This is a genomic window from Vibrio sp. CCUG 15886, assembly GCF_028570825.1.
In the GTDB taxonomy this organism is placed as follows: Bacteria; Pseudomonadota; Gammaproteobacteria; order Enterobacterales; family Vibrionaceae; genus Vibrio; species Vibrio vulnificus_B.
In genome coordinates this window covers 921,596-1,036,938 of sequence record NZ_JAQQBT010000001.1, presented here as the reverse complement: position 1 = coordinate 1,036,938, position 115,343 = coordinate 921,596, and the positions used below count along the sequence as shown (strand labels likewise).

90 protein-coding genes (2 of these 90 running past the window's edge) are annotated in these 115,343 nt (G+C 48.1%); 48 read left to right on the top strand and 42 right to left on the bottom strand.

What is annotated here, in order from left to right; all coding sequences use genetic code 11:
* Window positions 1-708, bottom strand: the 5' portion of a protein-coding gene (locus PQQ36_RS04390; RefSeq protein WP_409374490.1) for a DMT family transporter. It extends 171 nt beyond the left edge of the window; only the first 708 of its 879 coding nucleotides appear in the window; it begins with the start codon at window positions 706-708; the stop codon falls past the left edge of the window.
* A gap of 216 nt (window positions 709-924) precedes the next feature.
* On the opposite strand from PQQ36_RS04390, the gene PQQ36_RS04385 reads away from it, so the two are divergent.
* Both PQQ36_RS04385 and PQQ36_RS04380 read left to right on the top strand, forming a co-directional pair.
* The gene (locus PQQ36_RS04385) at window positions 925-1,854 is read left to right on the top strand and encodes a sugar kinase (RefSeq protein ID WP_047111035.1); all 930 of its coding nucleotides are present in this window, start codon (window positions 925-927) and stop codon (window positions 1,852-1,854) included.
* Window positions 1,855-1,866: 12 nt separating this feature from the next.
* Complete coding sequence (locus tag PQQ36_RS04380) at window positions 1,867-2,490, top strand: bifunctional 4-hydroxy-2-oxoglutarate aldolase/2-dehydro-3-deoxy-phosphogluconate aldolase (protein ID WP_015728297.1); 624 nt, start codon at window positions 1,867-1,869, stop codon at window positions 2,488-2,490.
* Between the two features lie 228 nt (window positions 2,491-2,718).
* On the opposite strand, the gene PQQ36_RS04375 is transcribed toward PQQ36_RS04380, so the two are convergent.
* The 3 genes from PQQ36_RS04375 to PQQ36_RS04365 form a co-directional block, all read right to left on the bottom strand.
* Window positions 2,719-3,186 (bottom strand): discoidin domain-containing protein, encoded by a 468-nt coding sequence (locus PQQ36_RS04375; protein ID WP_015728294.1) that lies wholly within the window; start codon window positions 3,184-3,186, stop codon window positions 2,719-2,721.
* A gap of 14 nt (window positions 3,187-3,200) precedes the next feature.
* A complete protein-coding gene (locus PQQ36_RS04370; RefSeq protein WP_072615717.1) occupies window positions 3,201-4,901 on the bottom strand; it encodes an exopolygalacturonate lyase in 1,701 nt (566 codons plus the stop codon).
* A gap of 159 nt (window positions 4,902-5,060) precedes the next feature.
* The gene (locus PQQ36_RS04365; protein ID WP_045597259.1) at window positions 5,061-6,791 is read right to left on the bottom strand and encodes a sodium:solute symporter family transporter; all 1,731 of its coding nucleotides are present in this window, start codon (window positions 6,789-6,791) and stop codon (window positions 5,061-5,063) included.
* Window positions 6,792-6,919: 128 nt separating this feature from the next.
* On the opposite strand from PQQ36_RS04365, the gene PQQ36_RS04360 reads away from it, so the two are divergent.
* From PQQ36_RS04360 to PQQ36_RS04340, 5 genes are all read left to right on the top strand, one after another.
* Window positions 6,920-7,648: an oligogalacturonate-specific porin KdgM family protein gene (locus PQQ36_RS04360; protein WP_040111048.1), complete on the top strand. Its 729-nt coding sequence runs from the start codon at window positions 6,920-6,922 to the stop codon at window positions 7,646-7,648.
* A 15-nt stretch (window positions 7,649-7,663) separates the two neighbouring features.
* Window positions 7,664-9,895 (top strand): right-handed parallel beta-helix repeat-containing protein, encoded by a 2,232-nt coding sequence (locus PQQ36_RS04355; protein ID WP_225470397.1) that lies wholly within the window; start codon window positions 7,664-7,666, stop codon window positions 9,893-9,895.
* Between the two features lie 287 nt (window positions 9,896-10,182).
* Window positions 10,183-11,955 (top strand): sodium:solute symporter family protein, encoded by a 1,773-nt coding sequence (locus PQQ36_RS04350; protein ID WP_011152606.1) that lies wholly within the window; start codon window positions 10,183-10,185, stop codon window positions 11,953-11,955.
* Between the two features lie 65 nt (window positions 11,956-12,020).
* Window positions 12,021-13,187 (top strand): oligogalacturonate lyase family protein, encoded by a 1,167-nt coding sequence (locus PQQ36_RS04345; RefSeq protein WP_011152605.1) that lies wholly within the window; start codon window positions 12,021-12,023, stop codon window positions 13,185-13,187.
* A gap of 251 nt (window positions 13,188-13,438) precedes the next feature.
* Complete coding sequence (locus PQQ36_RS04340) at window positions 13,439-15,502, top strand: alpha-amylase (RefSeq protein ID WP_273660398.1); 2,064 nt, start codon at window positions 13,439-13,441, stop codon at window positions 15,500-15,502.
* A gap of 105 nt (window positions 15,503-15,607) precedes the next feature.
* On the opposite strand, the gene PQQ36_RS04335 is transcribed toward PQQ36_RS04340, so the two are convergent.
* Window positions 15,608-15,997 (bottom strand): DUF302 domain-containing protein, encoded by a 390-nt coding sequence (locus PQQ36_RS04335; protein WP_273660397.1) that lies wholly within the window; start codon window positions 15,995-15,997, stop codon window positions 15,608-15,610.
* A 408-nt stretch (window positions 15,998-16,405) separates the two neighbouring features.
* Between PQQ36_RS04335 and PQQ36_RS04330 the strand changes: the two genes are divergently transcribed.
* From PQQ36_RS04330 to PQQ36_RS04315, 4 genes are all read left to right on the top strand, one after another.
* A complete protein-coding gene (locus tag PQQ36_RS04330) occupies window positions 16,406-17,155 on the top strand; it encodes a nucleoside recognition domain-containing protein (protein ID WP_011081811.1) in 750 nt (249 codons plus the stop codon).
* Entirely contained in the window at window positions 17,152-17,619 is a 468-nt protein-coding gene (locus tag PQQ36_RS04325; RefSeq protein WP_011081810.1) for a YjiG family protein, read from the top strand. The genes PQQ36_RS04330 and PQQ36_RS04325 overlap by 4 nt, the downstream gene beginning before the upstream one ends.
* Window positions 17,620-17,628: 9 nt before the next feature.
* Window positions 17,629-18,753, top strand: coding sequence for a M20 family metallopeptidase (locus PQQ36_RS04320; RefSeq protein WP_130191548.1), 1,125 nt, complete (start codon window positions 17,629-17,631; stop codon window positions 18,751-18,753).
* 168 nt (window positions 18,754-18,921) lie between these two features.
* On the top strand, window positions 18,922-19,305 hold the full coding sequence (locus PQQ36_RS04315) for a hypothetical protein (protein ID WP_045619145.1): 384 nt from the start codon (window positions 18,922-18,924) through the stop codon (window positions 19,303-19,305).
* A 44-nt stretch (window positions 19,306-19,349) separates the two neighbouring features.
* Here PQQ36_RS04315 and PQQ36_RS04310 read toward each other — a convergent pair whose 3' ends face one another.
* Window positions 19,350-19,490, bottom strand: coding sequence for a hypothetical protein (locus PQQ36_RS04310; RefSeq protein WP_165387284.1), 141 nt, complete (start codon window positions 19,488-19,490; stop codon window positions 19,350-19,352).
* A 58-nt stretch (window positions 19,491-19,548) separates the two neighbouring features.
* On the opposite strand from PQQ36_RS04310, the gene PQQ36_RS04305 reads away from it, so the two are divergent.
* Complete coding sequence (locus PQQ36_RS04305; RefSeq protein WP_108676899.1) at window positions 19,549-20,625, top strand: DUF1254 domain-containing protein; 1,077 nt, start codon at window positions 19,549-19,551, stop codon at window positions 20,623-20,625.
* Window positions 20,626-20,680: 55 nt separating this feature from the next.
* Here PQQ36_RS04305 and PQQ36_RS04300 read toward each other — a convergent pair whose 3' ends face one another.
* Both PQQ36_RS04300 and PQQ36_RS04295 read right to left on the bottom strand, forming a co-directional pair.
* Window positions 20,681-21,604 carry a LysR family transcriptional regulator gene (locus PQQ36_RS04300; RefSeq protein ID WP_263221949.1) on the bottom strand — a complete coding sequence of 308 codons (924 nt, stop codon included), beginning with the start codon at window positions 21,602-21,604 and terminating at the stop codon, window positions 20,681-20,683.
* Window positions 21,601-22,542 (bottom strand): LysR family transcriptional regulator, encoded by a 942-nt coding sequence (locus PQQ36_RS04295; RefSeq protein WP_015728280.1) that lies wholly within the window; start codon window positions 22,540-22,542, stop codon window positions 21,601-21,603. Before PQQ36_RS04295 ends, PQQ36_RS04300 begins: the two co-directional genes overlap by 4 nt.
* 146 nt (window positions 22,543-22,688) lie before the next feature.
* Between PQQ36_RS04295 and PQQ36_RS04290 the strand changes: the two genes are divergently transcribed.
* Complete coding sequence (locus PQQ36_RS04290; protein WP_194592955.1) at window positions 22,689-23,747, top strand: DUF1254 domain-containing protein; 1,059 nt, start codon at window positions 22,689-22,691, stop codon at window positions 23,745-23,747.
* Window positions 23,748-23,863: 116 nt separating this feature from the next.
* On the opposite strand, the gene PQQ36_RS04285 is transcribed toward PQQ36_RS04290, so the two are convergent.
* On the bottom strand, window positions 23,864-24,649 hold the full coding sequence (locus PQQ36_RS04285; RefSeq protein ID WP_273660396.1) for a substrate-binding periplasmic protein: 786 nt from the start codon (window positions 24,647-24,649) through the stop codon (window positions 23,864-23,866).
* A 297-nt stretch (window positions 24,650-24,946) separates the two neighbouring features.
* Here PQQ36_RS04285 and PQQ36_RS04280 point away from each other — a divergent pair, with 297 nt between their 5' ends.
* Entirely contained in the window at window positions 24,947-25,294 is a 348-nt protein-coding gene (locus PQQ36_RS04280) for a metalloregulator ArsR/SmtB family transcription factor (RefSeq protein ID WP_072605106.1), read from the top strand.
* 32 nt (window positions 25,295-25,326) lie between these two features.
* A complete protein-coding gene (arsB, locus tag PQQ36_RS04275; protein WP_101957556.1) occupies window positions 25,327-26,391 on the top strand; it encodes an ACR3 family arsenite efflux transporter in 1,065 nt (354 codons plus the stop codon).
* A gap of 10 nt (window positions 26,392-26,401) precedes the next feature.
* On the opposite strand, the gene PQQ36_RS04270 is transcribed toward arsB, so the two are convergent.
* Complete coding sequence (locus PQQ36_RS04270; RefSeq protein WP_072614671.1) at window positions 26,402-26,875, bottom strand: HIT family protein; 474 nt, start codon at window positions 26,873-26,875, stop codon at window positions 26,402-26,404.
* 122 nt (window positions 26,876-26,997) lie between these two features.
* On the opposite strand from PQQ36_RS04270, the gene PQQ36_RS04265 reads away from it, so the two are divergent.
* From PQQ36_RS04265 to PQQ36_RS04255, 3 genes are all read left to right on the top strand, one after another.
* A complete protein-coding gene (locus PQQ36_RS04265; protein ID WP_011081803.1) occupies window positions 26,998-27,279 on the top strand; it encodes a PepSY domain-containing protein in 282 nt (93 codons plus the stop codon).
* On the top strand, window positions 27,272-27,772 hold the full coding sequence (locus tag PQQ36_RS04260) for a cytochrome b/b6 domain-containing protein (RefSeq protein WP_273660394.1): 501 nt from the start codon (window positions 27,272-27,274) through the stop codon (window positions 27,770-27,772). The genes PQQ36_RS04265 and PQQ36_RS04260 overlap by 8 nt, the downstream gene beginning before the upstream one ends.
* 63 nt (window positions 27,773-27,835) lie before the next feature.
* The gene (locus PQQ36_RS04255; RefSeq protein WP_273660393.1) at window positions 27,836-29,476 is read left to right on the top strand and encodes a phosphoethanolamine transferase; all 1,641 of its coding nucleotides are present in this window, start codon (window positions 27,836-27,838) and stop codon (window positions 29,474-29,476) included.
* A 20-nt stretch (window positions 29,477-29,496) separates the two neighbouring features.
* On the opposite strand, the gene PQQ36_RS04250 is transcribed toward PQQ36_RS04255, so the two are convergent.
* A complete protein-coding gene (locus PQQ36_RS04250; RefSeq protein ID WP_273660392.1) occupies window positions 29,497-30,393 on the bottom strand; it encodes a LysR family transcriptional regulator in 897 nt (298 codons plus the stop codon).
* 173 nt (window positions 30,394-30,566) lie between these two features.
* Between PQQ36_RS04250 and PQQ36_RS04245 the strand changes: the two genes are divergently transcribed.
* The 4 genes from PQQ36_RS04245 (at window position 30,567) to PQQ36_RS04230 (ending at window position 35,076) form a co-directional block, all read left to right on the top strand.
* Window positions 30,567-31,058: a tetratricopeptide repeat protein gene (locus PQQ36_RS04245; RefSeq protein WP_011081799.1), complete on the top strand. Its 492-nt coding sequence runs from the start codon at window positions 30,567-30,569 to the stop codon at window positions 31,056-31,058.
* A 277-nt stretch (window positions 31,059-31,335) separates the two neighbouring features.
* A complete protein-coding gene (locus tag PQQ36_RS04240; protein WP_273660391.1) occupies window positions 31,336-33,360 on the top strand; it encodes an alkyl/aryl-sulfatase in 2,025 nt (674 codons plus the stop codon).
* A gap of 174 nt (window positions 33,361-33,534) precedes the next feature.
* A complete protein-coding gene (locus tag PQQ36_RS04235) occupies window positions 33,535-34,041 on the top strand; it encodes a hypothetical protein (RefSeq protein WP_011081797.1) in 507 nt (168 codons plus the stop codon).
* Window positions 34,042-34,044: 3 nt separating this feature from the next.
* Complete coding sequence (locus PQQ36_RS04230) at window positions 34,045-35,076, top strand: HlyD family secretion protein (protein WP_011081796.1); 1,032 nt, start codon at window positions 34,045-34,047, stop codon at window positions 35,074-35,076.
* Between the two features lie 178 nt (window positions 35,077-35,254).
* Here PQQ36_RS04230 and PQQ36_RS04225 read toward each other — a convergent pair whose 3' ends face one another.
* Entirely contained in the window at window positions 35,255-36,079 is an 825-nt protein-coding gene (locus tag PQQ36_RS04225) for a LysR family transcriptional regulator (RefSeq protein WP_040111245.1), read from the bottom strand.
* Window positions 36,080-36,389: 310 nt separating this feature from the next.
* Here PQQ36_RS04225 and PQQ36_RS04220 point away from each other — a divergent pair, with 310 nt between their 5' ends.
* Window positions 36,390-37,613: an OmpP1/FadL family transporter gene (locus tag PQQ36_RS04220; protein ID WP_238827440.1), complete on the top strand. Its 1,224-nt coding sequence runs from the start codon at window positions 36,390-36,392 to the stop codon at window positions 37,611-37,613.
* A 119-nt stretch (window positions 37,614-37,732) separates the two neighbouring features.
* Window positions 37,733-38,773: an oxidoreductase gene (locus tag PQQ36_RS04215; RefSeq protein ID WP_273660390.1), complete on the top strand. Its 1,041-nt coding sequence runs from the start codon at window positions 37,733-37,735 to the stop codon at window positions 38,771-38,773.
* Between the two features lie 58 nt (window positions 38,774-38,831).
* Here PQQ36_RS04215 and tyrS read toward each other — a convergent pair whose 3' ends face one another.
* The 4 genes from tyrS to PQQ36_RS04195 all read right to left on the bottom strand — a co-directional run bounded on the left by tyrS (window position 38,832) and on the right by PQQ36_RS04195 (window position 42,998).
* A complete protein-coding gene (gene tyrS, locus PQQ36_RS04210) occupies window positions 38,832-40,100 on the bottom strand; it encodes a tyrosine--tRNA ligase (protein ID WP_273660389.1) in 1,269 nt (422 codons plus the stop codon).
* Window positions 40,101-40,202: 102 nt separating this feature from the next.
* A complete protein-coding gene (locus tag PQQ36_RS04205; protein WP_263221959.1) occupies window positions 40,203-41,027 on the bottom strand; it encodes a helix-turn-helix transcriptional regulator in 825 nt (274 codons plus the stop codon).
* Between the two features lie 137 nt (window positions 41,028-41,164).
* Window positions 41,165-41,971, bottom strand: a complete 807-nt coding sequence (locus PQQ36_RS04200; RefSeq protein ID WP_273660386.1) for a PhzF family phenazine biosynthesis protein — start codon at window positions 41,969-41,971, stop codon at window positions 41,165-41,167.
* Window positions 41,972-42,146: 175 nt separating this feature from the next.
* Window positions 42,147-42,998 (bottom strand): LysR family transcriptional regulator, encoded by an 852-nt coding sequence (locus tag PQQ36_RS04195; RefSeq protein ID WP_040111030.1) that lies wholly within the window; start codon window positions 42,996-42,998, stop codon window positions 42,147-42,149.
* 115 nt (window positions 42,999-43,113) lie between these two features.
* Here PQQ36_RS04195 and PQQ36_RS04190 point away from each other — a divergent pair, with 115 nt between their 5' ends.
* The 3 genes from PQQ36_RS04190 (at window position 43,114) to PQQ36_RS04180 (ending at window position 47,128) form a co-directional block, all read left to right on the top strand.
* Window positions 43,114-43,761: a glutathione S-transferase family protein gene (locus tag PQQ36_RS04190; protein ID WP_273660383.1), complete on the top strand. Its 648-nt coding sequence runs from the start codon at window positions 43,114-43,116 to the stop codon at window positions 43,759-43,761.
* A gap of 356 nt (window positions 43,762-44,117) precedes the next feature.
* Window positions 44,118-45,074: a substrate-binding domain-containing protein gene (locus tag PQQ36_RS04185; protein ID WP_011152577.1), complete on the top strand. Its 957-nt coding sequence runs from the start codon at window positions 44,118-44,120 to the stop codon at window positions 45,072-45,074.
* Window positions 45,071-47,128: a diguanylate cyclase domain-containing protein gene (locus PQQ36_RS04180; RefSeq protein ID WP_273660379.1), complete on the top strand. Its 2,058-nt coding sequence runs from the start codon at window positions 45,071-45,073 to the stop codon at window positions 47,126-47,128. The genes PQQ36_RS04185 and PQQ36_RS04180 overlap by 4 nt, the downstream gene beginning before the upstream one ends.
* Before the next feature lie 62 nt (window positions 47,129-47,190).
* Here PQQ36_RS04180 and PQQ36_RS04175 read toward each other — a convergent pair whose 3' ends face one another.
* The gene (locus tag PQQ36_RS04175; protein ID WP_040111026.1) at window positions 47,191-48,960 is read right to left on the bottom strand and encodes a sigma-54-dependent Fis family transcriptional regulator; all 1,770 of its coding nucleotides are present in this window, start codon (window positions 48,958-48,960) and stop codon (window positions 47,191-47,193) included.
* 239 nt (window positions 48,961-49,199) lie between these two features.
* Here PQQ36_RS04175 and exaC point away from each other — a divergent pair, with 239 nt between their 5' ends.
* On the top strand, window positions 49,200-50,720 hold the full coding sequence (exaC, locus tag PQQ36_RS04170) for an acetaldehyde dehydrogenase ExaC (RefSeq protein WP_040111025.1): 1,521 nt from the start codon (window positions 49,200-49,202) through the stop codon (window positions 50,718-50,720).
* Between the two features lie 80 nt (window positions 50,721-50,800).
* Here the strand turns inward: exaC and PQQ36_RS04165 are convergent, their stop codons facing one another.
* Window positions 50,801-51,235 carry a GNAT family N-acetyltransferase gene (locus PQQ36_RS04165; protein ID WP_072610544.1) on the bottom strand — a complete coding sequence of 145 codons (435 nt, stop codon included), beginning with the start codon at window positions 51,233-51,235 and terminating at the stop codon, window positions 50,801-50,803.
* Between the two features lie 98 nt (window positions 51,236-51,333).
* Complete coding sequence (locus PQQ36_RS04160; protein WP_015728242.1) at window positions 51,334-52,647, bottom strand: hemolysin family protein; 1,314 nt, start codon at window positions 52,645-52,647, stop codon at window positions 51,334-51,336.
* Between the two features lie 497 nt (window positions 52,648-53,144).
* On the opposite strand from PQQ36_RS04160, the gene PQQ36_RS04155 reads away from it, so the two are divergent.
* Together PQQ36_RS04155 and def are read left to right on the top strand one after the other, a co-directional pair.
* Window positions 53,145-56,882 (top strand): M66 family metalloprotease, encoded by a 3,738-nt coding sequence (locus PQQ36_RS04155; RefSeq protein WP_273660378.1) that lies wholly within the window; start codon window positions 53,145-53,147, stop codon window positions 56,880-56,882.
* 216 nt (window positions 56,883-57,098) lie between these two features.
* Window positions 57,099-57,605 (top strand): peptide deformylase, encoded by a 507-nt coding sequence (gene def / locus PQQ36_RS04150; RefSeq protein WP_011081780.1) that lies wholly within the window; start codon window positions 57,099-57,101, stop codon window positions 57,603-57,605.
* A 79-nt stretch (window positions 57,606-57,684) separates the two neighbouring features.
* Here def and PQQ36_RS04145 read toward each other — a convergent pair whose 3' ends face one another.
* From PQQ36_RS04145 to PQQ36_RS04135, 3 genes are read right to left on the bottom strand one after another with little or no spacing between them, the layout of a single operon-like run.
* On the bottom strand, window positions 57,685-58,941 hold the full coding sequence (locus tag PQQ36_RS04145; RefSeq protein ID WP_015728238.1) for a PTS ascorbate transporter subunit IIC: 1,257 nt from the start codon (window positions 58,939-58,941) through the stop codon (window positions 57,685-57,687).
* A 9-nt stretch (window positions 58,942-58,950) separates the two neighbouring features.
* Window positions 58,951-59,238, bottom strand: coding sequence for a PTS sugar transporter subunit IIB (locus PQQ36_RS04140; RefSeq protein WP_065091336.1), 288 nt, complete (start codon window positions 59,236-59,238; stop codon window positions 58,951-58,953).
* A 52-nt stretch (window positions 59,239-59,290) separates the two neighbouring features.
* Window positions 59,291-59,734: a PTS sugar transporter subunit IIA gene (locus tag PQQ36_RS04135; RefSeq protein WP_011081777.1), complete on the bottom strand. Its 444-nt coding sequence runs from the start codon at window positions 59,732-59,734 to the stop codon at window positions 59,291-59,293.
* 245 nt (window positions 59,735-59,979) lie between these two features.
* On the opposite strand from PQQ36_RS04135, the gene PQQ36_RS04130 reads away from it, so the two are divergent.
* A complete protein-coding gene (locus tag PQQ36_RS04130; protein WP_040111023.1) occupies window positions 59,980-61,011 on the top strand; it encodes a LacI family DNA-binding transcriptional regulator in 1,032 nt (343 codons plus the stop codon).
* Window positions 61,012-61,110: 99 nt separating this feature from the next.
* Window positions 61,111-62,442, top strand: coding sequence for a ferredoxin reductase family protein (locus PQQ36_RS04125; protein ID WP_040111022.1), 1,332 nt, complete (start codon window positions 61,111-61,113; stop codon window positions 62,440-62,442).
* A 182-nt stretch (window positions 62,443-62,624) separates the two neighbouring features.
* On the opposite strand, the gene PQQ36_RS04120 is transcribed toward PQQ36_RS04125, so the two are convergent.
* On the bottom strand, window positions 62,625-63,314 hold the full coding sequence (locus PQQ36_RS04120) for a hypothetical protein (RefSeq protein WP_225470382.1): 690 nt from the start codon (window positions 63,312-63,314) through the stop codon (window positions 62,625-62,627).
* Window positions 63,315-63,711: 397 nt separating this feature from the next.
* Here PQQ36_RS04120 and PQQ36_RS04115 point away from each other — a divergent pair, with 397 nt between their 5' ends.
* On the top strand, window positions 63,712-65,280 hold the full coding sequence (locus tag PQQ36_RS04115; protein ID WP_225470381.1) for an ATP-binding cassette domain-containing protein: 1,569 nt from the start codon (window positions 63,712-63,714) through the stop codon (window positions 65,278-65,280).
* 36 nt (window positions 65,281-65,316) lie between these two features.
* On the opposite strand, the gene PQQ36_RS04110 is transcribed toward PQQ36_RS04115, so the two are convergent.
* The 8 genes from PQQ36_RS04110 to PQQ36_RS04080 all read right to left on the bottom strand — a co-directional run bounded on the left by PQQ36_RS04110 (window position 65,317) and on the right by PQQ36_RS04080 (window position 75,999).
* Window positions 65,317-66,531, bottom strand: a complete 1,215-nt coding sequence (locus tag PQQ36_RS04110; protein ID WP_040111019.1) for an aromatic amino acid transporter — start codon at window positions 66,529-66,531, stop codon at window positions 65,317-65,319.
* Between the two features lie 97 nt (window positions 66,532-66,628).
* A complete protein-coding gene (gene tnaA / locus PQQ36_RS04105; RefSeq protein ID WP_011081771.1) occupies window positions 66,629-68,050 on the bottom strand; it encodes a tryptophanase in 1,422 nt (473 codons plus the stop codon).
* 250 nt (window positions 68,051-68,300) lie between these two features.
* A complete protein-coding gene (gene tnaC / locus PQQ36_RS22765) occupies window positions 68,301-68,372 on the bottom strand; it encodes a tryptophanase leader peptide (protein WP_123776204.1) in 72 nt (23 codons plus the stop codon).
* 219 nt (window positions 68,373-68,591) lie between these two features.
* Window positions 68,592-69,158 carry a copper-resistant cuproprotein CopI gene (gene copI, locus PQQ36_RS04100; protein ID WP_172665186.1) on the bottom strand — a complete coding sequence of 189 codons (567 nt, stop codon included), beginning with the start codon at window positions 69,156-69,158 and terminating at the stop codon, window positions 68,592-68,594.
* 94 nt (window positions 69,159-69,252) lie between these two features.
* Window positions 69,253-72,381, bottom strand: coding sequence for an efflux RND transporter permease subunit (locus PQQ36_RS04095; protein ID WP_130247260.1), 3,129 nt, complete (start codon window positions 72,379-72,381; stop codon window positions 69,253-69,255).
* Window positions 72,381-74,084: an efflux RND transporter periplasmic adaptor subunit gene (locus tag PQQ36_RS04090; protein WP_263226583.1), complete on the bottom strand. Its 1,704-nt coding sequence runs from the start codon at window positions 74,082-74,084 to the stop codon at window positions 72,381-72,383. Before PQQ36_RS04090 ends, PQQ36_RS04095 begins: the two co-directional genes overlap by 1 nt.
* Before the next feature lie 19 nt (window positions 74,085-74,103).
* Window positions 74,104-75,471, bottom strand: coding sequence for a TolC family protein (locus PQQ36_RS04085; RefSeq protein WP_101957576.1), 1,368 nt, complete (start codon window positions 75,469-75,471; stop codon window positions 74,104-74,106).
* Window positions 75,472-75,561: 90 nt separating this feature from the next.
* On the bottom strand, window positions 75,562-75,999 hold the full coding sequence (locus PQQ36_RS04080; RefSeq protein ID WP_185892797.1) for a hypothetical protein: 438 nt from the start codon (window positions 75,997-75,999) through the stop codon (window positions 75,562-75,564).
* Window positions 76,000-76,212: 213 nt separating this feature from the next.
* Here PQQ36_RS04080 and PQQ36_RS04075 point away from each other — a divergent pair, with 213 nt between their 5' ends.
* Window positions 76,213-76,974, top strand: a complete 762-nt coding sequence (locus tag PQQ36_RS04075) for an MBL fold metallo-hydrolase (RefSeq protein ID WP_185892799.1) — start codon at window positions 76,213-76,215, stop codon at window positions 76,972-76,974.
* A 49-nt stretch (window positions 76,975-77,023) separates the two neighbouring features.
* On the opposite strand, the gene PQQ36_RS04070 is transcribed toward PQQ36_RS04075, so the two are convergent.
* Window positions 77,024-77,452 carry an ATP-dependent zinc protease family protein gene (locus PQQ36_RS04070; RefSeq protein WP_011081764.1) on the bottom strand — a complete coding sequence of 143 codons (429 nt, stop codon included), beginning with the start codon at window positions 77,450-77,452 and terminating at the stop codon, window positions 77,024-77,026.
* Window positions 77,453-77,515: 63 nt separating this feature from the next.
* Window positions 77,516-78,421 (bottom strand): 30S ribosomal protein S6--L-glutamate ligase, encoded by a 906-nt coding sequence (gene rimK, locus PQQ36_RS04065; protein WP_011081763.1) that lies wholly within the window; start codon window positions 78,419-78,421, stop codon window positions 77,516-77,518.
* Between the two features lie 1,564 nt (window positions 78,422-79,985).
* Between rimK and PQQ36_RS04060 the strand changes: the two genes are divergently transcribed.
* Complete coding sequence (locus tag PQQ36_RS04060) at window positions 79,986-81,269, top strand: condensation domain-containing protein (protein ID WP_273660372.1); 1,284 nt, start codon at window positions 79,986-79,988, stop codon at window positions 81,267-81,269.
* A 340-nt stretch (window positions 81,270-81,609) separates the two neighbouring features.
* Entirely contained in the window at window positions 81,610-83,667 is a 2,058-nt protein-coding gene (locus tag PQQ36_RS04055) for a TonB-dependent receptor domain-containing protein (RefSeq protein WP_040111013.1), read from the top strand.
* 99 nt (window positions 83,668-83,766) lie between these two features.
* Here the strand turns inward: PQQ36_RS04055 and PQQ36_RS04050 are convergent, their stop codons facing one another.
* Complete coding sequence (locus tag PQQ36_RS04050; RefSeq protein ID WP_011081759.1) at window positions 83,767-84,675, bottom strand: siderophore ABC transporter substrate-binding protein; 909 nt, start codon at window positions 84,673-84,675, stop codon at window positions 83,767-83,769.
* 55 nt (window positions 84,676-84,730) lie between these two features.
* Window positions 84,731-84,973: a phosphopantetheine-binding protein gene (locus PQQ36_RS04045; protein ID WP_017421574.1), complete on the bottom strand. Its 243-nt coding sequence runs from the start codon at window positions 84,971-84,973 to the stop codon at window positions 84,731-84,733.
* A 225-nt stretch (window positions 84,974-85,198) separates the two neighbouring features.
* On the opposite strand from PQQ36_RS04045, the gene PQQ36_RS04040 reads away from it, so the two are divergent.
* The 4 genes from PQQ36_RS04040 (at window position 85,199) to PQQ36_RS04025 (ending at window position 89,254) form a co-directional block, all read left to right on the top strand.
* Window positions 85,199-86,827: a (2,3-dihydroxybenzoyl)adenylate synthase gene (locus tag PQQ36_RS04040; protein ID WP_123773391.1), complete on the top strand. Its 1,629-nt coding sequence runs from the start codon at window positions 85,199-85,201 to the stop codon at window positions 86,825-86,827.
* A 228-nt stretch (window positions 86,828-87,055) separates the two neighbouring features.
* The gene (locus PQQ36_RS04035; RefSeq protein ID WP_011081756.1) at window positions 87,056-87,385 is read left to right on the top strand and encodes an isochorismate lyase; all 330 of its coding nucleotides are present in this window, start codon (window positions 87,056-87,058) and stop codon (window positions 87,383-87,385) included.
* A 102-nt stretch (window positions 87,386-87,487) separates the two neighbouring features.
* Window positions 87,488-88,375 carry an isochorismatase family protein gene (locus tag PQQ36_RS04030; protein ID WP_011081755.1) on the top strand — a complete coding sequence of 296 codons (888 nt, stop codon included), beginning with the start codon at window positions 87,488-87,490 and terminating at the stop codon, window positions 88,373-88,375.
* Between the two features lie 63 nt (window positions 88,376-88,438).
* On the top strand, window positions 88,439-89,254 hold the full coding sequence (locus tag PQQ36_RS04025; RefSeq protein WP_011081754.1) for a siderophore-interacting protein: 816 nt from the start codon (window positions 88,439-88,441) through the stop codon (window positions 89,252-89,254).
* A 118-nt stretch (window positions 89,255-89,372) separates the two neighbouring features.
* Here PQQ36_RS04025 and PQQ36_RS04020 read toward each other — a convergent pair whose 3' ends face one another.
* Window positions 89,373-91,010, bottom strand: a complete 1,638-nt coding sequence (locus PQQ36_RS04020; RefSeq protein WP_273660369.1) for a (2,3-dihydroxybenzoyl)adenylate synthase — start codon at window positions 91,008-91,010, stop codon at window positions 89,373-89,375.
* Window positions 91,011-91,019: 9 nt separating this feature from the next.
* Window positions 91,020-92,201, bottom strand: a complete 1,182-nt coding sequence (locus tag PQQ36_RS04015) for an isochorismate synthase (protein WP_040111008.1) — start codon at window positions 92,199-92,201, stop codon at window positions 91,020-91,022.
* Between the two features lie 371 nt (window positions 92,202-92,572).
* On the opposite strand from PQQ36_RS04015, the gene PQQ36_RS04010 reads away from it, so the two are divergent.
* Entirely contained in the window at window positions 92,573-93,361 is a 789-nt protein-coding gene (locus PQQ36_RS04010; protein ID WP_225470376.1) for a 2,3-dihydro-2,3-dihydroxybenzoate dehydrogenase, read from the top strand.
* A gap of 219 nt (window positions 93,362-93,580) precedes the next feature.
* On the opposite strand, the gene PQQ36_RS04005 is transcribed toward PQQ36_RS04010, so the two are convergent.
* On the bottom strand, window positions 93,581-94,651 hold the full coding sequence (locus PQQ36_RS04005) for a 3-deoxy-7-phosphoheptulonate synthase (RefSeq protein WP_103199629.1): 1,071 nt from the start codon (window positions 94,649-94,651) through the stop codon (window positions 93,581-93,583).
* 330 nt (window positions 94,652-94,981) lie between these two features.
* Here PQQ36_RS04005 and PQQ36_RS04000 point away from each other — a divergent pair, with 330 nt between their 5' ends.
* The 3 genes from PQQ36_RS04000 to PQQ36_RS03990 all read left to right on the top strand — a co-directional run bounded on the left by PQQ36_RS04000 (window position 94,982) and on the right by PQQ36_RS03990 (window position 103,266).
* Entirely contained in the window at window positions 94,982-99,439 is a 4,458-nt protein-coding gene (locus tag PQQ36_RS04000; protein WP_103199640.1) for an amino acid adenylation domain-containing protein, read from the top strand.
* 73 nt (window positions 99,440-99,512) lie between these two features.
* Complete coding sequence (locus PQQ36_RS03995; RefSeq protein ID WP_051934138.1) at window positions 99,513-102,566, top strand: condensation domain-containing protein; 3,054 nt, start codon at window positions 99,513-99,515, stop codon at window positions 102,564-102,566.
* A gap of 4 nt (window positions 102,567-102,570) precedes the next feature.
* A complete protein-coding gene (locus PQQ36_RS03990; RefSeq protein WP_040111005.1) occupies window positions 102,571-103,266 on the top strand; it encodes a 4'-phosphopantetheinyl transferase family protein in 696 nt (231 codons plus the stop codon).
* A gap of 50 nt (window positions 103,267-103,316) precedes the next feature.
* On the opposite strand, the gene PQQ36_RS03985 is transcribed toward PQQ36_RS03990, so the two are convergent.
* Window positions 103,317-103,655 (bottom strand): YggL family protein, encoded by a 339-nt coding sequence (locus PQQ36_RS03985; RefSeq protein WP_011152537.1) that lies wholly within the window; start codon window positions 103,653-103,655, stop codon window positions 103,317-103,319.
* Window positions 103,656-103,942: 287 nt separating this feature from the next.
* Between PQQ36_RS03985 and PQQ36_RS03980 the strand changes: the two genes are divergently transcribed.
* Complete coding sequence (locus PQQ36_RS03980) at window positions 103,943-105,985, top strand: PhoX family protein (RefSeq protein WP_273660368.1); 2,043 nt, start codon at window positions 103,943-103,945, stop codon at window positions 105,983-105,985.
* 94 nt (window positions 105,986-106,079) lie between these two features.
* Here the strand turns inward: PQQ36_RS03980 and PQQ36_RS03975 are convergent, their stop codons facing one another.
* Both PQQ36_RS03975 and PQQ36_RS03970 read right to left on the bottom strand, forming a co-directional pair.
* Window positions 106,080-106,808, bottom strand: coding sequence for a transporter substrate-binding domain-containing protein (locus tag PQQ36_RS03975; RefSeq protein WP_045619178.1), 729 nt, complete (start codon window positions 106,806-106,808; stop codon window positions 106,080-106,082).
* Window positions 106,809-106,881: 73 nt separating this feature from the next.
* Window positions 106,882-108,417, bottom strand: a complete 1,536-nt coding sequence (locus tag PQQ36_RS03970) for a methyl-accepting chemotaxis protein (RefSeq protein WP_103199633.1) — start codon at window positions 108,415-108,417, stop codon at window positions 106,882-106,884.
* A 392-nt stretch (window positions 108,418-108,809) separates the two neighbouring features.
* Between PQQ36_RS03970 and PQQ36_RS03965 the strand changes: the two genes are divergently transcribed.
* The gene (locus tag PQQ36_RS03965) at window positions 108,810-109,577 is read left to right on the top strand and encodes a substrate-binding periplasmic protein (RefSeq protein WP_103199634.1); all 768 of its coding nucleotides are present in this window, start codon (window positions 108,810-108,812) and stop codon (window positions 109,575-109,577) included.
* A gap of 89 nt (window positions 109,578-109,666) precedes the next feature.
* Here PQQ36_RS03965 and PQQ36_RS03960 read toward each other — a convergent pair whose 3' ends face one another.
* Window positions 109,667-110,752, bottom strand: coding sequence for an SGNH/GDSL hydrolase family protein (locus PQQ36_RS03960; RefSeq protein ID WP_273660367.1), 1,086 nt, complete (start codon window positions 110,750-110,752; stop codon window positions 109,667-109,669).
* A gap of 347 nt (window positions 110,753-111,099) precedes the next feature.
* On the opposite strand from PQQ36_RS03960, the gene PQQ36_RS03955 reads away from it, so the two are divergent.
* Together PQQ36_RS03955 and PQQ36_RS03950 are read left to right on the top strand one after the other, a co-directional pair.
* Window positions 111,100-113,277: an EAL domain-containing protein gene (locus PQQ36_RS03955; RefSeq protein ID WP_273660366.1), complete on the top strand. Its 2,178-nt coding sequence runs from the start codon at window positions 111,100-111,102 to the stop codon at window positions 113,275-113,277.
* A 528-nt stretch (window positions 113,278-113,805) separates the two neighbouring features.
* On the top strand, window positions 113,806-115,343 hold the 5' portion of the coding sequence (locus tag PQQ36_RS03950; protein ID WP_273660365.1) for an Ig-like domain-containing protein. 2,080 nt of this gene lie beyond the right edge of the window; 1,538 of the gene's 3,618 nt are visible here — the first part of the coding sequence; it begins with the start codon at window positions 113,806-113,808; its stop codon lies off the right edge, out of view.

Here is a 115,343-nt window from a genome sequence, read left to right as displayed (position 1 = left end):
CAGAGCGATCTGGCTTGCCGGGGCTTGCTGAAATGCCTTCACCACCAAAGCGTGGTAGGCGAGCACAAACAGATTGATCGCCACAATCCATAAAATATGCTCGAGGCGAATCGCGCTCCATTGCCAGTAGGCGAGGGCAAAAGCAAAGGGCAGCGTCATCAAAGTGGTCCAAAAAAGTGTGGAAATCAGCGACTGATCGGCAGGCACTTTGCGGATCAGAATATTGCCCACGCCCATGGATAACGCACTGCCCAATGCCACAATCGCCGCCCAATGAAACTGTTCTGGGCGCAGCACAATCAGCACACCAACAAAGCCCAATAGCGTTGCAACAATTTTCCCAGCGGCAGGGCGTTCCCCCAAAAAGATAAAGGCCAGAGGCAATACCAGCAGTGGGCCAACGTAGAACATGGCATTGGCGGTCGCCAGTGGTAAATGGGTGATCGCTATCATGGCGCACGCGCTGCCGAGTAAGATCAGTTGCGCGCGCCAAAAGGTGATCCAGTCACAGCCCTTTTTCCACTGCGATTTCTCCATACGAAGCCAGAAAGGCAATAGCAGCACAAGGCTGATCGACTGGCGAATAAACACATATTGAAATGTGGGCACTTCGCCATTCAAGATTTTGAGTGACACATCCGAGAGGGAAGCGAGCAAATTGGCCGTCACCAGTAAAAAGATGGCGCGAGAAACGGTTGGGTTGTTCATGATACGAAGTGCTAAAGGCTCGTCTACTGCCAGCATTGTGGCGAGTGTGGTGAATAAGGTCAGTGGCGCGATGCTATCAGAGAGCGGTAGAACTCGAACCTGCCAAAACTGCAGAGTTGGATCTTGCTCACGAATAATTGAACCGTCGTTTTAAAAATATTGTCTCGAGGTTTTATTGCTGTAATAATAGCAGCAATTACGTTAAGGAGACATCCTATGAATCACATCAATCGCGTTGCCATTATTGGCGAATGCATGGTTGAACTGAAAAAGGTCAACGGCGAGCTACAACAAGGTTTTGGTGGGGATACACTCAACACCGCAGTTTACCTTTCTCGTTTGACCCAGCAATCCGGTGTTTCAACCTCTTATGTTACGGGATTAGGACAGGATCCATTTAGCCGAGAAATGCTTGCCGCATGGCAAGACGAAGGTATTAACACGGACATGGTGTACCTTTCTCAAGACAAATTGCCGGGCATTTATGCCATCGAAACGGCAGACAATGGCGAGCGTAGCTTCTTCTATTGGCGCAACGATTCTGCGGCGAAATACTGGCTGCGTGACCGTGCCATCCTGACGCTGGCGAAAGAGCTGTGTCAGCATCAAATGATTTACCTCAGTGGTATCAGCTTGGCGATACTGTCGCAAGATTGCCGCGAAGCGCTGATCAAACTGCTCGCGCTTTGCCGCAGTGATGGGGTGAAAATCGCGTTTGATAATAACTTCCGCCCTGCGCTGTGGAACAACGTGGCGGACGCGCAAGCGTTCTACCAGCAAATTCTGCAAGTCACCGATATGGCATTTCTCACCTTTGATGATGAGATACTGTTGTGGGGCGATACCCATGAAGATCAAGCGATTGAGCGCACCAAGGGGTTTGGCGTGAGTGAAATCGTCATCAAACGTGGTGGGGATGCGTGTTTTGTTGTTACAGAAGCGGGCCGTCACGCGGTTGCGCCACTCAAAATTGACCATGTTGTCGACACCACCGCCGCGGGAGATTCATTCAGTGCTGGCTATCTTGCAAAGCGTATTTTGGGTGGTGATTGTCAGCAAGCTGCTTTTGCTGGTCACACTGTTGCAGGTCATGTTATTCAACATCGTGGCGCAATTATTCCTCGCGAAGCGATGCCAACTATTTAAGGATTCAAACAAATGAAAGATTTAAATCAACAGCTTGCTGAAATCAAAGTGGTTCCGGTTATCGCCATCAAAGATGCCAACAAAGCGGTAAAATTGGCGCAAGTACTGATTGAAAATGGCCTGCCTTGTGCTGAAGTGACGTTCCGTACTGCGGATGCGGCTTTGGCAATCAAAAACATGCGCGAAGCGTACCCAGAAATGCTGATTGGCGCGGGCACGGTACTGACTTCTGCGCAAGTGGATGAAGCGATTGATGCCGGTGTGGATTTCATCGTCAGCCCAGGTTTCAACCCAACCACAGTGAAATATTGCCAACAGCGCAATGTGACCATTGTTCCGGGAGTGAACAACCCAAGTTTGGTTGAACAAGCGATGGAAATGGGTCTACGTACCCTGAAATTCTTCCCTGCAGAACCTTCGGGTGGCGTGAACATGCTGAAAGCGCTAACGGCGGTTTACCCAGTGAAATTTATGCCTACGGGCGGCGTTAGCCCAAGCAACGTCAAAGATTATCTCGCTATCCCTGCTGTGTTGGCGTGTGGTGGTACTTGGATGGTTCCGGGTGATTTGATTGATAACGAGCAATGGGACGATCTAGCGAAGCTAGTACGCGAAGTTGCGGGCATTATCGCTTAATTCCCCCTGATTTGGCTCCCTTCACTGTCTTCAGAAATCGAAGATATTTGCTTTAGAAATCGAAGATATTTGGCTCTTCTTTGCCACGCCTGCACTGGTTGCAGGCGTTTTTTTTAGGGGGCAATTCGCAGCATATTGGTCATGCCTTTCATCCATAAAACCAAATAGCTGAAGAAATAAAAAGCGCTGAGTGGTTCAGCGCTTTTGGCGTAAGTTTGGCTGGTTGTGCTATTTGTCGAACTGATGTTCGACCTGCTCCTCACTGTTGAACTGGATTTGATGAAAACCGCTCCAGCTCTTTGATACATCGGTACCGTAAGCATTCACGCGGGCGTATCGAGCTTGGGAAGGGGAAAAACGGTAACGCTCCTTTGCTTTTGTTGCGCCACTGGTTGAGGCTGAGAATACTTTTTGCCACTGCATACCGTCTCGTGAGACTTCCAAATCAAAGTGCTGTTTACGCTCATCGCCTTTGAATATTGTTAGGTCAATGTGTTGGAGCGTGGTGAGCTGTTCAAATTCAAACATCAACCAAGAATCGCCCTTGTTTGCCCAACGTGTTTTGTTGGAGCCGTCGAGTACGTGTTCCGGTTTATGTTGTTTATCAAACCCGTTGCTGGAAATAGAGCGAACGGGTTCTTTGGCCATCACCAGTGGTGAGAGAAGTAGGGTGGTAAGAAGAACGAATTTTTGCATTGTTTTGTTTTCCGTTATCGAGTTTGTTTGTAGATTTCATTGGTGTCGTAGGCGTTCTCTTTGCCAGCAAACTCGCCGTGGATGTAGCCACTGCCCGAAAGGTATGGGGCGACTTGCGCTGTTTTGCCTTTGAGTGTGGCATCGAGGGTGAGCAGAGCGAGTGGTTCTATCGCATCAATTGAGGCATTGAGGTAACGCGGATTCGCGAGAAAGTAACCGCGCACAAAACGTTTCTCCACCAGTTTGTCTGCCGCTGCGCGGGCAAACTCAAGGTATTCTGGTTGCTGCGTAATCTGGTAGAGCTCAATGGCGGAAAATAAGGTCATGGGCGATACGCTGCTTAATTGCATGTTGAGCGTGGGTTTGGCCTTGGCATCATTGCCGAGCGAACCCCAACCGTAATGGTGAGTCATGTTGGCAGCCAGTTGCCACAATTCAGGATCGGCCTGTAGGCGATACGCGCGCAAAATGGGTAGCAGATATTCTTCGGTCTTGGGTTTGTGTGCGTTGAATACTCGTCCTTTTGGCCCGTAATAGCCATCTCGAGCCAGTGGGATCCCCTCGATACTGGTACCGTCACTGAAGATGGGTTTGATGGTGCCATTTTCTGGGTTGTAGGCGAGGCGATAAAAGTTGAGCAACGCATCCACAACCTGCTCTCGAATGGCGGCATCGTTTCTTTGTTCGGCCAAATGCAGTTCAATCAGCGCATTATTAAACACAATGGATTTGTCGTTCGACTTAAATAACACATTCCCTTCGCGTGCGATGTCGCCCAGTTCCGGGCCAAATTGTCGGGCTGCGCGATCACCGTATTTTGAATTGGTGTCTTTGTCGGATTGTGGTGGCCACTCGCGTTTTTTGGGAGAAGTGAACTGATAAACCGGTGCGCCCGTTTTGGGGTGCTTGGCCAGTTTGTACTGTGTCATCAGATATTGGCCCCAAGCGGCTGATCCTTGCGCATTTGCTGGTGGTGCCAGCCAATCTAGCTGATAAGCGGCATAGATCAAATCTGATCCCGCATTGATAAATGTGAGCCCTTTGGTTTCAGGCATGATTGGTAGTTTGCTTTGATCCACCAAGGACGCCGGGATTGGTCGATGGAAAACCTTGTCATCGTAGTTTTTGCTGTAACTGCCGTGTCGACCCATATCGAGACTTTGCCAATCTTCAACATGCGCTTGCCAAAACGCTTTGATGTAACGTTCCGTCGCGTGAGAATCAACGTGATAAAGGAAAGGGTAATAAGGGTAGTGGTTTTTCAGTTCATGGACACTGTTTTTGTTCTGCGGCCCTTCGAGTTCAAGGGTGTCGAGATTCACAAAGCGATGCCCACCCCAATAAAACAACCCATTATCGGCGATGAAGTTGTCCATGAAGTAGCGTGTGATACGGACAGCTTCAAGTTGATAGCGTTGATCTTCCGTCACCACTGACATGGCGGTTAACGTGCGCAGAAAGTTTTGCTGATTGGCAAAATTGGAAATGGTGGCCGTGCGACCGTCGGGGTAAATCCATTCTACGGGCTTACGTGTAGTGGTGTTAATGCCATCAGCAAGTAAGGGAGTGGTTTTAATTTGGCTCCTCCCTTCTTGCAAAACATTATCAATGTAGGTTTTAACGGCTTGAACGCGCATTGCATCTTGCTCTGTGTAGTCGGCAGCTGCCCAGGAGGCAAAAGGAATACACAAGGTCAGTAGCACTTTATAGTTCATTATTATGCTCCTTGTTTGTAGGGGTTTCTGGCAAGTAGCATAAAAAGAAAAACATTTATGATTAATTGTTTTTATTAAATTGAAACGATGTTTTTAATTGCGATCACAATTTAGCCAATTTCTTTATTTTGAACAATTTTTCATCGCTATGAATGGCGCTTAACCATTCACACAAGTCACGTTTTTCTGCGACCGCCGCACTATCAAAAGTGCACTAAAGGCGATGACTAAACCACCAGTGGTGAAAAATGGCCATTGGGCATCGGCTTCTAAGAAAAATCCAATCACAATTAATCCTAAACCGGCAACGCCAGTTATTGAGCCCACATAAATGCCTTGAAGGTGATTAATTGGGGCCTGCTCTTTTTCGCGTATTGGTGTGGCGAGCTGCTCTGCAAGGGCAGCTCTTTGCTGCTGAATGCGTTGAGGCTCTTGGCTGAAAAAAACGCGAGTGAGGAGGAAAAATCCACCGGTGAACACAATGTGGGCGATGAGTGTGGCCACCACCGTGAGTTCTTTCACTTCGCGCTCGCTGAGCGGCAGTAAGGTAAACCAACGAAGATCAAACAAGAAAAACATCGTCAATGAAACTAAGCAGCCCACCAGTACCGTTGCCCATCCAGACCAGTTTGGTGTCTTGAGTGTCACGAGTGCCAACAGTGAAGGAATGTTGAGCGGCATTTGAATAAAGGCGGCAAACAAAATCATTATCTCGAACAAGCTATAAGATTCAACCGAGGCGAGCAGCAGAGCCGCCAACGTCGCGACGACGCCAGACATTAAGGTGGCGATTTTGCCCATAATCAGTTGCTCTCTGCCTGACGCATCGGGCTTGATCCAAACTTGATAAAGACTGCGTACAACGATCCCTGCATTGCGGTTGTGAGCCGAAGTGAGGGGCGAGATGGTGGCAGCAACCAAGGCCACCATCACCAAACCGAGTACCCCTTGCGGCATAACGTGTTGGATGAAGTACAAATAAGCACCGTTGTTGGCGCTGTGACCGAGTGCTGGGTAGATCGCGTGTAGATCAACGCCCAGTGAAGCGACGAACCACGCTGGCGCAAACCAAAGCAGTGGAGCAAACAGGAATAGCCCGCCCGCGAGTAACGCGGCTTTTGTGGCATCGTTATCGTTCGCGGTGGTCAAAAATCGATAACTGCTGAGGGTGTGATTATTGCTCATGGTTTGCTGAAGCAGCATGGCCAATGCCCAAGCAACAAAGATGGCAGTGTGGGGCACGCCTTCACCATAGATAGGTTGAAAGGCGTGCCACACAGCAGTGGGTTCAGGAAGGGCAAAAAACGCGGTTAGGCCAATCACAAAGGTAATCGCAATCAGTAGGATCAACTGCATCACGTTGGTGACCGATACCGTCCATGCCCCACCACTGATGGCAATCAGAGTCACTACGATCCCCATGGTTAAAATGGTCGTCGTGACGGGAATGGCAAACAGTGCAGAGAAAAAAGCCGCGAGACCATTCATCCAGATCGCACAAGCCATTAGGGTGATGGGAAAACTCAGCCAAGTGAACACTTGTTCTGAGACGCCGCCAAAGCGAATTCGAATCACCTCCATGGCGGTTTCCACGCGCAAACGGCGATATCGCTTAGCAAAAAAAGCGGCGGCGACAAGAAAACCGAGCGCGTTACCCCAGAAAATAAACATCACGCTGATGCCATCCTCAAAGGCTTTGGCTGCAGCGCCAGTAAAGGTCCAGGCCGAAAATTGCGTCATAAACGCGGTGGCGCCCGCCATCCACCACATCATGGTGCCGCCGCCTTGAATAAAGTCACTCGATGAGCGTGAAAAACGGCGAAATAGCCAAGCGGCGAAACCTATAAAGGCAAGGTAAAAGGTGATGATCAAATTATCTAGTGGGGCCATGCATCTTGCTCACGTTAAAATTAAAACAGCGTTTCAATGATCACAATTTCGCCACGAAACACTTCCCAAATTCTGTTCTGTATATATATTAAAACGAAATTTAATATAAAACAAAACGGTGTTTCAAAATGAAAATTAGATACCTTACCTCTGCACTACTCCTGACGTTAACGTCAACCGCTGCCAGCGCTGCTTCTATCAATATTCGTCATGAATTCCAACCGGACCATGGTGATAAAGCGGGGGCAAAACACGCTGACCGTATCGCGGTGAGCCATCGTTTTAAGAACGGTGTGGGTTTTGAAGTGGAAGCCAAGTGGCGTTCAAACAACGAAACGGGTGAGCACAATCAAGACCCATTCAGCGAGTTTGCTGGCAACGGCCAACAAGCCAATATCAGCTATCTCTACCGCATCAACGAATCGTTTACGCTCACACCGCAATACAAGTGGGAATCTAACGATACCAAGATGGGTAACCAGTTCAATTTAACCTTGGGTTACAAAGTAAATGACGATTGGTCGACTTCATTCCGTCATCGTTACCACTATGAAACGCGTCCAAATGTTGACCAAAGTTCTCATTACAACCGCTGGACATTCGGTGCGAGCTACCGCGGCATCGAAAACTGGGGATTGGGCGCAACGGTGGATTATACCTGGAAGCAAGAAGGTGAGGTGGTCTACAAAGACGACAATGCGGGTGTCAGTGAAGTGAACTTCACGTTTGAATACCAAGGCTTTGACAGCGGTTGGCGTCCTTTTGGCGAGATCGGTGCAACCCCATCGAAGAAAGATACTGACGAAGTCGATAGCTATCGTCCGCGTTTCCGCGTTGGCATGAAATACAACTTCTAAGCAGAGGAACATGGTATGAAAAAGCACACTTTAGCCCTTTGCTTGGCCGCCATTCTTGCACCCGCGAGCTACGCAACAGAGATCAATGTCGCTGACTTAACTTGGAAAGCGATCACGTTTGGTCAGTCGACCGATATGAATTTTGGTTCAACCATCCTGCCTGAGAAAGTCGGCGTTAACCAGGTGACGGTGAACGGTCAAGCTGTCGAGGCGGGTAAGCTGGCTTCTCAATTTACGATTGAAAGCCGCGGCGGAAAACTGGCCAATTCTCATGAAGGATTAACATTCTATTACACAGAGCTCCCTACCGATGTCAATTTCACTTTGAGCGCGGATGTGGTTTTAGAACAGTTAGGGCCAGAAACGGGCGCGACGCCAAACCGCCAAGAAGGCGCAGGCCTGATGGTGCGTGATATTTTGGGCGCTGAGCGTTTGGTCCCTCAGCCAGAAGGGCATGAGGAGTTTCCATCGGCATCGAATATGGTGATGAACTTGTTGCGTTCACACAGCCGCACCAACGATGGCATGACCAATTTTAACGCGTCGTTCCGTGAAGGGGTTTATCAACCTTGGGGGACGGCGGGTAACCGACTAAGCCGTGTCGATTATGCAGAAGGGGTACCTTATGGTACGGCTGAAACTTTTCGCATGACTCTGACACGCACTAATGATGGCTTCAAAGTCAGCTATCGCCAAGGTGACAAAGAGCAGACGCAAGAGGTGAAAGGCGCGAATGCCAATATTGTTGAGATGCAAAATCCAGAAAGTCAGTACATCGGCTTCTTTGCATCGCGTAACGCCAAGATGAGCGTCAGCAATGTTGACCTACAATTGTCGCCAGCGGACACCATTGATGCACCGAAATACCAAGCCAAACAAGAACCTTTGGTTTTCCAATTAGCCTCTTCGGAGCTTTCGGCAACTCAGCGTTACCCTGTTCAAGCCAGAGCCAACTACACAGGCAACATCGAGCTTAAGCACAATGGCAAGGTTGTCGCGAAGCAGCAGGTCAACGCGGGGGATCTCTTCTCTCATACCATCGAGTTGGCGAGCAACAGTAACCAACTTGAGTTGGCGTTTACCGCGCTGGAAGGCCCAACCTTAGATAAGCAACTTCATCGTTACGAGGTAAAACGGGTCAGCTTGCCAAATCCGTTGCAGTTGCATGTCTCGCCAAGCGGTACCGCCTCTGGCAATGGCAGCGCTGAGAAGCCACTCGATTTTCTCACCGCGGTTAACTTACTGCCCGCTGGCGGCACCATCATTCTTCAAGATGGTGATTATCAAGGCATCACTCTGCCCATCACGGCAAGTGGCACCGCCGAACTGCCAAAACAGTTGAAAGCAGCGGGTGACAAGGTGCGTTTTGTGTCGGAATACCAGCACAACGCTAACTACTGGCACTACGAAAACATTGAAGTCGCCGGTGCTCAGTTTTTTGTGCACGGCAGCCATAACCGTTTTGAAAAAATGGTCACGCACAGTGCGCCAGACACCGGTTTTGTTATCACTTCGCCAGAGAACATTGGCCGTGCGTTGTGGGCAAGCTATAACACAGTGATTGATAGCGAGAGCTTCAACAACATGGACCCATCGCAGATCAACGCCGATGGCTTTGCGGCCAAAATGCGGATCGGTGATGGCAATACCTTCATTCGTTGTCTCTCTCATCACAACATCGACGACGGTTGGGATCTGTTCAATAAAGTGGAAGATGGCGCGAACGGCGCGGTGACCATCATCGATTCTATTGCCTTTAACAATGGCCGCACGCTAGCCGTGGCGAACAAGGGTGGCACCATCGGTAACGGTTTCAAACTCGGTGGTGAAGGCATTCCTGTTTCGCACGTGGTGAAAAACAGTCTGTCGTTCAACAACAACATGGATGGTTTCACCGACAACTTCAACCCAGGCTCGCTGGTGCTGAGCAACAACGTGGCGATCGACAACAAACGGTTTAACTACTTGTTCCGCCAAAGCCCTTATGCGGGCGATATCGAGCAGGGCACCTTCACTGAAAACCGTTCGTACCGTTTTCAAGTGAGCAGCCAGTATGACGATGTGATCCACAGCGCCCATGCGTCGGACAACCAGTTTATTGTCGATGGTCGTACGCTGGGTAGCGATGGCAAAGCGATTGATCTTAAGTCGCTGCAACCGCTAAAGCAGGCATCGGTCATTGATGAACAGCAACCGGTACCGGGTCTCAAGGAAGCGTTAGCGCTCAAACAGCTGGTTCAACAGTAACGCTCTTGCAAGGCTCGAGAGAGCCTTGCCTTTTCTAATGACAACGGTCTCAGATTTACCTTTTCACACTTGCTGCTGACACTCTTTCGGTGTTTTTTCGCTCTACTCGGCGTGGTTCGATTTTTGGCCAATACTCAAAGTAATCGGCAATCGTTTTGTAAGTGATCGCAATCACAAACTAGTGAATAAATTTAAAAATGAACCGTTGTTTTGATTTTAATCGCAGTGCGTTTTGTATTTTGATCTTAAAATTCACTTAAATTAAAACATCGTTTCGAGGTCCTATTATGGAATACGATTACTTAGTAATTGCAGGCTACTTTGCTCTGATGGTAGCAATCAGTCTGCTGTTTAAAAAAATGGCAAGTAACAGTACCAGTGATTACTTCCGCGGGGGCGGCAAAATGTTGTGGTGGATGGTAGGTGCCACAGCGTTTATGACACAGTTTTCAGCTTGGACATTTACCGGTGCTGCGGGTAAAGCGTTCAACGACGGTTTCGCGGTATTGGCCGTGTTTATCGGTAACATGGTGGCGTACATCTTTGCTTACTTCTACTTCGCTCGCCGCTTCCGCCAAATGCGCGTGGATACACCAACAGAAGGGGTTAAACGCCGTTTTGGTAATACCAACGAGCAGTTTTTCACTTGGGTGATCATCCCACTGAGTGTGATCAACGCTGGTGTGTGGCTAAACGGTCTGGGCGTGTTTGCTTCTGCCGTATTTAACGCCGACATCGTGACCACCATTTGGGTGACGGGTATTGCAGTACTGGTGATCTCGCTATTGAGTGGGGCATGGGGCGTTGTGGCGTCGGACTTCATTCAAACACTGGTTGTGGCGGTGATCTCTATCGCGTGTGCGGCGGTGGCACTGTATGTGGTCGGTGGTCCGGGTGAAATCGTGGAGAACTTCCCTGGTGGCTTCATCATGGGCCCTGATATGAACTACCCACTGCTTCTTGTGTGTACGTTTATCTTCTTCATCGTTAAGCAGCTACAAAGCATCAACAACATGCAGGAGTCTTACCGTTTCCTAAACGCAAAAGACTCTAAGAACGCAAGCAAAGCGGCAGTCATGGCGCTGGTTATGATGGTGTTCGGTGCCATTATTTGGTTTATCCCACCATGGGCATCGGCGATTCTTTACCCAGATGCTGCCACGCAATACGCCTCTCTAGGCGCGAAAGCGAGCGATGCGGTCTACCTTGTGTTTGCACGCGAAACCATGCCTCTTGGTACCGTTGGTCTACTGATGGCAGGTCTATTCGCCGCGACCATGTCGTCAATGGATTCTGCGCTCAACCGTAACTCAGGCATCTTTGTTCGCAGTTTCTACTCAAACATCGTACGTAAAGGCAAAGCCGACGATAAAGAATTGCTACGCGCTGGTCAGATTGCCTGTCTGGTTAACGGTATCTTAGTTATCTTGATGGCTCAGTTCTTCAACTCACTGAAGCACCTAAGCCTGTTTGACCTAATGATGCAAGTTGCGACACTGCTGCAATCGCCAATTCTAGTGCCTCTGTTCCTTGGTATCGTGATTCGCAGAACGCCAAAATGGGCACCTTGGGCAACGGTTGTTTTCGGTATGTTGGTCTCTTGGTCTGTGGTGAAAATCTTCACTCCAGAATACGTGATGAGCTGGTTTGGCGTGGAAGAAATCACCCGTCGTGAAGCGGGCGAGTTGCGCACCATGATCACCATTGCGGCTCACCTATTCTTCACCGCTGGCTTCTTCTGTCTGACCACCTTGTTCTACAACGAAGCGAAAGACACCAACAAAGCGGCAACGGAAGAGTTCTTTAAAGACGTTGATACAGAATGTGTGGCGGAAGAAGGTCAAGACATCGTAGACCGTATGCAACGTGCAAAATTGGGTACGCTCGTGACTTACATGGCAGGTGGTTTAACGCTGATGGTGTTGATTCCAAACCCACTTTGGGGCCGTCTACTCTTCTTAGCGTGTGCCGCTGCTATCTTTGCTGTGGGCTATGGCTTGAAGAAGAGCGCTAAAGTCGATGAACACTCAACCAAGCTAGCAACCAGCAGTTCACAATAATTATTCAATAAAAATTTGATTTACGCTGCCAGCCAACACTGGCAGCGGTTTAGCGGAGATATGTTATGGCTAAAGGCAAAATTATCACTCTTAACTTCGAAACTTTCGTAGACAGTGATACGCAGGTGAAAGTAACCCGTTTAACACCAACGGATGTTATCTGTCACCGCAATTACTTTTACCAGAAGTGCTTTACTCAGGATGGACAAAAGCTTCTTTTTGCAGGTGATTTTGATGGAAATCGCAACTATTACCTGCTTGATCTCAATACTCAGCAAGCAGTCCAACTGACAGAAGGTAAAGGGGATAATACCTTTGGTGGTTTCATTTCTAGCGATGATAAATCGTTCTTCTACGTGAAAAATGAACTTAACCTAATGAAAGTGGATCTCGAAACCCTTGAAGAGACAGTCATTTATACCGTAGACGAAGAGTGGAAAGGGTATGGCACTTGGGTGGCGAACTCAGAGTGCACCAAATTGGTGGGCATTGAAATTCTTAAACGTGATTGGCAACCACTCACGTCGTGGGAGAAATTCGCCGAGTTTTATCACACCAACCCAAGGTGCCGTTTGATCAAAGTGGATATAGAAAGCGGTGAATTGGAGGTGATCCACCAAGAGAACGCGTGGCTTGGTCACCCCATTTACCGTCCATTTGATGACTCAACCGTTGGTTTTTGTCATGAAGGCCCGCACGATTTAGTCGACGCGCGCATGTGGCTGGTGAACGAAGATGGTTCGAACCTTCGCAAGATCAAATCGCATGCGCCGGGCGAATCGTGCACGCATGAATTCTGGATCCCTGATGGCAGCGCAATGGCTTATGTGTCTTACTTCAAGGGGCAAACAGAGCGTGTGATCTACAAAGCCAACCCAGACACATTAGAGAATGAAGAAGTGATGGTGATGCCACCTTGCTCGCACCTGATGAGTAACTTCGATGGTTCTCTGATGGTCGGCGATGGTTGCGATGCACCAGTCGATGTCGCCGATGCTAGTGGCTACAGCATCGAGAACGACCCGTTCCTATATGTGCTCAACACCAACAAGAAAACCTACGCGAAGCTGGCAAAACACAGCTCGTCTTGGAAAGTGCTGGATGGTGACCGTCAAATTACCCATCCACACCCTTCATTCACACCTAACGATGAAGGGGTGCTTTTTACCAGTGACTTCGAAGGGGTTCCCGCGATTTACATTGCTGACGTCCCTGCTGAACTTAAGCACTAATAACACAACGTCAATGGCAATAAAAACAAAGCCGGATGAAGTGATTCATCCGGCTTTTTCTACGCCCCTAGCGGCGAATTTGTGACCTCGGCAAAGTTTTAGGGCGTAGGGGGTGAGAAGGATGTGTTTGTTATTCCGTCGTTTTATTCTGAGCGTGATAAAAACGATCAAACGTCTACCCTTTTAAGCATCTATTGTTTTAAGCATCTGTTGCGATTTGAGAGGGGAAGGCGTGAACAACGGACTGAACGATGAAACTGAACGCCATAACCCTAACTCTGCTTCTCAGCTCGACAGCGGCGATTGCCGAGCCGAATCTAACCATTTCAACCACCACCAACAGCCGAGATTTTCCGCTCAGTGCCGAGCAGCCATTAGTGGTGCCGCTGGTCAAAGAGAGCTATCAACTGAAAATCACTGGGCTGGAAGGTGATTGCCAAGCGCCCGATGCACAGGTGATTAAGTTCAATCAACCCATTGCGTTGAATTGTGGCAAAGTGACCGAACTTCCGCTAAAAATCCGCTTTACGGGTGACTACAGCTTTGAACTGGACGCGAACGCCAACACGCTGACATTCAAACGTGAGCCGAAAAAGGTCGCTAAAACCGAATTCAAACGGCCATTGCCGCAGGTGACTTGTGAAGTTTACCAAGGCGGTGAAGTGACGATTGAACTGGGCGACAGCTTCAAAGACGGCACCTCACTGCGTGACGCCTACAGTGGCCAAGTGGTGAGCGTGAAAAAAGGCAAAGTGAGCTTAACGCCATCAGCGCAATCTGGCGGTTTGGTGCTGCTGGAACCGGTTAAACAAAACAAAAAAGCGCGCCCTTTCGATTACCGCAACGCCAACATTTACTTCGTGATGGTGGATCGCTTTAACAATGGCGACACCAGCAATGACCAAAGCTATGGTCGCCAGAAGGACGGTAAAGAGGAAATCGGCACCTTCCACGGGGGCGATCTTAAAGGGGTGATTGAAAAACTCGACTACATTCAACGTCTCGGCACCGATGCGATTTGGCTGTCGCCGATTGTGGAACAAGTGCACGGTTTCGTTGGTGGTGGCGACAGCGGTTCTTTCCCATTTTATGCCTATCACGGCTATTGGACGCGTGATTTTACCAAGATCGATGAGAACTTTGGCCGCGATGAAGATTTGAAAACTCTGGTGGAAGAGGCGCATAAACGCGGCATCAAAGTCCTGCTCGATGCAGTGATCAACCATTCCGGGTATTCAACGCTGGCGGATCTGCAATTTGATGGCATGCAAGTGACGACAAAAGAGGCGAATTTGCCAGAAAAATGGGCCAACTGGCAGCCAACATCGGGTGAAAACTGGCATAGCTACCACTCTGCGATCGACTATCAAAGCCAAAACTGGTCACAGTGGTGGGGGGCAGATTGGGTGCGCACTGGGCTTCCGGGTTACCAACAACCGGGCAGCAGCGACATTACTTTGTCTCTCGCTGGGTTGCCTGATTTTCGCACCGAGTCGACCCAAGCGGTGACGCCGCCACAGTGGCTGCTAGAGAACCCCGGTACGCGCGTGGTGGCGCGTGACAACTACACCGTCAGCGACTATTTGATTGAGTGGCAAACCGATTGGGTGAAACGCTTTGGTATTGATGGCTATCGGGTAGATACGGTCAAACACGTTGAAGGCGAAGTGTGGCAGCGCCTGAAACAAGAAGCGACGAAAAGCCTTGATGAGTGGCGCAAAGCCAATGGCCAATCGGGTGCGCCATTTTGGATGATGGGGGAAGTGTGGGGCCATTCTGCCTACCGCAGCCCTTATTTTGACGATGGTTTTGATGCGCTGATCAACTTTGATATGCAGAAGAAACTCGATAAAGGCGCAGCCTGTTTTAGCCAAATGGCCGATACCTATCGCGATTACGCCAACACCATCGCGCAGCAGAGTGATTTTAACCCAGTGAGCTACATGTCCTCGCACGATACTGAGCTGTTCTTTAGCCGATTTAAAGACTATGCCGTGCAGCGCAACGCCGCGAACGCATTATTGCTCAGCCCTGGTGCGGTGCAGATTTACTATGGCGATGAAGTAGGGCGCAATATTGGCCCATACGCGGATGATTTCCATCAAGGCACTCGCTCGGACATGGTATGGCAGTTGAGTGCAGAGCAGCAAACATTGCTCAGTCATTGGCAGAAACTGGGCCAGTTCCGCCGTGCGCATCCCGCGGTTGGTGCTGGTGTGCATCAGGAGATTGAACAAACTGGCGCGTACGTTTTCTCCCGCACCTTAGGGGATGACAAAGTGGTTGTGGCGTTTGTTGGTCACGCCGCGCAATAGCGACGAAAAGTACCTTGTCCTCAATGTTCGCCACTCAGAGTGGTGGCGAACATAACGCTAGGCGTGTTGGTTGAGCAACGCAGGCTTAGAGGCGTGAGTGTCGCATCACTGTTTTAGCCCATCGCAAACACGCATCAGTTTCTCTTTTACTTGCCCTGCTAGCCCTTCGATACCGGGCTGAACCACCATGCTGAGCACCGCAGACGGATCCATAAACGCCACCGTCACGCTGTCATCTTCTTCCACCCGCACCACCACATTGCACGGCAGCAATAAGCCAATGTCTGGCTCGGCGGTGATGGCTTGATTGGCCAAGTGAGGGTTGCAAGCGCCGAGAATCACATAAGGTTTTCTATCCACATCGATCTTTTTCTTTAAGGTCGCTTTGACGTCAATTTCGGTCAAAATACCAAAGCCTTCTTTGGCGAGTTCTTGCGTTACTTTTTCGATCGCTTGTTCATAGCTGCCAGCAAACTGAGTGCTAAATCCGTACATGTTTATCTCCTTGATGGATAAATTCCGTTTGAGTATAGGAGAGAAAGACGGCGTTTGAGCAATGGCAAAAGGGTCGTTCAAACGGTGAAAGTTCGATGATCGCCGCAAATCTCTTTTATCTCGCCAAAGAAAAGCGACGTTTGCCGCAAAAGAGCCATAAAAATTGCTAGCACACTGTTATGAAATGTGGGGAATTTGGTTTCCAATTAGCCTGGTTGTGAATGGATTAAAAAACCTAATTTGTGTTATTAATTAATATAATATGTTAATTGTGATGGTTATCAAAAAATAATATTTCAATAGTGGCTTATTTAATCGTTTGGCGCGGGGGTTGACCCTGATCAGTATGTAACCCATCTTCTACGTTCAAGATCCTATGCGTTCAGTTCCACAACCATAGGTGAATTTATGACAACTCCTGTTCAAACAGAACGCAAGGTAACGATTGGGAGCTACATTGCTCTCGCGTTTGCCGTTGTGTTCTTCTCGGGCCTACTGCAATCCAATCAGTGGTATGGCGTTTTTGACTTTACGACGCTAAACGGTGCGTTCGGTAAAGTGGCGTACGGCGTGAACGAAACGGCCGACGGCGTACAAGCCATGACCACCTCTTTCCGTGGTACGGGCGGTAGCGGTGCGCGTGATGGTTTTATCTTCGCATTGACCTTAATTCCAACGGTGATGTTCGCTTTGGGTATGATCAACGTGCTTGAGCACTATGGCGCATTGGATGCAGCACGCAAATTGCTAACGCCACTACTACGCCCACTGATGAACATCCCAGGCAACACGGGTCTTGCCTTGATCGCCTCGCTGCAAAGTACCGATGCGGGTGCGGCGATGACGCGTCAATTGAAAGACGAAGGCCACCTGACCAAGCGCGAAACGGACGTGTTCACTATGTTCCAGTTCACTGCTGGTGCCACCATCGTTAACTTCTTCTCTTCTGGCGCGGTGCTCTTTACCCTCACCATGGCGGACGGTTCACCAGCGGTAACGTCGTCTATCGGCCTCGCGGTTGCTGTGATGTTCGTCTTCAAAATCGTCGGCGCGAACTTGTTCCGCATCTACCTAAACCTAACGGAAGGTAAAGAAGACAAACAAGACAACGCGGATCAAGACAAACCACAAACGCTAAAAGAAGAGGCAGCAAAATGAGTGAAGTAAAAGCAAAGAAGCCGATTGTGACCGACATTTTTGTTGAAGGCGCGAAAAAAGGCTGGGTTATTGCCACCACCTCGACCGTTCCTAACGTTCTGATGGCGTTTGTGATCATCAAAGCGCTGCAAATCACCGGCACACTTGATTTGATGGGCAGCGTATTCTCACCTGTGATGGCGGTGTTTGGTTTGCCGGGTGAAGCAGCAGCGGTATTGATCGGCGCGTGGATGTCGATGGGCGGCGCAGTGGGTGTGGTGATCAGCTTGTTTGACCAAGGCATCCTTAACGGCACTCACATTGCGATTTTGGCACCAGCGATCTACCTAATGGGCTCACAAGTGCAGTATGTTGGCCGTATCTTGGGTCCTATCGGCACCGAAGGCCGCTACATTCCAGTGATGATCGCAATTTCAGTATTGAACGCCTTTGGCGCCATGCTGGTGATGAACCTGTTTGTCTAGGAGTAAGATATGCAATTTTCTCTCGAGCATTATCTGGAAGAGCTAAAGCCGCTGATCAACGTTGATTGCGGTACCTACACGCTAGAAGGCATCGAATATATTGCCAGCCAGTTTGAGCAAAAGTTTCAAGCGATGGACGGCTGGCAGGTCAAGCGTGTCGATTGCGGTAAAGCGGGTGTGGGTCTTGAAATTCGCAACCAACCGGATGCTGCGCACATCGATGTGATGATGATTGGTCACATGGATACCGTGTTCCCTGTCGGTACGGCAGCAGCGCGTCCGATGTCGCTAGACGCTGAGAAAGCGTACGGCCCAGGCGTGTCGGACATGAAATCTGGCTTGCTCAACATCGTATACGCGATGCGCAATTTGGACCAAGCAGTGCTGGACAAGCTTTCTATCTGCATCTGCATGAACCCAGACGAAGAAACAGGCTCTGGCGATTCGGTTGAATGGATTCAATCGGTCGCCAAACTGGCCAAAAACGTGCTGGTGGCCGAAGCCGCTCGCGCCGATGGCGGCTTAGTGAAAGCGCGTAAAGGCATGGCGGGGTACAAGATCAACTTTAAAGGCATTGCGGCGCACGCGGGTAACGATCCTGAAAAAGGTCGCAGCGCGATCACTGAAATGGCACAGTGGATCATGGCAATCAATGCGATGACCAACTTTGAATCGGGCACCACCTTAAACGTGGGTGTGGTGTCTGGTGGTGCGGGTGCCAACATTGTGCCGGAACACGCGCAAGCGGTGGTGGACGTGCGTTTCTGGAACAACGCAGAATACGATGACGTAGACACCAAGCTCAATGCCATGGCACAAACGCCATTTGTGGACGGCGTAAGTGTGACCATCGAGCGTGAGGCGTACAAACCGTCAATGGTGCCAAGCGAGCAGACCGAAGGCCTGATGAAGTTGGTGGAAAGCGCCGCGCAAGAGCTGTCGATTGATCTGAACTGGCACGCGGTGGGCGGTGGCTCTGATGCGAACAACACGGCGATTTTGGGTGTTCCTACCCTTGATGGTTTGGGCCCAATCGGCGCGGGTTTCCACAGCGATCAAGAGTACCTTGTGCTGGCCTCGATTGAACCTCGTATCCGCATGCTGATGCGTGTGCTTGAAAAGCTTGCAGCCTAAATCTTTGACCGCTTAGTAAGGCGTTAAATCCAAACCCCGTGGTATCGCATGACCACGGGGTTTTTATTTGGCTGTGATTTTGTGCCACAGATTTCAACATTGATACTGTTTATTTCCCATCGCCTCTCCTACGCTTTTCTCATCGTGTCGACAAAGGAAGTACTCACTATGAAAGCATTATTGATTTCTCTGGTTATTGGACTGGCAACTTCACCAATGGCGTTGGCTGAAAAACCGAACTGGGCGGGGGAAGGCAAACCCAGCAAAGAAGCGGTGGAGCAACATGCCGAAGAAATGATGCAAAAACACTGTGACAAGAAAGACAAAGAGTGTTTGAAAAAACTGGAAAAAGAACAGAAAAAAGCCGCCAAAGAAAAAGGCAAAAAAGAAGAACAAAAAGCGATGAAGGAGATGAATAAGCAGGAGAAAGAAGCGCGTAAACAAGCGCTTAAAGAGAAAAAACAAGCGTTAAAAGATCAGCGCGAAAAGCTTGAAATGGAAGAAGAGAATATCGAAAAAGAGCTAAAACAACTGGAGGAGGATGAAGAGTAAACCGCCGCCAATTTCTCATCGCTTATCTGGCGTGTCTCTCTTTGTCATTCGCGCAAGGAGAGACGCTTACGACCCTTACCTAGCTCTCTTCTGCCAACGATAGTACCTTGCGCAGTATATGCGCAGAGCATGACGCGCAATTCCAAATCGGGATTGAGCGTATTCGGATTATTCATTTCAGTCATTATTCATATTTGCCTACACTGACGCTCGACAACCTAGTCGAAGATGAAGGTATAAAAAATGAAGAAGACACTACTCGTACTTACAATCGCAAGCGTCCTTTTAAGCAGCCAAGCTGTCGTCGCGGAAACTCAAACTGACCGTTACCCGAATGCCAATGTCGCCGATATTAGCGCGGTCCACGGCGTGAACTGGGACAATTATGTTCAAGCAGAAACCGATTGGAACTTCCGCCAAGTGACCAATAAAGTGGGGGTGAATCAATGGATCCACGATGCGCCAGTGAGCAAAGACAACCAAACGGTGATTCGTTCAAACCGCGATGTGGTTTACTCCATCGCGGTGGTGGATGTGAGCAAGGGTGCAACGTTCAGTGTGACGGACAAAAATAACGATGAATTTCAGATCATCCACATCATTGACGAGAATCATTTAACCCATAAAGTGGTGCGCAGAGGGGAATCTGTGACCATCACCCCCGATGATCTTTCAGGCGGAAACTACGTTTACCTTTTAGCGCGTACCAAAGACAACGGCAACTTAGCGGATACTCAACGTCGTCAAAAGCTGCTTTCTTTTACGGCAAACTCCGCCAAACCCTATCCCGCCAAAGGTTTTGCTGAGCAAGATGTGGTGGATTATCGCCTAAAACTGATCAATAACGTGATGACGGGCAAGGCGACACTAGAAGGCGCGAAAGGTTTTGGCCGAACCTTGAATGACGTGTCCGACAAAGATTACCGCTATGCTGCGGCTTTTGGTTGGGGTGGCTTGATGCCCACAACCGCGCAATACCTCGAAGCCGTACCAGGGCAAGGGGCGACCGAATGTCAGGAATGGCGTGTTCCACAACCAAAATTGAATCGTGAACTTGGTGGTTACTGGTCACTGACCACATATGGCCCTGATGGCTGGATCGCTAAAGATAAGTTTTACATTGCGGGAGAGAAGATGAAGGATAATGGTGACGGCACTTCATCTGTGTTCTTCAATTGCGGAGGTGAGTTAGCCAAATACTCGCTGGATGTGGTGGAAAACTGGGCAGCGATTGCTCGTTTCTATGAACCAATCGATGTCCAAGAAACACTCAATCACTTACAAACGCTACGTGGTATCCCTGTTAAACCGGTGAAGTAAACGTCAATTCGATGCAAAAGCTGCCGATTAGAAGGCAGCTTTTTACTTTTTAGCATTATGCATGTGCTGCGCGAGAAAGTGAGTCCAACGTGCAGCTGACGACATTAACGAGCCAAGTTTGCATTGGGTGACGCCGTTTGTTTTGGGACTCAATCACTAAGATGCTGGATAGCTCCTGCGGCGTAGGAAATGGAAACTCAACCGTGGCGTATTGCTCGTGTAATGACGCGGCGAGCATCGCTGAACAGGGCAGAATCAGGTCGCTGCTTGTGACCACATCCAAGAGCATATGAAGATAAGAGCTGCGAATTTGCGTGTTGGCAGTAATGCCATTTTGTTGGAAGTAATAATTGATAAAGGGCAAATTTTCATTCCATGCAGGCACGACCAAGCTGGCAAAAGCGGCTTGTTTTGCCTGTTTTTCATTCATTCGCTTTCCTGCAAGAGGATGTTCTTTTCTCACCAATCCGACATATTGATCGACGGCGACTTTGTGCTGAACAAACTGCTTGCTCGACTCAATGGGTGAGTAGTTAATGGCAAGTTGAATCGAGCCTTCTTTAATGCGCTCAAGCGTGTTGGGATCCCAATTAATGATGTTTATCTTTGCGTTTGGTGCCTGTTTGAGCAAGGCCGTACAGAGTGTGGCGCCCAACCAGTTGGAGATAAAACCATTCATGGCGATGGTGATATCACCGTCAAATTGCTGGGCATCAAAACTGGGGGTGTCAGTAATCACTTCATCCAACATGTTCAGCAATGTGCCGACTTGTTTGCCAAGCTCTATGGCCCTTGGTGTGGGCTCTAGGCCAGAATGGATACGGGTAAACAGTTCATCGGCAAAATAGAGTCGCAACTTGCTCAACGACTTACTGACGGCAGATTGGCTGGTGGCGAGCGCCTCCGCAGCGATGCGGGTATTTTTCTTTTCCAGTAGCACCACAAAAGTTCGCAGCAAATTCAGGTCTAACTGCTTCATTTCAGCTCCTCGTCTTGGTGGATCGCGAGAATGACTTCCCGTATACGCTGCGCAAGCCACTGCCCAATGGCGGAGTACTGACTGTGATGGCTGGTATGCAGAGCGATATGAAAATTGGGTAAACGAATCTCTGACGGAATCTCAGTAAAGGTGAGATCGGCAGGCAACATGTGCTTGATAAGAGAGCAAACAGGCATCACGGCGTCTCCGCTACTGACAATAGAAAGGCACATATCCAGTTGATCACAGCGCGCAATCACTTTGCCTTCGAGGCCCGCAGAGACCAACATTTTCTCAGCAATACTCAATCTGTTCGCATAACTTGGCATCACTAAGACTGTCATGGGTGTTTCTGCCAGTTGGGCTAAAGTGTAACCTTCTTTAGCAAACGGACTGTCTCGACGACAGCAAAGTTTAAAGTCTGCCGGACAAATATTACTCGCCACTATTTGAGATGAGGTGTCTAACGGAGAGAAGTGCACACCAACATCAATCTGACCGTTGAGCAGTTTGGTCTCTGCATCCCAAGACCAGTTAATGAAACGGAAAACGGCATTAGGGGCTTCTTTTCTGAGCCGCGGATACAAGATCGGTATGACGGAGCGATAGAAGAGAGGATTAATAGCAATGCAGATCTCTCGATCAATGGTGGCGGGTTCGAATGTCTCTTGGTTGCTTAAAAGCTGTTCGAAACTTTCCAGCAGTTGATTCACCTTGGGCATGATAGCAATGCAAAACGGTGTTTGGCTTAAGCCATGTCGCTCGCGTGTAAAAAGCTCATCACCAAACAACTCTCTCAGTTTACCTAACGATTTACTCACGGCTGATTGCCCAACGAACAAACGTTCTGCCGCCAGACGAGTGTTTTGCTCTTCAGCGAGCACCCGAAGAATTTTGAGTAGATTTAAATCAATCTTATGCCAGTCGATGTCTTTCATGAGCGCGTGTGTGAATGTATTAGTAAGTCCTGATAATCATATCTGGAGGTTAGATAAGTCATTTCAGGAAGTAAAGTTATCTGGGGTAAATTTGCTGAACAATCACACAAACAATCACCACACAAAACAACAAGACAGGTCCTACGATGAAGAAAACCTTACTCACTTGTGTACTCACTACTCTTTCTGTTTCTGCGTTTGCTGCGCCATTTGATTCAATTCCACCGATTGATTCCAGCCATTGGGCCGTTGATCCCGTTAAGCTGGGTATGACGGCAGAGCAGTTCATTGAAGCCGAATCACTCAACTTTATGGCGGGCATGGCGGCGAGAAATGGCATTAACCAATGGTTTCATTTCACTAGCTTAGCGACGGCAGAAGATCGCTGGGTTGTTTCTCCAAACAACGATGTGATTTACTCCATGATCATTGTTGATGCGAGTAAAGGCTTTACTCTTGAGTTGCCAGACACAGGCGAGCGCTATATTTCGGCGCAAATTGTCAGTCAAGAGCACATGTCGACACAAATTAAAGGGGGTGGCACCTACCGATTTACTGGCGAAGAATTTGAGGGCTCGCATGTTGCCATTGGCATTCGAGTTGGTACGGATGGCAGCAAAGAGGACATCAAAACCATCGTTGAACAGCTCCAACCTAAGATGAAGGTGACGGCGTATTCAAGTAATCCAGTGCCCAGTTTTGATAAACAAACCTTGTTGAAAGTACGTGCTGGCCTGATGAGCGAATACGACAAAATGGCTGACACTTTTGGCTTAATGACCGATAAAGTCACCAAAGTGAAAGATTGGGAACGCTTTGTCTACGCAACGGCGGGCGCGTGGGGATTATCGGAAGATCAATACGCCATGTATATTCCTTATGCTTTAAAAGGGGCCAAAGCGTCAGAATGTTACGTGGCAACCTACCCGCAGCCTAAGGTGAAGTATTTCTGGTCTATCACTGCTTATAACCACGATAAGTATTTGATGTCGAAGCAAAACAACATCATTAACACGGGCAATGTGAAACTCAACAAAGACAACACCTTTACCGTGCACTTTGGCGCATGTGATGGGGTAAAAGGTATGAAAAACCACATTACGACCACAGAGGATAATTGGAGTTTCTTAATGAGAGCCTACGGTGCCGATGTGGAAGCGTTTAAACACTACCAAATGCCAGATGTTCAGAAAGTGGTGAAGTAACTGTGATTGGAATGATGCCTTGATCACGTTCCTTTTCGATAAACCGCCAGTCTTATTTGGGAGGGCTGGTGGTTGTTGCATCACCATTTCCTCTCATTTTGAAAAACTCAAAACATTTACTCGGTACCTGTTAAGTATTTCTTGATGCTGGTGTCTATCACGTCATCCCGAATAAGGCCTATCATTTCCCAAATGTTTTGCACTAATTGCGGATTCGCTTCGGCAAACTCATGGCTGAAAATAAGATAGTAATCCTTGGTCGATATCGGTGGTGAAACGCGTTCGACGGAGGAAAGGTGGTGTTCATTAATGTAACTGCTGGCAATGTTGCTCTGAATAGCAATGGCGGTTAAGCGTCGTTTGCCGAGCATCTCGAATAGCTTTTCCGTGCTGCCGATCTCGATGGTATTGACGTCACTCTCCTTCAGTTTCTTTGTAATGGAAAAGCCAGTATGAGCCCCTACGGGGACGCCTCCAATAGAGCTCAGTTGCACGCCGTCCCATGCGAACGGTTGCTCTTTTAGCCTGTAAAAATAATAGTCTAGTGTGGCGATGCGCAAGGTGTGATCGGCTTGCTGATCTTTCATCGGATAGCGCGCGTATTCAGCTCGCTCCTGGCTGTAAGAGAAAATAAACCCGCCATCCACTTGGTTCGCTTTGATCTGGCCTAAAACCCTTTTACCAGGAAGTCTGACATAGTTGATTTTAATGTTGAGCAGACGGGCGGCTTGTTCGATGACATCGATAGCTAAACCGGGCGGTTCGACAACCAAGTTGCCATTGCCCATTTGAAAGGGAAAGGATTCGACGTCTGAGTACGCCAGCGTTATTGTCGTGGCGGGCGAAGCGTGTGAGCTGAATGGGCTCAGCAACATACAAAACAGGAACAATAGATAGCGCATTCAGTTTGCTCTGGATTCGATGACTGTTATTTCTCTCAGTATAGAGCTCAGAAGCGCATCATGACCCCGATTTGCGGAGAAAGTGAGCCATTCGTCAACATGTTGACTCCAGAACGTATTCAACTCAAAGCGCTGCCTGCTTATACCATTGCCCGCTAATACCATTGTCGGCTTATACCAAAGCGGCGACATGCAGTGACACAGGGTGTCTCTCATTTCCGATTTTCTCCTTGCATAACTTGACATGTGATTTTTCATATATATGATTTTCCGTATATGTTTACTTGAGTATTTGCTATGTCTAATCCCGTTTTTCTCTACAAAGCACTTTCGGAAGAAACTCGTCTTAAATCTCTGCTTTTAATGCAAAAGCTCGGGGAGTTGTGTGTTTGTGATTTGATGGAAGCCCTGAATTTAAGTCAGCCGAAAGTCTCTCGCCATCTGGCTGAGCTACGTAAGCAGGAGCTGGTGTTGGATGAACGCCGCGGTAAATGGGTCTACTACCAAATCCATCCTCAGCTTGCTCCTTGGATGAAGCAAGTGCTGCAAACCACGTTGGAAAACAATCTTGCGTTTATTGAATCAGAGCTAGAAAGCATCCTTGGCAAGTCTTGCCGCAGCGATGTGAGTCATTGCGCCCAATAAGCGCATCCAGAACAAATTTGAAAGAGGTTGATATGAACCAGACCGTCAGTTGTGAAGAGAGCAGTGCTTATCAAAAGATGAGCTTTCTTGATCGATACCTAACGTTATGGATTTTTCTCGCCATGGCGGTGGGGGTCGGCATTGGTGTGCTGTTCCCTCAAGTTGCGCAGTGGAATGAAGCGCTTTCGGTGGGCTCGACCAATATTCCGTTGGCTATTGGCTTGATTTTAATGATGTATCCGCCACTGGCTAAGGTCAATTACAGCCTACTGGGCGAAGTGACTCGCGATAAACGCGCCATCACCTTGTCGCTGGTGATGAACTGGATCGTCGGGCCAATTTTGATGTTCGCTTTGGCGATCATTTTCCTGCGTGATCAACCGGGGTATATGGTCGGGCTTATTTTAATTGGCTTGGCGCGCTGCATTGCAATGGTGCTGGTTTGGAATGACATCAGCGGCGGCAATAAAGAGTACGGTGCCACGTTGGTAGCGTTGAACAGCGCTTTTCAAATTTTTACCTACAGCTTTATGGCGTGGTTATTTATCACGGTGCTTCCGCCCTATTTTGGCTTGGAAAGCGTGGTGGTCGATGTGACGATTCTCGACATCGCACAAAGCGTTTTGATCTACCTTGGTATCCCATTCTTAGCGGGCTTTTTAAGCCGAAAATGGCTGGTCGCCGCCAAAGGTGAGCAGTGGTATAACGAGGTGTTTATCCCACGTGTTTCGCCCATCACATTAGTTGCGCTGCTCGCCACTATTGTGCTGATGTTCAGCCTCAAAGGTGACATGATCATCGAGTTGCCGATGGATGTGTTCCAAATCGCTATCCCGCTGGTGATTTACTTTATGGTGATGTTTTTTGCCAGCTTTTACATCGGCAAGCGCTTAGGGCTGCCTTACGATCAAAATGCCTCTATCGCTTTTACCTCATCAGGCAATAATTTCGAGCTTGCGATCGCCGTTTCCATTGCGGTGTTTGGACTCAATTCAGACCAAGCGTTTGCTGGCGTGATCGGGCCTCTGGTCGAGGTGCCTGTGTTGATTGCGTTGGTCAATGTCGCGTTAAGAATGAAGCGCAAATACGATGCTTAGTCTTCCGCTCTTAACTCTTTGAAGAGTCCACTATAGAGATCCTCTGTTGCCATTTTTGATGAACGCGTTTGAGTCTTGCAAGTGTGTTCATCGGGCTCAGAGGATTAATAAACCGCGTTAACAATCGCCAATAAAAGTGCACGGAATCCCCTTTCTTTCTTGGGATCAGATGAAGGTGCACGTGGGGAATATGTTGGCCTGAATATTGGCCGTTGTTGATGATTACGTTGTAATCACAAACACCATCATAGACATGTGACATTTGCTGCCCAATATCACGCGCAAATTGAAAGAGAGTCGCATATTCACTGTCAGACAGTTGCTCTAAATGAGACGCGTGACTTGGGCTAAGAATCAGAATATGTCCTTCTGCAATCGGGTATTTATCGAGTACCGCCTTGAAGCCATCTCGCTCTGCGATAAGAAAATGTGTCAGTTTGTTTTGTTGAATCTGACAGATGATGCAAGTTTGCTCTGTTGCCACAGTCTTTTCCTTGGTGATTTCTTTTTCGTCCCGCCTTCATTATTCATTCATTTTATTTCTTAAGCCAATCTTAAGTTTCGCTCGATATGATTCGCCTTGTTGAAGCACACAAGGACGCCATCATGAAAAAAACACTTCTCTTGACCACCATCGCATTGATTTCAATGGGCAGCGCAACCAGTGCATTGGCCGATCCACAGTGCACGAATGCACCGGAATCGCAGTGGATTAACTTTGAGCAAGCCAAATCTCAAGTGGAAGCGATGGGTTACAAAATCAAAGTGTTCAAAAAGACCAAAACCGGTTGCTATGAATTGTATGGTCACACCAAAGAGAACAAACGCGTCGAAATCTATTTTGATCCCACCGACATGCGCAAAGTGAAGGAAGAGTTGGATGACTAACACCTTTAAATGGGATTGGGTTGTGCGAGCAACCCATTGGACAGTGGCAGTGCTGTTTTTCGCCAACTTTTTTGTCTTGGAAGAGGGCAGCGAATGGCATCACTGGGCAGGTTATTTGATCCTACTGAGTTTGAGCCTTCGTCTTGCTTGGGGGCTGGTGGTGGAGTCACCTGCACGTTTAACTCGCTTTCTGCCTTCTGTTTCAGCCGCGCTGGTCCACCTAAAAGAAGTGGTGAGCAACAGGCAGGATAAGCACCTTGGTCACAACCCAGCGGGCGCCGTGATGATTTGGCTATTGTGGAGCCTGCTCATCGCAACCGCAGGCAGTGGTTGGCTGACCGAGAGCGATCTTTTCTGGGGAGAAGAGTGGTTAGAGGAAGTACACGAAGTGCTTGCCAACCTAACCTTAGTGGCCGTTGCACTTCACGTCTCGGCCGTGATTTTTATGAGCAAATGGAATCGCAAAAATTATATCAAATCGATGCTGCCTTAGCAGCACATTCGCAGGGCAGTGAATGCTCTGCGCTGGTTTTATTTCACATTGAGTTTGGTTGTTATGCAGCGAATTTTAAAAAATACCCATTTCTCGTATGTTGGCATCACATTGATGTTGGCGAGCTACTTTGCGTTTTTGGTTAACATCCCGATCTACGCCACGTTGCATTCGATCTTAAGTAGCTTAGATAGCGTTAAGATTGGCTTTGTCATTTCGATCCCGCTGTTCTTTCTCGCAGCGTTTAATTTGCTGTTTAATCTGTTCAGTTGGCCTTGGATCACTAAGCCCTTTTTTGCTGTGCTGCTGCTGGTTTCTGCCGCGGCGAGCTATGCGGGTTTTAACTACGGCACCTTGTTTGACTCCGATATGATCGCCAACATTCTTGAGACGGACTCTGCCGAGGCGAGTGCGTACCTCAGTGCCTATTCTGTGCTGTGGATTGGTTTAATGGGCGTGTTACCGGCTGTGATACTGGCGGTGACACCGATTCGCTCAAGCGGCTCATGGCTGCGATTTATTGGCCGCAAGCTTGTCTCGATGGTGATTTCTCTGGCGGTGATTGTCGCAATTGCAGGGCTTTACTATCAAGATTACGCGTCCGTTGGGCGTAACAACCCTTATCTTCGTCAAGAGATCATTCCCACTCAATTGGTGTACAGCATTGGTAAGTATGTTCACCGCACGTACTTTTATCAGCCCATGGCATACCAAGTCTTGGGTGAGGATGCGCAGCAGTCGCCACAAGCGTTACAACAAGCGACAACAAAGCCAACGCTGATGGTGTTCATCCTTGGCGAAACCGCGCGCTCAAATAACTTTGAGTTAAACGGTTACCCCAGAGCAACCAACGCTTACACCAAAGATCTTGATGTGATCTCATTTAGCCAAGTTTCTTCGTGTGGAACCGCCACAGCGGTATCGGTGCCTTGCATGTTTTCTGCAATGAAACACGCGAACTATTCGAAGAGCGTGGCGGACAATCAAGATAACGTCATCGACATTCTGAAACGCGCCAACGTTGACCAATTGTGGCTTGAAAATGACGGAGGTGACAAAGGCGTAGCGCACAACATCCAAAAATCGGTGGTGGATCGCGACGCAAAAAATGCCTTCTGCGATGGCAATACCTGTTACGACATGGCGATGTTGGAAGACTTCTCACAACGAGTTGACGGCATGCAAGGAAACCGAGTGGTGTTTTTGCATGGCATGGGCAGCCATGGGCCGACCTATTTCCGACGTTACCCGGAGCAACAGGCCGCGTTTCAGCCAGATTGCCCGCGTGCTGACATCGAAAACTGCAGCGTCGAGCAGATCGTTAACAGTTACGACAACACCATCTTGTATACCGACTACGTGATTGCGCAGACCATTGAACAGTTAAAAGCGCTGCAAAATCAGTTTAACACCGCGCTGATTTATGTCTCTGACCACGGCGAATCCTTGGGCGAAGATGGGCTCTTTTTGCATGGTATGCCGTATGCGCTCGCGCCAGAAAACCAAACCAAAGTGCCGATGCTTTTTTGGGCATCCAACGGTTTTGCCAAAGAAAAAGGGTTAGACAGAAAATGCTTAGCCAATGAAGCAACACACGGCGCGTTTTCTCACGATAACCTGTTCCACTCTATGCTTGGCATCATGGATGTGAAAACTCAGGTTTATCAAAGTGATCTGGATATTTTTGCCCAGTGCCGCAGTTAACCAGTACTCAGTTAATGTCGTTACTGAGTAAAGTAGCGACTGAGTCGTTCACGAAGCCATTGGTTGGCAGGGCTGTTGATCTCTCGGTTATGGATGAGAAGCCGATAGGTGATGGGAATGGCTGTCATCGGAGAGTGGAGAACTTGCAACCCCAGTGTCTCGGCAAATTGCTCCGCCAATGAGCGGGTGACCATGGCAATGCAATCGCTGGTGGCAACGAGTGACATCTGCGCCACCATCGAATCGCATTCGGCCGCAACCCGTCTAACGTTGAGAAACTCTTCGGTAAAGTAATCGGCGAGGTAGACGTTTTCTCGACGCATTTTTAAGGTGATGTGCTTCTCTTGGTAATACTCATTGCGGCTAATCGCCCCTTGAATACGCGGGTGCCCACGCCGTGCAATCAAGCAAATTTCATCATTCATCAGCTTTTCTGAATAGAAAGAAGGGGCTGAATGGTGCACAAAATCAATCGCGAGATCCGCTTGCTGTTGGTTCAAACGCGTAAACTGCTCGTCCACATCGTAAGGCATGTGTTGGAGCTCGATGTCTATTTTGCCCAGTGTCGAATCGCCTTCAATCTTAGGCAGCAGTGTTAGCATCAAAGGCTCTGGTGCATAAATGACAAACTTGCGGTAGGTGTCGGTGCGAAAGGCTTCTAGGCTTTCCAAAGCATTGTGAATTTGGCTGAGCGCCGGTTCGACTTGTCTTGCCAACTCATGTGCATGGTGTGTGGGGGCAATTCCACGGCCATCCCGAGTAAACAGGGTGACGCCAAGTTGCTCTTGTAGACGTTTTAAAATGCCACTGACGCCGGGCTGGGTTAACCCCATGGCGTCAGCCGCCAAGGTGATCGAACGGTGGCGATACACGGTGACAAATACTTTCAATAAGTTGAAGTCGATCGGGTTATCCATGGCCTTAATACATCGCAGTTTGTTATGTTTTGAGCTAAGTTTTATGGAACTTTAGCGATGAGTCAATCAAGGTTTTGGCTCAACCGTGAGAGGAGGCAGAAAATGATCTCTGCTCGTTTCACGGCAATCATTCAAAAATTCAACAACGATGAGCACAATAATGGGGAGTTCACATGGATGAGGTGATTCAATCCGCAATCCAATTGAGAAAAGCTGGGCAATACGATCAAAGCCGAGCGCAATTAACCACCTTGCTTCAAGACGCGCACTACAAAGCGCTAGCGCATCTCCATATTGCTTGGAGCTATGATAATCAAGGTTTGGAATCACAAGCGGTACCTCACTATTTGGCGGCAATACAAGGTAACTTGACGGGGGATGACCGCTTTGAAGCCCTGTTTGGTTTGGCCAGTACATTGAGAAGCTTAGGGGACTATCAAGATGCACTGAACTGGTTTGAGAAAACGCTGCAAGAGTTTCCTGAGCGAAGAGAAGTGATGCCGTTCTACGCAATGTGCCTTTATAACTTAGGCAAGCATCATCAATCGACCGCGTTGCTACTCAATCTACTGGTGGAGACGACCCAATCTCAAGCCATTCTGGGTTATCAAAGAGCCATAGCTTTGTATGCGGAAGATTTGGATCGCGTCTGGCCCAAGGGCTAACGCGCATTATGCTGTTATACCCTTCCTACTTGAAGCTGCAGCGGTGTTGGCTGCATTCGTTCACCCCAATCACATAGCGTATCTATGCTCATGGGGATTCACTCATTTGCCGCCTACCTGCAACTTCAAGTTGTTTGGGTATAAGAGGGATTCTTTGATAAGGTGAAGTGTTGAAGTATCGCGAATCGTGATGTTTTAAATAAACATTCATGCATGTATCTCTATGTGTTGTTTTTCTAAAGTATGCCCATAACAACGCACTAAGAGAGATAACGTTATGAATATCCGCTTTGTACCCTCAACCCTTACTCTTGCTTTGATGGTTTCTTTTGGCGCATCGGCGGACTACGCCAGCTTAGAAAACTATCAAGGTAAGCCAGCAACGGCCCACACAAAACAAGCCAACGCTGAACTGGCAAAACAGTTGCCTTGGCATGATACCTCGGCGTTTGAGCGCACTCAGCGTGGGCTTATTGCCGAATTCGGCAGCCATCAAGCCGGTGAACTCAAGCAGCGTTTTCACTATATGGCAGAAATGAACGTAGAGCAGTTGCCAGAGACGGTGAATCCGTCGATTTGGCGTCAAGGCATGCTCAACTACGTTGCCGGCGGCTTGTATGAAGTGACGGATGGGGTTTATCAAATCCGTGGTGCTGATCTCTCGAATATGACCATTTACCGCACCAACAATGGCTACGTGATTCACGATCCACTATTGTCACGCGAAGCGGCGGCAGCGGCGTGGGAATTTGCCAAACAGCATCTTCCTAAAGTGAAGGGTGGCCACAAAATCACCGGTATGATCTACTCGCATATGCACGTTGACCATTTTGGAGGCTCTCGCGGCATTCTCGACTCGGGTGATTTTGCTAAAGGTGCACCGATCTACGCACCTAAAGATTTCATTAAAGAGCTGGCGGATGAAAACATCATCGCGGGTACGGCCATGAGTCGTCGTGCCAACTATCAATACGGCACCACCCTCGATAACAATACCAAAGGCATTGTGGATAATGCGCTTGGTTTAGGTACCTCTCGTGGTGAAATCACGCTGGTGGCGCCAACACAAGAAATCCAACCTCGCGAAAAAGAGCTGACCATTGATGGGCTCAAGTTCCACGCGATCAACATGCCGGGCGCAGAAGCTCCAGCAGAAATCGTGCTTTATGTTCCTAAGTATCGCTCTCTCAATACCGCTGAGCTGACTTACGATGGCATGCATAACATCTACACTTTCCGTGGTGCGAAAGTACGCGATTCCTTGGCGTGGACCAAATACCTCACCGAGCTGAAACTGCGTTTTGTCGACAGCGGTTTGGTGGACAACATTCACGCCGCGCACTCAGCGCCAGTGTGGAATGATCCGAACACTGAGGTGAATGAGATTTCACAATACATGACCCTGCAGCGCGACAACTATGGCTTTATTCATAACCAGTCGATGCGTTTAGCAAATCATGGCGTGACCATTCACGATGTGGGTCGTGAGATTGAGAAAATTGTGCCTCAAACGCAAAAAGAAACCTGGCACACCAATGGTTACCATGGCTCTTACAGCCATAATGCTCGAGCTGTGGTGAACTTGTATCTTGGCTATCACGATATGAACCCGGTGAACACGAACCCACTGGCGACTCAGGATAAATCGTGCGTTTACGTGGAAGCCGCTGGCGCACAAACGCTATACAAAGCGGGGCAAACACACTTCGCCAAAGGGGAATATCAGCAAGCATCGCAACTGTTTAACGACTTAGTTCAGTGTGACCCGAACAATATCCAATACCGTTTTGCCTTAGCAGACAGCTTTGAACAGCAAGGCTACCAGTCGGAAACCATGGCGTGGCGCAACTCGTATCTGCAAGGCGCGGTTGAGTTGAGAACCGGAGAAATTCGTCCATCGATCAAAGCGGCATCGGCCGATGTGATTGCCAACACCCCAACGGGTATGTTCCTTGATTTCTTAGCGGTGAAATTAAACGCGACGAAAGCAGAGCAAGCGGGTCTGGATTTTAGCTTTGGCGTGTCACATCCAGAGCTGAAAGAGCATTACTACGGTGAAGTGTCCAACGCGAACATGGCCAACATTCAAGTGGATAAGTTACCGAATACCGATGTGACTCTCAGCATCAGTAAGAGCGACTTAACGCAAATTGTACTAGGTAAAACAACGTTAGATAAGCTAGTGAAAGAAGGAAAGGCAAACCTGAAAGGGGATGCCCAACTGATAAAAGCATTGTCGGAATGTTTAGATGAGTTTGATGGCTTGTTTGAGATTCTTCCAATGCCGAATAAAAAAGCATAGAAAGTGCTAACCCCTAATCCCTCAACTTCGGTTGAGGGATTTTTCACTTCCTGACGTTAAATCAAGAAAAGTGCAAAAAACGCCCAAGGTTTGGAATAGCGAAAATTCCGAATTGAGTGGGCGAGTTTTGTAAAATGTGCCGCTCAATATACCAATAAAACAAGGCTCTACATCATGTCTACCTCTGCAGAAACCCTAGCGCCAAAGGAAGGTCTAGGCAGCAAAATAACAAGGTTTGTTATGGGCACCCTACGGTTTATTTTTAAAGCCCTACTGGTGATTGGCACGTTAGTCGGCTCGTCACTTGCGCTATCCAAATTGGGGGCCATTCACGGTAAAGACTTGCCTGAAAGCTATTTTTCTCATGGCTATCCGAGCATATTGCGCCTGTTGGATTCTGAGATCTTTATGGGATTCATTTTCTTTGTCACCGTCGCCGTCCTTATCTATGTGGTTTATCTTTTTTGGCGTTTACACGAAGTGGCTGTTCATCGAGCCTCTGAAATGTCGAGTGCTCACACACAACTGGTCTTTGCGCTATCGCTGTGCGGGTTGTTTGTCGATAAAGCGTGGTGGGTGTTGGCGATCATTATTGCGTTTGCACGTTGGGATGTGTTGGCCAAAGAGCTCTCTAATATCATTCGTAATGGCGTCCAGCCCCGCACCAGCGTTAAGGAGTAAGCGATGAAAGAAATCATGTTGCCTTATGTGTTCATCTGCTGGTTGTTGGTAAAAACAGGGCTGGTTAAGTGGACGTTAAGAAATGCGGTAATCATTGTTGGCACAGGGGTATTGATTGCCTTAGCCTTGTTTACGGCGCATCGTTTTTGGTCTCCGGCGGACCTAACCAACAGTACCACCGTGAAGGCGCCTCATGCGGTGTTAAGTCCGCTGATTGGTCAAGAGGTGGAGCAGGTGTTTGTCGATCATAACCAAATGGTGAAAAAGGGAGACTTGATTTACACCTTACGAACAGAAGACACCGAGTCTCAGATGAATGGGTTGCAAGCGCAGAAGAAGGCGGCACAAGCGGAAATTCTAGCGCTTACTTATCAGATTGAAAATGATAAGAAAAATCTCGCTCGATTAGAGAAGCTGAATGACTATGCTCAGGAATTTCAACGAGACGATGTGCGCACGCGCATTGAATCGACCGAAGCTAAAATTGCCTCTGTGCATGCGCAAATCCTCAATATCGAAGCGCAAATCGCCACTGCAACGTGGCAAAATGACCGCCGCGAGATCCGAGCGCCGTTTGATGGTCAACTCTCTATCACCAACATCGTCAATGGTACGCGCTTAGGCAACATGCATCTTTATGACACCAGCAAGAAGTTTGTCGAAATGCGTATTGCCGATCAGACCTTTAGAGGGATTGAAGTCGGTCAATTTGCTGAGTTCTATGTGGATGCCTATCCGGGAGAAATTTTCCGTGGTCGAGTTCACAGCGTAACCACTGGCACGGGCGAAGCGGCGGTGTCGGTGATCAACGGCTCGCAGCATGTTCGTCAGCATGTTGGCAACAACATGGGCTCGCATGGTCGCACCATTATTATTGAGTTTATCGAACCTGAAGGTTACAACGTACCGATTGGCGCGACTGGGGCTGGGTGGGTTTCGGCGAACAAGCCTCATCCGTTATTGGGTTTTATGGACATCATTGGTGCGGCGACAGTTCGCTTGAAAGCGTATAAATCCTATTTGTCGGCGATGTAAGTGCCTCGTTTGGTATGGCCATTTAGCTTTCGCAATAATGAGTGAGTGTGGGTGGTTAAAGTCAAGGCCATGGGCTTAAATGCGCATGGCCTTGTTTTGTGTTTCACCAATGTGTTTGCAATCCGGTTTGAAAAGAGGAAATGAAAGGTTTAAACCGTGAGCTTGCATTGGTTTGTGATTACGCGTGATGTTTATCGCTCCAGCGCGTTTTAATATTGTGTTCCACCACTGAAATAATGAGATCAGTGAGCCATTTTTGTTTTGCCGCATGGCGAAGAGAGGCTTTCGTAATGAGTGCGACATCAATATTCAATCTTGTCTGTTTGGTAGAAGAAAAATGTGGTTCATAACGCAAGGTATAACAATCTTCCATTAACTGCATCATAAGTGCGTGGCTATCAACAATAATGCCAACATTCGTCTCCGGTTCGAGTGTTTTAAAATGATCACTGTATTCGTTTACTCCTGAAACAATAAATTTCACATACTCGCCTTCTTTATTGCCTTCAAAATATCCTGCGCCAGAGTGTATTCTTTTTTGATAGAACGCTTGAGGCTTATCATTAATAATGTGCAAGCCAATATCGACACTCTCATTTAGAATAAGAGACTCGCTGTGTTCCCCCCATTGTCTAATTTCTATTTTGGCCTTGGTCTCGGCTCGAATCGCTTCAATGAGTGCTTTGCCGATCTGAATCAAATAAGGTTCAACAATGTGTAAGGTGACTTTATCAAGCTGAGAAGGATCAAACTGCTGTGGAACGAGTGCAGAGTCGATTTGTTCCAAGGCGATACGAATCTTAGGTTCTATGGCGTTTGCATAGTCAGTGGGTACTAACCCTGTACTTTCCCGTAGAAACAGTGGATCGGCCAACTCTTCCCTCAACTGCGCCAAAACTTTTGAAACGTAAGATTGTGAACGTCCCAGTTTTGCCGCGCAGCGTTGTGTCGAACGAGTTTGCATTAATAACAAAAATACATGTAGGTTATTTAAATTATTCATTGGCATTGTCTTCTAATTCACTAGGATGGCTAGAATAACCTTTTGTATCCTGAGATGTGTTTTATTTCTGTCAGGTGTTTGATTGTGATTTATTTTGCTATTTATAAGTATCTCATTATTATTAATTGATTTCGCGTCAATAGCAGTTTAGGAATAAGCATTATTCCAATTTGGAAAATTAGCTCAGATAAAATAGTACAAATTTGAATTCTGCCTCTGAACGGGATTCGAGTATCTCGCTATTTTAAGAAAGAGCTTCTTTATGAAAACACTAAACGCTTTTGTACCTCATAGCGCTCGTCGGCTAGACATGCCCTCGTTTGCGTCTTTGAACACCTTTTGTCTTTCTTCTTTGAGCCTCAAACGAACACTACTCAGCTTCTCTCTTTTGGCCTCCGCTCACGCCAGTGCCAGTGGTATTTTTCTGCAAGAGGCCGTGATTGCTAACGCAGGAACGGTGGGAGCGGGTGATGGTGTGTATACACAATCGGCGGCGGCAATGTGGGCAAACCCAGCGACCATGCCGTGGATGGGTGAGACGTTGACGACAGTGAATGCCACGGCGTTTGACTTGAAAATGGACTATCACGATCAATCGGGTGTGGGCCATGGGCAAGCTGTGTCTTTGATGCCTTCTGTTGGCCTGTTTCATGTTCGTCAACTCAATGAAGACGTGCACTTTGGCATTGCGTTGGGTACGGTGGGCGGTTCCAGCCTAGATTACGGTTCTGAGTGGCAAGGTGCCGCACTGATGACCGACATTGCGTTGGCGGCAGTGCAAATCAACCCGGCTCTGGGTTTTAGAGTAACTGACCAGCTTTCTTGGGGGATCGGTGCACAAATCAGTTGGGCTTCTCTGGAAATGGGCATGGCGAATGCGCGACGGCTTGAGCAGTCTTCTGATTGGGCGTATGGCTTTAATGCTGGCGTGATGTATCAGTTTGATGAGCAATGGGATCTGGGTGTAAGTTTTCGCTCCAAAGTGAATCATGAGTTTTCAACGGAGCTTAGTGGTGGGCAACGTGCGCTTCCTGTAGGCACGGAACTGGTTGTACCCGCGATTGTGGATGTGAGTAGCAGCTATGCAGTGAATCCGAAGCTCAAGTTACTTGCTTCTATCCAATTACACCGCTGGAGTGAATGGGATACGACGGTGTTTGATTTTGGCCGTTTAGATTCAAATCCTCTAGGTCTGAATTCGATAGATCGTCAGTGGGAGGATGTGTGGAAATTTGCCGTTGCGACGGATTACCAACTCAATGCGGATTGGCGCTTAAAAGCAGGCTTCTCGTACGAAACGTCGCCACAAGATGATCCTAGCAAGCAATGGGTGGATCTGCCCGTTGGTCAGCAATATCGTTACTCCGTTGGTGCCACGACGCAGTGGGACAGCTATGTCCTTGATGTTTACTATGAGTATGCCGACTTAGGGGAAGTGGACATCGCGACGCGGAAAATAGCGAATCAGGATGTGGGCATTAATGGCACGTTTGAAGGGCGTATCCACTTTGTTGGTCTGAGCGTCAGCTTTTAAACCTGAGAGACACTCCGAGCCCGAGTGCTCGGAGTGTACGCAGGTGGTTAAAGTAGTCGTCAAAGGGAAGATGTCGCGCTAAAGTGAGCCTCTCAATGAACGTCACAGAGAGCTCTTTCATGCCTTATACTCCCGTGAAAACGGCCGTCATCGGCTATGGTTTTTCAGCGAAAACCTTTCACCTACCTTTTATTGACGCCCTGCCTGAGTTAGAGCTGTGCGCGATTAGCTCGAGCCAGCAATCGGCGGTGCTTGCAGATTGGCCGAAGGCAACTTGGTATCAAGACGCCTATCAAATGCTTGAAAGCAGTGACGCTGAGTTGGTGATCATCACCGCACCAAACGATGTGCACTTTCCGCTGGCGAAGTTTGCCTTAGAGCAAGGCAAACATGTGATCGTGGAAAAGCCATTTGTGACGCGTAAAGAAGATGGCGCGGCGCTGATCGCACTGGCAGAGCAGCAAGGGCGGGTGTTGAGTGTCTTCCATAATCGTCGCTGGGATGGTGATTTCCTGACGGTGAAGAAGCTGATTGAAACCGGGCAATTGGGCGAGGTGAAATTGTTTGAGTCGCATTTTGACCGTTACCGTCCTGAAGTGCGCCAGCGCTGGCGTGAACTGGCTCAAGAAGGAGGCGGCATTTTGTATGACTTGGCGCCGCATCTACTTGATCAAACACTCGCGCTGTTTGGCTTGCCGCAAGCGATCAATGCGCAATGTCGAATCATGCGCCCGCAAGGCCAAACCATCGATTACTACAATTTGATTCTCCATTATCCTGACCACTTGGTGCATTTGCATTCCAACCTATACAGCCCGGAGCCTAACTTACGTTTCCGTGTGCTAGGCTCGTTGGCGAAATACGAAAAGTATGGGTTGGATCCGCAGGAAGGCTATTTGAAACAGGGAATTCAGCCGACAGAGGAGAGCTGGGCGCGTGAAGAACCCGAGAACTATGGCCGAATGTATCGTGAATCGGAGACGGAAACGGTAGTCACAGAATTGGGGGGCTATCAGCACTATTTTAAGGGCGTGGCGGATGCGATCCGACTTGGTGCGGCCAATCCTGTACCAGCGCGAGATGCGCTTGATAACATTGCCCTGATTGAGTTAGCACTGGAAAGCAGTCGCACAGGACAAACGCTTTCAGTGGATTGGTGATGGCGCGATTTTATCAATAAGCCAGCATTTCGCTGGCTTATTCATTGCACCGTTACTCTTACACTTGCGCGAGTTTCACCATCGCAAACTGCTTTTTGCCTCTTTGCACAATGTAATATTGATCATACAAAGCAAATGTCTGCGCTAAGGTCAGTTCATGCCAGCGCTCGCCGTTAATGCGAATCGCCCCATTTTCCAGCCATTCACGAGCTTGACGCTTTGAGCTCGCCAACCCTGTCTCTAATAGCAAGGTAACCACATCACTCACGTGCGCCAATTGGCGACAAGGCAGCCCATCTTGCTCAAGCTGTTTGAGCTCGGCTAAATTCAGTTGGCTGAGTTGGCCGCTAAATAACGCCTGTGAAATACGCTGCGCACTCTCTAGCCCTGCTTGCTCATGTACAAATCGCGTCATTTCTTCGGCGAGAATTCTCTGTGCGCTCGGTTTGCCTACTTGCGCTTTATCGGTGGCTTCAATCTGCTCAATCTGCTTGACAGAGAGGAAAGTGTAGTAGCGAAGAAAGCGATACACGTCCGCATCATCGCAGTTGAGCCAAAATTGATAAAACATGTAGGGTGAGGTTTTCGCCGCATCAAGCCAGATCGCTCCGCCCTCGGTTTTACCAAACTTTGTGCCATCGGATTTGGTGATCAAAGGCAAGGTTAAACCATGCACGGTAGTGCCATTGAGGCGGCGCGTTAAATCAATACCGCTGACGATGTTGCCCCACTGATCATTGCCGCCAATTTGCAAGGCGCATTGGTGTGTTTGGTTCAATTGAGCGAAGTCGTAAGATTGCAACAGCGAATAGCTGAACTCGGTGAAAGAGATGCCTTGATCTGGGCGAGCCAAACGCTGTTTAACCGATTCACGCTGAATCATGGCATTGACGGAAAAATGTTTGCCAATATCGCGGAAAAACGCAATCACACCAATGGATTGCATCCAATCGGCATTATTCACCATGACGAGTGGTTGGGTGAGGTGCGGTGTCATCAACTGTTGAATTTGCGTAGCTAACGCGTTCACCCAGGCTGCAACCGTTTCGGCGCTATTGAGGCTTCTTTCGCTGGCTTTAAAGCTTGGGTCTCCAATCATGCCCGTTGCGCCGCCGATGAGTGCAATGCCTTGATGTCCGGCATCTTGAAAGCGTTTTAGCATAATCAAAGGCACTAAATGACCAATATGCAAGCTGCCCGCGGTGGGGTCAAAACCACAGTAGAGTGTTTGTGGTTGGCGAAATAGCGCGATGAGTTGTTCAAGGTCGGTGGTTTGCGCGATCAGCCCTCGCTGGGCCAAGTCATCAAAGAGTAATTGTGAATTCATGCTGCCTCCAAAATCTAGACAGGCAGCGTATAAGATCAGGCCAGATCATGACGATATCCCTAAAGGGATAAAAGCGGTGATTAAGCCAGCGAGATCGGAAAACTATGCTTTGAGAGCAATCAAATGATTGAGAAACAACTGGAACAGTTCGCTGAGTGAGGCGACGTTGAGCTGCGCGTAGATGCGTTTTCGATGGTTTTTCACGGTGCCCAGTGTGATGCCGAGCTGCTGGGCGATTTCTTTGGAATCAAGCCCTTGGATGAGTAGTGCCGCAATTTCTTGCTCTCGTTGGCTGAGTTGCTGTTGACCAAAATCGCCAATCGCTTTGCGCACCCACTGGCTGACGTTGGGTTGCGCGGTTTGATGTTCTGCCAGCAACAAATCGGCGTTGAGCCAATGTTGGCGGCACAAGGAAGCGATGGTGTCAAAGCGTTGCGACAGTGCGTTGATGTCTGCTGCTTGGAAGACACTTTCTGCTTGCGTAATGCCTAAATAGATGGCGATGGCGCGTTGTTCATCGAGGGTGATGATGATCGCTACTTCGTCTTGCCATTGGGTTTGCTGGTAAAACTCTTGCTGGTAGATGGCGTGAGGCACCAGTGTTGAGCTGGTGTCTTTCTTCATCACCTGCGCAAGATGAAAAACCCCTTGCTGCGCCGCACTGAGTACGGGGTCGTAGAGCGGATCATGTTGATAGTAATGGAGCAAATAGCGTTGAAACAGCAACTCTCGTTGTGTCTGAATGGAGTCAAACAGATAAATGGGATGCTTGTTGTCACGATGGCCTAAAATGATGGCGCAGTCGAACGTGACCACTTCCGCTAACATTGCGATCAGCGTTGAGCTAAAACTTGGTGAGTGCAATGTGGCGATGCATTGGCTAAGTTTTTGATACTCAGAAGAAGAAATACGCACAGAAAGATCCATCAGTTCGGGGGAAGTCAGTATGCCGATTCTGGCAAATAAAATCGACAGGGCTCGTCAGTTTTCAGCCACCAAATTTTTCAAGATCGAGGTGGCTGAATGATTTAGCGACTGACCGAGCGCTCTTTACTGCGCAAAGATTAGATAAGTAGTTGGCCTTTCAGGGTCGTCACCGCGGTGCCGATCAGTTTCACGCGTTGATAAGGAAGCAAAGCCATTTCGATGCGGCCACCACGAGCGGACGCTTGATAGCCCGCAAGGTAGTCCTTCTCAAGTTTACTGCCCCAGTAACCCGCAAGGGCACAGTGAGTTGAGCCAGTCACGGGATCCTCATTGACACCAACCCAAGGTGCAAAATAGCGCGAGATAAAATCGTAGATCGGTGAGTCGGAACGTGCGGTCACGACCACGCCGCGTCCGGTCAAGGTTGCAAGAGCATCAAAATTGGGAGAGAGGGCCAAAAGCGCCTCTTCACTGTTGATTTCGATAAAATCTTTCTGTTGAAACTGACCACTGCAAAGGACTTCATCTGGTTTAATGCCCAGGTGAGCCAGTTTGTTGGCGTCAATGTTGACGGAGAAATCAATGGGGGATTGCGGAAAGTCCATTTCAATTTTGTTCGCGGCCAGTTTGACTTTCAGTTCACCCGATAAGGTATCAAAGGCGATCTCTTCGCCTGCCTTGAGTAGCCCTTGTTGTTGCATGATGTGGGCCGTGGCTAACGTGCCGTGTCCACACAGTGTCACTTCGGCTTTCGGTGTAAACCAGCGCAGATTCATGGTTTCCAAACTTAAGAAGGCGGTTTCGGAGACGGCCATTTCAGCCGCAATCAACTGCATCAAACGTTCATCAAGCGGTTTCTCTGTAATACAAACACCAGCGGGGTTTCCTTTAAATGCTTCACGGGCAAAGGCGTCTACTTGGTAGATATCGAGTTCTGTTTTCATGTGAATGGCCAAAGCGTCAGTGCTTTTGTTCCTTAGCGTGTTTTGAGTAGCGTAGATTGGTTGATGTAGAGTAGCTCGAAAAACTCATGCATTTATCTGATAAAACTATCAAAAATTTGCATGATTTCGTCTCAATATTGAGATGGTAGCCTATCGTCATAGAGTGAAATAGAGATTATCGAACGGCAAGAAGTTTGTCAGAGAACTGTTTTTCAAGCTGTTTCAGCCATGTTTGGCTCAACAATGGGTGCGATTTTGCAGACACGGCCAACACGATGTCCACCTTAGGCAGTGGTGGAAAATCCTTTAGCAGCCTCACTTTGTCACCCATGCTGAGTTTTCCCATCGCACCAATCGCAAGCCCTTGCTCAACCAAAGCGCGCTGTGCCGATGCGGTATTGCAACAAGCCAGTAGTTGGAAAGCTTGGCCGCGTTTGGTGAGGCCATCAATCGCCGCTGCGTGATATTTGCAATCCGCTTGAAAAAGAGCAAGGGGCAGGGCGGAGTGAGCTTCGACACAAAAGGTTTGACTGGCAATCCACACCCCTTGATCGGAGGTGAGCCAATAGCCTTCTTCACTGTTTGGCGCGCGAGTTAAAATGGCGCAGTCCAGCTCGCCCGCATCGAGCTTTCTTCTCAGTTCGATGCTCGGCTCACTAAAGACTTGGATAGAGCATGTGGGTTGTGCTTCATGGAGCAGGGCAATCAAACTGGGGAGCACTTTCTCGTTGTAATCTTCAGGGCAGCCCAAGCGCAGCGGGCGTTTATCTTGAAAATGTTTGAGCTCCGAGAGAGTCTGATCATGTTGCGACACGAGTTGACGAGCGTGAGAAGTGAGGCGAATACCCGCATCGCTCAGTACCAAATAACGCCCTTCTTTGATGAACAGCTCTGCACCGATTTCTTCTTCGAGCTTTCGCATTTGGGCGCTAAACGCCGACTGAGTGCGGCTGATCTGTTTGGCTGCGCGGGTAAAACTGCCCGTCTCAACAAAAGCAAGAAAACTGCGTAGTGCTTCAATATCCATATTGAGTCTAATCCATCGTATTTTTAAATAGGTTGTATCAAAACTATCCGTTGGTCGTGGCAAGGAAGTTGGCCTAATCTGCGATTGAACTTAACAGAAATAGCAGGGAATGACGATGAAGTTGTATATAGGAAATCAAAACTACTCGAGTTGGTCGCTCAGAGCATGGGTGATGTTTGCCACCTACAACCTTGAGGTGGAAGTGGAAAAACTGGCGCTGTTCACTCCAGAGTTTTATCAAGCTCTGGAAGGCATTACACCAACGGCGAAAGTACCGACGCTGGTGGATGGATCGTATACGGTATGGGACTCTTTGGCCATTTTGGAGTACGTCAATGAAACGCAACTGGCGGGTAAAGCGTGGCCTGACGATCGCGCCTCAAAAGCCAAAGCACGTGCGCTTGCGTGTGAAATGCATTCGGGTTTTCAAGCTCTGCGCAATGAGCTGCCGATGAACTGTCGGGCAAAACGCAAAGTGACGCTTTCAGCGCAAGCTGAGAAAGACGTTGCGCGCATTGATCAAATTTGGTCGCAGCAGATGGCGGCTCACCCTCATGCTTGGCTGTTTGGTGAGTGGTCCATTGCCGATGCGATGTTCGCGCCCGTGGCGCTGCGTTTTGAAACGTATCAAATCCCGCTTTCGGAAAGCGCTCTGCTTTATCAGAACAAAGTGTTGGCCAGTGTGCCAATCCAACGTTGGTTGGCGGAGGCAGCGTTGGAAACCGATATTGTGGAGGAAGATGAAGCAGGAGAGCCGATTTAGTCGCCATTCTCGTATCGCTAGTATGGAAGCAGATAACACGGTTTGTCTGCTTTTCTTTTTGTCTTAGTCTTCTATCTTCTTTCCTAGCCCCTAGCCCCTAGCCCCTAGCCCCTAGTCCCTAGTCCCTAGTCCCTTCCCTTAAGTCTTAAGTCCATTCATTTTGTATGGTTATTTGCTTGGGAAATACCTCTAAATAGGGTGTTTTTGCTTAAAAATATGGCTCAAAAGAATATGAAATTGATTGCTTTATGATGTGTGTCAAATTGTAAACAAAAAAAGCGGAGCGATATTGGTCAGCGTATATAGTTAACTTAGCAGCAGTATGTCGTGTTTAAAGTGGTTTTCTCGGAGGAAACATGGATATGCGTCATCTCGCTTTTTGTGTTGCTTTGTTTTTTTCTCCTTGGCTCAGTGCGAGCCAACAGATTGTTTATATGGTTTCCGATCTGCGGATCCCATTTTGGCAAATCATGTGGGGAGGAATTGAGAATGAAGCAAAACAGTTGGGCTATGAAGCCGTGGTGTTAAGTGCAGAAAATGACGCCAAAACCGAGCTGGAAAACATCATCAAAGCCATCGCCCTCAAACCAGATGGCATCATTTTATCGCCGACCAATTCATCGGCTGCGGTGACTATTCTCAAAATGGCGGAGCAAGCGAATATTCCAGTGGTCATTAGCGATATCGGCACCGAAGGCGGCACCTTTGTCAGCTATATTGAGTCGGATAATTTTTCCGGCGCGTTTCAATTGGCTCAAATACTGGCGGCGGCTATGAAAGCGAAAGGCTGGCAAAATGGCGAAGTTGGCGTGGTCGCCATTCCGCAAAAACGCAAGAATGGCATTGAGCGTACAGAAGGGTTTGTTGAAGCGGCCAAGCAACAGGGCATGCGCATTGCGGCGATCAAACAGCAAAAAGATTTCAGCTACCAAGAGACCTTTATTTTCACCCAAACGATGTTGCGTGAGCATCGCAAAATACGCGCCATTTGGTTGCAGGGCTCCGACCGCTACCAAGCGGCACTTGATGCGATTGATTCATTAGGTCAAAGAGACAAAGTGTTGCTGATCTGTTTTGACGCTGAGCCAGAATTCATCGATATGATCCGTTCTCAGCAGCTGGTTGGCTCAGGCATGCAACAACCTTTTTTGATGGGAGAGAGAGCGATGAACTCTCTGCATCAGTATCTTTTAGGTCACACGGTGGCGAAAGAGCAACAACTGGAAGTATTAGCGGTGTCATCGCAAAACCTAGACAGCCTGCTTAGCACCATTCAGCGGAATGTGCTGGGACATGAAGGAGGGGCACAATGACAGAGAGGTGGCCGCTTTTTCATCATCGGCGTTCATTAACGCTCTTTCTTAGTATCAGTATGATCATCACCTCGTCCATCGTCTTCATTGGCTATGGTGTTTACAACTATTCCTTACGCAGTGAGCACGTAGAAAGTGAGATACGTGGCCAAGCGGAAGAGAGTGCAGCGAGGCTAAGTACGACGATTTCAGGGTATGTGGACACCTACCAGATCCACGAATACGACAAACTGCTCTATAGCGAAATCAACACAGAGAATCACTATGCATTGCTGGCGATCTTAGTCGATAACTTTCAAATGGCGGAGCTGACAGGGCAAAAAAGTTATCTCACTGGCTACGTGAAAACGTCCTCCTCTCGTGTGAGTGAATTTCAAAGCGAAGGCGTACAGCAACAAACCTTGCTGAAGCAGGCACTCTACCAAAAGAGCTCAGAGATCCATGATGAAGAAGGCAATCAGATCGGACGTGTGGATGTGTATGTGAGTGGGGAGCTATTGGTGCTGGAAAAGCGCCATTTGCTCCTGAACATTACCACCACTGTATTGGTGTTGTTGTTGGTCCAAGCGTTATTGGCCATGTTTCTTATCCGCTGGATTTTGATTCATCCATTAAAGCGGATTGCTCATTCGCTTGAGCATCGAGATCAGGATGGCTTACCTATCAATATGTTGGCACCTTCCCCCTACACAGAATTGAACATTTTAACCAAAACGGTCAATGACATGTTGAAGGTCATCTCACTGACACGAAACAAGTTAAAAGTAGAGCATGAGCGTCTGGAGAACGTGATTCGAGGCACCGATGCGGGCACTTGGTATTGGAATATCAAAACCGGTGCGGCGAGGTTTAACCCACGTTGGGCCGACATCATAGGCTATCAATTGGAAGAACTGACGCCTGTCTCGATTGACACCTGGATGAAATACGTGCACCCCAGTGATTTAAAATTGTCACAACGACGCCTATCCGATTACTTCTCTGGTAAGACAGACATCTATGAGTGCGAAGTAAGAATGAAGCACAAAGACGGGCATTGGGTGTGGGTACTCGATCGCGGCCGTGTTGCGCAGTGGGATGACGATGGTCAACCATTGGAGATGTTCGGCACCCATGTCGATATCAGCGAAAGTAAAGCGCGAGAGAGCCAATTAGAGCTGGCGGCCAATGTGTTTAAATACGTTCATGAAGGGATTGTGATTACCGACAGTAAAGGCATGATTGTTGATGTGAATCAGGCATTTACCTACATATCGGGTTATGAAAAATCTGAGCTTGAAGGACAAACGCTTAAACTGTTGAAGTCCGGTATGCACGATGAAGACGTCTATCATGATCTTTGGGAAATGTTGCTTTCTCGTGGTTACTGGCGGGGAGAAATTTGGAACAAGCGCAAAAATGGCGAGGTTTGCCCCGATCTAGTGACCATTAGCAAGGTAGAAGATAGACGTGAAGATGAGATTCGTTTTGTCGCGCTCTTCTCTGACATATCTGCACTCAAAGAGCATGAGTCTCAGTTAGAAAAAATCGCTCACTATGATCCGCTGACAGAGCTCCCCAATCGCTTGTTGCTTAAAGAGCGATTACTCAATGCGATGGAGCGCTCACGTCGTAATAAGCAGCATTTGGCAGTGTTGTTTCTTGATCTTGATGGCTTCAAGCAAGTAAATGACACCTTTGGTCACGATGCGGGAGATGACGTGCTCTACCATGTTGCCGCCAGAATGAAAGATTTGGTCAGGGAAGGTGATACGTTGGCTCGCCTCGGTGGCGATGAGTTCATTATTTTGGTGCCGCGGGTGCGAGATAGCTATGACATTGAACCGCTGGCTCAGCGTTTCCTGCATTCCATCAGTCAGCCCATCACCATTGGAAAAGAGGAGATTACACTCTCTGCCAGCATTGGTGTGTCTATCTATTTTGGTGGGGAACAGCAAGATTCCGACAGCCTTATCCGACAGGCAGACCAAGCGATGTATCAAGCAAAACTGGCAGGGAAAAACTGCTACATGTTCTATAGCGACCAAACTCCAATGCGCCAACTAAACGGTTAGTGCTGCGGCGAGTTAACCCTATGGCGGCTGAACTCGCGGTGATGGCTGTCTAGGAGTCTAAATTATCTCGCTGACTTGATCATCCCTAAGCTTTTGAGTTTACGATATATGGTGTTGCGGCTGATACCGAGCAATCGCGAGGTTTGGCTGATATTGCCTTGCGTTGCCTGATAGGTTTTCACTAACGACTCATCCACGGTTGAGCGCAGATCTTTGACTTCCGCCGCCGCGGCATTAGCTTCTGAAAGTTGTCCCAGTTTTTGAGCTAGATGCGCAGGCACATGAGCCAAAGACAGTGAAGGCTCGCCTTGCGCCATTAAGGTGGCGACTTTCAATAAGCTGTCCAGTTCGCGCAAATTACCGGGCCATGTATAGTGCAGCAGTAGCGCCATCAAGTGCGGGCAGATCTCTTGATGATCTTGTGCATAACGTCGATGAATATGCTCAATGAATGCGCGTTTATCGTCACGCTCGGCAAAGCGGGGCAGCTCAATGATCAAACCATTAAGGCGATAGTAGAGATCTTGACGGAACTGGCCGAACTGCACTAACTGATCCAAATCTTTGTGTGTGGCGGCAATGATCTGAGTGTCTACTTGTACGGCTTGGTTAGAACCGATCGGTAGTACGGTGTTGTCTTGCAGCACATGCAGCAATCGGCTTTGCGCGTCCAATGGCAAATCAGCAATTTCATCGAGAAATAAGATCCCTTTATCCGCTTGGCGGATCTTGCCTTGATACCCTTTGCTGCTAGCGCCAGTAAATGCTCCAGCGACGTAGCCAAACAGTTCGGATTCAATTAAGTCTTTGGGTAAAGCCCCGCAATTAACGGCAACTAACGGCCCCTGCTTTCTTTGGCTATTTTTGTGCAGCGCTTTGACAAATTCATTTTTGCCCACGCCTGTTTCACCGAGAATCAGCAAGCGAATGTCTTTATCAATTACACGATTGGCTTGTTGCCAACAATGCTCGACAGTGGCATCACCAAAATGAAGATCGTTGGAAGGGCTTAACGCGCGGCTACGATGACGTTTTGCCTGCAAGGGTTTGGTTTCAAAAAACAGAGGAGAATGGCTTTGCCGCGATTGCAAAATGGCGTCTAATGATTGCCCAACCACCTGCTGTTTGGCGAGCAGTTGTCCTGCCACTTGGTTGTGCGCCACCACTTGACCGGATTCATCCGCAATGAGAATGCCTTGCCAGCCACTGTTCAACAGCGATTTTTCACAAGCCAGATCAACACGAAAATGGCCCTCAGGAACTTGGTTCAATAATTGGTTTTCCACCAATTGCACCATGTTTTGGACTAACACCTGTGTGGACAGGTCATGTTTTTGCTGCTCGCTGGTGATGTCCAAAATCCCCACCAGATTGCCTTTGTGATCAAACAGCGGGCTTGCCGAGCAACTGATAAAGCGATGGCGCTGGATGTAATGCTCATCGCCCACTATGGTGACGGGTTTGGCTTCAACTAAGGCGGTGCCAATGGCGTTGGTGCCTTTCAATCGCTCTTGCCAACAAGCGCCGGAGCTTAGAGCGATCTCGGTGAGTTTTTCACGAAACTTGGGTTGTCCCCAACTGCCGATGATCACGCCTTGGTTGTCGGTCAAAATCAAACGGCTATCACTGTGGGCAAACAGTTGGTTAAACAATGGCAAAGCAAATTGAGTGATCGCGTCAATTAACGCGTGATGTTGTTGGCGTCGATCTTTGAGCATCGCGGGGGAAATGCGCACATCCTCGGGGAGGCGACGCTCTTTCAAACCCGCCTGTTCGCTTCTATCCCAAGAGTTCATCAGCCAGTTGGGTTTGCTAACATGTTGAAGTTGCATGACTGTTCCATTTTGCCACAGTTTGGGTGTACCAATTTGGAACAGTTGAACAGCGCGTATCACGCCACTCGTTGTGCCATTCTCGACAAACCCAAGTTGTTATCGTTTGGTAATCATAGTTTTACATTTAATTAACAACAAGCGTTGTGTTTCTGGCCTGTGACTTGCGTTATGGCTTAGGTAAAGCAGTGCGAATCGACACTGTGTTTTAAACCAAACGAGAAACAAAAGGACGAGTTATGATTTATGCACAACCAGGTAGTGACAACGCTGTCGTGAATTTCAAAAGCCACTATGACAACTACATTGGCGGGGAATGGGTGAAACCGGTGAGCGGTGAATATTTCGATAATATTTCGCCGGTTAACGGCCAGGCTTATTGTAAAGTGGCTCGCTCAAGCGCGGCGGACATTAACTTGGCCTTGGATGCGGCGCACAGCGTTCGTTATCAATGGGCGAAAACCAGCGTGACGGAGCGTGCCAATATCTTGCTGAAAATCGCCGATCGCATTGAAGCGCATCTCGAAGAGTTGGCGGTGGCGGAAACGTGGGAAAACGGCAAACCTGTACGTGAAACGCTGGCGGCAGATTTACCGCTGGTGGTCGATCACTTCCGCTATTTCGCCGGGTGTATTCGTGCGCAGGAAGGCAGCGCTGCGGAGCTGGATGCCAATACCGCGAGCTACCACTTCCCAGAGCCGATTGGCGTGGTTGGGCAGATCATCCCTTGGAACTTCCCCATGCTGATGGCGGCGTGGAAACTGGCACCAGCGTTAGCGGCGGGCTGCTGCGTGGTACTCAAACCAGCAGAGCAAACGCCAACGTCAATCTTGGTGCTGATGGAAAAGATTGGTGATCTTATTCCGGCTGGTGTGGTGAACGTGGTTAACGGCTTTGGCGCAGAAGCAGGCCAAGCACTAGCCACCAGCAATCGTATTGCCAAACTGGCGTTTACGGGTTCAACCGAAGTGGGCAATCACATACTTAAATGTGCCGCGGAAAGCTTGATTCCATCAACGGTGGAACTCGGCGGTAAGTCGCCAAACATCTATTTCCCAGATGTGTTTGATCATGAAGATGCTTATCTGGACAAATGCATAGAGGGCACTTTACTTGCCTTCTTTAACCAAGGCGAAGTGTGTACTTGCCCATCACGCGTGCTGGTCCATGAGTCGATTTACGATCAGTTCATTGCCAAAGTGGCGGAGCGTGCCAAGAGCATCAAACAGGGCAACCCGCTCGATACCAACACTCAAGTGGGTGCCCAAGCATCGCAAGAGCAATTTGATAAGATATTGAGCTACTTGGAAATTGGCCGCCAAGAAGGGGCAAAAGTGGTGTTTGGTGGTGAGATTGCCAAGCAAGAAGACGATTTGGCGACCGGTTACTACATCCAGCCCACTTTACTGCAAGGTCACAACAAAATGCGGGTATTCCAAGAAGAAATTTTTGGCCCGGTGATCGCGGTGACAACCTTTAAAGACGAAGCCGAAGCACTGGCCATTGCCAACGACACTGAGTATGGCTTAGGCGCTGGCGTGTGGACTCGCGATCAAAACCTAGCCTATCGCATGGGGCGTAACATTGAAGCGGGCCGGATTTGGATCAACTGCTACCACGCATATCCTGCACACGCCGCATTCGGTGGTTACAAAAAATCGGGCATTGGTCGCGAAACTCACAAGATGATGCTAAATCACTACCAAAATACCAAGAACTTGCTGATTAGCTACGATGTGAATCCGTTAGGTTTCTTCTAAACGAACTGGCATTTTCTAGGATTAGGATAAAGAAGCCCCTGACGATTGGGGCTTCTTTGATCGGACTACATTTACCAAGACTAAACGTTGCGATTTGAGGAGCTATTGAAAGAGAACATGCGTACTTCGTCGCGCGCAAACCAGCCCATTTTTTGATAGAAATTCTGTGCTGCATGGTTTTCGCTTAACACAAACAGATGTGTTTTGGCGATGCCAAGGGCGGCCAACGCGTCCGTTGCGCGAGTAACAAGCTGCTGGCCAATACCTTGACCTCGGTAGTCGTTATCGACAGAGAGGTGTTGCAAATAACCCCGTCGTCCATCGGTACCGACCAACACGGCAGCGATGGTTTTCTCGTTGTCGAGCACCACAAAGCTCAAGCCTGGGTTGCGCTTGAGGTAGGCTGCAATACTCGGTTTGGAATCCGCGTCTTTGATGGCTAGATGCTCGGTCTCACCCCACAGAGCCATGACGTTCTCGTAGTCGGAAATCTCCATTTCCCTGATTTGATACATTCGGTGTTTATCTCCCTAATAGTGACCGTTCAACCCTACATAAAAAATCAGCCAAAGCGAAGGGCAATGGCTGATGAAATGAGTGGTGAGTGCCGACGTTATTCCTCGTGGCTTGGCTGATTCTCCACTTCCACACGAGTAACCAGCAGTTGGTCCACTTTGTAGTTATCAATGTCCACCACTTCGAACTTGTAACCAGAGTAGATGATGGCATCCGTTCTGCGTGGGATCTTTCTCAGCATGTACATCATAAAACCAGCGATGGTTTCGTAGTTTTGTGGATGTGGAAACTCGTTGATATTGAGTGCTCGCATCACATCGGTGATTGGCGTAACGCCATCCACTAACCAAGAGTTCGGGTCGCGTGCAACGATTTGTTCTTCGCCTTCGGCCAGCACCCAAGTGCCCATAACGGCACTTTGCAGATCGTTAAAAGTGACAATGCCCAACACCAGTGCGTATTCGTTCATGATCACGGCAAAGTCAGCGCGGGTATTTTTAAAGTAATCCAACGCTTCAGAGAGGCTCAAAGTGTCAGGAATAATCGGACAACTTTGCACCATGCTGCTGTCTTTGACGTTTAATGTATGCCCGTTAATCAAACGAGTAAGCAGTTCTTTGGAATCGATGTACCCTTTGATTGCATCGAGTTGACCATCACACACCAGAAACTTGTGGTGAGGATCTTCGGCGATTTTCTTTCTCAGCGTTTCTTCATCGTCTTCAAGCGAAAGGAAGGTCAGGCTTTCGCGTGGTGTCATGGCAGAAGTGACGGGGACTGATTGCATTTCAAACACGCTTTCCATCATTTTTTGTTCGCCACGATCGAGCACGCCCGCCTCAGCGCCGGCATCCATCACTGCATAAATATCGTCAGAGGTAATGTCGTCGTTACGCTCAGCTGGAATGCTCAGCAGTTGGAAAATCAGGTTGGCTAAGCCGTTAAAGATAAAAATAAATGGCTTCAAAATGGTGATGCAGACCAACATTGGCCCCACCAAAGAGATGGCGATTTTTTCTGGTACCGCCATGGCGATGCGTTTGGGCATTAAGTCGGCAAACAAAATAAACATGCTGGTGACCAAAAAGAAGGAGAGGAAGAAACTCACCTGTGCCAACCAAGCGGCAGGGACGATACCGTCGAGAGCGGCTTTGATGTAAGGCGTGAAGGCTGACTCACCCACAATACCACCCATGATGGCGACGGCGTTGAGGCCGATTTGTACCACGGTGAAGAAGTTACCCGGATTGGCTTGCAGTTCAAGCACTTTGGTTGCGCGCTCATCTCCCTCGTCAGAAAGCTGCTTTAAGCGAATTTTTCTGGCGGCGGCAAGTGCAATTTCTGACATAGAGAAAAAGCAACTGGATAAGATCAGGGCAAAGATGATTGAGAGATTCTCAAATAGACTCATGTTAGTTTCCAAGTTTTCTTCAGGGTTACCACACCGCATGAATGGGAGAGAAAGGGCGTGGTCTGTCTGCTAAACAAATGAGAGGTTCGGACGGGATACTCAGCAAGCGAGATACTGGCTGTTTCTGCTTATTGGTTCGAGTTCGCCTCGGCTTTGATATTCTATACCTAAGCCGAGAATAGATGAAGCTGCTCACACATTTCTCATGGTGATTTTTGCGGATAGAAATCATCTAAATTATTGAATTATTAAATATTTATAAATCCACTGAATTATTGACTGAACCTCTCATATTGAATCTTTTCGGTATGGCATTTTGGAACTGCACTCTCATTCCGTTCAATCTTCATTTTTAAATTGCTTGTCTCATAAATGATAATTAAATCCTAACCTACTTATTAATAACGATATTTCTTAGATTTTCAGAGAAATGTTGTGGGTTAGTGTTGCCTAAATTTGGGCTCAATCTATTCAAATAATAATGAGATAAGCCAATCATGAAGAAAAAACCACTGACACTTCTCATCGCGGGGCTATTGGGAAGCACTGCTGTGTGGGCGCAACCTGAGTTGACGCTGGTACAGATCGGAGAGAAAACCGTCGAGCGTTTGCAATCGATCAAAGCGATGGCTGAACGTGGCGAAGGCGTATTTGAACGCAATGGCGAACGTTGGATCAATTATCAAGGTTTTGAATATCGTCTTAGCTACAAAAATGATCTTAAGTTCCCATTTTTGCCTTACCAAGGCGGCGATGACACACCGTATCGCAATGTGATCGATTTTGTCGATCAAAGCTGGGAATTCATGATGTACAACGGCGGCTTTTACTTGATGAGCCGCGAATTTGGTGTTTACGAATCGGATGAGCAAGGCTGTTTCGTGGAATACATTCCAGCGTCACACGGTTCGAAGCGACCTGATGGCAGCTATATTTGGGAAAGTGATGTCATTTACCGCACAGAAACCAACGATTGTGGCGCTTTAGTGAAGCCTGCCATCCATTCTGTCACGGTATCGAGTGTCTCGGATGTGGGCGTATCGTTTGATTGGTTAGGCCAAAACGAGTCGGACACAACGCAGTTGACCTTAACCAAGGTGAGTGACGGCAAGGATGTTCGCCATTATGACGCCGTCTCGGCGGGTTTTTTCATCGGTGGGCTCCAGCCTGAAACACAATATGAGATGGTGCTGCGCTCTTGCAATCCAGTGGATTGTGCCGAGCCGCAGGTGGTGCGTTTTACCACTCAAGCCTCTCGCGTTGGCTTTGCCGATGAGATCCCAACGCCTAACCATTTGCAAGGCAGTTTAGAAGGTGGTTTGGGCATCACGCAAACGCACACTTCGGTCGCGCCAAATGGCAATGAGTTGACAGGGCAAGGCCATTTGGATGTGATCATGAACCGCGAAGCGATGCTGCTTTTCACGCCATCGCAAGGTGAAGAGATCAACCAAGTGCGTGCAGAAGTGCTCCTTGATGGCGAGGTGGTTCACAGCAGCTTGATGTTGCCGCCAAGCGCTCTGGCTGCGTCGGATCAGCCTGACAATGGACGCATGAAAGTGGTGTTTTCTCATCATGCTTGGTCGCTGCCCCTGCAATGGAACTGGATGAAGCCGGGTCTATCGCTGCGCTTGACCGACAATTTAGGCCGTGAAGGGGTATTGAGCCAAGGGGAGATCCAATTTGGTGGCGCGCCAGAGTTGGTGATCCAAAACATCGACATGGGCATGCTTATCGAGCCGCGCAATCGCAATACCATGATCCAAAACTTACCGACGCTTGCGGCGGATTACTTCCAGAAGATTCCGGCCTCCAAGTTGGTGATGGCCGATTATACGCCAGCGCATTTTCCAATTGTGACGATGCCAAACGGCGTGGTGTACACCGATAAAAGTGCCAGCACTGGTGGTTGGCACAGTGGCGATATGCGCGAAGCGATTGGTAAAGCCATGGTCTCAACGGGCATCAACAATGCCAACGTCGGCATTTTAACCAGCGCAGGTTACTCACAGCAGTACAACCGACGCTTCAATCACATTACTGCCCATACCAACGTTGGGGTTTACACCAAAAAAGACACCGATTTACCGCAAGTGGTTGTGCATGGGGGCAGTGGTGGCGGTGGTATTGTCACGCTAGAAGCCACCACGGGTAATGAATGGTCACATGAACTTGGCCACAACTATGGATTGGGGCATTGGCCGTATATGGCGTCGATTCACGATATGGAATCGGGCTGGGGTTGGGATGCTTTCCATCAACGCTTTATCGGCAACCTACATTGGAAAGGCGATGTGTATACCCAGCAACAAGGGGACGATATTGTACCGCCGTTTAAAGATGCGTTCCGTTTCTTGGTGGATGCGCAAAATGGTGGTGAGCAGGAATATGTCGGCACCATCAGTCGCTTTACGTTGGAACACCCTGCACAGTCGCGCAAAGCGCAGCGTTGGATGAATAACGGTTTTAATCTTGATAGCAGCAGCCCGAGCGGTTATGTGCAGTGGGATCAAGCCGCGCAGCGCTATCAAACGGTCGAGACCGACACACCTAAACCACAACAAACGGGTGTAGCAGTAATGACGCTATTGGGTATTTATGACCCATATAACGAAAAGCCAAGCCAAATTTATCCACTGGTTTACTCCAATTACGGCAATGTGTTTGAACTGCCGCAAGGCGTTCAAGGAGAGTTCCAGCCAGATGGTTGGCAGCCTGTGGCAGATTTAACCCCAGCGGAGCTTGAGAGTGATAGTTGGCAAACCTTGCGCATGGATGGTGAGCAGCAACGTGTGTGTAAGTTCACCTTCCAAGCGGCAAATGGTGACAGTGCTGTCTTTGTTGGTGGTGTGGATCAGAGCACCGATCGTTGTTCATCTGGCCGTGATCTCCAATGGCACATTAATTCCAACATGACATCGGCGCAAGGTGACTATGAGTTGCTTTCCAAGTACGGACGTGGTGCGGTCACGTACACGCCTACACCAGAGGTGGGGGAAGTGACGCTCTGTACACTCAATAAGTCAGGCACCGATCACGATGGTGCGGGTTTTGTGGTGGGTAACAACTGTGAGCAAATCTCAGGCGTGATGCATAAGCATGGCAAGACCTGGCGCTACGCGCTACGTGGTGATGAAGTGCTGCGCCCTAGCTACCAAACTCAAGGTCAGTGCCAGTTAGATGTCGAGTTTGCTAATGGTGCCAGTGAGCGAGTGGTACTGAATGCCTCTCGTCATAGCGTTAATGACAGCAACAAATTCCACGTTAACTTAGCGATGGATAATGGTGTGCCAACGCAGGTCCGCTTAAGTTGTTCAGACAGAAATGGTGAGACTGAGCTAACGCGCTTCACCCCTGAGCAAAATCCACCGATTGCGGATCTCAAAGGGCCGATCATCATTGGCCAAGAGTATGGTTACAGCCAAGTGGTCGACATGACCCCAACGTTTGCGCAAAACGACACGCTCCTAAACGAAGATTTTGCGACCATTACTCAGTTTGATGCGTTTGTTGCTGAGCATTATGGCCGTGGATTGCTCAACAATGGCGTAACTCGCGCTGAACGTCGAGCAGGCGCGCTGTATGTGTTCGCGAATCCAGAAACGGGCAGTCGCGACTATTTTGTTATGCGCACCGTGGAGGCTCAGGCTTTCCCAACCAATCAAACCAGCAATGGCGATTGGAAATACCTCGGCTCTGCAGATGACTACGTCAACTTCACCTTCAACCCGATTGCCTTCGATCGTGCAGAAGGTCTCCGCATCGAAGAGCGCGTGAAAGGCTATTTTGCTGCCTCCCGTCTATTGAGTTGGGAAGAGCGCCACAGCACCGCGTGGGGGAGTACGGAAAACGCCGTTTTTGTTGGGCAAATCGAGGGTGAAAATCACTACTTCATCCAGAAACGTCCTGGCGAAGGAGAGGCATTCCCAACTAACGCTGCATCAAACCAAGATTGGTATTTCTTGGGCAGTGACAGCGCCATTCAAGCTTATCTGGATGAGCTCAATCGCGATTTGGCGAGTTTTGAACGCGCTCTGTTGGAATGGTACCAACAAGATGCGATGGGCGTTTGGGGCAGTGATGGTCAGCGAGGCAAAGTGAATGATATTTATCAATACGCTTTCCGTGGTGGCTACCATTACTACCGTCTAAAAACCACCAGTTACGGTTACTTCCCTTGGCCGACGGACAATAACTCAAGCAACCATCAGTGGGCCTATTTAGGCCAGTTCTAATGATGAGTTAGTGGTACCAATCAAGCCAGTCTCGATGACTGGCTTTCTTTTTCTCGTTTTTCTCGTTTTCAAGTTTTTGAGCCATTTTTCGCTTCGATGATGTGTGTTCAATGCCGTTGGCGAAAGCATTTGGCGTTAACCTGAGGTTTACAACGGCGGGAGAAACCACTATCTTACGCCGCGTTATTTTTATTCAACGGATAATTCAAGGACCCCATGGCTGTTTTAGAAATTTTAACCGCACCCGATCCACGACTACGCGTTCAATCTAAAGAAGTAACGGATGTTGCTGCAGTGCAAACTCTGATCGACGATCTGCTTGAGACGCTTTACGAAACGGATAATGGTGTGGGCTTAGCGGCGCCGCAAGTTGGCCGAGAAGAAGCCATTGTGGTGATTGACTTGTCAGAAAATCGCGATGAGCCGCTAGTGCTGGTGAACCCAAAAGTGGTCAGCGGCAGCAATAAAGAGATGGGTCAAGAAGGTTGCCTATCGGTACCAGACTACTACGCCGATGTTGAGCGTTACACTTCGGTGGTCGTGGAAGCGCTCGATCGTGATGGTAAACCATTGCGAATCGAAACCAGCGAGTTCTTGGCGATTGTGATGCAACACGAGATTGACCATCTCTCTGGTAATCTCTTCATCGACTACTTGTCGCCACTGAAGCAGCAAATGGCGATGAAAAAAGTGAAAAAACACAACAAGCTTCGTGCTCGCTAATTGAGCGATAAAAAAGCAAAAAGCCGCTGTTGATCACAGCGGCTTTTCTATTGGGCCTTGTTATCTGACGAAGAATGGCTTAACGCACAATCAGACCAAGTAGGATACCGACAGCACCGAAGTCCGCGTCACTGAAGGTGGTGTTGGCAAAACCAAGATCACCTAGTACTGGCATCAGGAAGACTGGTAGGAAGGTGATCAGCAGACCTTGGGCAAAAGCCCCTAGGATTGCGCCACGGCGACCACCGGTTGCGTTACCAAATACCCCAGCTGCAGCACCAACGAAGAAGTGTGGAACCACGCCTGGAATAATCACGGTTAAGCCCATTACGTACAGTAGGAACATGCCAAGTAAACCCGCAGCAAAGCTTGATAGGAAGCCCACCAAAACCGCATTTGGAGCGTAAGGGAAAACCACCGGGCAATCTAGCGCAGGTTTGGCATTCGGTACGAGTTTGTCCGAGATGCCTTTGAACGCAGGAACGATTTCGGCGATCACCATACGCACACCTTGCAGGATAACGTACACACCACCGGCAAACGTGATGGATTGCATCAGCGCGAACATAAACCAATGTTTACCGCCGCTCACTTCACGCACAAAATCACCGCCAGCGAAGAGACAAGTCACCATAAAGATGATGCCCATGGTAAACGAGATCGCCACTGGCGTGTCACGCAAGAACAACAGGCTCTTTGGTACATTCATCTCTTCAGTCGAGTGTTCTTTATTACCAAATTTGCTGCCGATAAAGCCAGCCAATACGTAAGAAAGTGTGGAGAAGTGGCCAATTGCAACGTCGTCTGAACCCGTCACTTGCTTCATGTATTTGTGTGCAATCGCAGGGAAGAACACCATCACAGAGCCTACAACCAGTGAACCCAGAGCAATCAGAGGAACGCCGCTCATACCGCTAGAAGAAAGGATCGCGGCAACCATCATCGACATAAACAGCGTGTGGTGACCCGTCAAGAAAATGAATTTCCACGGCGTAAAGCGTGCGATCAGAATATTCACCAGCATGGCAAAGAACATGATCATCGCCATCTCTTTACCAAAGGCTTCTTGTGCAATTGATACAATCGCTTCGTTGTTGGGTACCACACCTGTAATACCAAAGGCTTGCTGGAAGATGGTGGCAAAATCGCCCAACGAACTCACCACTAAGCCAGCACCCGCACCAAGAATAATGAAACCAAGAATGGTTTTTACAGTGCCTTTGATGCATTCCGTGACGGGCTTTTTCTGGGCAATCAAACCAATCAGTGCAATCAGGCCCACCAGAACGGCAGGCTCTGATAGGACATCATTCATTAAGAAACTAAAGAATTCCATAACGCCCCCTTATAGTGCGCCAAGTTCTTGAAGCGCAATAGATAAGCGATCTTTCATCACCACTTTATCCACCATGTTATCTAGGCTGACAATCTTTGGTTCCACACCCAAGTTTTTCAACTGCTCGGTGATATCGTTGGTTCCGATAAAGATGTCGCAATCGGTGCCTTTGGCACTGCCTAGATCGATATGATCAACGGCAGCGTCGACATTCAGATCTTTAACAATCGCTTTAATACTCATTTCCATCATTAGGCTAGTGCCTAAACCATGACCGCAAACAACCATAATTTTCATCATTCTGTACCTTATTGTTTCTTTAAATCTATATAGGGGGTATAGACAGGAGTTAATAGTTCTTGATGACCGCTAGGACATCGTCAGGAGTTTGAGCTTGGCAAATTTGCTCGACATGCTCTTCATTCATAAAAAGTTCTGCCAGTTTTGCGATAGCCCCGACATGGCTATTGCTGTCGGTAGCCGCAAGCGTCACCAGCATTTTTACAGGGTCATTCCCTTCAGAATCGAAATGAACACCTTGTTGAATAACGGTGATCGCCAATGCTAAACGGTTGACGCCATCTTCTGGACGAGCGTGTGGCATGGCCATGCCCGGACCAATCACATAGTAGGGACCAAGCTCTTGGTGTGAGCGAAAAATCGCATCGACGTAACGCGCTTCGACTGCACCGTTATCAATGAGTGCCTGACACGATTTTTGCACCGCATCTTGCCAATCTGTTGCTTGAGGGTGGACTCGAATAACGTCAGAGGTAATCAGTTCGCTTAGCATTGTTGTATTCCGATTTCTGTTGCTGAGATGGCGCTACTCTAACGATGATTCCGGCATAAAAACCAGAGTACGATCACAAATGATAGCGCTATCTGATAGCGCTATCATTAAGTGTGATAGCGCTACCATTTTTGCTAACACACTGAGTTTCATATGCTGGAGTTCAACCTTTAGTAAGCTACACTCTCCAGCATCTCTCCTCTGTGGTAAGATGCCGCAGCCTGCAAATAAGTAAAATTAATCCAATGAGCGAACCTCGAAAACGAAGAAGCACAGGGAGCGTCACCCTAGCCGATGTGGCCAAGAAAGCTGGCGTAGGAACCATGACGGTGTCGCGAGCATTGCGCACACCAGAACTCGTCTCAGATAAGTTACGAGATAAGATTCAACAAGTCGTCGATGAGCTAGGCTATATACCCAATAAAGCCGCTGGCGCACTTGCTTCAGCAGAGAGTTATTCAATAGCACTGATTTTGCCTTCATTGGTGGAGAAATCGTGTGCGCTGTTTTTGCCCTCTTTTCAGCACACGCTTAACAAAGCGGGTTACCAACTTTTGCTGGGTTACAGCGACTATTCTGCAGAGCAAGAAGAAAAATTACTCAGCGCGTTTCTGGAAGATAGGCCGGCTGGGGTGGTGTTGTTTGGTAGCAGCCACAGTGACCGAACGCATCAACTTTTGCACAGTGCCAATACGCAAGTTCTTGAAATTGCAGAACTGAGCAGCGAGCCTCGCTATATGAACATTGGCGTTGATCACTTTGATGTGGGCAAGGTTTGTACCAAACATTTGGTGGAACAAGGTTTTCGTAACATTGGCTTTATTGGTGCGCGTGGAAATCATTCAACCTTGCAACGAAAACTGCATGGTTGGCAAAGTGCCATGATTGAAAACTACCTCACACCAGATCATTTTCTTACCACGCATGAAGCGCCATCGGCTCAATTAGGGGCTGAAGGTTTGGCAAAGCTACTGTTGCGCGATTCTACGTTGGACGCGCTGGTGTGTAGCCATGAGGAAATTGCCATTGGGGCGTTGTTTGAGTGTCATCGCCGCGTGATCAAGGTGCCGGGCGATATGGCGATCATCTGTTTAGAAGGCTCCACGCTCGCTGAGCACGCTTATCCAAGCATCAGCAGCGCAGAATACGACTACGATAATATGGGCACACGCGCAGCGGAGAAGTTACTCCATGCGATAAAAGGTGAGCGTTTTCAAGAAGTGACGGATTTAGGCTTTCGACTCAAGCGCAGAGCTAGTACGCAAGTGAAGGCTTAGCAACAAGTTTACCCTTTACCCAAATTTACATGCTGGCGACGTTGCTTTACGTTAGGATTGTTACTCTAAAATAACCTTATAATTTAAGTGGATTTGGTTATGGACAGAGTAAAACAATCGATAGGGATAGCCGTCGTCATCGTGACGCTTTTGTGGCTGCAAGCCGAACCTTCGCTTTTCTCTTCACAAAATGTGTTTCAATGGCGCTCAGCCTTCGTTCAATACTCCGGCATCTTGGCACTAATGATGTTCTCAGTCGCCATGGTGCTCGCGTTGCGCCTTCCCACCATTGAGCGTTGGACTCAGGGAATCGACAAAGGGTATCGGATCCACAAATGGCTGGGTATTGTGGGTTTATCGCTCGGTGTGTTTCATTGGTTTACCTACCATTTACCTAAATGGTTAATCTCTCTCGACCTGCTGGAAAAACCGGTTCGCTTCGATGGCAGTGGCCCACATGGCCAGCTTTCTGAATGGGGCGTGTGGTTAAAACAAGCGAAACCTGTCGCTATGGCGATGGGGGAGTGGGGATTTTATCTGCTGATTGTCTTAGTCGTGGTGTCGTTATGGTCGGCCGTGAAGTACAAATCCTTTCGCTTGAGTCACCAATTGATGCCAGTCGCTTACCTGTTCATTGCCGCGCATGCTTTTATTTTGCTGAAAAAAGCCTATCTGGGCACGCCTATTTATTGGGTCACGTTATTGTTTTTAAGCGTGGGAAGTTTGGCTGCGCTCTACAGTTTATTTGGACTGATAGGCAAGAAAGTACGCTATGCAGCCCAAGTGACTCGAATCCATTATTGCCCGAATAGCCAAACGTTGGATCTGATTGTCGCAGTTGAAAACCGATGGAAAGGACACAAAGCGGGTCAGTTTGTTTATCTACGTTTTGCTGGTGAAGAGCCTCATCCCTTTACCATTGCCAGTGCAGCGCAAGGCAATCAACTGCGTTTTCTTATTAAAGAACTGGGCGATTTTACCACCGGTTTACGCGATCGAATCCGGGTTGGTGAGCGGCTCGAAATCGAAGGGCCTTACGGTCAGTTTGATTTCTCGGCAAATAAAGCGCAGATCTGGATTGGTGGTGGCGTTGGGATTGCCCCTTTTATGGCTGGCTTAGACGCCTTAGCGGCGATAGAACATTCCCGGCGCGTGCATCTTTTCTTCTGTTGCCAGAAAGTGGATCCGCAGATGTGTGAAGAACTTAAGCGTAAAGCGCACACCGCTCACGCCTCACTGACCATTATCGATGCGAGCGTGGACCCCTTATTGACTGCGGAAGACATTGCCAAGCAATGCGGTGACTTGCGCGAGTATGATTTCTACTTCTGTGGACCTGTGGCCTTCTCGCATGCCTTAAAGCAAGCGCTAAAACCCTATCGGGTCGATATTCATCAGCGCTTCCACGAAGAGTGGTTTGTGATGCGCTAACAAGAGAAAACGCAGCTTGAAATGGCTGCGTTTATTGATTTAAACGGTGCTGATATTGAAGAAACCACGCGTCGTTTCCATTAGGGTAAATAACGAAACGTCTAGGAAACAAGGGAAGAGAGTATCTCTTCCCTAAATGACACAGATTAACACCGATTTATTGGTGTAGATTTAGATGGGTTTTAGAATAAAACGGTAAGGTGAATATCGAAGCCACTGCCATCAAAAGTCTCGCCTGTTGAGGAAACTTCATACTCGATATTGGTGTATTTTGCACCAACCGCGATTTGGCCAAGAGCCCCAGGCGCAAACGCGTATTCATATTGCACCACCAAGCCGGCTGCATCATCGAATTCTACTTCGCCGCTGCAGATCCCGCTTACATTACACTCATAGCTAACCGCGGTGTGATAGGTAAACCCGGCACCCAATTTGTGGTTGCTTAAGCTCTTGAAAACTGTGAACTCAACAGGAACTCGGCTGAATGAGATATCACCGTTTGACGCATCAATGGTGTCAAATTTGTAACCTAGGGTGCCACGCAACAAGAAATCTTGTGGAAGCGCTAAATCCGCCCCGCCAAAAATAGAGATACCTTCGTTCGCTTTTATATCATCGCTATCGCCATTGACGAAAACGCCTTCACCCAGTTTATCGCCTCCAAAGCCATATCCAATGCCGACTACTCCTGTCAATACATTCGCACTTGCATACGAAGAGGCCAATAAGCCCAACAGAAAAACTTTAGATAATGCCAACTTTTTCACACAAATTTCCTTATTGATATTTAACGTATTTTTAATAACTATGCGATTGAAATAATAGGTATATTTTATGTGCATAGAGACAGGCGAAAATACCACAATACTCATTTGTTGCATTTATGATTTATCAAATACTTATCAATTGTCACAAAAATATTCTTATTGATTATTTTGTTTTTATTCATTGATTTAGCGCTTCATTATTTAGTTTTTTGTTGTGTGTTGATTCATGAGTTGCACTTGACATCTCGTTTGTTCAATTGTTAACCTCTCGCCATCCTTTCTTGCGGAGATAACGCCTACATGAACATCTAACTTCCCTATATTCCGATGATCTTTATTCATTCGGCTCTTGGAGTTAGTCGGCGTTATTGCGTTTCTGTTGTACATCTTGTTTTCCTATGCTTCGATTTTCGTGTAGGTGCCTTTGAGGCATAACATGAGAGGACATTCGTAATTATGCTTACTGACTTCTTACCTTTCTTTGAATCGTAAGGGGGTCTCTATGCCCGTTATTCAGGCTCAGCAACTGAGCTATCAATTAAACAGCGGTGAATGGTTATTTCACCATCTTGATTTTCAACTTGCCGAGGGACGAACGGCATTGGTGGGCCGAAATGGTGTGGGTAAGTCTGTTCTGCTGCAATTGCTGGTGGGGCAAAGAGCGCCCACGTCAGGGCACGTGGTTGCTCATGGACGAATTGGCTACTACTCGCAACAAGCATCCGATCAAAAGCCACAAGGCTCTATTGCACAATACTTTGGTGTCAGTCAAAAACTGAATGCCCTCAAGCAAATAGAAAAGGGCAGTGTGGATCCACGTCATTTTGAACAGCTGGAAGAAGATTGGCAGATTGAGCACACCACGCAAGCTTTGCTTGATGAGCTCAGGATCACGCAACCACTTGATGCCAGTTGCCAGCAACTTAGCGGTGGACAGCTTGCGATGCTTACTTTAAAGCGCTTGTTTTTGGGGGACAATGAGGTGTTGATCCTCGATGAGCCGAGCAACCATCTCGACCACATTGGTAAACAATGGTTGATTGAGCAAATTAGGCACGAGTCGCGGCCAATCTTGTTGGTGAGCCATGACCGCGCTTTGTTGATGGCGGTTGATCGAGTAGTGCGTTTGACGTCAGAAGGGTTGCACTGGTTTGATGGTCACTATGCACAATATCAGCAGCAATGGCAGGCGCAGCAAGAGGCGGTGACTCGCAAGCTCAATCACCTTCAACGTGAACAAAAAGCGATACAACGCGAGATACAAAAGAGCAAAGAGAAAGCGCAGAAGCGAGAAAGCCAAGGTAAGAAAAAGCGTGCGTCTGGTAGCCAACCCAAAATATTGACAGACGGCATGAAAAACAGCGCTGAAAATAGCCGTGCGAGTGCCAACATCAAGGTGCAAAATCAACTTAAGCGAAATCAGCATCTGCAACACAATTTAAAGCAGAAGTTGGTGCTAGAAGAAGAGCCAAAGTTGTACTTGTCTGAAACGCATGAGCACAAAAAGAGGACGTTGCTGAATGTGACGGATTATCGAACGCAAGGGCTCACGCACACACCTCTCTCGTTTCAGCTCAAACAAGGAGAGCGTTGCCGTTTGTTTGGTGCCAATGGCGTGGGGAAAAGTCGGCTACTGAAAGCGCTGACAGGTCTTCACGAGGAATACAGTGGTGAGATTTGCCGTTATGCGCCTGTGGTTTATCTTGACCAACACTACCAAATCATCAACCTTCAGCTCTCTTTGCTGGAAAATCTCACCCACTTTTGCTCAGGGATAACCACCAATGAGGCTCGTCTGCTGCTAGCAGGGATCGGTTTTCGTCGAGATAGCGTTGATCGGCAAGCGGCACATCTAAGCGGCGGTGAGAAAATGAAATTGGCGATGTTGATGGCAAGCCATGTACCCAACCAGCCTCTGCTACTGTTGGATGAACCGGACAATCATCTCGATTTGGAATCCAAACAGGCATTGGCTCACGCGCTGGCCCACTACCAAGGCGCACTCATTTTGGTGAGTCACGACGATCATTTTGTCGCTGAGGCGCAAATTACGCGGAGTTGGCATTTGTAACAAAAAGCCAGCCACCTGAGGTGGCTGGTGTTATCTTTACCCAGTAAATGTGGGCAGCATGTTGGCCATGGCCAGCATATGGAAGATGGCGGTTAACACACCAAAACCCAGTACCAGAACGAGGACTGACATGCCTCCTGGTACCACAAAGCCTTGATAGCCATTCTCCATCGAACGAGATTTGTAGGCGAGCAGTACTGGGATAATACAAGCCCAGACGGTGGCCGCTGCGCCAGCATAACCAATGGCAATAATGAAGCCAAACGGGAACAGTAGCGATAAGATCAACGGTGGAAGAAACGTCACCAGCCAAGTTTTGCTTCTGCCACGTTTGCAGTTGCCAAACTTAAACAGATCAGCCAAGAAATCAAACACCCCTAATCCAACGCCAATGAAAGAGGAGAGAATCGCCGCCATCGAGAATGCGTTGATCGCTTGCGAGACCTTCTCTGATTCAATCACCGAACCCAGTGCTTTGAGCAACACATCGACATTGCCACCTTGTTCGATTACCGAGCCAAACTCTGAGCGAGGTAAGTTGCCGAAGATGCTCAGTAACCATAAGAAATAGAGGCTCAGCGCAATAATCGTTCCGCCAAGAATGGCGTATTTGGCTTTTCGTTCTTCGCCGTAATAAGAGCGCATAGAAGAGACGGAATGGTGATAACCAAAAGAGGTTAGAGCAACGGGAAGCATCGCCATTGCGTAGGGCGCGTAATCGGCATTCTCATTGATGGTATCGAATAAAACGGAGGTTTTGACGTTGATCGCTAACCCTGAAACGCCAAAGATAAAACTGAGAACCATAAAGACAATGAGAATGACCGAGATACGGTCAACCGCGCGTGTTGAATGCCAAACAAAGGCCGAAAATACCGCAACGAACAAGATAGAGGCCACTTTACTGTCTATTTGCAGAACATCTTGCAAGATAAGACCAGAAGAAGTGATGTAAGCGTACAGCAAAATGCCACCCACAAAGTAAACCATCAAATTGTTGAACCAGTTTACTTTGTTGCCGAGCATATCTTTGGTGACAGTATTGAAGGAGACCCGCAGTTCGTAGTGTTTAAACGCTTCGAGCAGTAGCCAACCAGATAGCGTCATGACGACCATGGTAAGAGTGAGAGCCAATAGAGACCAGAGCGTCCACGCGCCAGCCCCTGCACTGGGGAGGCCGAGCATTCCAGCGCCGACACAGACGCTGGCAATAATGCACGCTCCCCCAATTAACGAGGGTTGCTTTGACATGATAATAATCCTTGAGTTTCACGTTATTGTTTAATTTATCGTTATCTTTTTTTGGCCAAAAAAACGCAGCCACTGTAGGGCTGCATTTTGGCGAGTGTTATGCGTCGATTTCCTTCAGTCGCGCGGTAAAGTGACGAAGGACCTGCGGCTCATAGGTGAACTCGAGTCCTTTGACGTTTGCCGCATTGGCTTTGACTTTACCAAATGCTTCGATGATGAAATCCATGTGCGTTTGAGTATACGTGGCGCGTGGAATGGTTAAGCGCAGTAACTCTGCAGGACACGGGTGCTGCTTGCCTGTCGCGGGATCGCGCCCGAGTAGCAGCGAGCCGATTTCGACCGCGCGGATACCTGCGACTTTATAAAGCTCGCACGCTAAAGCATGGGCAGGGAACTGATCGGCAGGAATATGAGGAAGCAGTTTACCCGCATCAACAAAGGCCGCGTGCCCACCAGCTTGCTGGCAAACCACACCAATGCTTTCGAGGCCATTGACCAAATATTCCACCTGGTTAATTCGGTAGGCTAGCCAGTCTTGGCGCATACCATCGTATAGACCCACCGCTAAGCGCTCCATCGCACCGCCTTCTAAGCCACCATAAGTGGGGAAGCCTTCTTGAACCACACACAAGGTGCGGCATTCAGTATAAACATCAAGGAAGCTTTCATCTTTGAAGCAAAGCAGACCGCCCATTTGTACCATGGCGTCTTTCTTCGCTGACATGGCCAAACCATCAGCGTATTTGTAGCTTTCGCGGGTGATTTCCTCGATGCTCCAGTTTTGATAATCCTTTTCGCGTTGCTGAATGAAATAGGCGTTTTCGGCAAAACGGGCAGAGTCCATGATCACTGGGATATCGTAACGTTTAGCAATCTCGTACACCGCTTTTAAGTTGGCAAGTGACACCGGTTGGCCGCCAGCAGAGTTACAGGTAATGGTGCTGACGATGTATGGCACATTGGCTGGGCCCGCTTCGAGAATCGCCTCTTCCAGCTTTTCTAAATCAAAATTGCCTTTAAAGTCGGCTTTCACGCCAGTATCAAAGGCTTCTTCGGTGTAGACGTTTTTCGCCACACAGCAGTTAATTTGCGTGTGACCTTGGGTGGTATCGAAGAAGTAGTTTGACAAGGCGACCATCTTAGAGCGATCCAATCCCTTTTCGATTTCACGTTTTTTGATCAACACAGGAATGTAGATTTGCTCTGCACCACGGCCTTGGTGTGTCGGAATGGTGAATTCGTAACCAAAAATGTCTTTTACGGCGTTGGCCAATGCATGATAACTGCGGCTGCCACTGTACGCTTCATCACCACGGAACATCGCCGCTTGCATATCTTGAGTGATGGCCCCTGTGCCACTGTCGGTCAGCAAGTCGATAAAGACATCTTCACTATCCAGTAGGAAAGGGTTCATGCCCGCTTTTAAAATTGCTTCTTCGCGATACTCGCGAGTGGTGCGTTTTACTGGCTCAATAACGCGAATACGAAAGGGTTCTGGAAGATGCTTAAAATTATCCATAATAGTTTCCTGAAATTTTAAATATACTTATTACCTCAAGAATAGTTTGTTAATTCTCGAGTGTTTTAAATTGATTGAAAATACCAGTGTATAAACGCGAAATATCATATTAAGCGCCAGACTAATAACTGGTAAGAACAAGTAGAGAAATTAAAATTCAATGACTAGAAAGTGTACTAATAAACTAGTATGCGAGTTTTATTGCATTAAGTAATATCTAATGTATTGAAAATTAATTTAATTGTAGGAATTAAGCAGGAAAGAAGAACGCGATTTTATAATCGAGTGTAAACCAGAGACTAGAAGTGTTGTGTGTGGTCATAATATTCACCTAATTGAAATGAACCATTTCAGACTCATAGTCATTATGTATGAAAAAATTCCCCCGTCATTATTATGATTATAAAAGTGAGAGTTCTTAGACAAAAAATAATTTCACAACAATAAGTTTTTGTTTTTTATATAGGCAATAGGTAGCAGAAATATTCTGCTACCTACAACCCAGTCGTTTTTGCAGACGATGGTGATGAAATCGTGATGATTACAGTTCGACTTTTTTCACCATACCCGCTTCGGCGTGACCAGGGATGTTACAGGCAAACTCGACTTTGTTATCGCCATGGAAATGCCACAACAGCTGTTTGGCTTTGCCTGGTTGAACCGTCACAGTGCTGCCGCTGTCATGTGCATGGCTACCCATTTGTTTCATCATTTCACGGTGTTTTAGCTGCTCAGCCGCGGAGCCAATCGAAAACTCATGGTCAATTTTGCCTGTGTTCATGACAACGAACTGCACCACGTCGTTTGGCTCAATTGTGACTTCTTTTTTAAAGGTGATTTTCATGTCATCGCTCAACATCACGTGCACCACTTTATCAGGCTTCGCCCCTTTTGCTGGCATGCCAACGTCAGACATGCCTTCCATACCCATCATTGATGAGTGATCCATTTTCATGCTGCCTTCTTTCATGTTGCCGTGATCCATTTTGCTGTGGTCCACTTTTCCATGATCCATCTTAGAATGGTCCATCTTGGAGTGATCCATGGTGTTGGCCAATACTGCGGTGGCAGAGAAAGTCAGTGCGGCTGCAATCAGTGTTTTTGTCATCTTGTTCATGGTTTTTTCCTTTTTAAGTCGTGTTCTTTTGTTTTCTGTTGTTGATTGTTTTGTTAAGAGGGCAGTCAGTACTGCCCCTGATTTTCTATTCGGTTTTAGTCAGTTCTTTGCTTTTCCATAACTTGAATATGGCAGGGAGAACCAATAGCGTGAGCAGAAGTGCTGAAGCCATGCCGCCAATCATCGGGGCTGCGATGCGTTGCATCACCTCAGAGCCCGTACCTTCACCGTACATGATTGGGATAAGGCCAATAATCACCGTTAGCACTGTCATCATGACAGGGCGTACACGTAAGCCAGCGCCTTCGCGGATCGCATCGGTGAGATCTTGTGCAACGAGCGACAGTTTGTTCTCTTCAGCGTGAAGCTTTTTGTAATGCCACGCTTGGTTGAGGTAGACGAGCATGATGACGCCGATTTCCACCGCCACCCCAGCCAGTGCGATAAAGCCAACCCCTACCGCAATGGAGAAGTTGTAACCGAGGTAATGCATCAGCCACAGTCCGCCCACCATCGCCAGAGGGAGTGTCGCCATGATGATCAGTACTTCGCCAACGCGACGGAAGCTGAAGTACAACAGCAGTATGATGATGGCCAGCGTAATTGGCACCACGACACTGAGTCGTTCTTTGGCGCGTTCCATATATTCATACTGACCAGACCAAGCGAGTGAATAGCCAGCGGGAAGTTCAAGCTGTTCTGCCACCACGTTTTGCGCTTCTTGTACGTAAGAACCCAAATCGCGACCATCAATATCGACAAACACCCAGCCGTTTGGACGCGCGTTTTCGGTTTTGATCATCGGTGGGCCATCTTCATAGCGAATGTCTGCCACATCGGCGAGTGCAATGCGTGCTCCGTTGGGCGTTACCAGAGGTAGGTTTTGCAGTTTGACCACGGAATCACGGTAGTCTTGCGGATAACGCACATTGATGGGGTAACGTTCCAGACCTTCAATGGTTTCTCCCACGTTCATGCCGCCAACCGCGGTAGAAATCACTTGTTGGACATCTTTAATGCTCAAACCGTAACGTGCTGCCGCTTTACGTTTGATGTCGATGGTGACATAACGTCCACCCGCAACACGCTCAGCGTAAACCGACGCGGTGCCTTGCACGCCTTTGAGGATCGGTTCGAGTTGTGAGCCGATCTGCTCGATTACCTTCAAATCAGGACCGGCGATCTTAATTCCGATCGGTGTTTTGATGCCTGTGGCAAGCATGTCGATACGGGTTTTGATGGGCATTACCCATGCGTTGGTTAAGCCCGGGAACTGAACAAGGTTATCAAACTCCTTGCGAAGTGATTCTGTCGTTACGCCTTCACGCCATTGGTCGCGCGGTTTGAGCTGGATAACCGTCTCGATCATCGTCAGTGGCGCGGGATCGGTTGCGGTATCGGCACGGCCAATTTTGCCCCACACCGTTTCCACTTCCGGTACGGTTTTGATCAGCTTGTTGGTTTGTTGCAAGAGCTCACGCGCTTTACCGATGGAAATGCCCGGATAGGTGGTTGGCATGTACATCAAGTCGCCTTCATCCAATGGCGGGATAAATTCACTGCCTAATTTACTGGTTGGATAGTAAGCCGAGGCCATCAGTCCCAACGCCAGTACAATCATCGATTTCGGGTATTTCAGACTTAAACTCAGTAGTGGGCGATAGAGCGAAACCAACCCTTTGTTGACTGGGTTTTTGTGTTCAGGCAGTACGTTACCACGAATAAAGTACCCCATGAGCACGGGTACAAGTGTAATCGCTAGACCCGCTGCCGCCGCCATTGCGTAGGTTTTGGTGAAGGCAAGTGGCGAGAACATTTTGCCTTCTTGACCTTCAAGAGCGAACACGGGCACAAAGCTTAACGTAATGATAAGCAGTGAGAAGAACAGCGGTGCACCTACTTCTTCGGCTGCTTTGCCAATCACTTGCCAACGGTTTTTGTCGGTGAGTGGTGTCCGTTCGATGTGCTTGTGCACGTTTTCGATCATTACGATCGCCCCGTCCACCATGGCTCCAATCGCAATCGCGATGCCACCGAGAGACATGATATTGGCGTTAATCCCTTGCCAGTGCATGACAATAAAGGCAGAGAGAATACCAACAGGCAAGCTAAGCGCGATGACCAGTGACGAGCGGATGTGGAACAAGAACAGCGCACAGACCACGGCCACCACAATGAACTCTTCGGCGAGTTTTTTCCAAAGATTCTCAACCGCCGCATTGATCAGGGTCGAGCGATCGTAAGTCGACACGATTTCCACGCCTTCTGGTAGGCTGCGTTGCAGGTCTGCCAGTTTTGCTTTGACGTTGTCGATCACTTGGCTGGCGTTCTCACCAAAACGCATCACGATCACGCCACCCACGGCTTCCCCTTCACCATTAAATTCAGAGATGCCGCGGCGCATTTGTGGGCCAATGTTGATATCGGCAATGTCGCCGAGGAGCAGTGGTGTACCCTTGTCGGTCACTTTAAGCGGTAGAGACTGAATATCCTCAACGCTGCTGAGATAGCCCGTGGTGCGCACCATGTGCTCGGCTTCTGCCACCTCAATCACGGAGGCGCCCGTTTCTTGGTTGCCGTTTTGAATCGCCATGTTGACTTGCTGCAACGTTAAGTTGTAAGCACGCAATTTCGCAGGATCGATCTGCACTTGGTATTGTTTGACCATGCCGCCAACGGTGGCGACTTCCGACACCCCTTCAACAGTTTGCAGCTCATACTTTAGGAACCAGTCTTGTAGGCTTCGTAGCTGAGCTAAATCATGCTTACCTGTTTTGTCTTGCAGCACGTAGCTGTAGATCCAGCCCACACCCGTCGCATCGGGGCCGAGTGTCGGCTTGGCATTGGGTGGCAATTTTGGCGCCACTTGGCTTAAATACTCCAAAACGCGAGAGCGCGCCCAATACATGTCGGTCTTATCATTGAAGATGATGTAGACGTATGAATCACCAAAAAACGAGTAACCGCGCACCGTTTCTGCCCCCGGCACCGCTAACATGGCGGTGGTGAGTGGGTAGGTCACTTGATCTTCCACGACCTGCGGCGCTTGACCTGGGTAACTGGTTTTGATGATCACCTGCACATCAGAGAGATCGGGAAGCGCATCGACGGGCGTGTTTTTAACGCTGTACAGCCCGCCGAGGGTAAGAAATAGCGTGGCTATCAACACCAGAAAACGGTTGTTGAGAGACCAACGAATGATCGCTGCTATCATTATTGACCTCCCATCGCTTCAAGCTGTTTCAACTGGTAGTCAGAGCCTTCTTTGGCGACTAGAAAGCGCACTTTTTGCCCCTCCTCAAAGCCCGACAAGTTGATTTCGTCACCCACAGAGAAGTTGATTTCGCCTGCTTGCCAGTTCCACTCTGTCACGGGAAGGTGACTCAGCGTGACCATGCCAAAATCTGCCATCAACATGGAGATATCCCCACTGAGCCAAACTTCAGACGCAATGACGCTGTTGTCTGCCTTGATAGCGACGATTTGATATTGGCCGTCGTCGGTTTTTTGCATTTCGAATTCGATGGCTTGTCCTTTTTGTAGCGCACTTAGGTCTACACCTTGCGCGGCGTTGAAGTTCATCGTCATGCCGGGCCAGTTCCACTCTGGTACAGGCTGGTGGTTAATGGTTAACATGCCGTGATCGGCCATAAGATCGGTGATTTCGCCTTTTGCCCACGCGGTTTCTGCTGGCGCTTCAACACCATTAATACGAGAGAGGTCGGCGCTTTGGCTCGATTCTGAATCAAGCATAAAGTGTGCAGAGGTGACAATGCGATCCCCCTGGTTTAGGCCTTGGAGCACTTCCACTTTGTCATCGGCTTCTCGGCCGGTTTCGATGCGTGCTGAGCGGTATTTGCCTTCACCTTCCGCCAAAACCACACGCGTCATACCACCTGAGCGGATCACCGAAGATTTTGGTACGGTGAGCACTTCGGAGTCGCTGACGGGCTGCAAGGTGATGTTGGCGAACATGTTTGGTTTGAGTTCACCATTTGGGTTGGCAAACTTAAGACGCATGCGTAATGTGCGTGTTTTCGGATCAAGAATTGGGTAAACGTAGTCGACCTCACCTTGCCAAGCTTTGCCGGGCAGTGCATCCAACGTCATGCTCGCTTGGCTACCATTAGTCAACCAGTGTGCTTGTCGCTCGAACACTTCCGCATCTACCCACACTTCATGGAGAGGGCCAGCACTGATGACCGCTTGTGCGGGTGATAAGTAGCCACCTTCGCGAATGTTGAGACTGGCGATAACGCCATTAGCGAGCGCTTTGATCTCGATGGTTTGTGATGCTTTACCACGTCGAATCACTTGGTTGATCTGTTCGCGGTCGACGCCCAAAGAAAGTAATCGCTCAGTCGCGCCTTTAACCAGCCCATCACGGCCAGTGCGTTTGGCATTGAGCAGCTCTTCTTGCGCTTTAACCAGTTCAGGAGAGTAAAGCGTAAAGAGGACATCGCCTTTTTTTACCTGTTCGCCCACTGCATTGATGTAGAGTTTTTCTACCCAGCCGGAAACACGGACGTTGGTTTGCCACAGCTTACTTTCGTCAAAGGCGATATAACCAACGGTTTCAATACGTGGAGATAGCTTGGCCAGTTCGACTGCGGCCGTTTTTACCCCTAGGTTGTTTTCAACTGAAGGGTCGATCTTCACCGTTCCGGGCTTGTCGTTTGCCCCAGCGAGATCGTCGGCATAGACGGGAATGAGATCCATCCCCATAGGTGACTTGCCGGGTTTATCGCGTTTGTAATTTGGGTCCATTGGCGCAACCCAATACAGCGGCTCATTACTTGCTTTGTTGTCGGTAGCAGCCATGGCACTCATGTCATGCCCATTGAAATATTGGTTAGCCGTAAAACCGAGTGCACTGCCAATCAGTAGGGCAACCGTTGCGATTTGTAGTGATTTCATTCTGTAATTCCTTGGCAAATTAGCGACGGTTCACGTCAATATCAGCGAGTTCGGGTTGGGCGACGGTATAGGTGAAGCCGCCAAGCAACATCGCAAGATTACTGTTCACTTGATTGAGGTCGGTGAGAAGGCGCTGCGACTCCAACTCCACTGCCAACTCATCTCTGGTAGCAGCGATCACGTCGTTAAATTGTGCAGTGCTGTTTTGGTAGCCCCGCTCAACGGCTTTGGTGCGCGCTTTGGCTTGTTCAAGTAAGGTATTTTGGTAGCGTTCAAGGCGCTGCTCGAGATTGCTTCTATCCACCAATAACGCGTTCACTTTGGCGTTCATCTGTGCCAGGAGGAGATCTTTTTGCGATTGAGCCGCACCCACCTGATATTGGGCCGCAGCGTGTGCTCGGTCTTGACGATTTCCGGTAAACAGTGGGATATCCATCGTGAGATACGCACTAACCAGATCGGAGGCGGGTTCCCCCTTCATATTGTTGGCTTGGCGGTAGGCATACATCACTTCGACACCAAATTGAGGGGTGTAAGATTGCTCGGCAAGCTCTACTTGCGTTTGGCTGACCGCAATATTGGCGTTGGCCATTTGCACCATCGGATGTTGGGCCAATTGGGCGAAGTGCTGAGTCGTGGATGACGCCGACAATAAACGCTCTAATGCATCCCAATTGAGCTGGTTACTCGCTTTGAGATCGCGTTGTTGATACAGCCATTCGCTGCCGAGCCATTCGGACATTTGTGACAGAATGCGGCGTTGCATCTGCTGGTTGGCTTGCAGCTTTTCTTCTAATTGGCTGACTTGCAACTGTGCATTGAGCAGGTCCTGGGCTTCACTCTTACCAATCGAATAGTTGGTGCTAATGAAACTTTCTAGCTCACGCATTAAGCGCTGATTTTCAAGCAGAACGCGCTCTGCTTGCTGTTGATAGCCGAGCTCCAGCCAGAGTTGGGTGATGCCGTTGGCCACTTCGCGCTCTCGCGCTGCCACTTGCAAAGCCATGCCATCTGCTTGTTGTGATGCCTTTTTACTTTGCAATTCAAGAGTAGAACCACGTTCAAATTGCTGCATTAGGCCGACAGAAATGTTGGTCATGGGGTCTTCGTCGAATTTAAAGCTATCGACAGGTAAACCACCAAAGCCCACTTTCAGTTTGGGATCCATCAAGGTAGAGGCTGCAACGCCGCTTTCTCGCATGGCTTGTGATTGGGCAAAAATCTGCTTGCGGCTGGCGTCATTCGCCAGAGCCTGTTCAATCAGCAGGGTTAAAGGATCGCTCTGTGAGAGCAACTGACCAGATGTGGCAGTGGAAGACTGCGCCATCACTGGAGTTGCAACCAGAGCGGAAACGCTGATACACAGCGCCAATAAGCTTGGTTTCATTTTTATAATCCAATCTGCACGTCAAAAAGCGACGTGAAAATACACACCACAGCTCGTTAGAGCTTGTGATACGACATATTGATGATCGGATTACGCTATTGGGGGGCGATAGAGAGATTGCTGTCTTTCAATAGACCAAGCGGTTGATTCACGAGGGATCAGCGCCATGTGATAAGAGACAGGTAAGGAGTGCGCAGTTTGAGGCAAAAACGCAAAGACACTGACACAAGCCGCAGTACAGCAATTGTGTATCGATGGGGCGTCTGTGGCGCAGTGGCTGTTTGGCGTCTTAGCCGCTTGATTACTTTCGGCTTGAGAGCTTGCCGATTGATGACTTCCGGAGTGCAACGCGTGGGGATCAACCACCTTCACGCTCATACCACAGTCGGATGTCATTGTGCTTTGAGACTGCACTGTGCTTAGCATCTGAAAAGTCATTAAAGGCGCGCTGGAGGCAAAACTTGAGCTCAACATGGCGAACATGCTGATAAAGGATATCCAGAATATGCGAAGAGAAGAGAAACGCATGTCGTGCCTTTAATGAAAAACTTAGCGCCACTCTAAAGCTTTACCCTAGGGTAAGGTCAAGCGTAGATTACTTAAAGTTTGATATCACAGGGTTTGTTACCCAGTGCAGACGTGTTACGGTTTTGCTGCTAACTTATTGGTCAGACCAGAGGCTTAAGGAAAGAGCCTTATCAGCGCTGTAAACAGGCGCGAATGCAACAAAAAGGATATTTTGTGCAATTACATACGATTAAAGGCTATATCCAAATCATGTATTTGGTGGAGTATGCGGACAAACTGCTGTTGCTTGACGGTGCAAGTCGAGCGGACATTCCCTATCTGCGTCGTTTCATTGAACAGGATCTAGGGCGTTCTTTTTGTGATTTGAAAGTGGTCGTGGTGACACACATGCATCCAGATCACGCGGGTGGCGCGCATCGATTACGTCAGTTGACGGGATGCCAAGTCGTGGCGGCAAATCGAGATCTCGATTGGTATCATGGTGTTGATGGCTGGTTGATGCATATGACAGACTTACTGTTGGCGGCGTGGATGGCAAATCGGTTAAAAAAACCATGGCGTAATCTATGGTATTCACGAGCGTTAAATCCGGATCATAAGCTCAATGATGGTGAATGCATTCCGGAGTTTTCTGATTGGGTGGTGCTTGAAACGCCCGGTCACACCGATCGAGATTTGTCGGTGTATCATGCAGAAAAGGGCATTCTGTATGTGGCGGACTTGATGGTTGAAGTGAAAAGAAAACTCATCGCGCCATTTCCCATTTTCCATCCCAACAAATATCGCGCTTCATTAGAACGAGTTTTTCACATGCAGCCGACAACCTTGCTGTTGGCGCATGGCGGAGAGCGTAAGTTTGATCTTGCCGCGTACCAACATATTTTAGACACCACCCCTCAGCGTCCAGTGACTCACTGGCGAGTGACAAAAATCAAGCTACGTGGTTTGTGGCGTTCCCTTTGGAAAAGGGGCTAATAAAAAACGGAGAGCCGAAGCTCTCCGTGGAATGAGATAACAAATCTCGTTAGTTGGCCAAAATGTGTGACTGGCTTGGGTCTACCAATACGCGATCAGCCATGCCTTGACGGCCCAACAACATCATGTAAGTCATGTCTTGGCGATTACTCAACGTGATATCAATTGGCCACTCTTGATCGGCTAAGCGCAGAGTGGTGGTGATCACGCAGCGGTGTTCAAAGGTACCGTTTGATGATTTGATTTTTCTGCTGCCTTTGAGAGGCGCCAAACAACGTACAATTTTCTCCAGATTGTAAACATCCGGGTGAAGATCAAACTCCACATATTGTTTGCCGTCTTTCTTTATGCAGATCAAATTATCTACGTGCAGAGAAGAAGTCTGCGCGCCAGTATCAATTCGTGTCTCTAGGTGAGTAATCCCTAACTCTGGTAAGCAGACAGCTTCAGTATTTCCGATGATCAGTTTCTGAGTCATAGTCATTATCCAAGCTTGCTTCGCAATTTTAAGAATAGTGGAAGTCTGGCTTCCACCGCGTCATTAACCTCTACCTTTGGTACGGTTTGAATTTGGTTTGGCGTTCTTTTCGATAAATTCGTAAATCATGCCTGCCACATCTTTGTTGGTCGCTTGCTCGATACCTTCTAAACCTGGAGAAGAGTTCACTTCCATGACCACTGGGCCATTCTTAGATTGAAGAATATCAACACCACACAGGTTTAGCCCCATCACTTTTGCCGCATTAATAGCGGTAGCGCGCTCTTCTTTGCTCAAACGAACCAATTGCGCACTGCCACCACGGTGTAAGTTAGAACGGAACTCGCCTTCTTTCGCTTGGCGTTTCATCGCAGCAATCACTTTGTTGCCCACAACGAAACAGCGAATGTCTGCGCCTTTTGCTTCTTCAATGAATTCTTGCACCATGATATTGGCTTTTAAGCCCATGAAGGCTTCAATGACACTTTCTGCCGCTTTATTGGTTTCTGCCAATACCACACCAATGCCTTGTGTGCCTTCCAGTAACTTAATCACCAAAGGTGCGCCGCCTACATTGCGGATCACGTCTTGGATGTTGTCTGGATGGTGAGCAAAACCGGTACGTGGCAAACCAATGCCTTTACGTGACAACAATTGCAGAGAGCGCAATTTATCGCGAGAGCGGCTGATGGCAACGGATTCGTTAACCACGAACGTGCCCATCATTTCAAACTGGCGGACGACTGCTGTGCCGTAGAAAGTGACAGAGGCACCAATACGCGGAATGATGGCATCGTATTGCGGCAATTCTTCACCCTTATAGCGGATCTTCGGGTTGTTACTCGTAATATCCATATAGCAGTGTAACGTGTCGATCACATCGACCTCGTGACCACGTGCTTCACCCGCCTGTTTTAGACGCATGGTGGAATACAGATTCTCATTACGAGAAAGAATAGCAATACGCATGGCAATTCCTTAGTAAGTCAGTACCAGTTTTAAATCATTGTAGGATAAAGCGAACAGGTTTAAATGATGTGACATGAACCGAATAAATCGGCACTAACCATTCGCTAATACGATTAAGGAGTGTGGTAGGACACCACATCGTTTAGAGGTGCGCACCTTAGTTTTTTTTATAAGACGATGAAAACGAAAAAAAATCATCGTAATGACAAAAAAAATCTATCGCCATTGCGCCCTTATCGCAGTTGAGTGTCAAGAGCTGTCTGGAAATTAATTTACTATTGGCTTGCGGTTTTGCACGATGAGAAAGTCGTAGAAAACGGACATCTGGCAGGCTATTTCGAGATATTCACCGCATAGATGGAATTTTTTATTGATAAATGTATCTAATTTCCGAGTTGGAAAAAATAAAACCCCGCCTGGTTTCCCAAGCGGGGCTTATTCTCTTTCGCAGCAATCCAGCTACTGATAGTGCTCCCTGCATCTATCCATGATATTGGCTAAATCCTTTAACCTAATCCTTTGTCCATCGCCTTCCTAGCGGTGTCCTTACTGGCCTGTCATCCTGACTGGCGTAACTCTATCCCAGAGTGTAACGTCCTTGCTGACAACTCATCCTAAGTTATCAAATCTTCATCCTGAAGATACCCAATCCTTTAGGCTTTGTTCCTGTTCCCGCCAACATCCTGTTGACGAAGACAGTATTGAATTTTTGTCGGTTGGCGGCAATTGTCTGCAGAGAATTTTTTTCGTGTATTTTTAAAGTGAAAAAGTGATAGTTCTTAAAATACATTGACTTAGTCAGTTAATTAATACGTTTTCCTCGAAATGAAAAGTGAAAAGCTTACAAGGCTTGTAAGAGATCTCGCACAAAGTGAATGGCAAATTGGTTGCAGCACCTTTTTATCGCACCTTAGTTCGAAATGCGTGACATCACATTTTCTTTTTATTAAGGCTGAATTCGTCTGTGAAGGCTTGTCGAAGCGGCAAATGGTGTCCTACTTTTAATGGTACAAAAATTGTATGTTTTTTAATCGTCAGGAAAACGGAACAAAAATGCCATTTTTCTGTCATAAGAGAAGCATAAGTTAGTAACGGTTAGAAAATGAAACCTGCCTTAGTGTTCAAAAACGAATTGTAACAGTCAGGTGTTTATCATTAACTTGTGAAATTAATCACGGTCAAAACGAACATTCCTCGATATGTTATTGAGGAATATGACCTAAACAAAAAGTCCTGCATGAGTAGGGCACATAATTAATGAGGAAGATGGCTATGAAAAAAATGAGAAAAGCTCAGCTTCATCGCATCCGCATCCAGTATTGGAAAGATGCTAAAGAAGCTTCTAAACAAGCCTAGTGTTAACCAAAGCAAGCCGAGCTGGTAAGCGATTACATTTTCTTTCCTAATACCAGCTCATTATTTTTCCCAACAACGACTTTCCCTTACTTTCCCAGATAACAACCCAACAAACATTAGATTAATTGTAATTGATAACTATTATCATTGATTGCAGTGGTGATGTTGTTATCATTTGTTCTATCTTTTATTACGATTCGATAGGCAAATGAGTAAACCTGTGTTTTTCCCACTCTCTTTGGCTCAGCAAGAATACTGGGCTGAGTATCTTGCTTTCCCTGAAAGAGCTTTTTCCAATGTGGCACACTGTATCGAGATCAGCGGAGAGTGCGATATCGAATGTTTGTATCAAGCTATTTTGGAAACCACACAAGAAGCGGAAGCGCTGCGGCTCTGTTTTGGTTGCGATGAGCAAGGGTATCCACGTCAAGTGGTGCTGGGCTGTTCTGCGATAGTGCTGGATTGCATCAACTTGACTGATGAAGCCGAAGCGGAACAACTCGCGTGGCAGAAAATCCGTGATGACATTGCGAAGCCAATTGATCTGACAGGGGAGGTGCTGACCTATCAAGCCATTTTTCGGCTCAGTGAGGTTAAGACACTTTGGTACATAAGAAGCCACCACATCGCGCTTGATGGCTACAGCTTGCACTTAATAGAGCAACGATGTGCCTCTCTCTATTCTGCATTCATACAAAGCCAGACGCTTCCCGTTGTGTTTAAAGGATTCGATACTTACGTCAGAAATGAGCAGGCTTATTTGTGTAGTGAGCGAGCAGAGAAAGACCAACGTTTTTGGTTGGATTATATCAATCAGCACTCGTTTATCTCGTACAACGATGATGACTTCAATAACGACACTTTTGCCGTTGCAAAGGAGGTTGATCCTGAGCTAAGAGCGGCGCTCTTAAACGTCAGCCAACAACAGCAGTGGGCTTGGGTGGATTTGTTGGTGGTTTTGGTCGGTCTGTACTGCGTTGAAAAGCAGGTTCTCACAGAGCAGCAATCGGCAAGTGACGGATTGTGGATCTGGCTACCCTATTTAAATCGAATGGGTAACCGTTGCGCCAATACGCCTTGTTTGATGGTCAACACCTTACCGCTGTGGATCAATGTCGATATCGAGGAAAACTTTGTGGATAGGGTGAAGCGGCTCATGGCTGAGTTACGTCTTCTTTATCGTCACGGTAAGTACCCCCTAAGTGCCAGTCTTAATGTAAAAGCAAGTCAGTCCCCTTATATCAATGTGCTTATTGATGAGGATATTGTATTTGGTGGGTGTCAGAGTGAGCGCAAGGTCGTCGCGAATGGCACCAATGATGGACTCAATATGACATTTCGCGTAAGGAAGGACGCAGCCAACATTACCTTCACGATAGAAGGCGAACAACGATGGTTTGGACAAGAGCAAATCACCCATCTCAGTGAGCAGTTGATGGTGTTTATGCATCAATCATTCAATACCTTAGCCGAACAGAACTCAGGACAATGAAGGCATCTCATGCGGTGAGTAGCCTATATTCTCACAAATGCAAATGAGAATGCTTTACATTTAAATTATCAATAATTAGAATGCGTTGTGAACTACGTTGTTATACCACTCGATAGTTGAGTTTATGCTTTTGGCCTGAATCAGCCCCCGTTTGGAACGTATGTCAGTCGGAATATTTGCAATCAAGCACATGGCTTTTGAGCGTGACTCTATAGTGCAACGCTGTTCAGTTTCGGTCTCTTTACGCCTCTCTACTCAATCTCGAGGTAGAAGCACCACTCGCTATGCCTGTGCATCCTGAATGTAATCAGTTGTTTATTAGAGTTAAGGAGAAATTCAAATGGCAGCTTTACGCCCAGCGCGAACGAGCGTTGCAGAAAAAAAAATCTTTAAACTGCACGCTCTGTCTGCGGTAGTGATGGGGCTTTGTGCCAGTGGTCAAGCCTATGCTCAAACCGATAATACCAACAGCAACAAAAAAGAAGAGATGCCTGTTGTCGTTGTTATCGGTGAGAAAACAGAAAGAACCATTTATGACACCAGTTCGAGTGTCCAAGTGTTCGACCAAGAGACGATAGACAATACCCCAGGAGCAACAGAGATCGATGACCTGTTGCAACTTATTCCTAATATGGTGGACTCTGGCCAAGGTAACAGCATGCCAACAGTGCGTGGTATTGATGGTTCTGGCCCATCTGTCGGTGGTCTGGCGAGCTTTGCAGGTACTTCACCTCGTTTAAATATGTCCATTGATGGCCGCTCACTGACGTATTCGGAAATTGCGTTTGGTCCGCGTTCTCTTTGGGACATGCAGCAAGTCGAAGTGTATTTAGGTCCGCAAAGCTATATTCAAGGTGGTAACTCTTCTGCGGGTGCGATTGTAATGAAAACCAACGATCCTACCCACCATTTTGAAAGTGCAGTAAAAGCAGGTATTGGTGAGCGAAACTATTCACAAACCGCTGCAATGATCTCTGCACCAATCATCCAAGACGAACTTGCATTCCGCCTCAGCTTTGACCAACAAAAGAAAGAAAGTTTTGTTGGCTTGGCAGCCTATGACCCTGCTGGTGAGTCAAGCCGTATTGAAATGAGTTCTTTGAGAGGCAAGTTACTCTATGAGCCTTCATCAATGGATGGTTTCAAAACAACGCTTGGTGTATCGCTTATGGACTCTCGTAGTCCCCAGTCAGAAAGCATCAACATTGAAGGAGCAAATGCTTTTCGAGCTGTTTTTGAGACAAGTTCGCTCAGTACGGTATGGGATGTTTCATGGCAACTGAATGATCAATTTACTTTTGAAAGTAATGTGGTTTACGCCGATTTCACCAACGAGCGGCTTACATATCCAGTGGATAAGTTTGATTTTTCAACCAGTGGCTCGGAGTACCATGTTGAACCTATTTTGAAGTACCTTTCAAGTAACGGTCGACTGAGCGCATTGTTTGGTGCTCGTTATTACTCTTCTAAACAGAATGAGTCTTTTACCACTACGAGCGGTAGCAATCCTATGAAAGGCAGTAAGGATACGCAGTCTCTCTTTGCAGAAATGACTTATGCGATCACGCAATCAATAGATGTTACGCTGGCAGGGCGCTATGAGAAGGAACATATCACAAGAAAAGTTGAAGTATTCAACATTGATTATGATGAGACGTTAGGGGTTTTCCTACCTAAGTTCGATATCGCGTATAAGCCAGCTAATGATCAGACCTTCGGTTTTAAAGTGGCAAAAGGTTACAATGCGGGTGGCGCGGGCTTAGGTTTCAATAGTATTACTTCTGGTGGTTTTAAGCCTTACGAGTTTAAAGAAGAGTACCTGTGGAACTATGAGTTCTATACTCGTCATCGTTTAGGTCATTCGCTAGAGTTACTCACCAACACCTTCTATAACGATTTTGATGACATGCAGATGACCCAACTGCTTGCCAATGGTGATGTATTCATTACCAATTTAGACGAAGCTAAAACCTATGGTGTAGAGGTCGGCACACGTTGGTATGCCACAGATTCATTGGAGCTATTTGCTAACTTAGGTTTATTGAAAACAGAATACAAAGAGGTGAATGGAACTTCTAAAGAACTAGAGCGAGCACCAAACATAACGGGTAATTTAGGAGGGCAGTATAGCTTCTTTGATGGGTTTGAGTTAAGTGCCAACGCGGCTTACACGGGCGATTACTACTCAGATAGAAGCAACACGGTAATCACGACAATTGATGCATATTGGGTCGCTAATGCTCAATTGGCTTATGTGTTTGAAAACGGCCGAGCTACTCTGTTTGCCACCAACCTATTTGATTCCAATAAAACGACTCTGTACACATCGAGCAACTTGAATGATCAGCTAAAACAGCAACCACGTATGATTGGTGCTTCATTGCAGTTGAACTTCTAGCCCTTCCCAAAGTAAAACGCCTCTGATGTTGATCAGAGGCGTTTTTTATAGCAATTAGTTTCTCTATATTAGTTTCTCTATATCAACTGGCGAGAATGGCTACAATTCGACGGTCTCTTTGATGTCGGAAACCATCTTTTCCGTTGCAGAAATACCTGAGATTGAGAGATACCAAGCGTCTAGATCAAGTAAGGTGATTCGTTTGTTTTTGTAAGCGTTGGTGGCTTTGACCAGATCGTTGTCAAGATACTGTTCTTCAACTTGATTGCCTTTTCCTGAGAGCTTATCACCGTCAATCACCAATAGCGTACTTGGGTTGGCTTTATTAATGTACTCGTAAGAGATGATATCACCGTGGTTGTTGGTCTTAACGTTAGAGGAGCTTTCCTTAAAACCAAAATCTTCGTAAACCGACGCAAAGCGGGATTGTGAGCCAAACGTCGTGATATTGCCACCGGATGTCATGATGGTGAGCGCATCCACTTGGTTTTTCTCGTTGTATTGTTTGATGGCAGCAAACTCTTCATTGAGCTGACTAATCTTCTGCTCAATCTTTTGTTGGGCGTTGAAAATTTCGCCCATATTACGCCATTGTTTTTGTGTGCTCTGCCAGTAGCCTTGCTTGAGATCAGCACTGAACACGATGGTCGGGGCAATTTCCGACAGCTCTTTGTATTTGGACGTCGCACGAGGACCAATGATGATCAAGTCTGGTTTTTGGCTGTAGATGGTTTCAAAATCTGGCTCAAATAAGCTGCCCGCCGAGGCGTATTTCGCATCCTGAAACTTATCGAGATATTGTGGCATTATTGGCGCTTTCGCAACGGCAACGGGCTCGATGCCAAGATAATCCAGAGCGTCTAAGGCCCCATGACCAATAACAACAACACGCTTTGGTGCATCTGAAATTTTAGTGCTCCCCATGTAATGCTCGATCACAAGATCTTTCGCCATTGCACCACCAGAAATCAGGGTGCTGACCAACATAACGCTTAATTTTAGTTTCATTTTTTTGTCCTATTGAAAAGGCTATTTCGAACAAATAGCCCATGTCCGTGGTGCTTTAGGCAAGTGCCTTTGCGTTGAAAATGATGGTTTGCCAAGAGCTGAACGTTGGTGAGTTCATCAGTTGGGCAAAGTTGACTTCGATACCCACTTGGCGAAGGCGACCAGTGAGGCGCATTAAACTGATGGAGTCGAGGCCCAGTTCAATCAGGTTGATGTCGGACTGAATTTCAGCTTCGCTGACTCGCAGTAACTCGCTGAGCGTGGCAAGCAAATCAAACTCTTTTAGAGGTTCTGACAAAATAATTTCCTTTCATTTTTCGCGACTTATTGCCGATTTTCTTTACGGCTAAGTGTAGGAAATAACCATATCATTACTTGATTGATTTATTCAAATGATTATTATTACCATTTGCATTTGGTGCTATTAATATCACTGATTTGCGTATTGGTTTGGGTTACTCATGCCTAGTGCTACGGCCAGTAATCTAAATAGGAGTGACCTTAAAGAAAGGCAAGGATAGATATGGTCGTCGCGACAACCGAAACACCAAAGCAGATACTCGATGGCTTTGTGCGTAAACCTAGTGTTCAAAGTGAACAATATCAGGCTGCAAATTTGTGGCGCAATTCGCCGCTGTGGCAAATTCTTCATCAGGGAGTAGGGCGTCACCCAGATAGGATAGCGGTGACCGATAATCACACTTCACTGAGCTATCTCGAGTTGGCCAATCGCGTGGATAGGATCGCCGCTGGGTTACGAGAAGAAGGGCTTGTGTGTGGTGACAGTGTTGTCTTGCAGCTAGCCAATACACTCGATTTTCTCGTCGTGTTTTTTGCTCTTCAGCGCCTTGGTGTGGTTCCCGTACTGGCATTACCTGCACACGGTTTGGTCGAAATTCGCCACTTTATGCAACTCTCTGAGGCAAAAGTGTACATCGGCTCCAATCATGAAAAGGATGACAAAGCGTTGGCGATTGCCACTCAGTTGCAAGCGGAACTATCAGTGTCCATACGCTGCTATATCAGCGGGCATTTTGGTCAATTTTCGCCGTTGCCAGAGTGTGACGCTGGCGATTTTACACCAGCGATGGTAGACCCAGAACACCCGGCACTTTTCCTCGTTTCTGGAGGCACGACAGGGCTACCCAAACTTATCCCCCGAACTCACAATGACTATCTGTTTAATGTTGAGCAATGTGCGAAAGCCAGTGAAATCAGCGCGCAGGATGTGTATTTGGCGGTGTTGCCTGCGGCACACAATTTTACCTTGGGCTGTCCTGGGATCTTAGGGGTGTTGAATGCTGGCGGCAAAGTGGTTTTGACCACCAACCCAAGCCCAGATTATTGTTTTGAACTTATTGAAAAACAGTGTATTACCGCAACGGCGTTGGTGCCTGCATTGGCGCAGCTGTGGACGGAGGCAACTCAATGGGAGTCGACGGATCGTTCGAGTTTGCGTTTGATGCAAGTCGGTGGTTCCAAGCTTGCCTATAGCGATGCGCTGGAAATGCAAAACGCCTTTCCAAACGCGTTGCAGCAAGTTTTTGGTATGGCGGAAGGTTTGATTGCGTGTACCCGTTTGGGCGACGACAAAGAAATTATTGCAACAAGGCAAGGTCGTCCTGTCAGCGAATGGGACGAGGTCCTCGTTGTGGATGATCAAGGCAAGCCAGTTGCGATTGGAGAGGAAGGGGAACTGCTGACCCGAGGGCCTTACACGCTTAGCGGATATTACCGTGCGCCAGAGCATAATCTGCGGGCGTTTACGGATGAAGGGTATTATCGCAGTGGCGATCGCGTGGTCGTCGATGCCAACGGTTACTTCACGGTCACTGGACGGATAAAGGATGTGATCATTCGTGCTGGCGAAAACATTGCTGCTGATGAGTTAGAAGAGCTCTTATTGTCGCATCCACAAATTGCCCAAGTAGCGGTGTTTCCCCTGCCAGATGCTCATTTAGGTGAAAAAATCGCCGTCGCCGCCGTCATTCGAGGTCCCGAAATTATGTTGCGAGACATTCGGCAATTTCTCCAAACCAAAGAGATCGCCGCATTCAAACTTCCTGATGAACTGTTTGCGGTCAAATCGTTGCCAAAAACGGCCGTAGGTAAAATCGACAAGAAGCGCATTTTAAGCACCATTCTGCCGTGATAGTTCTACAACCTATTGGTCGAAAAAGAAAAACACGACGAGGGTAGGTGGCCGTATGGTAAAGAAATGGTTGTGTGCGGTTGTATAATTATTGTTAATGATATACATTCTCATTTATGTTTTGTGTGGTTTCGAAGTGAACAACCACTGAAATAACCTGTTTGTCTGTGCCAACCGCTGCGAGGCGGACGCACATAAAGCAAGGAATTCAATCGAAAGGAAATAACCGTGGCATCGTTGAAGAAACCAGAAGCGTGTGAAAGCCTCAATGATATTCGACTGGGAATCGACACTCTTGATAAAGAGATTGTCCATATCCTCTCTCAGAGAATGGGATACGTGAAAGCTGCCGCACAATTTAAACCCGATGAGAAAAGCATACCTGCCCCTGAGCGAGTGGCGTCCATGCTGGAAGAACGCCGGCATTGGGCTAATGAACAGGGGTTATCAGAAGAGTATGTGGAAGCACTTTTTGACAACATTATCCAATGGTACATCAGTCAGCAGATCCAGCATTGGCGCAGCCAAAAAGGCCTTGCGCCAGTGAGCCAAGATTAGCTTATCACTCGTAAAAACGACGCTAACCGTCATGCTTCGTCTGTGAGTGGCGCGTAATCGAACCGCCACCATCATGACAAACAAAATGAAAGGATTATCAACATGGGAATCCCCAAAATTGCTGGCTATCCGTTGCCAACCCCCGCTGAGTTTCCAGATAACAGAACGGGCTGGACAATCGATCCCGACCAGGCCGTACTTTTGATCCACGATATGCAAGAATATTTCGTCAACTATTATCAGCCAGATTCATCGCCAGTTGTTGACATCATTCAACATATTCAACGCTTAAAAGCCGCAGCGAAAAAAGCGGGCATTCCCGTTATCTATACGGCGCAGCCTGCTAACCAACATCCGACAGACCGAGCGCTGCTCACTGATTTCTGGGGGCCGGGCCTGAATGGCGATCATGTACCTATCGTTGAAGCGCTCAGCCCGGAAGAGGGTGACATTGAATACGTCAAATGGCGTTACAGCGCATTTAAGAAAACCCCATTGCTCGAGTTTATGCGCGCGCAAGGGAAAAGCCAGCTCATCATTTCTGGGATTTATGGCCATATCGGCATACTTTCGACCACGTTAGACGCCTTCATGCTGGACATCCAGCCGTTTGTGATTGGTGATGCTATTGCGGATTTTACTCGAGAAGATCATTTGCGGACCTTGGAATACGTGGCCAGTCGTAGTGGCAGCGTAAAGCGTCTCGATGAGGCATTAGATGAAATCCGTTCGCAAAAGCCGCTAACGCTGGAACAGATCCAGCAGGACGTTGCGACGAGCTTAGGAATACAACCAGACGAGGTTGATCTTGATGAGGATTTAATGTTCGTTGGCTTGGACTCGATGCGGGCGATGGTGTTGGTGGAAAAATGGCATCAACAGGGTGAGAACATTTCGTTTGGTCAATTGATGGAAGCGGCTTCGCTTAGAGAGTGGTGGCTGGTGATTGAACAAGCGAGAAATGAAGAACAAACCATGGCCGTCGCCTAAGTGTGAAGGTCAAAGATAACAACGTCAGCTAGGCAAAAATAACAAAAAAGATTAGGTGAAAGAATGAGTGACAGCCCAGAGCGCGTCTATCCAATGTTACTGGATTTTGTACGCAAAGAAACCATCTCAAAAAACTTACTCCGAGTAACGTTAACCGGAGAGGATTTAATCGGCTTCCCGGAAGACCAAAATGGTTCGCACATCAAAGTGTTTTTCCCCAACCAAGCAAGTGGCATTCTCCAGTTGCCGGTGCGAGAAGGGGACAACGTCATTTGGCCTGAACACAAACCCGTTCCGAGAGCTTACTCGGTCAGACAATATCGTGCGGCGGTGAATGAGCTGGACATCGATTTTGTGACGCATGGGGAGGAGACTCCGGGCGGTGGTTGGGCACTAAAGGCAGACATCGGCTCGCAGATTGGTTTAATTGGGCCAGCAGGACCTGACCCGCTCATTGAACCCGCGGATTGGCATATAATCGCAGGTGATCTCTCGGCGGTGCCTGCGATTAGTGCCATCTTGGAAAAGTTGCCCAGTGACGCCAAAGGCTATGTGTTTATTGAGGTGGATGAGATTGAAGATATCCACGATCTTGTTCATCCAGAAGAGATGGCCATCAATTGGTTGATGCGCAATCCTCATGATGCCGAGCCCGCATTAGCTAAGGCGATTAAGCAACTACCCTCCCCAGAGAAAGCGACCTCGCTGTCTGCTTTTATCGCGGGTGAAAACCAGAGTGTGATCAACTGCCGTAAGATCTTGCGCAATGACTATCAGATCGCGCGTGACAAGCTCTACGCGATTCCTTACTGGAAAAGAGGTAAGACGGAAGAAGCGTATCACGATGAACGTCATGATGTGATGGATGCAGTGTATTAGTCCACTGCCGTTGTTCATCGATAGCGCCTCGAAACAGAAGAAAGCCGATTTCATTAAAATCGGCTTTCTTTTTATTCCGTTTTTTTATTCCGTTCTGTTCACGACTTACTTTTCGCTACTAAGCACTCAAACCAAGCTGGGCGTAAGATTCACGCAAGCGTTTCTTGTCGATCTTTCCTACGGATGTTTTGGGCAGAGCATCGGCAAATTGGATCACATCGGGGATCTTATAGTCCGCTAACCCTTTGCTGCGTAAGTAGCGTTTTAGTTCCGTTCCTGTGATATTGAGATGACGTTTGGTGACGATCACTGCGCAGCTTCGCTCACCCAACAAGCGGTCGGGAATGGCAATCAGCGCCACATCATGAATCGCACTGTGGCCCAGCAAATGATTCTCCACTTCTTCTGCCGCGATTTTTTCACCGCCACGATTGATCTGATCTTTGTCTCGGCCTGTGACGATGATATTGCCTTGCTCTGTTATCTTCACAATATCGCCAGTGCGATAAAAACCGTTGTGAGTGAACGAACGCTGATTGTGCTCCGGTGCTCGGTAGTAGCCGCGAATCGTATAAGGCCCTTGGGTAAGGAGAAAACCTTCTTCTCCGCAGGCAACCTCTTCACCGGCTTCATTGACTACTTTTACTTGATCATGGGCGGATATGGGCCGACCTTGCGTTTCGATGATCACCTCCAGCGGATCGTCCAGGCGAGTATAATTCACTAGCCCTTCTGCCATGCCGAACACTTGTTGAAGCTGGCAATTGAGTGCTTTTGGCAAAGCTTTTGCCGCACTTTGGCTCAACTTAGCACCACCAACTTGGATTAACTGTAAGCTCGATAAGTTGTAGCGTGCGTGTGGCGCCGCATCCATCCACAGCAAAGCTAACGGGGGAACCAGAGCCGATACGGTTACTTTGTGACGTTCAATCAGAGGAAATGCCGCTTTGGGCGTTGGGTCTTGCGTCAGGACAACGGTGCCACCAGCGAAAAATACTCCAAGCGAACCTGGGGAACTGAGCGGAAAATTGTGCGCAGCGGGTAGCGCGCAAAGATAGCGTGTGTACTCATTAAAACCACAGATGGCGTTACTGCCGACCACACTGTAAGCATAATCATTGTGCGTACGTGGGATCAATTTGGGAGTGCCCGTCGTCCCGCCGGAAAGTTGAAAAAAGGCAACCTGACTTGCGTTACTGACAGGGGCCAGTTCTCGTTCATCGCGAAAGTCGTCAAATGAGATGAAATGAGATTGCAGCAGCTCGGAGTGATTGGCTCTGACGATGACATGGCGCAAACATGGGTGCTCTTTGAGAAGTTTTTCGGCCAGCGTTTGGTAGTCAAAACCACGAGTTTGGCCATCGATCAGATACGCTTTGGCTTGGGCATGTTGGCAGAAGTAGCTAATCTCAGCGTGACGATGGGCAGGTAACGCCAATATTGGGCGAATGCCTTGATGAATCAACGCAAAGTAACTGACATAGAACTCGGCGATATTGGTCATCTGCAGAATCACGTTATCGCCTTCAGCGAGGCCCAGCGAGCGAAACCCATTGGCAGCCGCATGGATTTTTCGCTCAAGCTCAGCGTATGTGATGCTTTGTTGACTGCATACAATGGCAATATTGGTCGGGTAACGAATAATGGATTGCTTGAGATACTGATAGAGCGTTTTATCTTGCCATAAGCCAAGGCGGCGATAATCGTTCGCCATCTGCTCTGGCCATGGAGTGAAATCAGATTGTACAGAGTTCATGCCGATACCTTATGCCGTTAACATTTCGTTCAGTTGAATCCCCGCGGCTTTTAAGATGGTATTCATTTTGGCCCCTGTTTCATCAAGCTCACTTTGAGGTTGCGACTCGTTGACGATGCCCGCTCCTGCAAACACCTTCATCCGACGCGGTTGCACTTCTGCGCAGCGAATCGTCACAACCCACTCCCCATTTCCACGTGAATCGCACCATCCAACCATGCCGGTAAAATAACCGCGATCAAACTGTTCCAATCTTTTGATCGCTTCATAGGCTTTCTCGCGAGGATAGCCACAGACCGCTGGGGTGGGATGCAGCTCCGCAGCCACTTGCAACACATTGATGGCGGGATCCAACACTTGTCCTTCGAGTTGTGTAGAAAGATGCAGCATCGTTTGGGTCTCGATCACCGACGGAACCATCGGCGTGTACAAATTGCAGCAATACTTGCTCATGACGCGCTCAACTTCTTCTACCACCAAGCCGTGTTCATGGAGATCCTTGCCCGTATTGAGCAGCGATTGAATGGACGCCTGATTTTGTAGCTCAGACTCTGAGCGTGGTCTTGAACCGGCCAGCGGATTGGAAATCAGGTGGCTGCCTTTTTTGGCTACAAGCAGCTCTGGGCTGGCTCCCATCAACTTTTGGTTGTCGCCAATTTGCGCAGCAAAGGTGTAGCCTTTAGCGTTAATGGAGAGCAAGTTTCTCAGTAAGGCTTGCTGTTGAATGTCGGTTTCTGTCGCCACTTCTATCGCACGAGACAGTACGACTTTCGAGAGTTCCTGATTGGCAAACATCCCTAAGAGATCATGCACCCCCTGCTTATAGTGGTGGCCACTTGGCGAAGAAATAAGACGAGCTTGTGGTGCTGAGGAGGCGGACGTGTGCGAAGCTCGGGTGCTACTGGAGATGTACAACGTCTTTGGAATAACAAATCGAGTCATGTTTTCTTGATTAAATGGCACAACACCAAACAAAACCGGATTGTCTGATTCGCTAGTTTTGGCATTTTTGAGCATGTTATTCGCCACATCAGCCAATTCAGAAAATGGCAAGGTTTGAAGACGCTCTTCTTGAACGCCGATGCCCATCATAGTGTTATTTGGAGAAGCGAAGAAAAATGGCGACGATGATAGTTCGTTATCCAACAGTTCGTTTGCCATTTTGGTATAGCCAATCACTTCACGTTTCATAACAGATCCCTCTAGATATTTCGATCGTGGTATACGAAAGAGTGCTCTTTTAGCGGCGCAATGTGCGGATAAAGGAGTGCACTCTTTTCCCAACTGAATCAACTTTGCGGTTATGGCGACGGACTGATCTCAATGCCATAGACTCGTTATGTTTGTGAGTCGGCATGTTTGTCTGGCCTGCAATGTCATCGGTTGGGTATAGGTTGCTTATTCAGTGGAGTAAGATTACAGTTATCACGATTTAAATGCTAACGATAATAATTATCATTAATATCTAAGTTTGTTTTTGTGCATTAAATCACGAATTTATAGCATGGGTGCAGATATCCATGACGGGATAAGTGAACACAGATTAAAGAGATAACGTTTTTATGTTTAACCAATTTCTTGAAAAACAAACTGTTTTTCTGACTGGTGCGGCGAAAGGTATTGGTTTCAGTGTGATGCAGCATCTACTTGAAGAGGGGGCTCGAGTGGTCGCCACGGACATCGATGAAGTGCGACTCAAGACAGACAGTGACGCATTGAAGAACCGCTATCGCGAGCAGTTATTTTGCTATCACTTGGATCTTTCTCAGCCGGAGTCTGTTGCTCGTCGTGTGGCGCAAATGATTGAACAACATGGCCAGTTTGATCACCTCGTATGTTGTGCCGGCGTATTGCATCTTGGCTCCATTACGAGCATGCCTCTGGCGCAAATTGAGCACACTTTCAATGTGAACACGTTTGGTACCTTGGCGGTGATGCAGGCCTTGGCAGAAGGAATGAAAGCACGACGCTCAGGCAGTATGGTGATTGTCGGTTCCAATGCGGCCAATACACCTCGTCCAAATATGGGGGCTTATGGGGCATCTAAGGCGGCGTTGCACATGCTGGTTAAATCGATGGGAATGGAGTTGGCGGAATATGGAGTACGCTGCAATATTGTCAGCCCCGGTTCAACACGCACAGACATGCAGATGCAATTGTGGTCGGACGAATACGGTGAACCTCAAGTCATTGCGGGGAATTTAGAGCAGTTTCGTTTGGGAATTCCGTTAAGAAAAATGGCGGAGCCACAAGACATCGCACGGTCGGTACTGTTTTTACTTTCCGATTACGCGGGGCACATTACCTTGCACGATCTGAGAGTGGATGGCGGTGCGACATTGGATAATTAATAGCTGGGATAATTAATAACTTGCTCAAGTAAAAGAAGAGGAATGGTGAATGGTAACCATTCCTTTGATACGCTTGCTAGGTTGCTAGGTTGCTAGGTTGCTAGGTTGCTAGGTTGCTAGGTTGCTAGTTTGCTAGTCCCTAGTCCCTAGTCCCTAGTCCCTAGTCCCTAGTCCCTAGTCCCTAGTCCCTAGTCCCTAGTCCCTAGTCCCACTGGTGATTTAGGCAACGGTGGAAAAGCGCTCCGTCATCACGACATTCACCGCTTCCGCAAAAATATTGAGAATACTTTCTGTCTCTTCCCACCCCAAACATTCATCAGTAACCGACATGCCTTTGATCAACGGACGATCGGTGATCTTTTGCGCGCCTGCTACCAAGAAGCTCTCCGCCATCACGCCTGCAATGCATTTTTCTCCTTCGATCAACTGACAGGCGATGTTTCTCGCCACATCGAGTTGGTTCTTTGCCACTTTCAGGCTATTGCCATGGCTGCAATCAATGATCAGGCGCGGGTTAAGATCGTTGGCTTCCAGTTGTTGGCTGATTTGGCAAACATGCTCGGTGGTGTAGTTTGGCGTTTTGCCACCTCGCAAAATGATATGGCCATTGGGGTTACCATGACTGATGGCAGTGAGAGTACGTGCCCCAAATCCTGGCACACAGATGAGATGGGGTGAGTTTGCCGCGTGTATCGCGTCGATAGCAATATCAACATTGCCGTCGGTCCCGTTTTTGAAACCAATAGGGCAGGGAAGCGCCGAGGCCATTTGACGGTGAATTTGAGATTCAGTTGTCCTCGCGCCAATGGCCCCCCAACAAATGAGGTCAGAAATGTAGGGGTAAGTCGTGGTGTCTAAATACTCGGTTGCCGTCGCAAGGCCAAGCTTGATGACTTGCTGTAAGAATTGTCGAGCAAGCAGCAGACCTTTATTAATGTCGTGGCTGTTATCGAGATCGGGATCGACGATCAGCCCTTTCCATCCTGCGCGTGTGCGTGGTTTTTCAAAGTAAGTTCGCATCACAATCAGAAGTTGCTTTTCATGCTGATGCTGAATGTTGGCCAGTTTCTGCGCATATTCTAGGCCTGCTTGCGGGTCGTGAATTGAACATGGGCCGATGATCACCAGTAATCGAGGGTCTTGGCCATTCAGAATTCGAGTGATGTCTTGGCGACGTTGTCGGATAAACGCTTCGCTCTCTTCGTCCAGTGAGGCGTGTTGAATGATCTCTTCCACAGAAGGGAGTGTTCCACAAGGAGTGGAGTGAATCAATTTGCTGAGCGTAGGCATGTTTCCCCCTGAGCCATATCGGTAACTGAGTTTTAAAAATAAATGATGTTAATGATAATTATTATTGTTAATGTCGGAATTATTAAGAAAGAGGAATCGATATGTCAAGCCGAAATCTTGCTCAAGTCACCCTATGCTAACCAGTAAAATCAACAAGATGAACTGACATTCTTTCACTACAAGCCTCGTTGTTTGGCATTTTAATTACTTTACATGTAAATGATAATGATTATTATTAATGTGGATTTGGGTGGCGAAATGCTATCAAATTGTGCGCCGACAGACGACAGACCGACAGGCGAAGTGAATGGACTATGTTTGGATTTTAACATGAAAGAAATGACGGCAATGCAGGCCGCTTATTGGTTAGGAAGGCAAAAAGGCAATGCGATGGAAGGCTTGGCAGCCCATCTCTATGCCGAGTTTGATGGACGAGATTTAAATCGCGAAGCGTTATCAATGGCGGTGCGGGCACTGTATGCGAAACATCCCATGTTACGGTTAGCGATCACTGCCGAGGGGCTGCAACACATTCTCCCTCTTTCTGCTTGTCACCAACTAATGGTGGAAGACATTGCGCGCTATTCCAAGCCAGAGGCCGAGCAGTTCTTGCATAACAAGCGAGAGCGAATGAGCCACCAAATCTTGGATTTGAATCAAAGCAGCCCCATCGAGATCAGTGTGACCTTGCTCGCCAATAATGAGCATCGATTGCACATTGATGCGGATATGATTGCGTGCGATGCGCAGAGTTTCCGAATTGTGGTCGAAGACTTAGCGCGACTTTACCTGTCTGCACAAGAATCCGATTTAGCCATGAGCGAAGAGCCTCAGATAACCTATTTTCATTACCTCGACCATCAGCAAGCGGATCGCTATTTAGCGCAGCGCAAGGCCAGCGATAAACAGTGGTGGCAAGCGCGTCTATCATCATTGCCCCCTGAGCCTCCCTTGCCCTATTTGTCCCACCAGGATAACGAAGCTCGTCCACAAACTCAGCGCTTGGCGCATCAGTTTACCCATCAAGAGCGTGTTGCGTTAGAGGCGTTGGCGAAAGAGCACCATCTCACGTTAACACAGCTATTTCTTGCTCTGTTTTCGCAAGTGATCGCCACTGGTGCGCGTGAACATCGTTTCCGATTAAATGTCCCGACTTTTCATCGTGGTATTTATGATCCCCAGATAGAGCAGGCTGTGGGCGATTTTTCCAACCTACTGATCTTCAGTGCTCACGTTGACAAAACGCAGACGCTGCTGTCGCATTGCCGCCAAGTGGCGAACCAACTGAACCTGTTGCTGAGTCATGAAACATACTCAGGTGTGCAGGTGATGCGTGATTTGTCACGCTTGGCGGGTCAGGTGCAACGCTCGCCTGTGGTGTTTACTTCCGGTATGGATATCGACGGTGGTGAACTCTTTTCTCAGCAAGTGACGGACAGTTTAGGCCGAATGAATTGGGTGATTTCGCAAGGAGCACAGGTAACGCTAGATGCGCAGATTGCCCCTGCTTATGGCGGCATTTTAGCTAACTGGGATGTTCGTGTGGATCTCTTGGAGCAAAAGGTGATTGAGCCCATGTTTGCTCATTACGTTGCGTTGATTCGCCGCCTTGCGACGTTCCCACAAATCATGCATCAGACGCTCGAACAGCTAGACGCGGCATTGGGGCAATCCGAGTCGGAAAATATAGCGGCGACACCATTGAGCAACTTGCAGAAATCGTATTTGTTAGGGCGTTCAACCCAAATTGCCTTAGGTGGCGTTGCGATGCATGAGTTTCGCGAATATCGCGGCAACTTAGCAACCGAAACGGTGCGAGAAAATCTCACCCGCTTGGTTGAACAGCTCCCGGCGTTGAGGACGCACATCGACCAAGATAAATTGCTGCAGTTTGTTTCTCCCATCATTGAACTCAATTTAAAAACGTTTGATTTTCAGCATCTTTCTCGTGAAAAAGCGCTTTTGGCGGTGGAGCCACTTCGCGAGCACTATCGCCATAAAATGCACGATTTAAGCGGTTCGCCTTGGGAGGTGTGTGTCGTTCAATTGCCCCCAGAGTACGCCAGTCGAATAAACACCATTATTTTCACCAGTTTTGATGCCCTGATTGTTGATGGGCGCAGTCATTCGATCATTCTCGCAACGCTGCTTGGTCAGCAAGAGGATGGCATTCAAGGTTTGCTGGCCCCTCGCTCACCAAAGCGTCAAGAGCCCGCCATCGATACGGCGAAACGAGCGCAAGACGAACGCTATTGGCAAGAAAAATTGCATCGTGACTGCTTGCCACCAGCATTGCCTTGGAAGCAACCGCTGGAGACCATCCGCACTTCTCGTTATGCGCGAGAAAGCTTGCAAATTAGCCGTGCTGAGCTGCAACAACTGACCCTGCTTGGGGCGGAAAAGGGTTTGTTCGTCAACTCATTGTTGACCGCCGTTATTGTGCAAGTGTTGGCCTGCTGGACAACCGAAAATGGTATGCGAATTGGTTTTCCGGTGGTGATACCGCAGCAAGATGAGTTGGCGGGCAATGAATCGACTTTTGTGATTTTGGAGCATGAAAAATCGGACGCCTCTGTGCTGAGTCAAGCACTTGATTTGCAATCGGATATGCTTGAAGCGCTGGAACACCTCGATTTCTCGGGGGTGGACGTAAACCGCCTATTGATGAATGGCTCTTCACCCGCATTAGCGTTGCCCGTGGTGATCACTAATGGCTTATCGTGGCAGACGCTCAAAGAAACCGACGATGTGGCGCTCTTTTCTGGGGTGACTCAGACACCGCAAATGGCATTGGACATTCGACTGACGTACGATGAGCAGAAAAATCTCATCGTCAGCTTCGATTACGCAGTGGATGCGCTGGAGACGAACGTTGTGTGCGATATTCTCAATGCGCTCAAAACGTTGTTGCAACAACTGTCTGAATCGCAGCAAGGACTCTTACCGTCATCGTCTTTTCTTGATCTTTCCCACTATCGCCTCAATAGCGATGAAACTCAGCGTGACCCTTCGGATTTCTTGTCGCACATTGCGCGTCAACTGTTTGATGAAACCAATGAAAAAACGGCGATCATTTGTGGTGAAACCACGGTTTCGTATGCGGAATTGGGCTCGAAAGTCGCTTGTGTGATGGGCCAGCTTAATGCCAGAGGGTTGCAACAAGGCAGCGTGGTGGCTATCTGTCTTCCACGAAGTGTGGAGCACTTGGTGATGACGTTGGCATGCTCACTATCGGGCATGGTATGGGTGCCCATTGATGCATCCTCACCTCATGACCGCTTGGCTTATCTGCTCAGCAATTGCAACGCGGAACTGGTGGTCACGCAACACGGTGACGTTGTGGCGTCGGTTGCCTTCTCTGAGCTCCTCAGCCCCATCGCAAGTGAGGCTCCGTTGCCGAGTGATGAACAGTTATCGCGTTTAAGTCAAAGCACCCAAACGGCCTACTATCTGTATACCTCGGGCACCACTGGCAAACCGAAATGCGTGGTGATCAATAATCAAGCGACGTCCAATGTCATTGGTCAAACCTGCCGTGAGTGGTCGATTTCGTCGCAGGATGTGATCATGTCCGTGACACCGTATCACCACGATATGTCGGTGTTTGACGTGTTTGCGGCTTTTAGCTCCGGGGCGACGCTGGTGCTTCCAGGAGCCGATGGTGAAAAAGATGCGCTGAAATGGAACCAATTGATTGAGCAGCATAAGGTGACGATTTGGGTGTCGGTGCCAGCGATTTTGGAAATGCTGCTTTCTTGCACGCAAGGCTCGCAACTGCAATCGTTGCGTTTGGTTGCCCAAGGGGGAGACTACATTAAACCAGCGACCATTGCTCAACTGCGCGCACTGGAGAGTTCGATCCGTTTGATTTCGCTTGGCGGACCGACAGAAACCACCATTTGGAGTATTTGGCATGAGCTGACGGATGCGGATGTGTCGACCATTCCTTATGGACGGCCACTGCCCGGGAATCGCTATTTCATTTTGGATGAGAGGCAGCAGCATGTGCCTCAAGGGGTGGTCGGGCGCATTTACACCGTTGGGGTCAACTTAGCACAAGGCTATTTAGAGAATGGTGAGCTGAAGCAGACGGATTTTGTCACCATCTATGATGATCGTGGCGAGCCTGTACGCGCGTTTCGAACCGGTGACCAAGGTTACTACCGACAAGATGGCAACATCATTTTTGCTAGTCGAGTGAATGGTTACGTCAAAGTTCGTGGGGTGCGAGTCTCTTTGCCGGATATTGAAAAAGAGCTGTTGAAGCATCCTTTGATCGCCAATGCGGTTGTCGTCGATTATCTCGATGGCAATGGGGACAGTGCTTTGGCGGCGCTTTTTACTCTGAATTCAGATAAGACGCTGACTGCTCAGCAACTGCGCCAGTTTGCTCAGCAATGTTTACCTCAATCGCACATCCCAACCCACTTTATGCCGATGACCGTTCTGCCTCTTTCCGCCAATGGCAAAGTCGATAGAAAGCAGTGTCAAGCGCGAGTGGCTGCCTCCTTACTGCCAAGCGAATCCGGAACACATGCCGAGCGTGAAAAAGGGGAAGTGCTGAAGCCAACTCTACTTGCACAGATTGAACAGATTTATCGCCAAGTGATCGCGACAGATGAGGTCTTCGATGATGCGCAAGAGTTGGCATTTTTGTCGAGGGGATTACTTCCATCTCACCTTGTCAGCATTGCTTCACTTTTAAATCAACGCTTTGCTAGCCAGTTGAGCGCCTCGCAGTTGGTTCGCTGTCAATCTGCGCAACAGGTCGCGGCTTTACTCGCATAGCCAGCCCTAATTTATTAACTAACCGATTTGATCGCCGTGAAATGGCGCAATTGCGCCTTTTGGAGAAAGGAATATGACGCTTAACCTGGATGTTTCCAAGCAGGAAGCCCATCGAGACGGTATCCTACAACAAACCATTGAACCATCGCTTGGTGTGAGCGAGTTTGAGCAACGAGTTTGGCTGTATCATCAACAACATGATGATGGACGTAGCCAGTATGCCTCCGCTTACCATCTGACCGGTGAAGTGAACATGGGTAAACTGGTGGCTGTGCTTTCTCAGTTGTCGCAAGATTTTCCCATATTCAATCAGCGCTACCTGTTTAATGATGCGTTAGGTCTGACTAAGCAAGGGGTTGACGCGAGTTTACTCCGTGTTGATATCGAACAAGTCGTTTCACTCGAGCAGGCGATGCAGCATTTAATGGCGTTGCAAAACCAACCTATAGCCCTAGATGACGATGCGCCGATTCGATTTGTCTTGTACAGCGGTGACATTGACGGTGTCGTGCTTGGCGTCGTGACGCACCAGATCCTCAGTGAGCGAATAGATTGGCAAAGTGTGTTTCAGCGTTTGAGTGCGCGCTACAACCAGCCGTCGTTGAAGCGCGATTGGGAAGGGGTTTCTCCGGGCCAAAGCGCTCATATCGGCTATACGCCCCTCACACCTCAAAGTGATATCGGCAATACTTGCTTTAGATGGCTGCAAAGTGCGCAGCCTGAACTTGTGGTCGAACAAAGTTGGCCAGCGACGCCAACGCATTCACCCGAGCACCCGATGCTTGCTCGTAAGTATCGTGTTTCTTTGCAAGGCAGTGTGCTGGATGACTATGGGTTGTCTCAACCGAATAAAAAAGAGGTGCTTTCCGTCATTGCCGCACTGTTTGCTCGCTATTTAGCGGTCAACGCCAACACTGATCAGTGCGACTTATATCTGCCTTATGATGTGGAACGTCGAGCGTTTGAGCTTAATGGGGCGATGATTGAAACGGGGTTAATCGCGATCAAGGTGCCTCATGTATCCGCCCCGATTGAGCGCAACAGCGCGGAAATACTGGCGCAGCTCAACCAAAGCCGCGAGCATTATGCGGCCTCCTATCATGGTCAACAGGGAGCGGCCCTTGTTACTTGGCTGGTGGATCCTTCGGTGCATCTGCAATTGGATCAGGTCAACGCCGAAAAATCTCTGTTTGCCGCGGCACATCCCAAGTTTGCGGTAACGTTGGGTGTTGGTCTTAACTGTCAGGGAGCATTAGTGCTGGAACTGACACTGGCCGCTGGCGCGTCGCCATACATTGGTGCCTTTATGCTTGAGCAGTTTGTCGCCCAGATTGGAGGCAAAGCCGCTAGTTCGTTGCATTTGCATGAGTCTGACAACCGCGAGCCAGCAAGCGTCAGTAACACCGCGAGCCAAACTCATGAACAAACACAAGCGGCGGTGGAAGCGGCGATCCTAGCAGAGTTTCGTACGGCGCTTGCGAACCAAACGATGACAGCAGACGATGACTTTTTTGATTTTGGTGGCCACTCCCTCATCGCGACCAGAGTAATTGGTCGACTGCTATCGGATCATGGCATAGAAATCCACATCAACGACATGTTCAGCTTCCCGAGTGCGAAACTGTTGGCTCAACAGGCGAGAGTGCAACAGGCGGTCGTGCATCAGCCGTCTCACTTCGACGCCAAGGCAACTGCACAATCGCAACACAATCCCATCGCATTGGATAGAGCGCCTTTGTCATTGGCACAACATTCATTGTGGAAAGCGATGAGCAAATACGCCAGCGTTGGTCTCAACAATATCTTCAATTTGCCGTTTGCCCTGAAGTTTTTGGATCGTGTTGATGAAGCGGCATTTGGCAGGGCTTTCCATGCGATTTTGCTGCGCCACACTGGGCTGCGTACGCGGTTTTCCACCGAAGACAACCAGCCATATCAGCAAGTGATTCCGGGAGAAAAACTGGCAGAGTATCAATGGTTTTGGACCTCGCAGCAAAATGGAGGATTGTCGGTTAGCGACCTTCTAGCGCAAGAAGCCGAGTACGCGTTTGATCTGGACAACGAATTGCCATTGCGGCTGAGGTTTGTGAAGGACGATGCTGACGGAGCACAGTACTTGTCTCTGTTGTTCCATCACATCGTACTGGATGAATGGTCGTTAAATACTATGATGGATGAACTGGCGCTGGCCTATCGATGTTATGTTCAAGGTCACGAACCGCAGTGGCACATGCAGCCACGACCGTTCCATGAATTCGCCAGAAAACAACGTGCCTCCGATGTTAACCAAGCGCATTTATCCTACTGGCTGAACAAATTTGAAGGGCTGCCTTGGGCGGAGCCGATCTTTCCCGCTCATCATCCGTTACGTGTTGAACAACAGGTCGAATGTGGTGAAGGCGGTTGGGTAGAAATTAAAATTCCGCAGCGAGTCAGCAGCCAGCTGTATGCTTTGGCTAAAGCGCGCAGTGCGTCGCTGTTCAACGTGGTGTATGCCGCTATTGCCGCTTCATTACGCTTACTTGGTGCGCCTGAAAAGCTGATCGTCGGCACACCCGCCGCTGGCCGTTTGGACGCAGACTACTTTGATACGGTCGGGTATTTCACTACGCTAGGCGTACAATTGGTCGATTTCACTGGGGTCAAATCCATCTGGCAGTTGATTGAGCAGGTAAAAAACAGCATCAATGAATCCATGGCCTACACAGATATTCCTATCGATCTGATTGAAGAGGGCTTAAAAGGGGTTGACCACGACACCGAAGGACACATGTTTGAAGTCTTCATTCAATTGCACGCCAAGAACAAGTTTCATGGTGCGTTTGAACTGTCTGAAAACGAGCGTGTTCGTTTCCAGCAAGTTGATCCAGACAAAAGTGAATCGGGTTTGGGGCTGCAGTTTGAAGTCATGGAAGAGAGCATTGATGGCGAGCAAACTCTGCGCGTGATGATGAGTTACATGAACAAAAATTACAGTCCAGCTCAAGTGACACTGCTCTCGGACGTCAATCGTCGCTTATTTGAGGTGTTCGCTGGTTGCATCGCGCAAGATCAGGATTTGGCTCAGCTACAAGAACAAGTGGCGGCGTTAGAGGCAACGGCCTGTCTGGCACACAAAGGCGCGTAAACCGATGCGGCTCTCAGAACCCACCACGTTGAGCTTAGGTGGACACACGGTTTGGCAGCGTCAATTTGATGCGTCTAGCTTTGAGCCAAACAGTGCGCAAGCATGGCAGATCGCGGTGCCAGATTCACTGCAGCAAGCAAGCTGCAAGCGTCGGGCGGAGTTTGTGGCTGGGCGCGTGGTTGCGCGTGATGCGTTAGTGGCGCTTAAAAGCCCTTCATATCACGTCTGTGTGGGGGAGCACCGAGCGCCACAATGGCCGTCAGGATGGCTTGGTAGTATATCGCATACCGATCACACTGCGATTTGTGTGGTTAGAAAAATGCATGAACATGCAAAACTTGGTGTTGATATGGAGAAATTTATCGGTGAACGTGCTGTGAAGGAAATCATGCCGCTGATTTTGGTGACACCACAAGAGCGGGCTTTGGTAGCAGCGACGGATTGGTCAATCCATCGTTTGGTGACCTTGATTTTTTCTGCCAAAGAAAGCTTATTTAAAGCGATTTACCCGACCGTCGGTCGTTACTTGGAGTTCTCTCATTCCTACGTAGAGGAGGTGGATTTTCATCGCGGTAAGCTGACGTTACGTCTGTGCCGAGGGGCAGAGCAAAACATGCTTCAGCAGCGGTTTACGGCTTTTTTTCATCTGCATGATGACAGTGTGGTCACCTTAGTGAGTGAAAACGCTCAAACACTTTAAGCCAAAACAAAAACGGCCCATGGAGGGCCGTTTCTTCATTCCGCTGCGAACTATAAGTAGTTCGCATCTGCTAGATCACTTGCCAATACAGATTTCACTTCTGCACGTGCGTTCAGCCATTCTACGACTGCTGCGCGCTGTTCTTCCGTTGCGCTTTCGTAACGCTCTTTCGCACAGATGAAACCTTCAAAGTGCTCAAGACCGCCACCGCCAAAACATAGGCCTTTTGCGTCAATAAAATCAATGAAGTCATCAACGAACACGTCGTAACGATCAAAGTCGTGAATATCGGTTTCACAGCTGATCTCGAAACCGAGAATAGCGAATTCACCTAAAAAGAGTTTTTTACGTAGGCGGCGATTTTTGTTTTCCACTTTATCTAGTTTCATGGTCTTCTCTCGATTTTGTATTGACTAAAATGTGCTTGCTTGTGTTGCGTTTCACTCAGCAACTCTAGGGGGAAGTTCTAGACTTAAAAGATGACGATCTCAAGCATAGGCGAGCTCTTTATACTCTTGATTGCCGATGAAACCAAATACAATTGAGTCAATATTCAATGAATTGACCAACTGACAACACAAACACAACAAAACATTCATAAAGATAGACCTGTTTTGTCATTTTTCTCGCCTATCTTGGGTCGCGCTCAACTTCATTAACCCAAGAGATAAACATCATGAGTAAGGAAACCTTCGACGCGACTCGCTACAACAAAAGCAAAAACAAACCTTTTGATGAGGTGTTAGAAGCGAGTTTATCCCGTCGCAACATTTTGAAAGGTGGTTTAGGCATTAGCGCCATGACGGCCTTTGGCGCATTTGGCCTCGCCGGTTGCAACAGCTCTTCAAACAGCGGAAGTGTCGCAGGTGGTACTTCTGGTTCTCAATCTCAAGCTGTTCTGAATTTTGACTCTATTGCCGGATCACTCACCGATGCCGTGAGCGTACCAAATGGCTACAAAGCACAAGTGTTGGTGCCATGGGGTACGCCTTTAAATGGCAATGCCAGCGCGTGGCAAGCGGATGGCAGCAACACCGCAGAAGACCAACTCAATGCATTGGGCATGCACCATGATGGCATGCATTTCTTCCCTATCAATGGCAATCCAAACGATGGTTTACTGTGCGTGAACCACGAGTACATCGATCTTGCGGCTTTGCATCCAGCGGGTCCGACGGTGCTTAACGGTGCGCGTACGGTTGTTGATGAAGTACGTAAAGAGATCAATGCTCACGGGGTCTCAGTGGTTCGAATCCAACTCGACAATGATGTGTGGAAAATGGTCGACAGTGATCCATTGAATCGCCGTTATACCGGTGCAACGGTCATGGACATCTCAGGCCCAATGGCTTATTCCTCTCATCTCGTTACCCGTTTTTCACCCGATGGCAGTCAGGCGCGCGGCACACTGAACAACTGTGGTAACGGTTATACCCCTTGGGGCACTTACCTTACGTGTGAAGAAAACTGGCCGGGCTATTTCATTCACACGGGAACGCAAACCGAAGATCAAAAGCGCATTGGCATTGATGGTTCAGGCACCACTCGTTATGCATGGGAAACGTTGGCAGGCCACACAGAAGAACGTCTAGACGAGTTCACTCGATTCAACTTGTTGCCAACGGGCGCCTCCGCGCAAGATGATTATCGTAATGAAGCCAATGGTCACGGCTATATTGTGGAAATTGACCCTTACACGGCCAATTCACGCGCGAAAAAACGCACTGCACTAGGCCGTTTTCGCCATGAAGGGTGTACTTTTGGCAAGCTTATTGCGGGCAAACCAGTGGTGTTTTATTCCGGCCACGATTCTCGTTTTGAATACCTCTACAAGTTTGAATCAAAAGCATTGTGGGATGCGAACGATGCCAACCCAAGCCACCGTTTAGCGACGGGTGACAAGTACATGGACGAAGGTACCTTGTATGTCGCGCGTTTTAATGAAGATGGCAGTGGCTCTTGGTTGCCACTCACTTTAAGCAGTGTGACCACCTCGGGTGGGACTTTGGCCGACCATTTTTCAACGCTGGCGGACATTATTTTAAACACCGCGGGTGCGGCAGATCTGGTTGGTGCTACGCCAATGGATAGACCTGAGTGGTGCACGGTAGATCCATTTACGGGTACGGTATACCTCACGCTGACCAACAACAGCAAACGTACCGAAGCGAACCCAGCCAACCCACGCCTAAACAACAAGTTTGGTCATGTGATCCGTTGGGATGAAGGGGCGAGCGCCACAGAATTTAGTTGGGATATCTTTGTCTTCGGTTCACCAGCGAACGGCGATGCAGAGACAAACCGTTCTGGCTTAACCGATTTAAACCAGTTTGCCAGCCCTGATGGTTTGGCGTTTGACGGCCGCGGGATCTTGTGGATTCAAACGGATAACGGCGCGGGTGAAGTGACCAGTTATACCAACGATCAAATGTTGGCGGTGGTGCCTTCACGCATGGTGGATGAAACGGGCGCGCAAACCCAAGTCAATGCGTCTAACCAAGCGCAGTTGAAACGTTTCTTTGTTGGACCGAATGGTTGTGAAGTGACCGGCTTTGCCATCAGCCCAGATTACAAATCGCTGTTTGTGAATATCCAGCACCCTGGCAATTGGCCATACAGCGACAATGCGGCTGAAGAAACGCCAGCAGGTATGACAGTGCGCCCGCGCGCAGCGACGGTGGTGATTCGTCGCGAAGACGGTGGTGAGATCGCGCTATAAACGTGAGCTTTACTGAGAAGCTCAATAACAGCCCAGAGTGATCTGGGCTGTTTGCGTTTGGTTAGTATTTGTGTTTGTTAGAGTGAAAGGCGAGTTATTTGATGCCGTATTTCATCAAGATTTTGTCGAAGGTGCCGTTTGCTTTGATCTCCGCAAGCCCCTTATTAAATGCCTCAATGATTTCACCATTTTTGGCATTGGCTAAACCTGATGTGACGTGTAATGGATTGACGGAAAGGGCGTTATTGGTAAAGTCAAAATCACTTAAATTCATTCCCGCACCGGACAGAGTGGCTTTAGCCACCAGTTCATCTTCCAAGGTCAAATCAATGCGTTTGGCCAGCAGTTTTTTGGCGTTTGCCACCAAGTCGTTCGCTTCGGGTTTGTTGAAATTGGTGGCTTTTAAGAATTCGTCCCCATAACCGTAGTTGCGAATAATACCAACGTTTTTGCCGCTTAAACTGTCCATACCATTGTATTCAAATCCATCACCACTGCGTTTGATAAACTTGAGTGAATTTTCCAGATAGGGCTGACTGTAGTTGAGGTATGAGGTGCGCTCTTGGGTAAACCAAGTGGCGACAAGGACATCAACCCGCCCGTCTTTGACCTCATTCAAGGCTCTGGTCCACGGCATGATTTTAAAATCCACATCGTGCCCTTGGGTTTTAAAGGCTTCGATAACAATTTCCACCGAAATACCTGGGTTGGCGTTGTTTTGTTGCACAAACGGAGCCCAAGGATCTTGGGCGGCGGTAATGGTTGCTGCGTGACTCAAAAAAGAAAGCAATAGAGTTGTCACAACAAATAAGAGCTTATTCATGAGTTATCCTCTTTGGTTTATCCTATCTGGCCTGTTGTTTTGGGGCTGAGGATGTACCACAGCCATCCATGAGCTAGGTTCTGAATTTTTTCATGTGTTGTGCGATGTTTTTACTCAGGCTGAGCACCTCTTCTGTTCGTTGCGCAGTTTGGACCGCACCAGAGGAAACATCATTGGAGGCTTCAGACGCTTCGACGATCGCTTGGCTGATCTCTTCCACGGCTTGCCTTTGTTCCTCTGTGGCTTGGGATATTTGCCCATTGCGATCCGAGATAATGCTGATCAACTCCTGTACTTGATTTACGGAGTGTTGCGACTCACTCACACGACTGGCGGTCTTTTCCAGCAACGAGGCGATACGGCTCAGCTCTTGTTCTACCGAGTTGGTGGCGTTGCCCAAAGCAACAATGTTCTTTTGGATCTGTTCGGTGGATTGACTGGTTTTCACGGCCAAATTACGCACTTCATCTGCAACCACTGCGAAGCCTCGGCCCTGTTCACCAGCTCGGGCCGCTTCAATTGCCGCATTGAGTGCCAGCAGGTTGGTCTGCTCAGAAATGTCGTTGATGACATTGAGGACGGTGGTGATCTTGTCACCTTCTTCGACAAGAATATGCATTTCTTGGTTCACGTGATCCATTTCTTCACGCATATTGACAATTTCGCTGGCAGATTTTTCGATCGCCTCATTAACGCTGTGAGTAAGATCGGTCGCAGTATGGGCTTGGTCAGCGGTTTGCGCCGCAGTATCGGCAACGATAGAGACCGAATGGTTTAGCTCTGTCGCAGCGGCGGCGACGGTCGTAAGCTGGTGGCGTTGCTGGTCAAGCTTGTCGGCATTGGCTCTGGCCGCTGTGCCGTTGGCGCGGGCTTTTTCTTCCAACGTCACCGACGACAAACTGACGTCTTGCACAATCACGCGAAGCGATTCGGTGAAGGTGTTGATGCCATCGGTAATGTCATCAAACTCTTTGAAACGGGCTGGTGCGAGCTTGTTGGATAAATCGCCATCTCCAGAAGAGAGGGCTTGAATGACCTCCGTCAACTGACGAATTGGCCGTAGTACTGTGGTCGCGAGTACCGCGACAATGACGATGGAAATGATCAGATCTAAAACGACGAGCTCAATGATGTTGAGCAAGAGGGACTCACGCAGTTTTTGTTCCAAAATGGCCGTGTCAAAAAAGACTTTCACCGTACCGACAGGCTTTTCTTCGCCATAATCGAGAAAGGTCAAATCACGTGACAAGCTTTGTTGATCGGAATAGCGTTCTTTGTTTTTAACATCGGTGAGTTTTTTATTTTCCCCTTGCCCCTCTAATCTCAAAAACAGCAGTTCCGCCCCTTGGGTATCGGTCAATTGAATCGCCGAAATTTCAGGAAGATTGAGTTCAGCAGAAATGGCAGTGCGCGCCGTGTCGAGGTCAAAATCCCATACCGCTCTAGGTAAGCTGACGGACATGCGCTGGCTGGTGTTCTGTACACTAGTATGCAGATCGGCGGTGAGGCTTTGCTTAAAATCTTGATACTTGATGAAAGCGGAAACAAGTAACACCAATGTCACTGCTAATATGACTTGAAGCAGAAAGACGACTTTTAAACTTTTCACTGCAGCTACTCTTCTTTTGGGCGTTAATAATAGAAAAGTAGTAATTGATTAAATAATAATCAAATTGGCCCGTTTTTGTGATTTGAGTCGTGTTTATTCTTGTGCATGACGAAACAAAGGGTTAGCGCTAAACCTGTTTCATTGGTTTATTTTTAGGCTCAACCATAAAAAATAAACAGTTCTTCAGTATCAAATAGTTGAAAGAAGTTCATCTTAGTACTCCTGTAATAACGAAAAGATAAAAAAGCCGGAGCAACGGGTTTTCGGACAAGCACGACTAACAATGCGCAATGTTGCTCCGGCAATGTCCACAGATTAATTGGGTATTACGCAACAATAAAATCGATTGTATATATTGTTGGTATAGGTAAATCCGATGTAGGGAGATCATCGTGAAAAATAAATTCCTATTGTTCATCTTGGTGTGGTTATCGTTTGGCGCGATGGCGAATGAAAAGCGAGTGTTAGAAATCGTCACACTAGAATACCCGCCATACATAGAAACACGAGACGATGTGGTTTCGGGCGTTGCAGTGACTTTGGTGGAACATGTCTTTGCTAAACTGCAACAGCCGATAAAAATAACCGTACTGCCTTGGGCAAGAGCATTGAATTATATTGAATCGGGCCAAGCAGATGCGATTTTTACTATTTTTAAAACCGAGCAGAGGGAACGTTTTGCTGATTTCAGTGAACAAGTGCTGTTCAGGCAAAATATCAGTTTAATTCAGATGGACAATGGGCCTGTTGACGCTAGCCAAATTGAGCAAAGAGCCTTCAAACAATGGACGTTGTGTGTGGTGAACAAGGTCAGCTATGGGGCGCTCATGGATGGCGCGATCAATACCAATCAGTTTAAATCGGTGATACGGCAAAATTCCGCTGAGCAGTGTGCGCTGATGCTCAGTGCAGGCCGTGTTGATTTGTGGGTCTCTAATGAGTTTGGTGCGCGAAGCGTGATTGCCTCTTTAGGGCTGTCGCAACAACTTGAGATTCTGATGCCACCGATGCAAACCACCCTCAGCTACATCGCGTTTTCCAAGCAAAATCAGCATAGTGAACTGTGTCAGCGCTTTGACTTGGAGCTGCTCAAGATGAAACAAGATGGCAGTTATTTCCAGTTAATTGACGACTACTTTGCTGCTTTGATGGAAAAGTAAACTCTCGATTCGGCACGCTGGTGGGGAGGCGTGCAGTACGCTCACAACCACATGTGTCGCGGCTGTGAGCGTCGATTTATTCGTTAGTATTATGGGGTCGTCAAAAGCTCTTGCTGGCGAATAAACTGCGAAAGTTGCGTGGCAATCTCACGGTGTTCTTGCGCAGTAGGGTGCCAGATACAGCCTTCAAGGGGTGAAACAAAGGTATGACTATAGACCTGATGGATCTCTTGCTGCGCCAAGGTTTCTATGGCGTCCTGAGTCGCGGGAATAATGTAGTCATACGGGTATGCCGGACGCGGCATGAGAATGATCGGCACCCGATGGTAGCGGTGTTTCAATTCACTCACATATTCCACCATACGTTCGGTCCACGCCTGTTTGACCTCTTCAATGTTACTCCAAGGTTCATGGGCTTGTGGATCGGTACTAAAATCGTTGGTGCCCACTTCCACCACTATCAGATTGGGAAACTTGTCTTCGTAATCGAGTGTTAGACCATAGACCGCGGCTACTTTGTCTGTGTAGGTGGTGAGGTTATGGTGTGGTTGGTTTCCACCCCAGTTACGAATTAACCCTAACCCAGAGAACGACACTTGAGTAATGGTTGTGTTGAGCTGCTGGCCCGTTTGGTAAGGGAAAGCCAAACGCGCATTGGAGGTAGCGTAGATTTCTTCCCATGTACATTCCCTTTTCTCTGATTCACTGCCAAAGCCAGCGCTGATGGAATCACCAATAAAGAGAATGTGCGGCTTGTGTCCCCACACACCGTCTATTGAACCGTTGTGTTCAACCGAGAGAAAACGGCTCATGCTGGCGTAGTTTTCCGTTCGTTTAACCACTTCGATCAATACATTTTGCGTGCTTTCCGATGCAAAGAGCACGAAGGTTTCCGTCACGCCATTGGGTTGCGTCATGAGTGTTGTGCTCAGCTTACCGTCAACCAATACATCAAAATAGTCGCCATTCCCTTGCATGGTGAGGGCAAAGTGGCTGCCGATGAAGCGTGTTTTCAGCGTTGAGCCTGGCCAATTAACCGCAACGGAACCGTCTTGATAATTTTTGCTGTTTCGCCCTTCAAAGGTGAGATTGTGGTTGGTGGCAGGCAGTGATTGTGCGAGTGCGCTTGCGGTGCAAAGTCCTAGCGCTAAGCTGCATATGAGTCGATAAAACATGTCCTTTCCTTGGCTGCTGATATACCCAAATAACCTCAATGTGTGAGTTAAGATCTGAATCCTGCCTCTTGAAGTCACTTGGGTATATGGTTCGAATGAGTATGGTCTAGCAATGTGTCAGGTAAAGGTGACGGCAGAGGGAGAGGCGACTTTTGAGCAAGCTTTTCGACGTACTTCATGCAATACACGTTTTGTGCAACATCCTTGTTGCATCAGAGGATGATCACCTTGCGATAAGCTATAAACTCAGCGCTTGATTTGGTTTTGTAAATAGAGTTCTTATTTATAACGTAGTAGTTGCAGTTCAACTTGGTTATCATGTGTAAGCATTCATAAGAGGCTAAATCATGCAACCAAAAATAGTAAAACTGCCCAATATTGGGATTGGTGTGGCCGCTTACTTTGCTGTCCTGCTGGCATTTTGGACGTCAAGCCAATTCTCTATTCATCATGAACAGTATCAGTTGATTTCCGTCGTCGCGTCTGTCGTGATTTCGGCTGTATTGGTGTTTCATCTTAAAGTACTGTTGCCGATTGTTCTCGCTTTCTTAAGTTATTATTTGCACGTTGGTCGGCCATTCGAAGTGGCACTCTTGTACGCGCTGTTGTTGCCACTTTTGCCAGTTGCCACTGCACTGCTGTTCATCCAAATAGAAAAACGTCTCGAAGGCGATTCGGCCATGAAGCGACTGCTGGCTTATGCGGTGACGTTTGGCTTGTTCTACCCATTGATGAGTACGTTGATGATCAGTGTTATCAGTGCTTTGACTGAACAGCTGCATATGACGCGCGAGTTCTTGCTTTATTCGGTGTTAGGCAGTGCGCTGACTCAGCTAACGGTGACACCAGCGTTGGTGATTTTGCTTGCCATGCTGCTCAAAAATGAGCGGCATGAATATCTGATTCTCGATAAGTTGCTACGACGCTCTTCGAAAACATCGCCTTCATACTGGTTGTGGCTGCTGTGCTGTTTTTCATTGATGGTTGTCGCGATTCAACATCCTAGCTCCTTTGCGCTCTATTCTTCCTGCTTTGTCTTGTTGGTGCTGGTGATTGTTGGCTTTGGCAAGCACGGTTTGGTTCGTCCGCTTTTTATGGGAACGTTAACCATCCTGGTGATGGCGAATGACAGCCTTAATCGGGTGAACACCTATCAAATACTGGACGAGCAGTTTTTCGGCTTATTGTTGATTTTAAATGTTGTCACGGTATTGGGCTATTTTGTCGGTGGGTACGCGATAAAGCACTATGAGCTGGCACAACAGCAGATTCGCGCAGAGCGAATCGACCCTTACACAGGGTTGTTTAACCTCTCTCAGCTTGAGGAAGACCTCACGACGATTCCCAAAGCTGTGTTGATTTATCTCGATTTGTCGCCAACCTTGTCTCGTTTAAGTGAGTTAGGGCACGATGGTAAAGCGCAACTGATTGGCCAGATTTATCAATTCGTCAATCGAAACCAAGATGAGAACGCCAAGTGTTATCGCCCTCCATTTTCGACCGGCGTATTGGGGTTTATTGAAGGTGATGAACGAATGAAGCCGTTTGTGGCGGAAATGGCTCAGCGGCTCGACAATTTCCAGTTTTATTGGCGAGGGACGTCAATCTCACTGGTTTCTCCGACACTGCATTGTGTGGTGGTAAAGCACGGAGAAGACTTGACCGATGTCGTCTCGCATCTATGCGAGCATCACGGCAGCAATCAACAAGTGAATTGGATTGATGGTGAGGCGATCGCAGAATCTCAGATCGACAAACTCGCCTACATTCAACGTGTATTTAAAAATAACGAGTTTGAACTTTATTGTCAGCGCTACATGAAATTGGCAGACCCAAGTTCTCAGCAATTAAGCTTTGAAGTGCTAACGCGAGTGAAAACGTCGCAGGACAGCCGTTTGCTGCCATCAGAGTTCTTTCCTTTGATTAATCAGTTTGGGTTAGAAGTGCAGTTAGATCAGTGGGTGGTGGAGCAGACTTTTCGTTTATTGAATGAGCAAGTGCGCAATTGGTGCCGTGTGGAAAAATGTGCGGTGAACTTAACCGCTCGCTCACTGGCAATGGCAGGTTTGAGTACGTGGATTATCGAAAAAGCCCATCAGTACCAAGTGCCCCTAGATAAAATATGTTTTGAAGTGACCGAGTCCTCCGCACTGCAAAATGAAGAGCAGGCGATTGAAACACTCAAAGTGCTGCGCGCTGCAGGGTGTAAAATTGCGTTGGACGATTTTGGTACTGGTTACGCGAGCTTTGCTTATTTAAGACGTCTCCCTCTTGATATTGTCAAAATAGACGGGGAGTTTATAAAATATCTACCGACCAATGAAACCGACAGATTAATTGTTGAGTCGATAAGCAATGTCGCCAATGATATTGGCTTGGAAACCGTGGCAGAATTTGTCGAAAGTGAACAACACATTGAGATGCTTAAACAATGGCATATTACTTATGCACAAGGTTTTGGTGTTTATAAGCCACAACCATTAGCGCAAGTCTTGCGAGAATTTGAAACATCGAGTGTCGTTTAACGCCTCTTTGCTCCTTCCTCCTTCTTGAATTATGAGTGTGAGAAGGAGTGAAGGGCCGCATCTCTTTATCGCCGATTGGCTCGGCTTTTCCCTCTTATTTATCAAGAATAAATGCTCTAAAAATAGTAAGTTATAAACAGTATTGGCTGCGATTATCAGAATGGTGGTCAATCAAGTTGATCATCAATGATTGCAATTTGCTCATCTTGTAACAAAATGTTTCTTTGTAATTTTAAAATGAAAAATAACAGTGTGGGAATATTCTTACATGGCATTGATTTGTCTATTTTTCGTTATCGTTTTGAAATAAATTATTTTTAATTGACCATCAATTCATTCAATTTATAGGAAGCAATCTCTAAGTTTAATTTTCTGTGGTGAATTTGATGAAAAAATCTTGATGAAATACGTACGATTAAAATGTGTATTTTAAGAAATATTTTGTTACATGCGTCGCGTGCCTTATTTCTTTTGCAGATTCATATAATGAAGATTCAAATTTTTCTTCAATAAAAAAGTTGCCCAATTATGAATAATAAAGCTCTAAGGTTAGTGCCTACTGTCCTTGCGCTCGCAGTGAGTATGGCTTTTCCTGTTGCTCAGGCGGCAGTAAATAGTGAAATTTCAATTGTTGGTTCTGAAAGCCAATGGTGGAACACATACAAGGTGAGCCTTACCAATACAGGATCGAAAGCGATTGAATTACGCGATGCCAAAATAGTATTTGATTCAAATCTCACGATGTCTTCGCCTTCTTGGTCAGCGGCTGGAATCAGCTACCCAAATATGAGTTTCAGTAGCAATGCGCAAGGAAACGAGTTCAAAAACACGCTGGCTTTGGCTTTTGATAACGGCAGCTGGGTGAAATCTCAACTACCTGCTGGTCAGCGTATTGAGCTAACGCTGGGTGTGAGCGGTGTGCTGGATATGACTCTGCTACAAGATACGATTCGCTTGATTGCTGACGATGAAGTGGGGGAGCCAGAGCTTTCTCTGAAAATCGCCTCACCAATGAATGGCGCGGAGTTTGAAGAAGGCCAAGCGGTTAACATGCTTGCAAACGTAACCGCAACCAACACCACTGTTAAAGCGGTGACTTTCTTTGTCGACAACACACAAGTCGCACGCGTAACACAAGCACCTTTCCAAGCAAATTGGCTGTCAGCTGGTGTGGGACCACACACGATTAAAGCGATGGTGGAAAGTCACTCTGGTCTAACACAAGAGCAAGCCGTCAGTATTACGGTCAAAGAGAAGCAGGTTGAGCCACCGGTCGATCCTGTCGTGCGTGAATTGACATTTGTGGCGCCAACACAAGGTCAAACCCTTACCGTTGATCAGGCGACAACAATCCAAGCGCGTGTTGACGGTGATTTGATTTCAACTCTTGAGTTTTGGGCAAACGACCGCAAGCTAGGTCAACGTAGTATCACTTCAACCCAAACGACGTACTCGTACGCTTGGACGCCAAGCGAAGTGGGTAACGCAACCCTCAAAGTGGTGGTGCTAGGCCAGGATAACCAGATGGTTGAGCAGCGCAGCATTGCGGTTTCTGTTCAAGATGAGCCAAGCTTTGTGAGCCCGGAAGTGAGCTTTATTTCGCCAGAGAATGGCTCTAAGTTTGAAGAAGGTAACACCGTTGCGATCACCGTTCGCGCAACGGACGCTGATGATGACTTATCGCGCGTTATCGTAACAGCAAACAACCAGCAAATTTGTGAGTTTAACGCGTCGACGGAAAGTCAGTACTCATGCAACTGGACGGCATCTCAAGTTGGTGACGTCACGCTTGAAGCGGTGGCCACCGATGCGCAAAACCTCACATCAGCCGCTCGTGTTAGCATCACCGTTGAAAAAGTAGAAACGCCGCCCCCTCCGCCAACCGGTGGGTTGTGTGCAGAGTTTAATGTATACCCAGATTGGACTCGTGGTGATCACGCGACTGGCGGTGACATTATGGTGCACAAAAACATTGCTTACTCAGCGGTTTACTGGACGCAATCTGTTCCTGGCAGTGATAGCTCGTGGTCATTGCACCTAAACTGTGACGGTACAGAGCCGGGTAC

Excerpts from the sequence above, each read along its gene's own strand:
- PQQ36_RS04280 (WP_072605106.1), top strand. The coding sequence starts at position 24,947 with ATGTCTAATCCCGTTTTTCTCTACAAAGCACTTTCGGAAGAAACTCGT.
- PQQ36_RS04310 (WP_165387284.1), bottom strand. The coding sequence starts at position 19,490 with ATGACTGAAATGAATAATCCGAATACGCTCAATCCCGATTTGGAATTG.
- PQQ36_RS04055 (WP_040111013.1), top strand. The coding sequence starts at position 81,610 with ATGGCAGCTTTACGCCCAGCGCGAACGAGCGTTGCAGAAAAAAAAATC.
- PQQ36_RS04165 (WP_072610544.1), bottom strand. The coding sequence starts at position 51,235 with ATGTATCAAATCAGGGAAATGGAGATTTCCGACTACGAGAACGTCATG.
- PQQ36_RS04085 (WP_101957576.1), bottom strand. The coding sequence starts at position 75,471 with ATGAAACCAAGCTTATTGGCGCTGTGTATCAGCGTTTCCGCTCTGGTT.
- PQQ36_RS04355 (WP_225470397.1), top strand. The coding sequence starts at position 7,664 with ATGAAAAAGCACACTTTAGCCCTTTGCTTGGCCGCCATTCTTGCACCC.
- tyrS (WP_273660389.1), bottom strand. The coding sequence starts at position 40,100 with ATGAATTCACAATTACTCTTTGATGACTTGGCCCAGCGAGGGCTGATC.
- PQQ36_RS04290 (WP_194592955.1), top strand. The coding sequence starts at position 22,689 with ATGAAGAAAACCTTACTCACTTGTGTACTCACTACTCTTTCTGTTTCT.
- PQQ36_RS04225 (WP_040111245.1), bottom strand. The coding sequence starts at position 36,079 with ATGAATAATTTAAATAACCTACATGTATTTTTGTTATTAATGCAAACT.
- PQQ36_RS04245 (WP_011081799.1), top strand. The coding sequence starts at position 30,567 with ATGGATGAGGTGATTCAATCCGCAATCCAATTGAGAAAAGCTGGGCAA.
- PQQ36_RS04180 (WP_273660379.1), top strand. The coding sequence starts at position 45,071 with ATGACAGAGAGGTGGCCGCTTTTTCATCATCGGCGTTCATTAACGCTC.
- PQQ36_RS04030 (WP_011081755.1), top strand. The coding sequence starts at position 87,488 with ATGGGAATCCCCAAAATTGCTGGCTATCCGTTGCCAACCCCCGCTGAG.
- PQQ36_RS04195 (WP_040111030.1), bottom strand. The coding sequence starts at position 42,998 with ATGGATATTGAAGCACTACGCAGTTTTCTTGCTTTTGTTGAGACGGGC.
- PQQ36_RS04215 (WP_273660390.1), top strand. The coding sequence starts at position 37,733 with ATGCCTTATACTCCCGTGAAAACGGCCGTCATCGGCTATGGTTTTTCA.
- tnaA (WP_011081771.1), bottom strand. The coding sequence starts at position 68,050 with ATGGATAATTTTAAGCATCTTCCAGAACCCTTTCGTATTCGCGTTATT.
- PQQ36_RS04315 (WP_045619145.1), top strand. The coding sequence starts at position 18,922 with ATGAAAGCATTATTGATTTCTCTGGTTATTGGACTGGCAACTTCACCA.
- PQQ36_RS03960 (WP_273660367.1), bottom strand. The coding sequence starts at position 110,752 with ATGTTTTATCGACTCATATGCAGCTTAGCGCTAGGACTTTGCACCGCA.
- PQQ36_RS03980 (WP_273660368.1), top strand. The coding sequence starts at position 103,943 with ATGAGTAAGGAAACCTTCGACGCGACTCGCTACAACAAAAGCAAAAAC.
- PQQ36_RS04265 (WP_011081803.1), top strand. The coding sequence starts at position 26,998 with ATGAAAAAAACACTTCTCTTGACCACCATCGCATTGATTTCAATGGGC.
- PQQ36_RS04285 (WP_273660396.1), bottom strand. The coding sequence starts at position 24,649 with ATGCGCTATCTATTGTTCCTGTTTTGTATGTTGCTGAGCCCATTCAGC.
- PQQ36_RS04160 (WP_015728242.1), bottom strand. The coding sequence starts at position 52,647 with ATGAGTCTATTTGAGAATCTCTCAATCATCTTTGCCCTGATCTTATCC.
- PQQ36_RS03985 (WP_011152537.1), bottom strand. The coding sequence starts at position 103,655 with ATGAAACTAGATAAAGTGGAAAACAAAAATCGCCGCCTACGTAAAAAA.
- exaC (WP_040111025.1), top strand. The coding sequence starts at position 49,200 with ATGATTTATGCACAACCAGGTAGTGACAACGCTGTCGTGAATTTCAAA.
- PQQ36_RS04070 (WP_011081764.1), bottom strand. The coding sequence starts at position 77,452 with ATGACTCAGAAACTGATCATCGGAAATACTGAAGCTGTCTGCTTACCA.
- PQQ36_RS04020 (WP_273660369.1), bottom strand. The coding sequence starts at position 91,010 with ATGAACTCTGTACAATCTGATTTCACTCCATGGCCAGAGCAGATGGCG.
- PQQ36_RS04185 (WP_011152577.1), top strand. The coding sequence starts at position 44,118 with ATGGATATGCGTCATCTCGCTTTTTGTGTTGCTTTGTTTTTTTCTCCT.
- PQQ36_RS04115 (WP_225470381.1), top strand. The coding sequence starts at position 63,712 with ATGCCCGTTATTCAGGCTCAGCAACTGAGCTATCAATTAAACAGCGGT.
- PQQ36_RS04050 (WP_011081759.1), bottom strand. The coding sequence starts at position 84,675 with ATGAAACTAAAATTAAGCGTTATGTTGGTCAGCACCCTGATTTCTGGT.
- PQQ36_RS03955 (WP_273660366.1), top strand. The coding sequence starts at position 111,100 with ATGCAACCAAAAATAGTAAAACTGCCCAATATTGGGATTGGTGTGGCC.
- PQQ36_RS04360 (WP_040111048.1), top strand. The coding sequence starts at position 6,920 with ATGAAAATTAGATACCTTACCTCTGCACTACTCCTGACGTTAACGTCA.
- PQQ36_RS04320 (WP_130191548.1), top strand. The coding sequence starts at position 17,629 with ATGCAATTTTCTCTCGAGCATTATCTGGAAGAGCTAAAGCCGCTGATC.
- PQQ36_RS04095 (WP_130247260.1), bottom strand. The coding sequence starts at position 72,381 with ATGATAGCAGCGATCATTCGTTGGTCTCTCAACAACCGTTTTCTGGTG.
- PQQ36_RS04125 (WP_040111022.1), top strand. The coding sequence starts at position 61,111 with ATGGACAGAGTAAAACAATCGATAGGGATAGCCGTCGTCATCGTGACG.
- PQQ36_RS04250 (WP_273660392.1), bottom strand. The coding sequence starts at position 30,393 with ATGGATAACCCGATCGACTTCAACTTATTGAAAGTATTTGTCACCGTG.
- PQQ36_RS04060 (WP_273660372.1), top strand. The coding sequence starts at position 79,986 with ATGAGTAAACCTGTGTTTTTCCCACTCTCTTTGGCTCAGCAAGAATAC.
- PQQ36_RS03975 (WP_045619178.1), bottom strand. The coding sequence starts at position 106,808 with ATGAATAAGCTCTTATTTGTTGTGACAACTCTATTGCTTTCTTTTTTG.
- PQQ36_RS04240 (WP_273660391.1), top strand. The coding sequence starts at position 31,336 with ATGAATATCCGCTTTGTACCCTCAACCCTTACTCTTGCTTTGATGGTT.
- PQQ36_RS04190 (WP_273660383.1), top strand. The coding sequence starts at position 43,114 with ATGAAGTTGTATATAGGAAATCAAAACTACTCGAGTTGGTCGCTCAGA.
- PQQ36_RS03995 (WP_051934138.1), top strand. The coding sequence starts at position 99,513 with ATGACGCTTAACCTGGATGTTTCCAAGCAGGAAGCCCATCGAGACGGT.
- arsB (WP_101957556.1), top strand. The coding sequence starts at position 25,327 with ATGAACCAGACCGTCAGTTGTGAAGAGAGCAGTGCTTATCAAAAGATG.
- PQQ36_RS04345 (WP_011152605.1), top strand. The coding sequence starts at position 12,021 with ATGGCTAAAGGCAAAATTATCACTCTTAACTTCGAAACTTTCGTAGAC.
- PQQ36_RS04135 (WP_011081777.1), bottom strand. The coding sequence starts at position 59,734 with ATGCTAAGCGAACTGATTACCTCTGACGTTATTCGAGTCCACCCTCAA.
- PQQ36_RS04300 (WP_263221949.1), bottom strand. The coding sequence starts at position 21,604 with ATGAAGCAGTTAGACCTGAATTTGCTGCGAACTTTTGTGGTGCTACTG.
- PQQ36_RS04235 (WP_011081797.1), top strand. The coding sequence starts at position 33,535 with ATGTCTACCTCTGCAGAAACCCTAGCGCCAAAGGAAGGTCTAGGCAGC.
- PQQ36_RS04335 (WP_273660397.1), bottom strand. The coding sequence starts at position 15,997 with ATGTACGGATTTAGCACTCAGTTTGCTGGCAGCTATGAACAAGCGATC.
- PQQ36_RS04040 (WP_123773391.1), top strand. The coding sequence starts at position 85,199 with ATGGTCGTCGCGACAACCGAAACACCAAAGCAGATACTCGATGGCTTT.
- PQQ36_RS04330 (WP_011081811.1), top strand. The coding sequence starts at position 16,406 with ATGACAACTCCTGTTCAAACAGAACGCAAGGTAACGATTGGGAGCTAC.
- PQQ36_RS04220 (WP_238827440.1), top strand. The coding sequence starts at position 36,390 with ATGCCCTCGTTTGCGTCTTTGAACACCTTTTGTCTTTCTTCTTTGAGC.
- rimK (WP_011081763.1), bottom strand. The coding sequence starts at position 78,421 with ATGCGTATTGCTATTCTTTCTCGTAATGAGAATCTGTATTCCACCATG.
- PQQ36_RS04370 (WP_072615717.1), bottom strand. The coding sequence starts at position 4,901 with ATGAACTATAAAGTGCTACTGACCTTGTGTATTCCTTTTGCCTCCTGG.
- PQQ36_RS04145 (WP_015728238.1), bottom strand. The coding sequence starts at position 58,941 with ATGGAATTCTTTAGTTTCTTAATGAATGATGTCCTATCAGAGCCTGCC.
- PQQ36_RS04375 (WP_015728294.1), bottom strand. The coding sequence starts at position 3,186 with ATGCAAAAATTCGTTCTTCTTACCACCCTACTTCTCTCACCACTGGTG.
- PQQ36_RS04110 (WP_040111019.1), bottom strand. The coding sequence starts at position 66,531 with ATGTCAAAGCAACCCTCGTTAATTGGGGGAGCGTGCATTATTGCCAGC.
- PQQ36_RS04000 (WP_103199640.1), top strand. The coding sequence starts at position 94,982 with ATGAAAGAAATGACGGCAATGCAGGCCGCTTATTGGTTAGGAAGGCAA.
- PQQ36_RS04015 (WP_040111008.1), bottom strand. The coding sequence starts at position 92,201 with ATGAAACGTGAAGTGATTGGCTATACCAAAATGGCAAACGAACTGTTG.
- PQQ36_RS04025 (WP_011081754.1), top strand. The coding sequence starts at position 88,439 with ATGAGTGACAGCCCAGAGCGCGTCTATCCAATGTTACTGGATTTTGTA.
- PQQ36_RS04260 (WP_273660394.1), top strand. The coding sequence starts at position 27,272 with ATGACTAACACCTTTAAATGGGATTGGGTTGTGCGAGCAACCCATTGG.
- PQQ36_RS04130 (WP_040111023.1), top strand. The coding sequence starts at position 59,980 with ATGAGCGAACCTCGAAAACGAAGAAGCACAGGGAGCGTCACCCTAGCC.
- PQQ36_RS04340 (WP_273660398.1), top strand. The coding sequence starts at position 13,439 with ATGAAACTGAACGCCATAACCCTAACTCTGCTTCTCAGCTCGACAGCG.
- PQQ36_RS04140 (WP_065091336.1), bottom strand. The coding sequence starts at position 59,238 with ATGAAAATTATGGTTGTTTGCGGTCATGGTTTAGGCACTAGCCTAATG.
- PQQ36_RS04325 (WP_011081810.1), top strand. The coding sequence starts at position 17,152 with ATGAGTGAAGTAAAAGCAAAGAAGCCGATTGTGACCGACATTTTTGTT.
- PQQ36_RS04305 (WP_108676899.1), top strand. The coding sequence starts at position 19,549 with ATGAAGAAGACACTACTCGTACTTACAATCGCAAGCGTCCTTTTAAGC.
- PQQ36_RS04155 (WP_273660378.1), top strand. The coding sequence starts at position 53,145 with ATGAAGAAAAAACCACTGACACTTCTCATCGCGGGGCTATTGGGAAGC.
- PQQ36_RS04010 (WP_225470376.1), top strand. The coding sequence starts at position 92,573 with ATGTTTAACCAATTTCTTGAAAAACAAACTGTTTTTCTGACTGGTGCG.
- PQQ36_RS04175 (WP_040111026.1), bottom strand. The coding sequence starts at position 48,960 with ATGCAACTTCAACATGTTAGCAAACCCAACTGGCTGATGAACTCTTGG.
- PQQ36_RS04255 (WP_273660393.1), top strand. The coding sequence starts at position 27,836 with ATGCAGCGAATTTTAAAAAATACCCATTTCTCGTATGTTGGCATCACA.
- PQQ36_RS04005 (WP_103199629.1), bottom strand. The coding sequence starts at position 94,651 with ATGCCTACGCTCAGCAAATTGATTCACTCCACTCCTTGTGGAACACTC.
- PQQ36_RS03990 (WP_040111005.1), top strand. The coding sequence starts at position 102,571 with ATGCGGCTCTCAGAACCCACCACGTTGAGCTTAGGTGGACACACGGTT.
- PQQ36_RS04080 (WP_185892797.1), bottom strand. The coding sequence starts at position 75,999 with ATGCGTTTCTCTTCTCTTCGCATATTCTGGATATCCTTTATCAGCATG.
- PQQ36_RS04120 (WP_225470382.1), bottom strand. The coding sequence starts at position 63,314 with ATGAGTATTGTGGTATTTTCGCCTGTCTCTATGCACATAAAATATACC.
- PQQ36_RS04205 (WP_263221959.1), bottom strand. The coding sequence starts at position 41,027 with ATGGATCTTTCTGTGCGTATTTCTTCTTCTGAGTATCAAAAACTTAGC.
- PQQ36_RS04350 (WP_011152606.1), top strand. The coding sequence starts at position 10,183 with ATGGAATACGATTACTTAGTAATTGCAGGCTACTTTGCTCTGATGGTA.
- PQQ36_RS04385 (WP_047111035.1), top strand. The coding sequence starts at position 925 with ATGAATCACATCAATCGCGTTGCCATTATTGGCGAATGCATGGTTGAA.
- PQQ36_RS04295 (WP_015728280.1), bottom strand. The coding sequence starts at position 22,542 with ATGAAAGACATCGACTGGCATAAGATTGATTTAAATCTACTCAAAATT.
- PQQ36_RS04090 (WP_263226583.1), bottom strand. The coding sequence starts at position 74,084 with ATGAAATCACTACAAATCGCAACGGTTGCCCTACTGATTGGCAGTGCA.
- PQQ36_RS04365 (WP_045597259.1), bottom strand. The coding sequence starts at position 6,791 with ATGGCCCCACTAGATAATTTGATCATCACCTTTTACCTTGCCTTTATA.
- PQQ36_RS04230 (WP_011081796.1), top strand. The coding sequence starts at position 34,045 with ATGAAAGAAATCATGTTGCCTTATGTGTTCATCTGCTGGTTGTTGGTA.
- def (WP_011081780.1), top strand. The coding sequence starts at position 57,099 with ATGGCTGTTTTAGAAATTTTAACCGCACCCGATCCACGACTACGCGTT.
- PQQ36_RS04200 (WP_273660386.1), bottom strand. The coding sequence starts at position 41,971 with ATGAAAACAGAACTCGATATCTACCAAGTAGACGCCTTTGCCCGTGAA.
- copI (WP_172665186.1), bottom strand. The coding sequence starts at position 69,158 with ATGACAAAAACACTGATTGCAGCCGCACTGACTTTCTCTGCCACCGCA.
- PQQ36_RS04380 (WP_015728297.1), top strand. The coding sequence starts at position 1,867 with ATGAAAGATTTAAATCAACAGCTTGCTGAAATCAAAGTGGTTCCGGTT.